This is a genomic window from Sphingomonas flavida (assembly GCF_036663655.1).
Classification (GTDB): domain Bacteria; phylum Pseudomonadota; class Alphaproteobacteria; order Sphingomonadales; family Sphingomonadaceae; genus Sphingomonas.
This window is the reverse complement of sequence record NZ_JAXOJH010000003.1, coordinates 1-115343: the sequence shown is the minus strand read 5'-3', so window position 1 is coordinate 115343 and position 115343 is coordinate 1. Positions and strand designations below refer to the sequence as shown.

Annotated in this window: 95 protein-coding genes and 2 tRNA genes (1 of these 97 running past the window's edge); 41 read left to right on the top strand and 56 right to left on the bottom strand. The window is 66.8% G+C overall.

Annotation, left to right across the window (positions count from 1 at the left end; translation table 11 throughout):
* The 20 genes from nuoI to gap all read right to left on the bottom strand — a co-directional run.
* Window positions 1–388 carry the 5' portion of an NADH-quinone oxidoreductase subunit NuoI gene (gene nuoI, locus U1703_RS04770; protein ID WP_042483186.1) on the bottom strand. The gene continues 98 nt to the left of window position 1, outside the view, so only the first 388 of its 486 coding nucleotides appear in the window; it begins with the start codon at window positions 386–388; the stop codon falls past the left edge of the window.
* Window positions 385–1440: an NADH-quinone oxidoreductase subunit NuoH gene (gene nuoH / locus U1703_RS04765; protein WP_320452189.1), complete on the bottom strand. Its 1056-nt coding sequence runs from the start codon at window positions 1438–1440 to the stop codon at window positions 385–387. The genes nuoI and nuoH overlap by 4 nt, the downstream gene beginning before the upstream one ends.
* Entirely contained in the window at window positions 1437–3455 is a 2019-nt protein-coding gene (nuoG, locus tag U1703_RS04760; protein ID WP_332784799.1) for an NADH-quinone oxidoreductase subunit NuoG, read from the bottom strand. Before nuoG ends, nuoH begins: the two co-directional genes overlap by 4 nt.
* The gene (nuoF, locus tag U1703_RS04755; protein ID WP_332784798.1) at window positions 3455–4765 is read right to left on the bottom strand and encodes an NADH-quinone oxidoreductase subunit NuoF; all 1311 of its coding nucleotides are present in this window, start codon (window positions 4763–4765) and stop codon (window positions 3455–3457) included. Before nuoF ends, nuoG begins: the two co-directional genes overlap by 1 nt.
* Window positions 4765–5439 carry a complex I 24 kDa subunit family protein gene (locus tag U1703_RS04750; protein WP_332784797.1) on the bottom strand — a complete coding sequence of 225 codons (675 nt, stop codon included), beginning with the start codon at window positions 5437–5439 and terminating at the stop codon, window positions 4765–4767. Before U1703_RS04750 ends, nuoF begins: the two co-directional genes overlap by 1 nt.
* Complete coding sequence (locus U1703_RS04745) at window positions 5439–6674, bottom strand: NADH-quinone oxidoreductase subunit D (protein WP_320452186.1); 1236 nt, start codon at window positions 6672–6674, stop codon at window positions 5439–5441. The genes U1703_RS04750 and U1703_RS04745 overlap by 1 nt, the downstream gene beginning before the upstream one ends.
* Entirely contained in the window at window positions 6671–7426 is a 756-nt protein-coding gene (locus U1703_RS04740) for an NADH-quinone oxidoreductase subunit C (protein WP_332784796.1), read from the bottom strand. Before U1703_RS04740 ends, U1703_RS04745 begins: the two co-directional genes overlap by 4 nt.
* On the bottom strand, window positions 7423–8007 hold the full coding sequence (locus tag U1703_RS04735) for a NuoB/complex I 20 kDa subunit family protein (RefSeq protein WP_443025761.1): 585 nt from the start codon (window positions 8005–8007) through the stop codon (window positions 7423–7425). Before U1703_RS04735 ends, U1703_RS04740 begins: the two co-directional genes overlap by 4 nt.
* The gene (gene ndhC / locus U1703_RS04730) at window positions 7998–8372 is read right to left on the bottom strand and encodes an NADH-quinone oxidoreductase subunit A (RefSeq protein WP_294200152.1); all 375 of its coding nucleotides are present in this window, start codon (window positions 8370–8372) and stop codon (window positions 7998–8000) included. The genes U1703_RS04735 and ndhC overlap by 10 nt, the downstream gene beginning before the upstream one ends.
* A 194-nt stretch (window positions 8373–8566) precedes the next feature.
* A complete protein-coding gene (locus U1703_RS04725; protein ID WP_320452184.1) occupies window positions 8567–9379 on the bottom strand; it encodes an inositol monophosphatase family protein in 813 nt (270 codons plus the stop codon).
* A gap of 131 nt (window positions 9380–9510) precedes the next feature.
* Complete coding sequence (efp, locus tag U1703_RS04720) at window positions 9511–10074, bottom strand: elongation factor P (protein ID WP_267433648.1); 564 nt, start codon at window positions 10072–10074, stop codon at window positions 9511–9513.
* Window positions 10075–10146: 72 nt separating this feature from the next.
* Window positions 10147–10758: a M23 family metallopeptidase gene (locus tag U1703_RS04715; RefSeq protein ID WP_332784795.1), complete on the bottom strand. Its 612-nt coding sequence runs from the start codon at window positions 10756–10758 to the stop codon at window positions 10147–10149.
* Entirely contained in the window at window positions 10755–11783 is a 1029-nt protein-coding gene (locus U1703_RS04710) for a L,D-transpeptidase family protein (protein WP_332784794.1), read from the bottom strand. The genes U1703_RS04715 and U1703_RS04710 overlap by 4 nt, the downstream gene beginning before the upstream one ends.
* A 261-nt stretch (window positions 11784–12044) precedes the next feature.
* Window positions 12045–12731: a thiamine phosphate synthase gene (thiE, locus tag U1703_RS04705; protein ID WP_320452181.1), complete on the bottom strand. Its 687-nt coding sequence runs from the start codon at window positions 12729–12731 to the stop codon at window positions 12045–12047.
* Between the two features lie 102 nt (window positions 12732–12833).
* On the bottom strand, window positions 12834–13742 hold the full coding sequence (locus tag U1703_RS04700; protein ID WP_320452180.1) for a class I fructose-bisphosphate aldolase: 909 nt from the start codon (window positions 13740–13742) through the stop codon (window positions 12834–12836).
* Between the two features lie 38 nt (window positions 13743–13780).
* The gene (locus tag U1703_RS04695) at window positions 13781–14113 is read right to left on the bottom strand and encodes a type II toxin-antitoxin system PemK/MazF family toxin (RefSeq protein ID WP_320452179.1); all 333 of its coding nucleotides are present in this window, start codon (window positions 14111–14113) and stop codon (window positions 13781–13783) included.
* Complete coding sequence (gene relB / locus U1703_RS04690; RefSeq protein ID WP_058733351.1) at window positions 14110–14340, bottom strand: type II toxin-antitoxin system RelB family antitoxin; 231 nt, start codon at window positions 14338–14340, stop codon at window positions 14110–14112. Before relB ends, U1703_RS04695 begins: the two co-directional genes overlap by 4 nt.
* A 143-nt stretch (window positions 14341–14483) precedes the next feature.
* Entirely contained in the window at window positions 14484–15683 is a 1200-nt protein-coding gene (locus U1703_RS04685; RefSeq protein ID WP_332784793.1) for a phosphoglycerate kinase, read from the bottom strand.
* Entirely contained in the window at window positions 15680–16138 is a 459-nt protein-coding gene (locus tag U1703_RS04680; RefSeq protein ID WP_332784792.1) for an MOSC domain-containing protein, read from the bottom strand. The genes U1703_RS04685 and U1703_RS04680 overlap by 4 nt, the downstream gene beginning before the upstream one ends.
* Before the next feature lie 17 nt (window positions 16139–16155).
* The gene (gene gap / locus U1703_RS04675; protein ID WP_332784791.1) at window positions 16156–17166 is read right to left on the bottom strand and encodes a type I glyceraldehyde-3-phosphate dehydrogenase; all 1011 of its coding nucleotides are present in this window, start codon (window positions 17164–17166) and stop codon (window positions 16156–16158) included.
* Window positions 17167–17360: 194 nt separating this feature from the next.
* On the opposite strand from gap, the gene U1703_RS04670 reads away from it, so the two are divergent.
* From U1703_RS04670 to U1703_RS04655, 4 genes are all read left to right on the top strand, one after another.
* The gene (locus tag U1703_RS04670) at window positions 17361–17558 is read left to right on the top strand and encodes a hypothetical protein (protein ID WP_332784790.1); all 198 of its coding nucleotides are present in this window, start codon (window positions 17361–17363) and stop codon (window positions 17556–17558) included.
* Window positions 17558–17875 (top strand): cell division protein ZapA, encoded by a 318-nt coding sequence (locus U1703_RS04665; protein ID WP_320452174.1) that lies wholly within the window; start codon window positions 17558–17560, stop codon window positions 17873–17875. The genes U1703_RS04670 and U1703_RS04665 overlap by 1 nt, the downstream gene beginning before the upstream one ends.
* 201 nt (window positions 17876–18076) lie before the next feature.
* Entirely contained in the window at window positions 18077–18610 is a 534-nt protein-coding gene (locus tag U1703_RS04660; RefSeq protein WP_332784789.1) for a 5-formyltetrahydrofolate cyclo-ligase, read from the top strand.
* Entirely contained in the window at window positions 18607–18810 is a 204-nt protein-coding gene (locus U1703_RS04655) for a DUF2842 domain-containing protein (RefSeq protein WP_332784788.1), read from the top strand. Before U1703_RS04660 ends, U1703_RS04655 begins: the two co-directional genes overlap by 4 nt.
* 326 nt (window positions 18811–19136) lie before the next feature.
* Here U1703_RS04655 and U1703_RS04650 read toward each other — a convergent pair.
* The 4 genes from U1703_RS04650 to U1703_RS04635 all read right to left on the bottom strand — a co-directional run bounded on the left by U1703_RS04650 (window position 19137) and on the right by U1703_RS04635 (window position 20930).
* Window positions 19137–19213 (bottom strand) — tRNA-Asp (locus tag U1703_RS04650).
* Between the two features lie 83 nt (window positions 19214–19296).
* A tRNA-Asp gene (locus U1703_RS04645) sits at window positions 19297–19373 on the bottom strand.
* Window positions 19374–19430: 57 nt separating this feature from the next.
* Window positions 19431–20651, bottom strand: coding sequence for an AI-2E family transporter (locus tag U1703_RS04640; RefSeq protein ID WP_414712032.1), 1221 nt, complete (start codon window positions 20649–20651; stop codon window positions 19431–19433).
* A 102-nt stretch (window positions 20652–20753) separates the two neighbouring features.
* Window positions 20754–20930, bottom strand: a complete 177-nt coding sequence (locus U1703_RS04635; RefSeq protein WP_332784787.1) for a hypothetical protein — start codon at window positions 20928–20930, stop codon at window positions 20754–20756.
* Between the two features lie 123 nt (window positions 20931–21053).
* Here U1703_RS04635 and U1703_RS04630 point away from each other — a divergent pair, with 123 nt between their 5' ends.
* The gene (locus U1703_RS04630; protein WP_332784786.1) at window positions 21054–21959 is read left to right on the top strand and encodes an acyl-CoA thioesterase; all 906 of its coding nucleotides are present in this window, start codon (window positions 21054–21056) and stop codon (window positions 21957–21959) included.
* Window positions 21960–21974: 15 nt separating this feature from the next.
* On the opposite strand, the gene U1703_RS04625 is transcribed toward U1703_RS04630, so the two are convergent.
* Window positions 21975–23030, bottom strand: a complete 1056-nt coding sequence (locus tag U1703_RS04625) for a methyl-accepting chemotaxis protein (RefSeq protein ID WP_332784785.1) — start codon at window positions 23028–23030, stop codon at window positions 21975–21977.
* Between the two features lie 238 nt (window positions 23031–23268).
* Here U1703_RS04625 and U1703_RS04620 point away from each other — a divergent pair, with 238 nt between their 5' ends.
* From U1703_RS04620 to U1703_RS04605, 4 genes are all read left to right on the top strand, one after another.
* Window positions 23269–24510, top strand: a complete 1242-nt coding sequence (locus U1703_RS04620; RefSeq protein WP_332784784.1) for a TetR/AcrR family transcriptional regulator — start codon at window positions 23269–23271, stop codon at window positions 24508–24510.
* A 119-nt stretch (window positions 24511–24629) separates the two neighbouring features.
* Window positions 24630–25124 carry an EF-hand domain-containing protein gene (locus tag U1703_RS04615; protein ID WP_332784783.1) on the top strand — a complete coding sequence of 165 codons (495 nt, stop codon included), beginning with the start codon at window positions 24630–24632 and terminating at the stop codon, window positions 25122–25124.
* A 78-nt stretch (window positions 25125–25202) separates the two neighbouring features.
* On the top strand, window positions 25203–25922 hold the full coding sequence (locus U1703_RS04610; protein ID WP_320452166.1) for a response regulator: 720 nt from the start codon (window positions 25203–25205) through the stop codon (window positions 25920–25922).
* Between the two features lie 35 nt (window positions 25923–25957).
* Entirely contained in the window at window positions 25958–27256 is a 1299-nt protein-coding gene (locus tag U1703_RS04605) for a sensor histidine kinase (RefSeq protein ID WP_320452368.1), read from the top strand.
* Between the two features lie 20 nt (window positions 27257–27276).
* Here the strand turns inward: U1703_RS04605 and U1703_RS04600 are convergent, their stop codons facing one another.
* Window positions 27277–28758 carry an MFS transporter gene (locus tag U1703_RS04600; protein WP_332784782.1) on the bottom strand — a complete coding sequence of 494 codons (1482 nt, stop codon included), beginning with the start codon at window positions 28756–28758 and terminating at the stop codon, window positions 27277–27279.
* A gap of 32 nt (window positions 28759–28790) precedes the next feature.
* Window positions 28791–29822, bottom strand: a complete 1032-nt coding sequence (locus tag U1703_RS04595; RefSeq protein ID WP_332784781.1) for a LacI family DNA-binding transcriptional regulator — start codon at window positions 29820–29822, stop codon at window positions 28791–28793.
* Window positions 29823–30028: 206 nt separating this feature from the next.
* Between U1703_RS04595 and U1703_RS04590 the strand changes: the two genes are divergently transcribed.
* From U1703_RS04590 to U1703_RS04570, 5 genes are all read left to right on the top strand, one after another.
* Window positions 30029–32767 (top strand): TonB-dependent receptor, encoded by a 2739-nt coding sequence (locus U1703_RS04590; RefSeq protein WP_332784780.1) that lies wholly within the window; start codon window positions 30029–30031, stop codon window positions 32765–32767.
* A gap of 62 nt (window positions 32768–32829) precedes the next feature.
* The gene (locus tag U1703_RS04585; RefSeq protein WP_332784779.1) at window positions 32830–34356 is read left to right on the top strand and encodes a tryptophan halogenase family protein; all 1527 of its coding nucleotides are present in this window, start codon (window positions 32830–32832) and stop codon (window positions 34354–34356) included.
* Window positions 34353–36149, top strand: coding sequence for an alpha-amylase family glycosyl hydrolase (locus tag U1703_RS04580; RefSeq protein WP_332784778.1), 1797 nt, complete (start codon window positions 34353–34355; stop codon window positions 36147–36149). Before U1703_RS04585 ends, U1703_RS04580 begins: the two co-directional genes overlap by 4 nt.
* Window positions 36146–37759 (top strand): alpha-glucosidase, encoded by a 1614-nt coding sequence (locus U1703_RS04575; RefSeq protein ID WP_332784777.1) that lies wholly within the window; start codon window positions 36146–36148, stop codon window positions 37757–37759. Before U1703_RS04580 ends, U1703_RS04575 begins: the two co-directional genes overlap by 4 nt.
* Window positions 37756–39846, top strand: a complete 2091-nt coding sequence (locus U1703_RS04570) for a glycoside hydrolase family 97 protein (protein WP_332784776.1) — start codon at window positions 37756–37758, stop codon at window positions 39844–39846. Before U1703_RS04575 ends, U1703_RS04570 begins: the two co-directional genes overlap by 4 nt.
* Window positions 39847–39985: 139 nt before the next feature.
* On the opposite strand, the gene U1703_RS04565 is transcribed toward U1703_RS04570, so the two are convergent.
* The 12 genes from U1703_RS04565 to U1703_RS04510 all read right to left on the bottom strand — a co-directional run bounded on the left by U1703_RS04565 (window position 39986) and on the right by U1703_RS04510 (window position 56348).
* Window positions 39986–42097 carry a M3 family metallopeptidase gene (locus U1703_RS04565; RefSeq protein WP_332784775.1) on the bottom strand — a complete coding sequence of 704 codons (2112 nt, stop codon included), beginning with the start codon at window positions 42095–42097 and terminating at the stop codon, window positions 39986–39988.
* A gap of 124 nt (window positions 42098–42221) precedes the next feature.
* Window positions 42222–42410, bottom strand: coding sequence for a hypothetical protein (locus tag U1703_RS04560; RefSeq protein ID WP_332784774.1), 189 nt, complete (start codon window positions 42408–42410; stop codon window positions 42222–42224).
* Window positions 42407–43198: a Crp/Fnr family transcriptional regulator gene (locus U1703_RS04555; RefSeq protein ID WP_332784773.1), complete on the bottom strand. Its 792-nt coding sequence runs from the start codon at window positions 43196–43198 to the stop codon at window positions 42407–42409. The genes U1703_RS04560 and U1703_RS04555 overlap by 4 nt, the downstream gene beginning before the upstream one ends.
* 80 nt (window positions 43199–43278) lie before the next feature.
* Window positions 43279–44364, bottom strand: a complete 1086-nt coding sequence (locus U1703_RS04550; protein ID WP_332784926.1) for a DUF475 domain-containing protein — start codon at window positions 44362–44364, stop codon at window positions 43279–43281.
* A gap of 167 nt (window positions 44365–44531) precedes the next feature.
* Window positions 44532–45317 (bottom strand): IclR family transcriptional regulator, encoded by a 786-nt coding sequence (locus U1703_RS04545; RefSeq protein WP_332784772.1) that lies wholly within the window; start codon window positions 45315–45317, stop codon window positions 44532–44534.
* A gap of 104 nt (window positions 45318–45421) precedes the next feature.
* The gene (gene nagE, locus U1703_RS04540) at window positions 45422–47164 is read right to left on the bottom strand and encodes an N-acetylglucosamine-specific PTS transporter subunit IIBC (protein WP_332784771.1); all 1743 of its coding nucleotides are present in this window, start codon (window positions 47162–47164) and stop codon (window positions 45422–45424) included.
* The gene (gene ptsP / locus U1703_RS04535) at window positions 47161–49611 is read right to left on the bottom strand and encodes a phosphoenolpyruvate--protein phosphotransferase (RefSeq protein WP_332784770.1); all 2451 of its coding nucleotides are present in this window, start codon (window positions 49609–49611) and stop codon (window positions 47161–47163) included. Before ptsP ends, nagE begins: the two co-directional genes overlap by 4 nt.
* A gap of 54 nt (window positions 49612–49665) precedes the next feature.
* A complete protein-coding gene (gene galA, locus U1703_RS04530; protein ID WP_332784769.1) occupies window positions 49666–52569 on the bottom strand; it encodes a beta-galactosidase GalA in 2904 nt (967 codons plus the stop codon).
* Entirely contained in the window at window positions 52566–53717 is a 1152-nt protein-coding gene (gene nagA / locus U1703_RS04525; protein WP_332784768.1) for an N-acetylglucosamine-6-phosphate deacetylase, read from the bottom strand. Before nagA ends, galA begins: the two co-directional genes overlap by 4 nt.
* Window positions 53714–54754, bottom strand: coding sequence for an SIS domain-containing protein (locus tag U1703_RS04520; RefSeq protein WP_332784767.1), 1041 nt, complete (start codon window positions 54752–54754; stop codon window positions 53714–53716). The genes nagA and U1703_RS04520 overlap by 4 nt, the downstream gene beginning before the upstream one ends.
* Complete coding sequence (locus U1703_RS04515) at window positions 54747–55484, bottom strand: GntR family transcriptional regulator (RefSeq protein ID WP_320452149.1); 738 nt, start codon at window positions 55482–55484, stop codon at window positions 54747–54749. Before U1703_RS04515 ends, U1703_RS04520 begins: the two co-directional genes overlap by 8 nt.
* A 117-nt stretch (window positions 55485–55601) precedes the next feature.
* Window positions 55602–56348: a copper homeostasis protein CutC gene (locus tag U1703_RS04510; RefSeq protein WP_332784766.1), complete on the bottom strand. Its 747-nt coding sequence runs from the start codon at window positions 56346–56348 to the stop codon at window positions 55602–55604.
* A gap of 285 nt (window positions 56349–56633) precedes the next feature.
* On the opposite strand from U1703_RS04510, the gene U1703_RS04505 reads away from it, so the two are divergent.
* The 10 genes from U1703_RS04505 (at window position 56634) to U1703_RS04460 (ending at window position 75970) form a co-directional block, all read left to right on the top strand.
* Window positions 56634–59417 (top strand): TonB-dependent receptor, encoded by a 2784-nt coding sequence (locus U1703_RS04505; protein WP_320452147.1) that lies wholly within the window; start codon window positions 56634–56636, stop codon window positions 59415–59417.
* A 300-nt stretch (window positions 59418–59717) separates the two neighbouring features.
* Window positions 59718–60602 (top strand): UDP-2,3-diacylglucosamine diphosphatase, encoded by an 885-nt coding sequence (locus tag U1703_RS04500; RefSeq protein WP_320452146.1) that lies wholly within the window; start codon window positions 59718–59720, stop codon window positions 60600–60602.
* Between the two features lie 20 nt (window positions 60603–60622).
* Complete coding sequence (locus U1703_RS04495; protein ID WP_332784765.1) at window positions 60623–61651, top strand: glycosyltransferase family 4 protein; 1029 nt, start codon at window positions 60623–60625, stop codon at window positions 61649–61651.
* A 556-nt stretch (window positions 61652–62207) separates the two neighbouring features.
* Complete coding sequence (locus U1703_RS04490; protein ID WP_320452144.1) at window positions 62208–63839, top strand: Na+/H+ antiporter; 1632 nt, start codon at window positions 62208–62210, stop codon at window positions 63837–63839.
* An 84-nt stretch (window positions 63840–63923) separates the two neighbouring features.
* The gene (locus U1703_RS04485) at window positions 63924–64916 is read left to right on the top strand and encodes a DUF3667 domain-containing protein (protein WP_332784764.1); all 993 of its coding nucleotides are present in this window, start codon (window positions 63924–63926) and stop codon (window positions 64914–64916) included.
* Window positions 64917–65207: 291 nt separating this feature from the next.
* The gene (locus tag U1703_RS04480; RefSeq protein WP_332784763.1) at window positions 65208–67793 is read left to right on the top strand and encodes a beta-mannosidase; all 2586 of its coding nucleotides are present in this window, start codon (window positions 65208–65210) and stop codon (window positions 67791–67793) included.
* Window positions 67790–70306, top strand: a complete 2517-nt coding sequence (locus U1703_RS04475; RefSeq protein ID WP_332784762.1) for a glycoside hydrolase family 3 C-terminal domain-containing protein — start codon at window positions 67790–67792, stop codon at window positions 70304–70306. Before U1703_RS04480 ends, U1703_RS04475 begins: the two co-directional genes overlap by 4 nt.
* On the top strand, window positions 70303–71727 hold the full coding sequence (locus U1703_RS04470) for a glycoside hydrolase family 125 protein (RefSeq protein WP_332784761.1): 1425 nt from the start codon (window positions 70303–70305) through the stop codon (window positions 71725–71727). The genes U1703_RS04475 and U1703_RS04470 overlap by 4 nt, the downstream gene beginning before the upstream one ends.
* Window positions 71724–74036: a GH92 family glycosyl hydrolase gene (locus tag U1703_RS04465; RefSeq protein WP_332784760.1), complete on the top strand. Its 2313-nt coding sequence runs from the start codon at window positions 71724–71726 to the stop codon at window positions 74034–74036. Before U1703_RS04470 ends, U1703_RS04465 begins: the two co-directional genes overlap by 4 nt.
* A gap of 23 nt (window positions 74037–74059) precedes the next feature.
* Window positions 74060–75970, top strand: coding sequence for an alpha-L-fucosidase (locus U1703_RS04460; protein ID WP_332784759.1), 1911 nt, complete (start codon window positions 74060–74062; stop codon window positions 75968–75970).
* Window positions 75971–75982: 12 nt separating this feature from the next.
* Here the strand turns inward: U1703_RS04460 and U1703_RS04455 are convergent, their stop codons facing one another.
* Together U1703_RS04455 and U1703_RS04450 are read right to left on the bottom strand one after the other, a co-directional pair.
* Window positions 75983–76813, bottom strand: a complete 831-nt coding sequence (locus U1703_RS04455; RefSeq protein WP_332784758.1) for a hypothetical protein — start codon at window positions 76811–76813, stop codon at window positions 75983–75985.
* Window positions 76814–76851: 38 nt separating this feature from the next.
* Window positions 76852–78168: a PQQ-dependent sugar dehydrogenase gene (locus tag U1703_RS04450; RefSeq protein WP_332784757.1), complete on the bottom strand. Its 1317-nt coding sequence runs from the start codon at window positions 78166–78168 to the stop codon at window positions 76852–76854.
* Window positions 78169–78317: 149 nt separating this feature from the next.
* On the opposite strand from U1703_RS04450, the gene U1703_RS04445 reads away from it, so the two are divergent.
* The 8 genes from U1703_RS04445 to U1703_RS04410 all read left to right on the top strand — a co-directional run bounded on the left by U1703_RS04445 (window position 78318) and on the right by U1703_RS04410 (window position 87305).
* Window positions 78318–79361 carry a patatin-like phospholipase family protein gene (locus U1703_RS04445; protein WP_332784756.1) on the top strand — a complete coding sequence of 348 codons (1044 nt, stop codon included), beginning with the start codon at window positions 78318–78320 and terminating at the stop codon, window positions 79359–79361.
* 123 nt (window positions 79362–79484) lie between these two features.
* Window positions 79485–80249, top strand: coding sequence for a meso-2,3-butanediol dehydrogenase (gene budC / locus U1703_RS04440; protein ID WP_332784755.1), 765 nt, complete (start codon window positions 79485–79487; stop codon window positions 80247–80249).
* A gap of 167 nt (window positions 80250–80416) precedes the next feature.
* Complete coding sequence (locus tag U1703_RS04435) at window positions 80417–82384, top strand: HAD-IIB family hydrolase (RefSeq protein ID WP_332784925.1); 1968 nt, start codon at window positions 80417–80419, stop codon at window positions 82382–82384.
* Complete coding sequence (locus U1703_RS04430) at window positions 82381–83526, top strand: hypothetical protein (protein ID WP_332784754.1); 1146 nt, start codon at window positions 82381–82383, stop codon at window positions 83524–83526. Before U1703_RS04435 ends, U1703_RS04430 begins: the two co-directional genes overlap by 4 nt.
* Window positions 83523–84437 (top strand): galactosyltransferase-related protein, encoded by a 915-nt coding sequence (locus U1703_RS04425; protein WP_332784753.1) that lies wholly within the window; start codon window positions 83523–83525, stop codon window positions 84435–84437. Before U1703_RS04430 ends, U1703_RS04425 begins: the two co-directional genes overlap by 4 nt.
* A complete protein-coding gene (locus U1703_RS04420) occupies window positions 84434–85510 on the top strand; it encodes a glycosyltransferase (RefSeq protein ID WP_332784752.1) in 1077 nt (358 codons plus the stop codon). The genes U1703_RS04425 and U1703_RS04420 overlap by 4 nt, the downstream gene beginning before the upstream one ends.
* Entirely contained in the window at window positions 85507–86418 is a 912-nt protein-coding gene (locus U1703_RS04415) for a polysaccharide pyruvyl transferase family protein (RefSeq protein ID WP_332784751.1), read from the top strand. The genes U1703_RS04420 and U1703_RS04415 overlap by 4 nt, the downstream gene beginning before the upstream one ends.
* Window positions 86415–87305 (top strand): glycosyltransferase family 2 protein, encoded by an 891-nt coding sequence (locus tag U1703_RS04410; RefSeq protein WP_332784750.1) that lies wholly within the window; start codon window positions 86415–86417, stop codon window positions 87303–87305. Before U1703_RS04415 ends, U1703_RS04410 begins: the two co-directional genes overlap by 4 nt.
* On the opposite strand, the gene U1703_RS04405 is transcribed toward U1703_RS04410, so the two are convergent.
* The 5 genes from U1703_RS04405 to U1703_RS04385 are packed head-to-tail and all read right to left on the bottom strand — an operon-like array spanning window position 87289 to window position 92842.
* Window positions 87289–89640, bottom strand: a complete 2352-nt coding sequence (locus U1703_RS04405; protein ID WP_332784749.1) for a TonB-dependent receptor — start codon at window positions 89638–89640, stop codon at window positions 87289–87291. The two genes, U1703_RS04410 and U1703_RS04405, sit on opposite strands and share 17 nt — an antisense overlap.
* 10 nt (window positions 89641–89650) lie before the next feature.
* On the bottom strand, window positions 89651–90604 hold the full coding sequence (locus tag U1703_RS04400) for a FecR family protein (protein WP_332784748.1): 954 nt from the start codon (window positions 90602–90604) through the stop codon (window positions 89651–89653).
* The gene (locus tag U1703_RS04395; RefSeq protein ID WP_320452126.1) at window positions 90601–91152 is read right to left on the bottom strand and encodes an RNA polymerase sigma factor; all 552 of its coding nucleotides are present in this window, start codon (window positions 91150–91152) and stop codon (window positions 90601–90603) included. The genes U1703_RS04400 and U1703_RS04395 overlap by 4 nt, the downstream gene beginning before the upstream one ends.
* Window positions 91153–91167: 15 nt before the next feature.
* The gene (locus tag U1703_RS04390) at window positions 91168–91968 is read right to left on the bottom strand and encodes a ChbG/HpnK family deacetylase (protein ID WP_332784747.1); all 801 of its coding nucleotides are present in this window, start codon (window positions 91966–91968) and stop codon (window positions 91168–91170) included.
* On the bottom strand, window positions 91943–92842 hold the full coding sequence (locus U1703_RS04385; RefSeq protein ID WP_332784746.1) for a glycosyltransferase family 2 protein: 900 nt from the start codon (window positions 92840–92842) through the stop codon (window positions 91943–91945). The genes U1703_RS04390 and U1703_RS04385 overlap by 26 nt, the downstream gene beginning before the upstream one ends.
* 268 nt (window positions 92843–93110) lie before the next feature.
* Between U1703_RS04385 and U1703_RS04380 the strand changes: the two genes are divergently transcribed.
* The 3 genes from U1703_RS04380 (at window position 93111) to U1703_RS04370 (ending at window position 98006) form a co-directional block, all read left to right on the top strand.
* Complete coding sequence (locus U1703_RS04380; protein WP_332784745.1) at window positions 93111–94553, top strand: ArnT family glycosyltransferase; 1443 nt, start codon at window positions 93111–93113, stop codon at window positions 94551–94553.
* An 85-nt stretch (window positions 94554–94638) separates the two neighbouring features.
* The gene (gene yghU / locus U1703_RS04375) at window positions 94639–95502 is read left to right on the top strand and encodes a glutathione-dependent disulfide-bond oxidoreductase (RefSeq protein ID WP_332784744.1); all 864 of its coding nucleotides are present in this window, start codon (window positions 94639–94641) and stop codon (window positions 95500–95502) included.
* A 110-nt stretch (window positions 95503–95612) separates the two neighbouring features.
* On the top strand, window positions 95613–98006 hold the full coding sequence (locus U1703_RS04370; RefSeq protein WP_332784743.1) for a hypothetical protein: 2394 nt from the start codon (window positions 95613–95615) through the stop codon (window positions 98004–98006).
* 65 nt (window positions 98007–98071) lie between these two features.
* On the opposite strand, the gene U1703_RS04365 is transcribed toward U1703_RS04370, so the two are convergent.
* Together U1703_RS04365 and U1703_RS04360 are read right to left on the bottom strand one after the other, a co-directional pair.
* Entirely contained in the window at window positions 98072–98851 is a 780-nt protein-coding gene (locus U1703_RS04365; protein ID WP_332784742.1) for a glutathione S-transferase family protein, read from the bottom strand.
* On the bottom strand, window positions 98848–99300 hold the full coding sequence (locus U1703_RS04360; protein WP_332784741.1) for a MarR family winged helix-turn-helix transcriptional regulator: 453 nt from the start codon (window positions 99298–99300) through the stop codon (window positions 98848–98850). Before U1703_RS04360 ends, U1703_RS04365 begins: the two co-directional genes overlap by 4 nt.
* 109 nt (window positions 99301–99409) lie before the next feature.
* Here U1703_RS04360 and U1703_RS04355 point away from each other — a divergent pair, with 109 nt between their 5' ends.
* Window positions 99410–99835: an organic hydroperoxide resistance protein gene (locus U1703_RS04355; protein ID WP_320452118.1), complete on the top strand. Its 426-nt coding sequence runs from the start codon at window positions 99410–99412 to the stop codon at window positions 99833–99835.
* A gap of 72 nt (window positions 99836–99907) precedes the next feature.
* Here U1703_RS04355 and U1703_RS04350 read toward each other — a convergent pair whose 3' ends face one another.
* Together U1703_RS04350 and U1703_RS04345 are read right to left on the bottom strand one after the other, a co-directional pair.
* Window positions 99908–100930, bottom strand: coding sequence for a LacI family DNA-binding transcriptional regulator (locus U1703_RS04350; RefSeq protein WP_320452117.1), 1023 nt, complete (start codon window positions 100928–100930; stop codon window positions 99908–99910).
* Between the two features lie 65 nt (window positions 100931–100995).
* The gene (locus U1703_RS04345; protein WP_332784740.1) at window positions 100996–103521 is read right to left on the bottom strand and encodes a TonB-dependent receptor domain-containing protein; all 2526 of its coding nucleotides are present in this window, start codon (window positions 103519–103521) and stop codon (window positions 100996–100998) included.
* A 196-nt stretch (window positions 103522–103717) separates the two neighbouring features.
* On the opposite strand from U1703_RS04345, the gene U1703_RS04340 reads away from it, so the two are divergent.
* On the top strand, window positions 103718–105232 hold the full coding sequence (locus U1703_RS04340) for a tryptophan halogenase family protein (protein WP_332784739.1): 1515 nt from the start codon (window positions 103718–103720) through the stop codon (window positions 105230–105232).
* 26 nt (window positions 105233–105258) lie between these two features.
* Here U1703_RS04340 and U1703_RS04335 read toward each other — a convergent pair whose 3' ends face one another.
* Window positions 105259–106632: an FAD/NAD(P)-binding protein gene (locus tag U1703_RS04335; RefSeq protein ID WP_332784738.1), complete on the bottom strand. Its 1374-nt coding sequence runs from the start codon at window positions 106630–106632 to the stop codon at window positions 105259–105261.
* A 165-nt stretch (window positions 106633–106797) separates the two neighbouring features.
* Here U1703_RS04335 and U1703_RS04330 point away from each other — a divergent pair, with 165 nt between their 5' ends.
* Window positions 106798–109074, top strand: coding sequence for a S9 family peptidase (locus tag U1703_RS04330; RefSeq protein ID WP_332784737.1), 2277 nt, complete (start codon window positions 106798–106800; stop codon window positions 109072–109074).
* A gap of 15 nt (window positions 109075–109089) precedes the next feature.
* On the opposite strand, the gene U1703_RS04325 is transcribed toward U1703_RS04330, so the two are convergent.
* Together U1703_RS04325 and U1703_RS04320 are read right to left on the bottom strand one after the other, a co-directional pair.
* On the bottom strand, window positions 109090–109332 hold the full coding sequence (locus U1703_RS04325; protein ID WP_332784736.1) for a hypothetical protein: 243 nt from the start codon (window positions 109330–109332) through the stop codon (window positions 109090–109092).
* 146 nt (window positions 109333–109478) lie between these two features.
* The gene (locus tag U1703_RS04320) at window positions 109479–110009 is read right to left on the bottom strand and encodes a hypothetical protein (RefSeq protein WP_332784735.1); all 531 of its coding nucleotides are present in this window, start codon (window positions 110007–110009) and stop codon (window positions 109479–109481) included.
* A gap of 84 nt (window positions 110010–110093) precedes the next feature.
* On the opposite strand from U1703_RS04320, the gene U1703_RS04315 reads away from it, so the two are divergent.
* From U1703_RS04315 to U1703_RS04305, 3 genes are all read left to right on the top strand, one after another.
* Complete coding sequence (locus U1703_RS04315) at window positions 110094–110411, top strand: metalloregulator ArsR/SmtB family transcription factor (protein ID WP_332784734.1); 318 nt, start codon at window positions 110094–110096, stop codon at window positions 110409–110411.
* A 144-nt stretch (window positions 110412–110555) separates the two neighbouring features.
* Window positions 110556–111923, top strand: coding sequence for an MFS transporter (locus U1703_RS04310; protein ID WP_320452110.1), 1368 nt, complete (start codon window positions 110556–110558; stop codon window positions 111921–111923).
* Window positions 111924–111953: 30 nt separating this feature from the next.
* Complete coding sequence (locus tag U1703_RS04305; protein WP_332784733.1) at window positions 111954–113093, top strand: glycoside hydrolase family 68 protein; 1140 nt, start codon at window positions 111954–111956, stop codon at window positions 113091–113093.
* A 143-nt stretch (window positions 113094–113236) separates the two neighbouring features.
* Here the strand turns inward: U1703_RS04305 and U1703_RS04300 are convergent, their stop codons facing one another.
* From U1703_RS04300 to U1703_RS04290, 3 genes are all read right to left on the bottom strand, one after another.
* On the bottom strand, window positions 113237–114286 hold the full coding sequence (locus U1703_RS04300) for a LacI family DNA-binding transcriptional regulator (protein ID WP_332784732.1): 1050 nt from the start codon (window positions 114284–114286) through the stop codon (window positions 113237–113239).
* Between the two features lie 73 nt (window positions 114287–114359).
* A complete protein-coding gene (locus U1703_RS04295) occupies window positions 114360–114815 on the bottom strand; it encodes a hypothetical protein (protein WP_332784731.1) in 456 nt (151 codons plus the stop codon).
* Between the two features lie 110 nt (window positions 114816–114925).
* Window positions 114926–115343 (bottom strand): electron transfer flavoprotein subunit alpha/FixB family protein (locus tag U1703_RS04290; protein WP_332784730.1); only part of this gene is annotated, 418 nt, incomplete at its 5' end.

Below are 115343 nucleotides of genomic sequence, written 5' to 3'. Positions count from 1 at the left end.
CGCGGGTCTCGGTCGAAAATTCGAAGTTCGGACCCTCGACAATCGCATCGACCGGGCAAGCCTCCTGGCACAGCCCGCAATAGATGCACTTGGTCATGTCGATGTCATAGCGCGTCGTGCGGCGGCTGCCATCGTCGCGGGGTTCCGCCTCGATCGTGATCGCCTGGGCGGGGCAGATCGCCTCGCACAGCTTGCACGCGATGCACCGCTCCTCGCCATTGGGGTAGCGACGCAGCGCGTGCTCACCCCGGAAGCGCGGGCTGATCGGGTTCTTCTCGAACGGATAGTTGATCGTCGCCTTCGGCTTGAAGAAGTAGCGAAGGGTCAGCGCATGCCCCTTCACGAACTCCCACAGCGTAAAAGCCTTGACGTACTGAGCGACGCTCATGCCGGAACTCCCACGCGCGCGAACATCAGCACGCCAGACACCAAGAATACCCAGAACAGCGACACCGGCAGGAATACCTTCCAGCCCAGCCGCATCAGCTGGTCGTACCGATAGCGCGGCACGGTCGCCTTCACCCAGGAAAAGACGAAGAAGAAGAAGCACATCTTCAACAACAGCCAGACGATACCCGGCACGACATAGAGCGGCGCCCAGTTCACCGGCGGCAGATAGCCGCCCCAGAACAGGATCGCGTTCAGCGCGCACATCAGGATGACGTTGGCATATTCACCCAACCAGAACAGCGCGAACGACATCGAGCTGTATTCGGTCTGGTAACCCGCGACGAGCTCCGATTCCGCTTCGGTCAGATCGAACGGTGCACGCTGCGTCTCGGCCAGCGCCGAGATGAAGAACATGATCGCCATCGGGAAGAGTAGCGGATTCAGGAAGAAGCCGTTGACGCCCGTGTTCAGCACACTCTTCTGCGCCTCGACGATCGCCGTCAGGTTGAAGCTGCCCGACCACATCACGACCGAAATCAGGATGAAGCCGATCGCGACTTCGTAGGACACCATCTGCGCGGCCGCACGGAGCGCCGAGTAGAACGGATATTTCGAGTTCGAAGCCCAGCCCGACAGGATCACGCCGTACACGCCCAGCGACGAAGCGGCGAGAACATAGAGCAGGCCGACATTGATGTTGGCGACCACCACGCCCGGCTGGAACGGCACCACCGCCCAGACGATCAGCGCGACCGTGAAGGTGATGATGGGCGCCAGCAGGAACAGCCCACGATTGGCGGCCGAGGGAACGATGGTTTCCTGAAGGAAGACCTTCAGGCCATCGGCGAACGACTGGAGCAGACCAAAAGGACCGACCACGTTCGGACCCCGGCGCAGCGCCATCGCCGCCCAGATCTTGCGGTCGACATAGATGACCATCGCGACCGCCAGCATCAGCGGCAGCGCGATCGCCAGGATCCCGACCAGCGTCGCGATCCCCCAGGCCCAGCCATAAGGAAGGCCGAGCGTCGTGTTGAAAAACGCGGTCACTCCGCTGCCTCCGCATAGCTCTCACCATGGACCAGTTCGGCCGAGCAGCGCTGCATCGTCGGGCTGGCGCGGCAGATCGCGTTGGTGAGGTAGAAGTCCTTGATCGGATAACCGTCGAGCGTGCCGGACGCGGTCGCGTTCAGCGACGGCGCGGCCCAGTCGAAGGTCACCAGGCCGAGCCGACCCAGCGCCGGAACCTCGGCCGCCATGGCGGCGCGCAGGTCCTCGAGCGTGTCGAAGCTCAGGGTCTGGCCGAGCACTTCGGACAGGGCGCGGAAGATCGTCCAGTCGTCGCGCGCGTCGCCCGGTGCGAAGACCGCACGGTCGCCGCGCTGCACCCGGCCTTCCAGATTGACCCAGGTGCCCGACTTCTCGGCAAAGGTCGCGCCCGGCAGGATGACATCGGCGTGATGCGCACCCTTGTCGCCATGATGGCCGACGAACACCTTGAAGCTGGTGGAGAAGTTGGCGAAGTCGACCTCGTCGGCGCCCAGGAAGAAGGCCAGCTTCGGCGCGGCCGCAACCACGTCGGCGATGCCGCCCTTCTGGGCATAGCCGAGCATCAGCCCGCCCATGCGCGACGCCGCCATGTGAACGACGTTATAGCCGTTCCAGGCCGAACCATCCTCCAGCGTCCGCACCAGATTGAACTGGTCAACCAGCTTCAGGCTCGCGCCATGCGCACCCTTCAGCGCGCCACCACCGACGATCACCATCGGACGCGCGGCCTTGCCGAACAGCTCCGCCACGGTCTCGGGCAGGTTGCCCTGCACCGACAGGTCGGTGCCCAGCCACTCGACCTTGTAGGTCAGGTCAGTCTCGGGGCCGATCGCGAAGACCTTGGCGCCCTTCTTGATGGCCTTGCGGATGCGCGTGTTCACCAGCGGCGCTTCCCAGCGCAGATTGGTGCCGATCAGCAGGATCGCATCGGCGCGCTCGACGCCCGCGATGGTCGTGTTGAAGTTGACTGCGGCCAGGCTGGACACGTCATAGTCCATACCGGTCTGACGACCTTCGAGCAGCGATGAGCCCATCTTGGCCAGCAGTGCCTTGGCCGCGAACATCGTCTCGCAATCGACCAGATCACCGGCGATGGCGGCAACGCTCGAACCGGCGTTCACGTCACGGATCGCGGCGAAGGCCTCGTCCCAGGTGGCGGGCACCAACTTGCCGTCGCGGCGGATAAACGGACGGTCGAGACGACGACGGACCAGACCGTCGATCGCGTGACGCGTCTTGTCGCTCGCCCACTCCTCATTCACCTCGTCGTTGATGCGCGGCACGCAGCGCAGCACCTGACGACCACGGCTGTCAAGGCGGATGTTGGTGCCGACCGCGTCCATCACGTCGATGGCGAGCGTCTTCTTCAGCTCCCAGGGACGCGCCTCGAACGCATAGGGCTTGGACGTCAGCGCACCCACCGGGCACAGGTCGACGACATTACCCGACAACTCGCTCGACACGGCCTGTTCGAGATACGAGGTGATCTGCATGTTCTCGCCGCGATAGATCGCGCCGATCTCCTCCACGCCCGCAACCTCTTCGGCAAAGCGGACGCAGCGGGTGCACTGGATGCAGCGGGTCATGACCGTCTTGACGATCGGACCCATATATTTCTCGGTGACGGCCCGCTTGTTCTCGTCATAGCGGCTATGGCCCTTGCCATAGGCCATGGACTGGTCCTGCAGGTCGCACTCGCCGCCCTGATCGCAGATCGGGCAGTCCAGCGGGTGGTTGATCAGCAGGAATTCCATCACGCCTTCGCGCGCGGCCTTCACCATCGGGGTGGTGGTGAAGATTTCCTGATTCTCCGCCGCCGGAAGCGCACACGACGCCTGCGGCTTGGGGGGGCCAGGCTTCACCTCGACCAGGCACATGCGGCAATTGCCAGCGATGGACAGCCGCTCATGATAGCAGAAGCGCGGGATTTCCTTGCCCGCAAGCTCACAGGCCTGCAGCACGGTGGCGCCCTGGGGCACCTCGATCTCGACGCCGTCGACTTTGACCTTAGGCATTATTCGGCAGCTTCCATCATCGGGGCGTTGCCGCCCGTCTCGCCTTTGCGTTCGCGAATGCGACGTTCCATCTCCGGGCGGAAGTGGCGGATCAGGCCCTGGATCGGCCAGGCCGCCGCGTCGCCGAGCGCGCAGATGGTGTGGCCCTCGACCTGCTTCGTCACCTGGAACAGCGTGTCGATCTCGGACACATCGGCATCGCCGGTGCGCATCCGCTCCATCACGCGCCACATCCAGCCGGTGCCTTCACGGCACGGCGTGCACTGGCCGCAGCTCTCATGCTTGTAGAAATAGGACAGACGGCTGATCGCGCGGACGATGTCGGTCGACTTGTCCATGACGATGACCGCCGCCGTACCGAGGCCCGATCCGACCGCCTTCAGGCCGTCGAAGTCCATCGGCGCGTCCATGATCTCGGCCGCAGGCACCAGCGGCACCGACGAACCGCCCGGGATCACCGCAAGCAGATTGTCCCAGCCGCCACGGATGCCGCCGCAATGCTTCTCGATCAGCTCGCGGAAGCTGATCGACATGCTTTCCTCGACCACGCAGGGGCGATCGACATGGCCGGAGATCTGAAAGAGCTTGGTGCCCTTGTTGTTCTCGCGCCCGAAGGACGAGAACCACTCGGCACCGCGCCGCAGGATCGTCGGGGCGACCGCGATCGACTCGACGTTGTTGACCGTCGTCGGGCAGCCATAAAGGCCGGCACCCGCCGGGAAAGGCGGCTTCAGGCGCGGCTGGCCCTTCTTGCCTTCCAGGCTTTCGATCATCGCGGTTTCTTCGCCGCAGATATACGCGCCCGCACCACGATGGACGAAGACGTCGAAGTCATAGCCCGAGCCACAGGCATTCTTGCCCAGGAAGCCCCGGTCATACGCCTCGGCCACCGCCGCGAACAGCGTCTCGGCCTCGCGGATATATTCGCCGCGGATATAGATATAGGCCGCCCGGGCGCGCATCGCGAAGCCCGCGACCAGCGCGCCCTCGATCAGCTTGTGCGGATCGTGGCGGATGATCTCGCGGTCCTTGCAACTGCCCGGCTCGGACTCGTCGGCGTTGATGACCAGGAAGCTCGGCCGGTCGGGACGCGGTTCCTTGGGCATGAAGCTCCACTTCATGCCGGTCGGGAAGCCCGCACCGCCGCGCCCGCGTAGACCCGACGCCTTGATGACGTCGATGATCTTGTCCTGGCCCAGCTCGAGCAGCGCCTTGGTGTTATCCCAATCGCCGCGCTTTATCGCCGCGTCGACGTTCCACGGCTGATAGCCGTAGAGATTGGTGAAAATGCGGTCCTTGTCAGCGAGCATTATGCGCCCCACTCCCCGCGATAGTCGTGATTGTCGCCGACCATGGCGGTCAGCGTGGTCGGACCGCCGATCGGCTCGACCGTATGGCGACCCGGCTCTTGCGTACCAGTCTTGGGGCTTTCGCCACGGGCCAGCGCTTCCAGGATCGTGACCGTGCGGTCGTAATCCAGATCCTCGAAATTGTCGTCGTTGATCTGGACCATCGGGGCCGAGGCGCAGTTGCCCATGCACTCGACCTCGGTCAGCGTGAACATGCCGTCGGGCGTGGTCTTGCCCTTGATCAGCCCCTTGTTCTTGCAGGCCGCCAGCACGTCGTCCGACCCGCGCAACATGCACGGCGTCGTGCCGCACACCTGAACGTGATAGCGGCCGACCGGCGCCAGGTTGAACATCGTGTAGAAGGTCGCGACCTCATAGATGCGCATATAGGCGACGCCGAGCTGGCGCGCGACGAACTCGATTACCGGCACCGGCAACCAGCCTTGAGTCTGCGTCTCCGCCCCCACCTGGCGCTGCGCCAGGTCGAGGAACGGGATCGAGCCCGACTGCTCACGACCCTTGGGATAGCGCGCGAGGATCTCGTTCGCCTTCTTCTGGTTCTCGTCGGTCCAGGCAAAATTGCCCCAGCGGGCGCGGACTTCCGCCTCGTCGGGGATGTTGGGAGCGTCAGCCATTAGCGGTCACATTCACCAAAAACGATGTCCATCGCGCCCAGGATCGCGGTCGTATCCGCCAGCATGTGGCCCTTGGACATGAATTCCATGGCCTGCAGATGGCTGAACGCGGTCGGGCGGATCTTGCAGCGATAGGGTTTGTTGGTCCCGTCGGAGACGAGATACACGCCGAACTCGCCCTTCGGGCTTTCGGTCGCGACATACACTTCGCCTGCGGGGACGTGATAGCCCTCGGTATAGAGCTTGAAGTGGTGGATCAGCGCTTCCATCGAGCGCTTCATCTCGGCGCGCTTGGGCGGCGTGACCTTGCGGTCGGTGGCCATCACCGGACCTTCGGGCATCTGCGCCAAGCACTGCTTCATGATGCGGGCCGACTGGCGCACTTCCTCGACGCGTACCATGAACCGGTCATAGCAGTCGCCGCTCGTGCCCACTGGCACGTCGAAGTCCACCTTGTCATAGGCGTCGTAGGGCTGCGACTTGCGCAGATCCCACGGAATGCCAGAGCCTCGGATCATCGGGCCCGAAAAGCCCCACTTGATCGCGTCCTCGCGGTTCACCACCGCGATATCGACGTTGCGCTGCTTAAAGATGCGGTTGTTCGCCACCAAGCTGATCGCGTCCTCGAACAGGCGCGGCAGACGGGTGTCGAGCCAATCGGCGATATCGGTCAGCAGCTTGAGCGGCACGTCCTGATGGACGCCGCCAACACGGAAGTAATTCGCGTGCATGCGCGCGCCCGAGGCCCGCTCATAGAAGTTCATGCAGTCTTCGCGAATTTCGAACAGCCACAGGTTCGGCGTCATCGCGCCGACGTCCATGACGTGGCTGCCGATGTTGAGCATGTGGTTCGAGATACGCGTCAGCTCGGCGAAGAACGTCCGCAGATACTGCGCGCGGATCGGCACTTCCAGGTCGAGCAGCTTCTCGACCGCCAGCACGAAGCTATGCTCCATGCACATCGGCGAGCAGTAATCGAGGCGATCGAAATAGGGCAGCGCCTGCGAATAGGTCTTGTACTCGATCAGCTTCTCGGTGCCGCGATGCAGCAGACCGACATGCGGATCGACGCGTTCGACGATCTCGCCGTCCAGCTCCATGACGAGGCGAAGCACCCCGTGCGCCGCCGGATGCTGCGGGCCGAAGTTGATCGTGTAGTTCTGGATCGACACGTCACCCGTGGTCGGGTCAACGGCGTCCGTCTTGTGGAGCAGTTCGTCGACGTAGTCGCTCACTGATTCTGTCCTCCGCCCTTGCTCGGCACGACGTCCGGGTTCTTGGGCTTGTCCTCGGCCTTGTTGCCCGGATGCGGCTGGCCCGCGCCGGTCTGCTTGGGGGCCTCGGTAGTCTTGGCCTCCGCCGCCTGCGGCATCGTGCCCTTCTCGTCGCCCGGCAGCACGTAATCGGCGCCTTCCCACGGGCTCTGGAAGTCGAAGTTACGGAAGTCCTGCGCCAGCTTCACCGGCTCATAGACGACGCGCTTTTCCTCTTCCGAGTACCGCAGCTCGGTATAGCCGGTCAGCGGGAAGTCCTTGCGCAGCGGATGGCCGCGGAAGCCGTAATCGGTCAGGATACGACGCAGGTCGCTATTGCCCGAGAACAGCACGCCGTACAGGTCATAGACCTCGCGCTCCAGCCAGCCCGCGACCGGCCACAGGCCCGTCACCGACGGCACCGGCTTGTCCTCGTCGGTCGAGACATGGACGTGCAGGCGATGGTTGCGGGTCAGCGACAGGAGGCAATAGACCACCTCGAAACGCTCGTCGCGCTCGGGATAGTCGACGCCTGCAATCTCCATGAGCTGCTGGTATTCCAGCCCCTTGGTATCACGCAGCGCGATCATCGCGGAGACCAGGTTCGCCCGATCGACGACCAGCGCGACCTCGCCGACATGCTCGCGCGCGTCGAGCAGCCACGGGCCAAGCGCGGCGCGGGCCGCGTCGATCACGCCGTCATTGGCGGCATAACGGGGAGCAGGCGCCCTCACCGTTCGATGCTCCCGGCGCGGCGAATCTTCCGCTGCAACTGCATCACGCCGTACAGCAGCGCCTCGGCGGTCGGCGGGCAACCGGGGACATAGATGTCCACGGGCACGATCCGGTCACAGCCGCGCACCACCGAATAGCTATAGTGATAATAGCCGCCGCCATTGGCGCAGCTGCCCATCGAAATGACGTACTTCGGGTTCGACATCTGGTCGTACACACGACGCAGTGCCGGGGCCATCTTGTTGCACAGCGTACCCGCCACGATCATCACGTCCGACTGGCGCGGCGATGCGCGCGGCGCGGCGCCGAAGCGCTCCAGATCGTAACGCGGCATGTTGACGTGGATCATCTCCACGGCGCAGCACGCCAGACCGAAGGTCATCCACCAGAGCGAGCCGGTGCGCGCCCACTGGAACAGTTCCTCGGTCGAGGTGACCAGGAAGCCCTTGTCGGTCAGTTCGCCGTTCAGCCCGTCGAAAAAGCCCTGATCGGGCTGAATGACGGCCTGGCCATCATGGGCGGGTCCGCCATGGGCCTGGGGCTTGAACCCAACCGGACCGGAGTGAAGATTTACTCCCAATCCAACGCTCCCTTCTTCCACGCATAGACGAGACCCAGCGCGAGCTCGCCGATGAAGATCATCATCGAAAACCAGGCGGTCCAGCCGAGGCTGAAGACGCTTACCGCCCAGGGGTACAGAAACGCCGCTTCCAGATCGAAGATGATGAACAGGATCGCGACGAGGTAGAAACGCACGTCGAACTGGCTGCGCGGGTCTTCGAACGCGGGGAAGCCGCATTCATATTCGGACAGCTTCTGCTCGTTGGGCTTATGGGCGCCGGTCAGGCGCGCCACGAGCATCGGCAGAAACACGAAAGCCGTCGACAGTGCCAGGGCAACGCCCAGGAACAGGAGGATCGGCAGATATTGCGACAGATCGACCAAGTTTTCTCTCGCAGATGCGGAACTGGATGCGGATGGCTTTAGGCCGATGGATCGGCCGGAGCAAGCCAGCGGAGGCATGAGAATGAATCGCAAGTGAACGCCGCCACCCGCCGTCATCCTCGGATTTTTACATGGTTATGCAGTGGGTTGAGCGCAAGAGGAATGGCCTCTCACGCTCAAATCCCCCCAAATCCTTAACGCAGCGCGTTGGCCAGCAGCTTGTGCAGCTTGGAATGCAGGCCCTCGTTCGCCGCCAGATACTCGCCACGGTCCAGCGACTTGTCGCTGCCCCGGAAGTCGCTGACGAAACCGCCTGCTTCTCGCACCAGCAGCATGCCCGCCGCCGCGTCCCAGGGCTTCAGGCCCGACTCCCAGAAACCGTCGTAACGGCCCGCCGCCACCCAGGCGAGGTCGAGCGCGGCCGAGCCGAAGCGGCGGATGCCGGCGACCTGCGGTGCGATCGCACCGAAAATGCGGCTCCACTGGACGAAATCGCCATGCCCTAGGAACGGGATGCCGGTGGCGATCAGCGCCTCCGATAGGTCGCGGCGCGACGACACGCGCAGGCGGCCGTCCTGCAACCAGGCGCCCCGGCCCTTCTCGGCCCAGAAACTCTCGTCGGTCAGCGGCTGATAGATCAGGCCGGTGGTGATTTCTCGCTTGCCGTTCGCCAGCGGCTCCTCGACCGCGATCGAGATGGCGAAGTGCGGGATGCCGTGCAGGAAGTTCGAGGTGCCGTCGAGCGGGTCGATGATGAAGCGCGGCTTGGACGGATCACCCGCGATCTCGCCGCCCTCCTCCATCAGGAAACCCCAGTCGGGACGTGCCTTGCGCAGTTCCTCGAACAGCGTTTCCTCGGCGCGCTTGTCGGCCATCGACACGAAGTCGGCAGGCCCCTTGCGGCTGACCTGAAGGTGCTGGACCTCGTTGAAGTCGCGGCGGAGACGCGGGGCGGCCTTGCGCGCGGCGCGTTCCATGATGGTGAGAAGCCCGGAGTGCGAGGCCATGATCGTCCTTTCGATCGCGCCGCGGCAAGTCCCAGGGCGCTCCAAATTGAAAAGGCCCGCCGCGAACGACGGGCCGGAACGGCGGATGACGGGGTCGCGCTCAGGTCGCGCCGGTCATCCGCCGTGGGGCATCAGTCCGCGCGGCGGACGTAGGTCTGTTCGTACACGTCGACGACGATACGCACGCCGCTGGCGATGTGCGGCGGCACCATCACGCGCACGCCATTGTCGAGGATGGCGGGCTTGTACGACGACGAAGCCGTCTGCCCCTTCACCACGGCGTCGGCCTCGACGATGGTGGCTTCGATCTGGTCGGGAAGCTGGACCGAGATCGGACGCTCCTCGTGCAGTTCCATCACGACATCCATGCCGTCCTGCAGGAACGCCGCGGCATCGCCCAGCAGGTCGCGCGGCAGCGTGATCTGCTCGTAGGTTTCCTTGTCCATGAAGGTCAGGTCGTCGCCTTCGGCGAACAGGAACTGGAAGTCCTTGGTATCCAGGCGGACGCGCTCGACCGTCTCGGCGGAGCGGAAGCGGACGTTCGTCTTGCGGCCGTCGATGAGGTTCTTCATCTCGACCTGCATATACGCACCGCCCTTGCCGGGCTGGGTGTGCTGAATCTTCACGGCGCGCCAGATGCCGCCTTCATACTCGATGATGTTGCCGGGACGAATGTCCACGCCGCTGATCTTCATGGGTCTTCAACCTGCTGGAAAGAGCGAAGGACACCGGTGCGAAACGCGGCCCGGCTTCCTGTGTTGGTCGCTTTAGCTCGAAGCGGTTTTTCCCGCAAGCAGCGGATAGGGATCGACCGCCTCGCCCTGCCACCAGCCGTCCCCGGCGCGCATCCAGTGGACCGCGAAGTGCAGATGCGTGTTGCCCGCCCCCGCATTGCCGCTGTCGCCGACGAACCCCACGACCTGCCCCTGGTCGACGCGCTGCCCCTCGGCCAGTCCCGGGGCATAGCCGCGAAGATGCGCGTAATAGAGGGTCCAGCGGCGGTCAGGCGAGCGGATATACAGCGTGTGCCCGCCCCGCCCGCTTTCGAACAGCTTTTCGACCGTGCCACCGAACGCGGCGACGACCGGCGTGCCCGATGGCGCCATGATGTCCAGGCCCATGTGTCGTCGCGCGCCGCCATCGCGCGCATCGCCCCAGTCATGGTTCAGCCGCGCCACCGGAAAGCCCGCCACCGGCATGACGAGCGCGGCGGAGCCGCCCGCCACGCCGGAGGCCTTGGGAGCTGGTGCGTCGGGCACCATCACGCCGCCATCGCCGAACGATACCATCGACAGGAACCCGCCGACCACCACGACGATCGCGCCCAGCATGATCCAGCCGAAGCGCGACAAAGGCCCCGTCCCCCGCGCGCGGCTCATTCCTGGAAGACCGCCTGGGTGCCCGGCTTGACCATCAACGACAGGCGCGCGACGTCCCAGTTGGTCAGGCGGATGCAGCCATGGCTTTCCGCCCGCCCGATCGTCTCGGGGTTCGGTGTACCGTGGATGCCGTAATGCGGCTTGGACAAATCGATCCAGATCACCCCGACCGGGCCGTTCGGGCCGGGGGGCAGCATCGCCTTGCGGTCATTCTTGTCCGCATCCCAGAACAGCGCCGGGTTATAGTGGAATTGCGGGTTATAGTCGGCGCCATAGATCTTCCACGTGCCCAGCGGCAGCGGATCATATTGCGAGCCCATCGTCGCCTGGAACTGCGCGACCAGCTTGCCCTGCTTGTCGAGCACGCGCAGCACCGAGTCCGACTTGTCGACGACGACCTTCTCGCCCTTGGGCTGGTGCGCATCGACGTTCAGGCTGTTCAGTGTCGCCTTCCAGTCGGCGGGAAAGACGTCCGGATAAGCGCGCGAAGTCGGCAACGAATTGGGCACGACCAGGACCTGCCCGACCTTGATCGGCGTGCCCGCCGGATTGAGCGCGGCGATCACCGCCGGGGTGGTATGGAAGCGCTCGCCCAGCGCCTCCATAGCGTCGCGATAGCCCAGGCGCGGCAGCTTGGCCTGCTCGGGCGGATCCTTGGGCAAGGGGTTGGTATAGGGGCCGTCGACCGTCTTCTGGTCGATCACCGCGCGCACCGTCGGTCGCCAGCCGCGATAGGGATAGAGCGCCTTGAGCGTGGCGCTGTCGGGCTCGCCGGTGACGGGCAGGCCGCGCGCCTCCTGAAAGCCCTTCAGCGCGGCGGTCAGCGACATGCCGCGTCGCCCATCGATGACGCCCGGCGAGAAACCGAGATGGTCCAGGATGACCTGGACATGCATGACGCTGGGGTCGATCGCATCGGCCGCGATCGGCTTGACCTCCTGCGCCGGGGCGGGCGAGGGATGCGTCGCCACCGCTACCAGTGCCATTGCCGCTCCGCCGCCCATGGCGATCCCCAATTTCTTCATGCACCCGCTCCTTTACCCGTTGGTATCACCATGGGTAACGCGAAGGGGAACGCTTGTTTCCAAAGTGGAACGGGTTGTGGGCCGATCGTCCTGGGGGTTATTGGCCAAACTTATTCCTCCCCTGCAAGGGGAGGTGGCAGGGCAAAGCCCTGACGGAGGGGTGTCGCCCTCTCGATAGCGGGACACCCCTCCACCAGCTTCGCTGGCCCCCTCCCCTTGCAGGGGAGGAATACAGTCAATCTCGCCGCGTCGTTCGGAAGATTACTTCTTCAACACCTCGGCAAAGGCCTGCACCGCCGCAGCCTCGTCGCCGTTCCACACCGCGCCCGACACCGCGAGGAAATCGGCCCCCGCTTTGACCAGCGGCGCGGCGTTGGCGGGCGTGATGCCGCCGATCGCGACGCAGGGCAGCTCAAACAGCGTCGACCACCAGGACAGGACCACCGGCTCGGCACGGTGCTTCGTTTCCTTGGTCGTGGTCGGATAGAAGGCGCCGAATGCGACATAGTCCGCGCCCGTCTCACCGGCCTGCATCGCCAGATGGCGGCTGTCGTGGCAGGTCACGCCGATCTGAACCGTGGGGCCGAGCGCGTCGCGCGCCTCGCGGGCATCGCCATCGTCCTGCCCCAAATGCACGCCGTCCGCGCCCAGGCGCTTGGCCAGGCTGATACTGTCGTTGACGATGAAGGCGACCTCGCGATCCGCGCAGATACGCTGGAGCGGCTCGGCCAGCCGGGCGGCGGCGTGCTGGTCCATGTCCTTTACGCGGAACTGGAAGGCGGCAACGGGCCCCGCATCAAGTGCGCGTGCCAGCCGGTCGGCAAAGCCGCCGGTCACGTCGAGCGGCGAGATCAGGTAGAGCTGGCAGGGGGGCCGCCGCATGTCGCGCACGAAGGCGTCGGCGAATTGCGGATCGAGAGGGCCCAGGGGATCGTCTTCAAGCGTCATGTCGCCTCCCTAGCGCCTGACGCGGCCCCCGTCACCTGTCGTGCACGGGACGGGAATGGGCGCCCCGGTTCCCCAACCGGAACGCCCAACCCTAGCAAGAACTTATTCTTCGTTCTTGTAGATCGCGATCAGCTTGTCGAGCATCGCCAGCGCCTCGTCGCGCGGGCGCTGGAAGGTGTTGCGGCCGATGATCGAGCCATTGCCGCCACCGTCGCGAATGTCGCGCGCATCCTGATAGACGGCATCGGCACCCTTGGCGGCACCACCCGAGAAGACGACGATGCGGCGGCCCGCAAAGCTGGACTGGACGACATGGGCGACGCGGTCGGACTGCTTCGACCAGTCCTTGCCCTCATAGGCCGACTTGGCTTCGGCCTGTTCGATATGGTCGCTGGGCAGCTTCACCTTGATGATGTGGGCGCCGAGCAGTGCGGCCATGTGCGCGGCATAGGCGCCGACGTCGAGCGCCAGTTCGCCGTCCTTGCTCAGCTTGCCGCCGCGCGGATAGCTCCAGATGACGGTGGCCAGGCCCGCATCGCGTGCTTCGGCCGACAGGATCGCGATCTGGTCCATCGCGTCGAAGATGCCGTCCGAACCCGGATAGATGGTAAAGCCGATCGCCGCGCAGCCCAGCCGCACCGCGTCCTGCACGCTGCCCGTCACCGCCTGAGTGATCGAGGTGCCCCAGCTGTTTGAGCTGTTGATCTTCAGGATGGTCGGGATCTGCCCCGCGAACGTGTCGGCCCCGGCCTCCAACATGCCCAGCGGCGCGGCATAGGCCGACAGCCCGGCGTCGATTGCCAGCTGGAAATGGTAATGCGGGTCATAGGCGGGCGGGTTGATCGCGAAGCTGCGCGCCGGGCCATGCTCGAACCCCTGGTCGACCGGCAGGATGATGACCTTGCCGGTGCCGCCCAGCTTGCCCTGCATCAGGATGCGGGCGAGGTTGGCCTTCACCGCGGCGGGCGTGCCTTCATACTTGTCGAGAATGGCCTTTACGGTCGGGGTCATCGGGTCTCTCCAGAAAGCTACGGGTCTTTGATAGGGGATCAGAGCATCAGCCAGCGGCGCAGCGCCTGATCGACCTGCTCCATCCGGGTGGGCGAAGCATGGCCGATGACTTTGACGATATGATTGCGGGGAATGGACAGGATCTTGTCGACCTGCACCTCGCACTCGACGGTCAGGCCGGTATGCTCGCGCGGGGAGAAAGCGACGCGGAACAACGCCTCGCCCCCGACGACCGAGGTCATCGGGCAGACGGTGATCGTGTTGTGCGTCTCGTTATACAAATCCGACTGGACGACCAGGAACGGGCGGTGGCCGCCCCCCTCGCCCTCGTTCGTCGTCGCCAGCACGATGGCGGCATGGGCGATCGTCATGCGTCACCTTCCTTCGCCAGCGCGTTCCAGAAGGCGAAATCCTCCGGCGTGTCGCGTTTCGACGCGCGGGTCGATTGACGGCGCGCCTCACGGCGATAGGCCTCGTCGTGCAGGTCGACATAGCGGCGGACCGCTTCGCGCGCGATATCACTTTTGCTGCGCCCTTGCGTGCGCGCGACGGCCGCCAGCCGCTCTTCCAATTCCGTGTCGAGACGGACGCCGAGCATCGCCATTCCTTCGTTTAACGTGTTTAACCTAGCAAGATCGGCTCCACCGATCAAGCGAATGCCTCGCCCATTTCGCCGGGCCATGAAAAAACCCCGCCGCCAGACAGGCGACGGGGTGATTTTTCGGACGGCCCGCGGGTCCGTCAGGCGATCAGCGCGGCGACGCCGGGCAGGTCCTGCCCTTCCATCCATTCCAGGAACGCGCCGCCCGCGGTCGAGACGAAGGTGAACTGCGTGCCCACGCCCGCCTGGTTCAGCGCGGCGACGGTATCACCGCCGCCCGCCACCGACACCAGGCTGCCATCCTGGGTCAGCGCCGCCGCCGTCTTGGCAAGCGCGACGGTCGCCATGTCGAAGGGCGGCGTCTCGAACGCGCCGAGCGGGCCGTTCCACACCAGGGTGCGGCAGTTCTTGAGCACATCGCCCAGCGCCTCGACCGCGTTGGGGCCGAGGTCGAGGATCATTTCATCGGCAGCGACTTCGTGGACGTTGACGGTGCGGGTTGCGGGGTTCGGCTTGAATTCCCTGGCGACCACCACGTCATACGGCAGGTGGACGGTGCAGCCCGCCTTGTCGGCAGCGTCGAGGATTTCCTCGGCGGTGCCGGTCAGGTCATGCTCGCACAGCGACTTGCCCACATCGACGCCGCGCGCGGCGAGGAAGGTGTTGGCCATGCCGCCGCCGATGATCAGGTGATCGACCTTGCCGACCAGATGCTTCAGCACGGCGAGCTTGGTGGAAACCTTCGCGCCGCCGACCACGGCCGCAACCGGATGCTCGGGCTTGCCCAGCGCCTTTTCCAGCGCGTCGAGTTCGGCCTCCATCGCACGGCCCGCGAACGCCGGAAGCTGGCGCGCCAGCCCTTCGGTCGAGACGTGCGCACGGTGCGCGGCCGAGAAGGCGTCGTTGACGTAGAAGTCGCCCAGCTTGGCGATCTGCGCCGCCAATTCGGGATCGTTCTTTTCCTCGCCAGCATGGAAGCGGGTGTTTTCCAGGATCGCGATATCGCCGGGGTTCAGCGTGGCGACAGCCGCCTCCGCCGCCTCGCCCGCAACATCGTCGATAAAGCGGACCGGGCGTCCCAGTACATCGCTATAAGGCTGGGTCAGCATCGCCAGCGAGAATTCGGGGTTACGCTGCCCCTTGGGGCGGCCGAAATGGGCCAGGATCAGGACGATCGCGCCCTTGTCGGCCAGTTCGGTCACGGTCGCGATCGTCGCGCGCAGGCGAGTGTCGTCGGTCACGCGGCCATCGGCCATCGGCACGTTCAGATCCTCGCGGACCAGCACGCGCTTGCCCTGGACGTCGCCCATGTCGTCGAGCGTCTTGAAAGCCTTGGTCATGATTCCTCGATCCTGATTGTATCGCCGATGCGGATCGTGCCGCCCTCGATCACGCGGGTACATACGCCGCCGCGCCAGTCGGGTTTCAACGCGGCCTGCAAGCCGTCGGCAATCGCGTCCATGCGGTGGCACGGATCGCATTCGATGGTAATTTCCAGAAGCACGGGCCCGATACGAAGCCGGGTGCCCGACATTTGGGGAAGGTCGAAATCCTCGACCAGCAGGTTCGCGCGGCGCTCCTGCCAGGGGATGTCACGGCCGATCTCGGCCATGGCGGCGTCCCAGTCGGCACGCTCGATCAACGTCAGCTGACGCTTGCCACGCCCGCCGGGCTTGATCCGCCCGCGCGCATCGCCTTCCACTCCGCCGTCCGGGGTGACGATGGCGGTGTCGATCACCTCCATCGGCCCCTTCGCCACGGCGTGGCGGGCGATGCCGGCCAGACGCCCGGTCATCACCCGCCCGTCCGTCATCAGAGGAACTTCGCCATCGCGGTCGCGGTGTCGACCATGCGGTTCGAGAAGCCCCATTCATTGTCGTACCACGACACGACGCGCACCAGCTTGCCGTCGATCACCGCCGTCTCCAGGCTGTCGACGGTCGAGGACTGCGGCGAGTGCATCAGGTCGATCGAAACCAGCGGCTCGTCGGTATAGACCAGCACGCCCTTCAGCGCCTCGCTCTCCGACGCCGCCTTCAGGATCGCGTTGACCTCTTCCTTGGTCGTGTCGCGCGCGGGCGTGAAGGTCAGGTCGACCAGGCTGACGTCCGGGGTCGGCACGCGGATCGCCGAACCGTCCAGCTTGCCCTTCAGTTCGGGCAGCACCTCACCCACCGCACGGGCGGCACCCGTGGTGGTCGGGATCATCGACATGGCGGCGGCGCGGGCGCGACGCAGGTCGGGGTGGATCTGGTCAAGGATCTTCTGGTCGTTGGTATAGGCGTGGACCGTGGTCATCAGGCCGCGCTCGATGCCGATGGCGTCGTTCAGCACCTTGGCGACCGGCGCCAGGCAGTTGGTGGTGCACGAGGCGTTCGACACGATGGTGTGGTCGGCGGTCAGCTTGTCATGGTTGACGCCGTACACGACGGTCAGGTCGACATTCTTGCCGGGGGCCGAGATCAGCACCTTCTTGGCGCCTGCCGCGATGTGCTTTTCGCACGACGCCTTGTCGGTGAAGAAGCCGGTGCATTCCAAGACCAGGTCGACGCCCAGTTCCTTGTGCGGCAGGTTGGCCGGATCACGCTCGGCGGTGACGCGGATGCGCTTGCCGTCGATCACGATGTCGTTGCCCTCGGCGGCGACTTCGCCCGGATAACGACCATGGATGCTGTCGCGGCTGAACAGCCAGGCGTTCGACTTGGCGTCGGCCAGATCGTTGATCGCGACCAGTTCGAGGGCATTGTCGCCACGCTCGAGGATGGCACGCGCGACCAGGCGGCCGATGCGGCCGAAGCCATTGATTGCAACCTTGACCGTCATGCCAGCAATCTCCTGTATGTCTCTGCCACGATGCCTGAGCGGCATCGCCCCGGGTAAGAAAATCACGAAAATCGCGATTCCGTCTCTAAGCGCCCACGCCTTTCGGAGCCGCGCGGGTGTCTGTCAACCGCTCGAGTGCGCCGGATCGCCCAATTCCGGGTTGCCGCATAAAACCAGCCTGCTAAGCCCCTTTCATGCCCGAACCTATTGCCGACGACGTCCTTTCCTCCGTCGACCGGATCGACCACGCCATTGCCCGCATCGAACGGGCGATGCGAACCCGCGCCGCCAAGGAAGACGCGCTTGCCCGCCGTCACGCCGCGCTGAAGGCGCGCATGGCCGAGGCCGTGACCGCGCTTGACGATGTCATCAGCCGGGGGAGCGCCGTCTGATGGCCGAAGTGACGATCCTGGTCGGCGACCGCCCGCACACCGTCTATTGCCAAGACGGCGGCGAAGCCCGCGTCCGGATGCTGGGCCAGATGCTCGACCAGCGCTGGTCGGCGGCATTGCGGGCCTCGGGCGGCCATAATGGCGAGCGCGCGCTGCTGTTCGTGGCGCTGATGCTGGCCGATGCGCTGGAAGAGGCCGAGCGGCGTCCGCCCGCCGGTGCCGCAGTCAGCGAGGCGGCGCTGGCCCGCATCGCCGAGCGCCTGGAGGCGCTGGCCGACGTGCTGGAGCCCGAAAGCCGCGGGGATGCTCTTGAGTAAACGCCCCCCCTCGCCTACATGGGTTGGCGGCGGGTTCTGCCCGGTACGAGCTACGATAATCCCTGAGGCTATTCTTCATCCAAGGGGGCTGTCCCTGCCCGGACCCTGGTCCGACGTACATGGTCCCCACCTGACGTATCGAGCGTCGGTGGATATTACGGCAAACGGCCACGGCGGTCCCGCCACCCGCCTTCTTTTCACATGATCGCCAAGCGCGCCCTGCGCGCGCGGATGCGCGCCGTTCGCGATGTCCATGGCCCCGGCCTGTTGCCGGTGGCGCGCCCCTTTCTCGATCGGCTGCTCCCCCATCAGGTCATCGCCGCCTATCGCCCGCTGGGTGCCGAAGCGGACCCGGCGCTCTGGGTCGAGGCGGCGCTTCATGTGGGAGCGACGATCGCCCTGCCCCATGTCACCGATCGTGCCAGCCCGATCCGCTTCCTCGCCTGGGCGGACGGCGCCGAGCTGAGCGTGGGCGCCTTCGGCCTGCACCAGCCCGCCGACGACGCACCCGAATGCCGCCCCGACATCATCCTGACCCCACTGGTCGGCTTCGACCGGCACGGAAATCGCCTGGGACAGGGTGCAGGGCATTATGACCGCGCCTTCGCGGCCAACCCCTACGCCTGGCGCGTGGGCATCGCCTGGGGCGTGCAGGAGGTCGAGGAGATGGTGCCCGACAGCTGGGACATGCCCCTCCACGCCATCGCCACCGAAACGGAATGGATCGTCCCATGACCCCCAGTTGGCGCAAACCCGCCGGAATGCTGCTGATCGTCGCGATCATCATCGTCTGGGCGATGCTCGTCGCCAGCCTGTCGGGCGTGGTCGGCCAGTGGCATTGGGTGTTGCAACTGACTTTCTATGTCGTCGCGGGGATCGTATGGATCACGCCGATGAAGCCGCTGCTGCGCTGGATGGAAGGCGGACGGGGTTAGGGTTTTGATCCACCTGCCCTGAACTGTTGCCCTACCACCCCGGCGAAGGCCGGGGTCCAGTTGCGAAGGCTTCAGCGATGAAGCGCACTGGATCATCACAACCGCACCCCCGACTGGACCCCGGCCTCCGCCTGGGTGGTGCTTCAGCTTGGCTGGATCAAACTATAGGGGTTCCCTTGGCCTTCGGCTCGCAGGCCGAACGGAGGTAGGGAATTTGGGGAGACAGGTTAGCCGCAGAGCGTTCGGCGGATACGCCGGTTTCGGCGAAGCGCGCGCCAACCACTCAAGACGACCAAGGCTGGAAACAAAAGCGCCATCCCGAAGGATGGCGCGAGTGACGGGGCTCGAACCCGCGACCTCCGGCGTGACAGGCCGGCGCTCTAACCAACTGAGCTACACCCGCTTGAAAGCCATGTGATGCCCACCGAAATCGGCATCGGCCCCTAGAGGGGATTTCGATATCTTCAGCCATTCCCGGGAAGGGAGTGGCGCGAGTGACGGGGCTCGAACCCGCGACCTCCGGCGTGACAGGCCGGCGCTCTAACCAACTGAGCTACACCCGCTGAAAGCGTCGAGGCGCGCCAACTAGGCGAGGGCTCCGAAGCTGTCAACGCATCATTTCATTTTTCTTGCGGAACGTCTGGCGGATCGCTTTCGCGGTCGAGATGGGTGAGCGTTCCATGCTCGAACAGGAAGCCAGCGATATCGGGTTTTCCGGCGGCTTTCAGGACGGTCTGGAGGATGATCAGGAGCGGTACGGCCAGCAGCGCGCCCACCGTCCCCCACACCCATCCCCAGAAGCTGAGCGAGACCAGGATCATCACCGGGCTGATGGTCAGGCGGTGGCCGACGATCAGCGGGGTGATCAGGTTCGCCTCGATCAGGTGCATCCCGTACATGATCGCGGGCGGGGCCAGCGCGATCCAGATGTCGCTGAACGTCATCAGGCCACCAATCGCCAGCAGCATCGCGCCGATCACCGGCCCGAAATAGGGGATGTAGTTCAACAGCGCGACGATACCGCCCCACATCAGCGGGTAGGGCATGCCGAACAGCGACAACGCCCCCGCCACCGCCCCGCCCAGCGCCAGGTTGATGATAGTAATCGTCCCCAGATAGGCCGAAACATCGTCCACAACCTCCTGGATGACCCGTGCGGTCGCCATGGCACCGTCGAAGCTGGTCCGCCCGCGGATCGTCTCACGCCGCATCCGGGTCCAGCCCGACAGCACGAAGAACACGACGAGCACACCGAACAGGAACTGGACGATCAGTGTCGGGGCCGAGGTCGCGGCCAGCTCCAGGATCGAGCTGGGCGGCGAGACGGCGGCGGTCTGCGGCTGGCGGATCGGCGTCGAGGCGACCTGGCGCAGCGCCTTGTTCACGTAACGCTCGAGGTTGGAATACAGGTCGAGCAGCGGCGCCAGATTGTCCTGGATACGCCCGATCCGGCTGGGCAGCAGGCGGAAGAAGTCGGTGGCGGGCACGATGATCGCGGCCAGCGCGATATTGGCGACGATCAGGAACAGCAGGACGCACATCAGCGCGGCGAGCGGCGACGGCACGCGCCGCCGCTCCAGCCATTCCAGCACGGGCACGAGCGCGATGGCGATGACGAGCGCGGTCGTCAGTGGCAGGAAGAACTCCGCCCCCTCCTTCAGGGCGAAGGGCAACGCCAGGATGAAGCCCGCCCCCGCCGTCAGCGTCAGCCCGGCCAGCAGGCGGTCGCGGCGCATCGCGATCCGCACCGCATCGGCCGGTTTCATGCCGACAGGCATCCCCAGGACCGAATCGCCCTCTGTCCGGATCTTTTCGACCGGATCGTCATGCACATCACTCATGCCCGGCACGTTAGCGGCTTTCCACCGGCAGGAAAGCCGCTAACGCCGGGCGGGGATGACGTTTATGTCATGAAGCGCCGATCGGGCGCCGTGCGCGGTACCTTACCAGGCGCGCGGGATGCCGCCGGTCCGCTCGGCGACGGCATTTTCGATCGACTGAAGCTGGGTCCGGCTCAACACGCCCGCATCCATCAGGTGCCGCATCAACTCGTCAGTCAGCGCCGCCAGGAAATGCAGCTCGGCCCGCTCGGAGGCACCATCTTCGTTCAACGGGTCCATCGCCTACTCCCATACGCCATGATCGACGCGGCATGTGTAGCGAGGCTCCAAATGCCGCGAAAGTATCTTTCGCGGCCATGCCGGCCATTGACGTTTACGTCAGCGGCAACCATCACCCGTTGCATGACCGATCCGACGCCCTCCCCTACGCTCCCTACGCCCGACGCGCTGGCGCAGGGCCTGATCGCGCTGCTCGATGTCGAGGAGATCGACACCGACCTCTATCGCGGCGCACGCCGTCCCGGCGGCGAGGGTCGCGTATTCGGCGGGCAGGTCATCGCCCAGGCGCTCCAGGCGGCGCAGCGCTCGACCGACGGGCCACGCACGGCGCATTCGCTGCACGCCTATTTCATGCGGCCGGGCGACGAGCGCTATCCGATCATCTACCGCGTCGAGCGCGATTTCGAGGGGCGCAGCTTCGCCACCCGCCGGGTGATCGCGATGCAGAAGGGCAAGCCGATCCTGAACCTCGCCTGCTCGTTCCAGACGCCCGAGGACGGCCTGCACCATCAGGATGCGATGCCCGCCGTGCCGATGCCGGAGACGCTGACGCCCGAGCGCGAACTGCTGGCGCGGCTGGGCGACCAAGTGCCCGCGCAGATGCGCGCCTTTCTGCAACGGCCCCGCCCCATAGAGCTTCGCCCGGTCGATCCGCGCCAGATGCTTAGCCCCGAACCGCGCGAGCCCTTCCAGGCGATCTGGTTCCGGCTCGTCGCCCCGATCGGTGACGATCCCGCGCTCCACCGTGCGATCCTGGCCTATGCCAGCGATTTCGCACTGCTCGGCACCTCCACCCTGCCGCACGGGGTGAGCTGGCTGATCCACGACATGCAGACGGCCAGCCTCGACCATGCACTGTGGCTGCACGAGCCGTTCCGGGCGGACGAATGGCTGCTCTACACGACCGACAGCCCCTGGGCGGGCCATGCGCGCGGCTTCAACCGGGGCCGGATCTTTTCGGCGGACGGGCGGCTCGTCGCCAGCGTCACGCAGGAAGGGCTGATCCGGCTGCGCACACCGATCGCCTGACGCGTCCGTGCCGGTTCAGCGTTGCAGCATCTCCCGCACCGACCGGGTCGCGGAACGCGTATCCTCGGCCAGCTTGCGAACCTCGGCGGCGACGACACCGAAGCCGCGTCCTGCGGGTCCGGCGCGCGCCGCCTCGATACTGGCGTTGATCGCCAGCATGTTGGTCTGGCCCGCAATCCCTGCGATCCGGTCGACCATCGCCTCCATGTCGCGAAGCATCGTCTCCAGCGCGGCCTGGCGCTCCTCGGCCATCAGGCGGAAGCGCTCGGCCGTCTCCAGCCGCATGGCCGCCTCGTTCTCTAACTGGACCTGGTCGCTGACATCACGGGCGAATTTCACCACCTTGTAGGGCACGCCGTCGGCGTCCAGGATCGGCGTGTAGGTCGCGTGCAGCCAGATCGGCGAACCGTCCGCCCGCCGCCGCTCGAACCGTCCGGAAATGTACCGCCCCGCCGCCAGATCCAACCATAGCCGCGCATAGGCGGGCGAACGGACATAGTCGTCCAAACAGAAAAGCCTGTGATGCACGCCGATCGTGACCCGGCGACTATGCCCCATCAGCGACAGGAACATGTCGTTGGCCGCCAGCACATAGCCCTGGAGATCGAACTCCACGACCGCTTGCGACCGATCGATCGCCGCCAGCTTGCCATAGGCCTCGGCATCGCGGCGATGTCGCTCGGTCACGTCGGTGCCGGTCATCAGGACCTGTGTGACCGCGCCCCCGTCGTCGAGGATCGGCGCATACCCCCCCTCGATCCACACCGCCTGCCCCTGCCGATCGACGTGGCGATAGGTCCCCTGCTGACACTCCCCCTGCAGCAAGGCCTGCCAGAACAGGTCATAATCGCGCGACAGGGTGATATCGGTCGGGCAAAGCTGGCGATGCACCACCCCCGTCAAATCCGAAGCGGCATCGTCGAACGTCCGGCGGAAATTGGCGTTTGCCCACAGAATCGCTCCGCCGGCATCAAGGACCGCCATGAGCTGGGCAGAGTCGATCGCCCGGAAAACCGGATCGTTTCTCTGCCGGATCTGGTCTGGACAGAACGGGGCTTCGGCGGCGATCATGCCCCTTGATTGCCCACAATGGCCTAAACGATCGTTAAGTATGTGCTATACATACTGTTGCATGCTGGAAGCGGCTGACCGCTTGGCGGACCGTACCGGCTTTTGGACACGCGCGACCATTCGCCGCTTTTTCGAGGCCGGGATCGCGAAATGTGCGGTGACCCGCAATACTTTTTCTTTTAAAGCGCGATTCCGAGGGTGCGAGCGCGCCGGGCGAATGATCGAGGGAATGACCAAAATGACGGCGACGCCCGTCGGTGAAGGACAGAATACCGCGCGTTTTCGTCAGAAGCGCGACGCCATCCTGGCGGCGGCCGCCCAGGCGATCAACGAACAATCGGCAAAGGGCATGACCTTTGCTGATGTCGCGCGACGCGTGGGGCTGAACACCACCAGCGTCACCTATTATTTCCGCCGCAAGGAAGAGCTGGCGGCGGCGGCGTTCGAACATACGCTGGACCGGCTGCTAGAAATGCTGGCCGAAGCCGCCGAGGCCCCGACGCCGCAGGAGCGGGTCGCCCGGTATCTGTCGATCAACATGGCACGGCTCGCCCGGATCGAGCGTGGCGAGGAAACCCCGTTCGCCGTCCTGTCCGACCTGCGCGCCATGGAAGAACCGATCCGCGGCCAGTTGATGGCGGGATGGCAGAAGGTGTTCCGCGCGACTCGCAGCCTGTGGGGCCCCGCCCCCACCCGCGCGCATACCGACCTGTACGGCGCGCGGGCGCACGTCCTGCTCGAGAACACCTTCTGGCTGCCCATCTGGCTGGTCCGGTACGAACCCGACCAATATGACCGGGTCGGGGAACGGCTGCTCGACGTGCTGACCCATGGCGTCGCCGCACCGGGCGCGACCTGGTCGCCGATGATGCTCGACCTGGCGGCACGGGATGCCGACAGCAGCGAGCCGGGACGCGAGGCGTTCCTGCTGGCGGCGACCCGGCTGATCAACCAGCTCGGCTATCGCGGCGCCAGCGTGACCCGCATCGCCTCCGAACTGAACGTGACCAAGGGCAGCTTCTACCACCATCTCGACGCCAAGGACGACCTCGTCGCCGCCTGTTACGGCCGCAGCTTCGATACGATCACCGCCGCGCAACAACTGGCCGATGCCGCCGGGGGCAGCCACTGGAACCGCCTGTCGAGCGCCATCGCCACGCTGCTCGATATCCAGTTCGCCGAGCGCGGGCCGCTGCTGCGCACCAGTGCGCTGTCCAGCCTGTCGGGTGAGGTTCGCGCGCAGATGGTCGAGCGGTCGAACCGGATCGCCCGGCGCTATGCGGGCACGATCATGGACGGCGTGGCGGAAGGGTCGGTACGCGCGGTCGACGCGCTGATCGCGGCGCAGGCGCTGATGGCGCTCCAGAACGCCGCGTTCGACATGCGCAAATGGGCCGCGACGATGGAGCGGCCCCAGGCGATCGCACTCTACGCCTCCACCGTCCTTTACGGCATGTTCGACGACCGATTTCTGGGCTGACCAGACAATTTGCGACAAATCCGGCGGTGCCGCGACATGTTGGGGCGACAGGCGGGCGGCAGAAGGGGGATCGTTCGGAAAGGGATCGTCCCGCTTCCGGGAAAGAGGATGCCCACCCCATGCGAAAGACCCTGATCGGCCTTTCCCTGTTCACGATGCTGTCCGCCACCGCCGCCGAAGCGCAGACGGCCGCCCCGCCGCCCCCGCCGCCTGCGCGCATGGGCGGCGGCCTGATGGGTCTGCAGCCCGATGCCAGCGGCAACATCACCCGCGCTGCCGCGATCGCCGCGGCCGACCAGCGTTTCGCGACGATGGACGCCAATCATGACGGCACCATCTCGCCGGAGGAGATGCAGGCCTATAGCGCACAGCGTCGCGCCGAATGGCAGCGCCGCCAGGGCGATACGGAGCGCGCCGACCGCGGCGACCGCCCCGCCCGCCCGGCGCCGCAGCCGGTGACCGCCGAAGCCTATCGTGCCCGTGCGCTGGCGATGTTCGACCGGCTCGACACCAATCGTGACGGCAAGGTCGATGCCGCCGAACGTGCCGCAGCCCCCCGTTTCGGCCGCCGCTCCATGGCCCCCACCTCTCAGCCGGCCACGCAGGGCGACTGAGTCGTCAGGCGGGGCGACCGATCCTCCCACCGGCCGTCACGCTTGCGAGGTCCGCGCGCCATGCTAGACCCTTCCCCCATGTCCGATACGCCGCATCTGCTGCTCGTCGACGACGAGCGTTCGATCCGTGAGCCGCTGGCCGTCTATCTGACCAAACAGGGCTTTCGCGTGACGCAAGCCGGCGACGCCGCTTCGGCACGCACCCGGCTGGCCGCCTATGCGATCGACCTCGTCATCCTGGACATCATGATGCCGGGCGAGGACGGGCTGTCGCTGTGCCGCCATATCGCGGCGACCAGCGAGGTGCCCGTCATCCTGCTGACCGCGCGGGCCGAGGAAACCGATCGGATCGTCGGGCTGGAAATGGGTGCCGACGATTATGTCGTGAAACCCTTTTCCCCGCGCGAGCTGGCCACCCGCGCCAAGGTGGTTCTGCGCCGGACGCAAGCTGGCGGCACGCGCCATCACGCGCCCGACAGCGGCTCCTACGCCTTTGCGGGGTGGGTGCTGAAATCGGGCGAGCGGTCGCTCGTCGATCGCGAGGGCGTGTCGGTGATGCTGTCGACCGGCGAGTACAACCTCCTCCTCGCGCTGGTCAGCCGTCCGCGCCAGGTGCTGACCCGCGATCAACTGCTCGACCTGACGCAGGGGCGCGAGGCCGCCGCCTTCGACCGGGCGATCGACAACCAGGTCAGCCGCTTGCGCCGCAAGATCGAGGCGGACCCCAAATCGCCCGAGATCATCAAGACCGTCTGGGGCGGCGGCTATACGCTGGCTGCCGAAGTCACGCGCCTGTGAAGCTGCGTTTCTGGCCACATCGGCTGGCAGCGCAGATGGCGCTTCTGCTCGCCATCGCCTTGTTTGTCGCCCAGGCGATCAACTTCACCCTGCTGCTGCGCGAACGCCGCAGCCTGATCCTGGAGCAGACGTCGGGGCCCGCCATCGCCCGGCTGAACGATGCGATCGACCGGACCGCCAGCGGCAAGCCGCTGCCGCCGGATCGCGGGCGGGTGCGGGCGTCGGCCGGAAATCCTATCCGCGCCGACCTGCCGCGCGTGCCCGAGGTCGAGGCGCTGATCCGCAACGGCCTGGTCGAGGCCGGGCATCCCGTGGCGCGGGTCGTGACCGGCGTGCGGCCCTTCCAGCCCGAGGATTTCGACTGGCCGCGCCGCAGGATGGATCGTCAGCGGCATCCCGCCATGGAACTGCTGATCGCGGTCGAGCGCACGCGCGGCGGCTGGCTGGTCACGCGATCCTTCTGGCCCAGCGATGAAATGACCCTGGTCTGGCGGCTGATCGCCCAGACGCTGATCCTGTACGGCATCATCCTGTTGCCCGTCCTGTGGATCGGGCGGCGCATCTCGCGGCCCTTGCGCGACCTGACGCGCGCGGCGGAGCGTTTCGATCCGCGCGAACGTGGCGAGCCGATCCCCGAGCAGGGGCCGCTCGACGTCTCCGCGCTGATCGCCGCATTCAACGCCCTGCGCCTGCGAATTGGGGCGATGCTGGACGAGAAGGACCGGATGCTGGGCGCGATCGGGCACGACCTGCGCACGCCGCTGGCCGCGCTGCGGGTACGGATCGAGTCGGTGGAGGACGAGCAGGACCGGCTGCGCATGGCCGATACCGTGGCCGAGATGAACAAGACGCTGGAGGACATCCTGTCGCTCGCGCGGATGGGACGCCCCAGCGAGATGGAAACCGATGTCGACCTGAACGCACTGGTCGATGCGGTGGTGGCCGATTTCCACGATCTGGGGCAAGACGTGACCTTCGAGGAAGGCGGACGGCTGCGCCTGAAACTGCGCCCCACGCTGATGCGTCGCGCGGTACGCAACCTGATCGAGAATGCGGTCAAGTACGGGCATTCGGCCGATGTCCGCATCGACGCGCGCGCCGACCGGATCGCGATCACCGTCGCCGACATCGGCCCCGGCATCGCGCCGGACCTGTTGGAGACGGTGTTCGATCCCTTCACCCGACTGGAAACTTCGCGCAATCGCGAGACGGGCGGGATCGGCCTTGGCCTGGCGCTCGCGCGTTCGATCGTGCGACAGGCGGGGGGCGATATCGTCCTGGCCAATCGCCCCGAAGGCGGGCTGGCCGCGACGATCACCCTGCCCCGCGCCTAAATCCCCCATGCCGGGGACGATCAGGCCTCCTTCGCCACCCGCAGCATCGCCAGCGCCGCCACGCCCATCACCCCGGCGGCGATCGCCATCGTCCAGACCAGATGGCCGCCCAGGAAATGCCCCACGATCGCCCCCATCACCGAAGACACGATCAGCTGCGGCAACACGATAAAGATGTTGAACAAGCCCATGTAGATACCGAGCTTTTCGGGCGGCAGCGCAGCCGACAGGATCGCATAGGGCATGGTCAGGATCGACGCCCAGGCGATGCCGACCAGCACCATCGACGCCATCAGCCACCAGGCGTCGCGAATGACCAGGAACGAAGCGAAGCCCGCCGCTCCGCAGAGCAGCCCCAGGATATGCGTGTTGCGCCGCCCGATCGCCCTGGCCAGCGGCGGCAATGCAAAGGCCCAGAGGGTGGCGACGCCGCTATAGACCGCGAACAGCACGCCGACCCAGTTGGCGCCTTCGTTGAACGCCGCGCTGCTGGCGTCGGTGGTGCCGAACACCCGCTCGGCAACGATCGGCGTCGTATAGATCCACATGATGAACAGGGCCGACCAGGTGAAGAACTGGACGAGCGCCAGCCGCTTCATCGTGGTGGGCATCGCCGCCAGGTCGGCCAGGATCTGGCTCAACGCGTTACCGCCCCGCCCGCCCCGCACCAATCCGGCGCTGACGATCTTGGCCAGGCCGAAGGCGATCAGGCCGCCGCCGAGCAGATAGACCGGCTTGTCGAGCCCCAGCCACCCGACACCCGCGACGACCAGCGCACCGGCGGCGATCCAGAGCGGCGCAGCCCCGATCCGCTCGCTGGGGGCCGCATCGCCATGCACCGCCTGCCCCTCGTCGTGATCCGCAAAGGCGGCCAGTTGTCGGGGCGAATATTCGCGGGTCGTCATCACCGTCCACAGCACTGCGGCGAACAAGGCCGCCGCACCGATATAGAAGCCATAGCGAACCGAGGGCGGCACCTCGCCCGGCCCCGCGACATTGGCGACGTGGAACACGTCGGTCAGCAGCATCGGTGCCAGCGACCCCAGCACCGCGCCCGCCCCGATGAAGCCGGTCTGGAACGCATAGCCCGCCGTCCGTTGGCGGCTGGGCAGCATGTCGCCGACAAAGGCGCGGAACGGCTCCATGGAGATATTGAGCGAGGCGTCGAGCAGCCAGAGCAGCATCGCCGCCGCGAGCAGCCCCCCGGCATTGGGCATCCCCAGCAGCGCCAGCGTCGCCAGCACCGCACCCGCCAGGAAATAGGGCCGCCGCCGCCCGAACCGTCCCCAGGTGCGGTCGCTGTAATGGCCGATCACCGGCTGGACGAGCAGCCCGGTCAGCGGCGCCGCGATCCACAGGAAGGCCAGGTCCTTCTCGGCGGTGCCCAGCGACTGGAAGATGCGGCTGACATTGGCGTTTTGCAGGGCAAAGCCGATCTGGATACCAAAAAAGCCGAACGAGGTGTTCCACAGCCCCCAAAAGCCTTGACGCGGCTTCTCCATAATCCCTCCCAGATTTTTGTTATCGTTATATTTTATGGCCTGACGCTCGACCCGCGCACGACCAGGGTCGCGGGCAACAGATTGCGTGGTGGTGCGGTGCCGGCAATCTCCGCGAGCAGCGCGCGGACCAGCAACCGGCCTGCGGCTGCTGCGTCCTGCACCACGGTGCTGAGCGGCGGATGCGCGAAGCTGGCCGCCGGAATATCGTCGAACCCGACGAGCGACACATCGGCGGGCACGCGCAGGCCCGCCTCCGCCAGGACGCGCATCGCCGCCAGCGCGATCAGGTCGCTCGCGGCCATGATGCCGTCGAACGGCTTGCCGCGTACCAGCAACTCGCGCGCGGCCCGCTCCCCCTGCTCCTCGCTGGAGATCGCGCCGACCTGAAGCGCGGGGTCGCATGGCAGCCCCGCTTCGGACAGGGCGTCGCAATAGCCGCGATAGCGGTCGTGGAATTCGGGATAATGGTCGGTCGCGTCGCCCAGGAACGCGATCCGCCTGCGCCCCTGCGCCACCAGATGCCGCGTCGCCGCCAGCGCCCCCGCATGATTGTCGCATCCGATGGTCAACCCCGGCTGCCCCGGTGCAACCGAGCCCCAGCGCACGAAATGCGTGCCGCGCGCGACCAGCGTCTCCAACTGTTCGCGATACGCGGCGTAATCGCCGTAACCGAGCAGGATCAGGCCATCGGCACGATGGCTGTCCTCATAATCCGCCTGCCAGTTGCTGGTCGGGTTCTGGAACGAGACGAGCAGGTCGTACCCGACCTCCGCACAGCTCTCCATGATCGACCCCAACATACCGAGAAAGAACGGATTGATCAGCGTCCGCCCCGGCGAGGGATCGCGGAACAGGAGGAGCGCCAGCGTTCGCGTCTGGCCGCTGCGCAGGTTGGAGGCGGCACGGTCGACCGAGTAGTTGAGGTTCTTCGCGATCGCCTCGATCCGCGCGCGGGTGGCGGCACTGACCGACGGACTGCCGCGCAGCGCCCGGCTGACGGTCGGTTGCGATACGCCCGCCATTTGCGCGATGTCGAACGATGTGGGCTTACGCGGACCGGCCAAATCTGTGCTTCCTCCTCTCCACTCCGCTTACCGGCTTTCACAAGCCGGGTTAAGCCGAAGCGCTGTCGTAATAATGCAACAGGCCGGACCGGCCGCATTGAATACGTATGCGGCCTTGTTCCTTTTCGACGCGCGTCCTTTCACAGGAGGGGCAACAACCATACCCGTCCTTTCAACGAAGACGGGGTTTCTCGGAGGGGATTTTCATGACGGTTCGCCCAGTGGCGCCGGCCGATGCCGCGCGCTCGTTCCTGAAGCTCGGGGTCAGCACGCTGGCCATGGTCATCGCCGCGCCGGTCCTTGCGCAGACCACCGCTATCGTCCCCGCCCCCGCCGCCCCCGACGCGGCGGCCCAGCAGGCCCAGGCCGAGTCCGAGCCCGGCGACATCGTCGTCACCGGTTTCCGCGCCGCACTGGAAAACGCCGTCGCCGAGAAGAAGAACCGCGACCTGGTCGTCGAGTCCGTCTCGGCCGAGGATATCGGCAAGCTGCCCGACGCGTCGATCGCCGAGTCCATCGCCCGCCTGCCCGGCGTCACGTCGCAGCGGGTCAACGGCCGCTCCAACGCCATCTCGATCCGTGGCTTCGCTCCCGACTTCTCGACCACGCTGCTGAACGGTCGCGAGCAGACCTCGACCGGCGACAATCGCGCGGTCGAATATGACCAATACCCCGCCGAGGTCGTCAACCAGGTCCTGATCTACAAGACCGCCAATGCCGGGCTGATCGGCCAGGGCCTGTCGGGCACCGTCGACCTGAAGACCATCCGCCCGCTCGATTACGGCAAGCGCGTGATCTCGGTCGGTGCACGCGGCACCTATGCGGATATCGGCAAGCTGAATGCGGGATCGAAGGACTTCGGCTATCGCGCCAGTGCGACCTATGTCGACCAGTTCGCCGATGATACGATCGGCGTCGCACTGTCCGCCAGCTACCTCAACGAGCCGTACCAGATCCAGGAAGGCAATGCCTGGGGCTATGCCCAGACGACCGTGGGCGGCCAGACGGTCGACGTCGTCGGCGGATCGAAATCCTATGTCACCTCGACCACGCTGAAGCGGCTGGGCCTTTCGGGCACGCTGCAGTGGAAAATGAGCGACACTTTCACCAGCACGCTCGACGGCTTTTACTCCGACTTCAACGACGACCAGATCAAGCGCGGCATCGAGCTGCCGCTGGCCTCGGGAACAGGCACGACGCTGACCAATGCGGTGGTGAACAACGGCCTCATCACCTCGGGCACGTTCAACAATGTCGAGGGCGTGATCCGGAACGACTCGTTCCAGCGCAAGGCCAAGCTCTACTCGTTCGGCTATAACGGCAAGTATAAGGGCGATGACGGCTGGAGCGCGTTCATCGACCTCAGCTATTCGCGCACCGACCGCGACGAGGTGACGCTGGAGACCTATAGCGGCACCGGATACGGCCAGGGCGTCGGCGCGACCGACACGATCGGCTTCACCACCGGCAATACCGGCACCGTCTTCAAGCCGACGCTGAACTATTCCGACCCCAATCTGATCCAACTGACCGACCCGCTGGGCTGGGGTGGCAGCACGCGCCAGGCGGGCTATTTCAACGATCGCAAGATCACCGACGAGATCAAGCAATACCGCGTCGAGATCGAACGCGAAGTAGAAACGCCGATCGTCAGCGCGCTGCGCTTCGGCCTGAACTATACCGATCACGCCAAGTCGCTGGCGCCCAACGAGTCCTTCGTCACGCTGCCGAACGGCGCGACCATCGCCCCGCTGCCGCAGCAATATCGCCAGACGCCGACCGACCTGACCTATCTGGGTCTGGGACCGATGCTCAGCTACGATCCGCGCGCGCTGCTGGCAGGCGGGGTCATCGTCCTGACGCCGAACACCAGCCCGGACGTGCCCGCCAAGGCCTATACCACGACCGAGCATCTGATGACCGCCTATCTCCAGGCGGACCTGAAGGCACAGATCGGCGCGGCGGAACTGACCGGCAATCTGGGTGTGCAGGCGGTCGGCACCGAGCAGAAATCGCGCGGGCTGATCTATAACGGCACCGGCTATACCAACATCGTGCAGGGTGACGATTACTGGGACATCCTGCCCAGCGCCAACCTGTCGCTTCGCCTGCCCAGCGACTGGGTGTTCCGGGTCGCCGCCGCGCGCCAGATGATGCGTCCGCGCTTCGACGATATGCGGGTCGCGCTGTCCTATGGCTTCGACACGGCGCAGGGCATCATCTCGGGCAACGGCGGCAATCCGTATCTGCGCCCGATCCGTTCGAACTCGGTTGACGTGACGGTCGAGAAGTATTTCGGCACGCGCGGCTATCTGGCGGCGCAGGGCTTCTACAAGGATCTCAAGAGCTTCGTTTACAATCTTGAGCAGCCTTACGACTATACCGGCCTGCCCCTGCCCGCCGCCGTGCCGATCGGCACGCCCACGCAAGGGCGGATCACCCGGCCGATCAACGGCACCGGCGGCACGATTTACGGCGTCGAGCTGGCGGGTACGCTGCCGCTCGGCCAGTTGGCCGGTTTCCTGGACGGCTTCGGCCTGACGGGCGGCGGCTCCTATACCAAGACCGAGATCACGCCGACGCCGGGTGGCGCCCCCGAGGATATTCCCGGCTATTCGCGCTGGGTGGCGAACGGCACCGCCTTCTTTGAGAAGTGGGGCCTGAACATCCGCGGATCGGTCCGCTACCGCTCGACCTTCGTGGGTGAGCTGTCGGGCTTCGGCGCCAACCGCATCCGCCGCCGCGCGATCGACGAGACCATCGTCGACGGCCAGATCGGCTATGACTTCCAGGAGGGGACGTTCAAGGGCCTGTCGCTGTTCGTGCAGGGCCAGAACCTGACCGACACGCCCTTCGTCACCACCAATGGCGGTCGCCGCGACGAGGTGATCGACTATCAGAGCTATGGCCGCCGGTTCCTGGCCGGGTTTACCTATCGCTTCTGATGCCAGTTTCCCGCGCCGGTCCCCCAACTGCCGGCGCGGGAATCCCGAATGTGAGACGCCGCATGGACGCCCCCCCCGCCGTAGACCATATCGCCCAAAGGGTCGTGATCGTCGGCGGCGGCACCGCCGGATGGATGGCGGCGGCGGCCCTTGCGCGGTTCGTCCCCGCCTCGACGCGGATCACCCTGATCGAATCCGACGCGATCGGCACGGTCGGCGTGGGCGAGGCCACCATCCCCGGCATCCGTTTGTTCAACCAGATGCTGGGGCTGGACGAGGCCGAGTTCCTCCGGGCCACCAACGGCAGCTTCAAGCTGGGCATAAGGTTCGAGGGCTGGTCGGGCGAAGGCAGCGGCTATCTCCATGCTTTCGGCAGCATCGGGCGCGGCCTGGGGCTGGCGCCGTTCCATCATTACTGGCTGCGCGGCGGCGGGGCGGCGAACCCGGCCTCGCTCTGGGGCCATATGCCGGGCGCGCAGGCGGCGATGGCGGGCCGCTTCGCCCCCGATCCCGGCCGTCCCGACCTGCCCAGTGGCCTGGCCTGGGCCTATCATTTCGACGCCAGCCTCTATGCCGCTTTGCTCCGCCGCCATGCCGAAAGCGCGGGCGTGGCGCGCGTGGAGGGACGCATCGCCTCGGTCGCGCACGATCAGGCCGGGCGGATCGACCACGTCGTGCTGGACGGGGGCGAGGTTCATGCGGGCGACCTCTTCATCGACTGTTCGGGTTTCCGAGCGCTGCTGATCGGCGAGACGCTGGCCGAGCCGTTCGATGACTGGTCCGACCTGCTCCCTTGCGACCGCGCCCTGGCGGTAGCGAGCGAACGGACCAGCCCCCTGCCTCCCTATACCCGCGCGATCGCGCATGGCGTGGGCTGGCGCTGGCGTATTCCGCTTCAGCATCGCACCGGCAACGGCCTGGTCTATGACAGCCGCCATCTGTCGGATGACGAGGCGACCGACCGCCTGCTGACCGCGCTGGGCGGCGAGGCGGTCGGCGATCCCCGCCCCTTGCGTTTCACCACCGGGCGGCGGCGGCGCGCCTGGGTCGGCAACTGCATCGCGCTGGGACTGGCGGCGGGGTTTCTGGAGCCGCTGGAATCGACCAGCATCCACCTGATTCAGTCGGGAATCGCGCGGCTGCTGGACTTCTGGCCCGGCGGCACGCTCCAGCCGGTCGACATGGATGCCTATAATGCCGAGACGGCGGCTGAATGGCTGGGCGTCCGCGATTTTCTGATCCTCCATTACCACGCCAATGCGCGAACCGAGCCCTTCTGGACCGAACGGCGCGCGACGCCGCTGCCCGAGAGCCTGGCCGCCCGGATCGCCCTGTTCCGCGCAAACGGGCGTTTCCGGCGCGAGGGCGAGGAGCTGTTCGCCGAGCCGGCCTGGGTGCAGGTGATGATCGGCCAGAATATCCTGCCCGGCGGCCATCATGCGCTGGCCGATACCCTGTCGGCGCATGAACTCGACGATTTCCTGTCGCTGACCCGGCGTCATGCCGCGCAGGTGGCCGCCCGGCTGCCGACGCACGACGCCTTTCTCGCCGCGCATTGCGCCGCGCCCGTTCAAAAGGTTTTCGCATGAAGAAACTGCTGCTCGCGCTCCTGGCCACGGCGACGCCACTGGCCGCGCAGGATTATCGCCAGCGCCTGCCGCAGGACGAGGTGATCTACTTCGTCCTGCCCGACCGGTTCGAGAATGGCGACACCGCCAATGATCGCGGCGGCCTGAAGGGCGGGCCGCTGACCACCGGCTTCGATCCGACGCACAAGGGCTTTTATCATGGCGGCGATCTCAAGGGGCTGACGAAGCGGCTCGACTATATCCAGGGGCTGGGCGCGACCGCGATCTGGCTGGGGCCGATCTTCAGGAACAAGGCGGTGCAGGGCGCCAAGGGCGAGGAGAGCGCGGGCTATCACGGTTACTGGATCACCGACTTCACCACGGTCGATCCGCATCTGGGGAGCGAAGCCGATCTGCGCGCCTTCATCGCGGCGGCGCATGGCCGGGGAATGAAGGTCTATATGGACATCATCGTCAACCACACGGCGGACGTGATCCAGTATCGCGAATGCGCGGAGGGCTCACCCTGCCCCTATCGCGACCGTGCGACCTATCCGTATCAAAGGCGCGGAGGCGTGGACGGCAGGCCGATCAATGCCGGCTTTGTCGGCGATGACGTGCAGACGGCAGCGAACTTCGCGCATCTGACCGATCCGAACTACGCATACACGCCTTACGTCCCGGCGGCGGAGAAGAACGCCAAGACCCCAGCATGGCTCAACGACCCGATCTACTATCATAATCGCGGCAATACGACCTTCGAGGACGAAAGCTCGACCACCGGCGATTTCTCGGGGCTGGACGATCTCTACACCGAAAATCCGCGCGTCATTTCGGGTATGATCGACATTTACGGCAGCTGGATCGACCGCTTCGGCGTCGACGGCTTTCGCATCGACACGGCCAAGCATGTGAACCCGGAATTCTGGCGCCGCTTCGTGCCCGCCATGCTGGACCGGGCCAAGGCGAAGGGCATCCCGAACTTCCACATCTTCGGCGAGGTGACGGCGGGCATGGAGCCCGGCTATCTCGCGCGCTGGACCAAGATCGCCGATTACCCGGCGGTCCTCGATTTCGCCTTCATGAACGCGGTGATCCAGACGGTTGCCGAGAACAAGCCGACCCGTACGCTCGCCAGCCTGTTCGAGGGCGATGTCCTCTATGCCAGGGGCGAGGCGACGGCGGACATCCTGCCGACCTTCCTCGGCAATCATGACCATGGCCGCTTCGCACGCGACGTTCGGATGGCGAACCCCCATGCCTCGGACGAGGAAATGCTGAAGCGGGTCGAACTTGGCCACGCGATGCTGCTGACCCTGCGCGGCGTGCCGACCATCTATTCGGGCGACGAACAGGGTTTCGCGGGCGACGGCAACGATCAGGATGCGCGCGAGGACATGTTCGCGAGCAGGGTCGCCAGCTATAACGACAACAAGCTGGTCGGCACCTCGAAGACCACCGCGACCGACAGCTTCGTGCCCACCCACCCCCTCTACCGCGAGATCGCGACGCTCGCCCGCCTGCGCGTCGCCAACCCGGCCCTGACGCGCGGGCGTCAGGTGATCCGCGCGCGCGGCGACGCACCGGGCCTGTTCGCCGTGTCGCGCTTCGACCCCGCCACGGGGCGTGAATATCTGATCGCCTTCAACACCTCGGCCAAGGCGATCACCCAGGCCGTGCAGGTCGAAACGGCATCGCAACGTTTCACCGCCATGGCTGGTGCCTGTTCCCCGACCGCCGCCGCGCCGGGGAGCCTGATGTTGGAATTGCCCGCCTTCGGCTATGCCGTCTGCGCGGCGGAGAGCCGTCGATGACCGAAACCATACCCACCGCCCCCCGTCCTTGGTGGAAGGGCGCGGTGATCTATCAGATTTATCCGCGCAGCTTCGCCGACAGCAATGGCGACGGCATCGGCGACCTGCCCGGCATCACCGCGCGGCTGGACCATGTCGCCAGCCTGGGGGTGGATGCGATCTGGCTGTCGCCCTTCTTCACCTCGCCGATGAAGGATTTCGGTTATGACGTCGCCGATTACCGCGATGTCGATCCGATCTTCGGCAGCCTCGCCGATTTCGACGCACTGGTCGCCCGCGCGCACGAACTGGGGCTGAAGGTCGTCATCGACCAGGTGTACAGCCACACCTCCGACGAGCATCCGTGGTTCACGGAAAGCCGGTCGAGCCGTACCAACGCCCGCGCCGACTGGTATGTCTGGGCCGATGCCAAGCCCGACGGTTCGCCGCCCTCCAACTGGCAGTCGGTGTTCGGCGGCCCCGCCTGGACCTGGGACGCGCGGCGCGGACAATATTATCTGCACAATTTCCTGAAGGAGCAGCCGCAGCTTCACGTCCATCACCCGGACGTGCAGGCCGAGTTGCTGGCGACCGCGCGTTTCTGGCTCGACCGGGGCGTCGACGGCTTCCGGCTGGATGCGATCAACTTCATGATGCACGAGCCGAGCTTGCGCGATAACCCGCCCGCGCCCGACACGGGCAAGACGCGGACCCGGCCGTTCGACTTCCAGCTCAAGCTCTACAATCAGAGCCATGCCGATATCGTCCCCTTCCTGGAGCGTATCCGCGCGACGCTGGACGATTATGGCGCCCGCTTCACCGTGGCCGAGGTCGGCGGCGACGAGGCGGATGCCGAGATGAAGATGTTCACGGCCGGGGACCATCGGCTCAACACCGCCTATGGCTTCGACTTCCTCTATGCCGATCGGCTGACGCCGCGCATCGTCGCCGAGGCGCTGGCGAAATGGCCCGCCGCGCCGGGTGTCGGCTGGCCGAGCTGGGCGTTCGAGAATCACGACGCCCCGCGTGCCGTGTCACGCTGGACCACGCCGGAGCATCGCGAGGCGTTTGCCCGGATGAAGATGCTGTTGCTGTTGTCGCTTCGCGGCAATGCCTTCCTGTATCAGGGGGAGGAACTGGGCCTGACCCAGGTCGATGTGCCGTTCGAGCGGCTGGTGGACCCGGAGGCGATCGCGAACTGGCCGCTGACCCTGTCGCGCGACGGGGTGCGTACGCCGATGCCGTGGAGCAGCAATGCCATCAACGGTGGTTTCTCGGACGCCGAACCATGGCTGCCCACCGGCCCCGATCATGCCGCGCTGGCGGTCAACCGGCAGGACGGCGACCCCGATTCGCTGCTGAACCTGACGCGGCACCTCGTCCGCCTTCGCGCGGAGACGCCCGCGCTGGCGGTCGGCGACCTGACCTTGCTGCACGCCGACGAGCAACTGCTCGCCTTCGAGCGGCGCGAGGGATCGCAGCGACTGCTCTGCCTGTTCAATCTGGGCGACACGCCCGTGACCCTGCCTCCTGTCCTGCCGCGCGGGCAGCGGGTGCTGGTCACAATCAATAACGCCACCGACGAACGCCTGGGCGCGTTCGGGGCGGCGATCCGGGAGATGACTGCATGAAGACGACCATTGCCATCGGGCCCATTCTCGCAGGCGCCCTGATCGCCAGCGCCGCCTCTGCCCAGAACGGCCCCGCCGATCCGGCGGTCAACGAGACGTTCAAATTCGCCAGGCCCGCCGGGCAACCCGACGCGGTCGAGACCTCGCCCAACGGCCAGATCACCGTGCAGGTGTCGACCGACAATGACGGCCGCGCCGTCTATATGATCGCCCGCAACGGCAAGGCGATCGTCGCCCCCTCGCGGCTGGGCATGATGTTCACCGATGCGCCCAAGATCGAGCGCGGCATGAAGATCGAGGCGGTCAGCCACGCCAAGTCCGACACCAGCTGGACCCAGCCCTGGGGCGAATGGCGCACCATCCGCGACAATCACCGCGAGATGCGCGTCCGCCTGATGGAGTCGAGCGCGCTCCATCGCCGCTATGACGTGGTGTTCCGGGTGCAGGATGACGGCGTCGGCTTCCGCTACGAATTCCCCGAACAGCAGGCGATGCCCAAGGTTGACATCGCCGAGGAACTGACCGAGTTCAATATCGCGCAAGGCGGCACCGCCTGGTGGAAGCCCGCCTTCCTGTGGAATCGCGAGGAATATCTCTACAACCGCACGCCCCTGTCCGGTGTCGGCACGGCGGCGACGCCGATCACCATGAAGCTGGACGACGGCACCCACATCGCTATCCATGAGGCGGCGCTGGTCGACTATGCCAGCATGGCCGTGATGAAGACCGAGGGGAACAGCTTCAAGGCGGTCCTCACCCCCGGCTCGGGCGCGCCCAAGGTGGTGAAGAAGGGCGCGTGGACGACACCCTGGCGGACCTTGCTGATCGCACCCGATGCGGGCGGGCTCTATATGAGCCACCTGATGCTCAACCTGAACGAGCCCAACAAACTGGGCGACGTGTCCTGGGTAAAGCCGGGCAAGTTCGTCGGCGTCTGGTGGAAGATGATCAAGGGCGAGTGGAGCTGGGCGCGTGGCCCCCGCCACGGCGCCACCACCGCGAATGTGAAGACCTATATCGACTTCGCCGCCAAATACGGCATTCCCGGCGTGCTGGTCGAGGGGTGGAATATCGGCTGGGACGGCGACTGGGCGGGCAACGGCTCGGCGATGCAGTTCGCGACCCCGGCGGAGGATTTCGACGCCGATGCGCTGGCGAAGTATGCCAGGACCAAGGGCGTCTCGCTGATCGGCCATCACGAGACGGGCGGCGCGGTCAGCCATTATGAGAGCCAGTTCGACCCGGCGTTCAAATTCGCCGCCGATCATGGCGAGCATGTGGTGAAGACGGGCTATGTCGCCGATGCTGGGCAGATCGAGCGGGTGAACCCTGACGGCTCGGTGAGCCGCGAATGGCATGAGGGCCAGTGGATGGTGAACCACCATCTGCGCGTGCTGGCGGCGGCCGCCAAATACAAGGTCTCGATCGACAGCCACGAGCCGGTCAAGGATACGGGCCTACGCCGCACCTATCCGAACTGGCTGGCGCGCGAGGGCTCGCGGGGGATGGAATATAACGCGTGGCCGGGCAAGAACCCGCCCGAGCATGAGGTCAACCTGGCCTTCACCCGGATGCTGGAGGGTCCGATGGACTTCACGCCCGGCGTGCTCAGCCTGACCGGCAGCGACGACAGCCCGATCCAGTCGACCATCGCCAAGCAACTCGCCTTGTACGTGGTCCTCTATTCCCCCGTGCAGATGGCGGCCGATACGCCGGAGAATTACGCAAAATACCCCCAGGCCTTCCGCTTCATCGCGGACGTGCCCGTCGATTGGGAGGATAGTCGCGTGCTGAACGGCGAGGTCGGCGATTACGTCACCTTCGCGCGGCGGGACCGCAAGAGCCGGGACTGGTATGTCGGCTCGATCACCGACGAGAATGCGCGCGACCTGACCGTGACGCTGGACTTCCTCGATCCGGGCAAGAGCTATGAGGCGCAGGTCTACGAGGACGGCCCCGGCGCGACCTATGCCACCGACGCGCGGCATTCGATCGCGTTCGAGACGAAGCGGGTGAAGAAGGGCGACACGCTGACCCTGTCGCTCGCCCCCGGCGGCGGCCAGGCGATCCGGTTGAAGGCGCTGTAACGCCCCATTCCTCCCCATCTCCGATGGGGAGGGGGACCGCGCCCGCAGGGCGTGGTGGAGGGGCATCCGCCCCTAGCCCCTCCACCATCGCTTCGCGATGGTCCCCCTCCCCAAGCAGAGCTTGGGGAGGATTTAGGAGTTACTTCGTCGGAAAGCCGCGTTGCTTCAGCAGCGCGTTCACGTCTGGATCACGCCCCCGGAACGCGCGATACGCCTCGGCGCGGTCGGTTTCGTTCCCCGTCGACAACAGGATCCGCGCGAAGCGGTCCGCCGTGGCCTTGTCCCACGGGCTGCCCGCTTCCTCGAACGCCGCGAAGGTGTCGGCGTCCATCGTCTCCGACCAGAGATAGCTGTAATAACCGGCCGAGTAGCTGTCCGACGAGAACAGGTGATTGAACTGCGGCAGGCGGTGCCGCATCACCAACTCCTTCGGCATCCCGATCTCACGCAAGGTCGTCGCCTCGAACGCGGCCGGGTCGACCACGCCGTCCGGGATGGTGTGCAGCTTCATGTCCAGAATCGCCGAGGACAGATATTCGGTTGTCGCGAAACCCTGGTTGAAGGTTTCCGACGCCTTGATCTTGTCGAGCAGCGCCTGCGGCATGGGCTGGCCGGTCTTGTAGTGACGGGCATATTTGTCGAGAACGTCGCGGGTCAGCAGCCAATGCTCGTTCACCTGGCTGGGATATTCCACGAAGTCGCGCGGCGTGCCCGCCAGCCCCGGATAGGTCACGTTCTGCAACATCGCGTGGATGGCGTGGCCGAATTCGTGGAACAGCGTCTCGGCATCGTCCAAGCTGATCAGGACCGGCTCGCCCTTCGCGCCCTTGGCGAAATTGTTGTTGTTGGACGACAGGACATTCTGCACCGGCGGCAGGTTTCGCTGGCCGCGATAGGTGTTCGCCCAAGCGCCCGAACGCTTGCCGGTCCGCGCAAAATCGTCGCGGTAGAACAGGCCCACTTCCTTGCCGTTGCGGGTGACGTGCCACACGCGCATGTTCGGCTCGAACACCGCCACCGTGCCGGTGATCTCCTTGAACTCCAGGCCATAGAGCCGGTTCGCTGCGTAGAGCGACCCCTGGATGATGTTGTTCAACTCGAAATAGGGCTTCAACTCGGCCTGATCGAGATCGTAGCGGCTCTTGCGGACCTTCTCCTGGTAGAAGCGATAGTCCCAGGGCTCGATGGTGATCTTGGCCCCTTCCCCCTTGGCGGCAGCGGCGTCCGCGATCGCCTGCATGTCGCGGACCTCCTCGGCGACGCGGGCCTTGGCGGCGGGCCAGACGCGCATCATCAGGTCCATCGCGGCGGCCGGGGTCTTGGCCATCGTGTCCTGCATCCGCCAGTCGGCATGGGTCTTGAAGCCCAGCAAGTGCGCGCGGTTGGCGCGCAGGCGGACGATCCGGGCGATGGTCGCCTTGGTATCGTTGATGTCGCCATTGTCGCCGCGCTTGGTGAAGGCACGCCACACCTGCTCGCGCAGCGCCCGGTCGGTGCCGAAGGTCAGCACCGGATCGACCGCCGAGCGGGTGTTGACGATCGCCCAGCCCTGTTGCCCGCGCTCGGCCGCCGCCGCCTTGGCGACTGCCTTCACGCTGTCAGGCAGGCCCGCCAACCGCGCCTCGTCAGTGACGATGATCGCCGTGCCCTCGTCCGCCAGCAGTCGCTGGGAAAACTCGCTGAAGTTGATCGCGAGATTCTGGTTGAAGGCGGACAGTTCCGCCTTCTGCGCCGGGGTCAGCTTGGCACCCTGCCGCACGAAGCTGTCATAGGTGCGCGTGACCAGCCGCTTCTGCTGCGCGTCGAGCCCGCTGGTGTCGCGCGCCTTGTAGATCGCCTCGATCCGCGCGAACAGTTTGGGGTTGAAGGTGATCTCGTCCGACGCCTTGGCCAGCTTGGGCGACCATTCGCGGTCCAGCGCCTGATAGGCGGGCGTGTTCATATTGCCCGTCATCACCCCGAACATCGTCATCACGCGGTTCAGAGTTTGCCCGGCATTCTGCATCGGCACGAAGGTGTTGGCGAAGGTCGGCCTGGCCGGATCATTGGCGATCCGGTCATAGTCGGCGCGACGCTCCGCCAGCGCGGCCTCGAACGCCGCCGGGAACAGCTCGGGCTTGACCTTGTCCCAGGGGGGTACGCCGCCATAGGGGCCGGTCCATGGGCTGAGCAGCGGATTGGTGGCGGGGGCCTGCGCCGCCTGCGGGGCGGCGGTCATGGCCGCGCCGCTTGCGAGGGCGGATGTACTCATCAGGGTCGACAGGACGACGGCAAGGGACGGATGACGCAAGAAACACTCCCGTTCATGAAACGTGCGTCATCATAGGCCTCTGATCGAAGGGGTAAAGCACTGTCCGGCCACGGGAACCGGGTGATCAGGCGTCGCCCAGCTGCGCCTCGGCCCGGACGGCAGCGGCGAGCAACTCCTTGCCGGTCTGCCGCGCGGCCCCCGGCGTCATCGCCACCGCCACGCCATTGGGACCGTCGAGCATGACGATCCCCTGCTCGGCGGTGGCCTGTCCCGCATCGTCGTGAACATGCGACGGCACGCCGCGGCTCGTCATGACCCCGCCTGGTCGAGCGTCGGCCCGCCGCCATAGAGATAGGCCGGGTCGAAATCGGCAAGCGCCGCCAGCGCGTCGAGGTCGAGGATATGAACCTCGCCGCTGCGAAAGGTCATCAATCCACGTTCGCGCAGCGACCGCAGGACGCGGTTGAGGTGCACGGGTGTGATCCCGGTGGCCTCCGCCAGATCGATCTGGGTCACCGGAAAGCGGAACGTGCCGTCGCGGACCATGTCGACCATGGCAAGCCGCGCATGAAGCTCGCAGAACAGGTGCGCGACACGGCCATCGGCCTCCAGCCGCCCCAGCCGGAACACCCATTCGCGGTGCATCGCGGCATCGAGCAGCGTCGAAAACCACAACAGGCGGGTCAGCCGGGGATAGCCCGCGACGATCCGCCCCAGCCGGTCATGCCCGGCCATCGCCACGCGTACCGGTGTCAGCGCGGCGACATCGTGATCCAGATGCCGCATGGCAAAGCCGTGCAGGTCGACGAAATCACCCGGCACATGGAAGGCGACGATCTGCCGGTTGCCCTGGCGATCGTCCATGTACCGACACATCACCCCTTCGAGCAAAAGGCTGCTCGACCGTACCCGCTCCTCGCGGCGGACGACGATGGTCCGCGCGGGTATGGCGCGGACCTCGTCGATGCTGCCCTCCAGCGTGGCGATATCCTCTGGCGTCATCGTGTCGCGCCCGCGTTCCTTCAGGAACAGCTCGGTCAACAGCGGTCGATCGGACGGCGAACGTTCCCGCCGCAAGGTATCGATGGCAGATACCGACATGACTTGGATCCCTCACCCAGCGTATGGAAAGGCCAATCCCCGCCGGGCCGATCGGTTCCATCGTCACGTCCCCGGAACGGTCAATCGCCGATAGGCTTGCCCGATGGGTGAACCGGCTCGGCATCGGCAAGCGCCTGCTCGGGATGCTTGCGGTTGCTGCGCACCGAAGCCCAGAAGGCCAGACCGATCAATGTTGCCCCGATCAGGCCGGTGATCGTCTCTGGAATGTGGAAACGCACCGACAGCAGCATGATCGCGGCCAGCGCGACGATGGCGTAGAAGGCCCCGTGCTCGAGATAGCGATACTGCGCCAGCGTGCCATGCTCGACCAGCATGATCGTCATCGAACGCACGAACATCGCCCCGATGCCAAGGCCCAGCGCGATGATGAACAGGTTGTTCGACAGCGCGAACGCGCCGATCACCCCGTCGAACGAGAAGCTGGCGTCCAGCACCTCCAGATACAGGAACGCCGCGAAGCCCGACCGTGCCGCGGCACCCGTGGCGGCGTCCCCGTCACCCTCCAGCACCACGCCGATGGCATGGACCGCGATATAGGTCAGCAGGCCGAAGATGCCCGAGGTGATGAAGGTCATCGCCTCCTCGGCCGGAATGAAGCGCGAGATGACGTAGAGCGCGAGCAGCACGATGCCGGTCGCCAGCCCCGAGATCCTGCGCAGCGCCGCCAGCGGGCGCTCGATCACGGCGATCCAATGCTCGTCCTTCTCGTCGTCGAGAAAGAAGTTCAGCCCGACCATGGCCAGGAAGCTGCCGCCGAAACCCGAAATACCGACATGGGCGGAGGTGATGATCTGTTCGTACCGGACCGGATCGCCCGCCGCCAGCTTCACCGCCTCGATCGGCCCCAGATGCGCGGCGATCGCGACGATCGCGAGCGGGAAGATGATCCGCATGCCGAACACCGCGATGACGATGCCCCAGGTCAGGAAGCGGTGCCGCCACTTGTCGTCCATGTCGCGCAGCACGGTCGCGTTGACGACCGCATTGTCGAACGACAGCGATACCTCCAGCACGCCCAGCACCAGGACGATCCACAGGATGCCCAGCGTACCCGGCAACGTCCCCGTGCTCTGGAAGCCCAGCCAGGCGGCGACGCCCAAGCAGAGCGCGGTGAAGATAAATGAACCCTTATAGTATTTCAGCAGCACCCACGGCCCCCCTGTATCGTTCCCGACCTGTATCCGTCCCGACGGTCGCCTGCTCGGCGATGCCGCGACCCGAACGGTAAAGTCCCGTGTCGCCGGATTTGTTCAATCGGGAACGGCGCTCTATCGCCGTGAAGCCGGGCGCGGACAAGCCGATTGGGCCGCGATCAGATGCGGGCGTCGTTGCCGATCAAATGGTCGGAAATCACTCGGGCGGTGTCGCGCAACCGGGCCAGCGCCTCGTCTTCGCCGACGGGGGCATCGGTGATGCGGATGAACGGCACGGTCAGGACGGCGCAGGCCCGGGCCTGGCGCATGATCGGACAGGCCAGCTCGACCATGCCGAGGAGCTCGGCACTGTCGGACCGGGCGAAACCCTGGGTGGACAGCGCCTCGGCATCCTGGCGCAGCGCCTGGCGGGCCTCGTCCGACAGGGGCGGATCGAAGAGCGACTCCCACTCGCGCCGGGTGGCCTCCGACTGAAAGGCGTAGAGGGTTCGGCCCGACGGCGTCTCGTGCAGCGAACGGCGATACCCGACCCGCACCGAGAACCCGACCGAGGTGTCCGCCTCCATCCGTGCAATCACCGAGGAATCGGCACCGGATGGAATCGCGAGATAACAGGACTGCCCGATATCGTCGGCCAGCCTGCGCATCTCGGGCAGCGCCTGCTCCATCAGGCTACGAACCGGCGGGCGCTTCAGGCCCAGATGGAACAGCCGCGGCGTCATGACATAGCCGTCTGCACCCTGCGCGACATAGCCGCGATGCTCCAGCACCTGGATCATGCGGAACAGCTCGCCGGTCGATCGGCCCAGCCGGGCGACGATCGCGCTCATGGTCAGCGGATGCTCCTCCCCCGCCAGAAGCTCCAGGATGTCGAGCCCCTTTTCCAGCGCCGGCGCGCGGTACAAACGCTTGTCATCGACGCCGCTTGCCAGTTCGATTGGCAACACATCCTCCCTCGCGATCGTCGACGCTTTGTGTCGCGACCGTTTTAAACAAAATTAGGAATTGCCTACACTTTTTGTTCGACCGGCGGCAACATGGCTGTCGATCAGATGATGACCTTTTCTTGCATCAGCACGTGCACGGTATCGTCGGCCACGCGCACGCTTGTGCGGATCTGCGCGTCCGACAGCGTCCCCAGACGGGACGGATCGACCAGCACGATCCGCCAGCGTCCGGCATGGTGGCTGGCCGAGGCGATGTTCGCCGTTCCGCCGACCGCGTCCAGCACGACCTTGGGTATGGAGACGTCCGGCGCTCCGGACGATACAGACGAGGCGGAAGCAGCGACGGGCACAGCTGTCACCGCCTGCCGGGTCGCGGCGATCGGTCCGGCCTGGATCGCCTCGCGCATCTCCATCGCGATCGTGTCGGCGACGGGGCCCACGACCACCTGCACGCCGCTGGGCGACGGGCGGAGGATGCCCCGCGCGCCCAGCCGCTTGAGCGCGGGCTCGTCGACCTGCGTCGGGTCGGCGACGATCAGGCGCAGACGCGTGGTGCAGGCGGCGATCTCGGTCAGGTTGGTGCTGCCGCCCATCGCCGCGACGAAGGTGGCCCCACGACCACCCGCCGTCGGGGCCGCACCGGCCTCTACGATGACGTCCTCACCCGACGCCTCTTCGGCCTCGCGACCCGGCGTCTGGAGGTTCCAGCGGCGGATGGCGAAGCGGAAGACGCCGTAATAGAGCAGCGCATAGACCGCCCCGATCGGCACCAGCATCAGCGGCTTGGTCGCCTTGCCGAAGTTGATGACATAGTCGAACAGACCGGCCGAGAAGGTATAGCCCAGCCGGACGCCCAGCGCGTTCATCAACGCCTCGGACAGGCCGGTCAGGATGGCGTGGAAGGCGTAGAGGACCGGCGCCAGGAACATGAAGCTGAATTCGATCGGCTCGGTCACGCCGGTCAGAAACGACATCAGCGCCAGGCTGAACAACATGCCGCCGACCGCCTTTTTCCGCTCGGGCAGCGCCTCGTGGTACATGGCGAGGCAGGCGGCGGGCAGGCCGAACATCATGACCGGGAAGAAGCCGCTCATGAACGCGCCCGCAGTCGGATCGCCCGCGAAGAAGCGGGTCAGGTCGCCGGTCTTGCCGTGATAATCGCCGACCACGAAATAGGCGACGGTGTTCAGGATGTGGTGCAGGCCGGTGACGACCAGCAGGCGGTTGAGCACGCCAAAGGCGAACAGCCCCAGCCCACCCGCCTGCACGATGCCCTGGCTCAGGCCGTCGATGCCCGCATTGACCGGCCCGAACGCCACGCCGAGCAGCGCGGCCAGACCCAGGCCCGCAATGCCCGAGATGATCGGCACGAAGCGACGCCCGCCGAAAAAGGCCAGATATTCCGGCATCTTGATCGTGGCGAAGCGGTTGTAGAAACTGCCGCCGATCAGGCCGGAGACGATACCGATCGGCACGTCGAACCGGTGGATCGACTTTGCCCGCCATGCAGCCTCGACGGTGGCCGCGATATCCGTGGCCAGCCCCTTGGCGAGATCGGCCGGGGGCATGACCAAAGTCTCGGCACCCTTGATGGTGACGAGATAACAGGTGATGCCCGCCAGCGCCGCCGCGCCATTGCCGTCGCGGGCAAAGGCGGTGGCGACGCCGACCGCGAACAGCAGGCCCAGATTGTCGAAGATCGCATTGCCCGCATTCGCCATGAAGGCGATGTTCAGCATATCCGCCTGCCCCAGGCGCAGCAGCAGTCCGGCCACCGGCAGGACCGCGATAGGCAGCATCAGGGCCCGCCCGAGCGATTGTAGTGAGGCCATGGGCGAGCTCATGCGCCGATCTCCTGAAGCAACGTGGTGATATGGGCACGAACCGCCGCCGCCGACGGAAGCGCCAGCGCATGGATGGCCGCCGCGCGGCAGCGGGCCATCTCCAGCTTGCCGACCAGCGCCTTGATCGCCGCGACACGCGCGGGCGGCACCGACAATTCGGTGACGCCCAGCCCCAGCAAGATCGGCACCGCCAGCCTGTCGGCGGCCAGCGAACCGCAGACGCCGACCGGCGTATCGTGCCGGGACGCACCGTCACAAGTCGCGCCGATCAGACGCAGCACCGCCGGATGAAGCCCGTCCACCCCCGCCGCCACCGCCGCGTTGCCGCGGTCCATGGCCAGCGTATATTGGGTCAGGTCGTTGGTGCCGATCGAGAAGAAGTCGGCCTTGCGCGCCAGGATATCGGCGGAAATCGCGGCGGCGGGCGTCTCGATCATCACGCCCACCTCGGCCTTTCGGCCATGCCGCTCGACCACGGCGCGCACTGCCTCCAGTTCGGACAGGCTGGCGACCATGGGGGCCATGATCCGGCACGGCTGGCGCACCGACAGGATCGCGCCGACCTGATCCTCCAGCAGTTGCGGATCGGCGAGCGACACGCGAATGCCGCGCAGGCCGAGTGCCGGGTTTTCCTCGACGGGCAGGTCCATATAGGGCGCGGGCTTGTCGCCGCCGACATCGAGCAGCCGGACGATCATCGGCCGATCACCCAGCGCATCGGCGATGGCCTGATAATCGCGCGCCTGTTCGTCGCGGGTCGGCGCGGTTTCGCGCTCCAGGAACAGGAACTCGGTGCGCAGCAGGCCGCAGCCCTCCGCCCCCTCGATCACCGCCGCCTCGGCATCGGCGACCGAGCCGAGATTGGCGAACATCTCGATCCGGGTGCCGTCGCGTGTCCGGCAGGGTCCGGTCGCGGCGCGCGCCGCCTCGGTCTCGGCCTTGCGACGGGCGATGGTGTCACGCGCCTCACTTTGCGCATCGGCGTCGGGCTCGGGGTCGATCAGCCCGCGATCGGCGTCGAGCACGATCACCTGGCCATCCTCCAGCGCCGCCAGCGGTTCGCCGAACGCCACCGCCATGGGCAGGCCCATGCCCGCCGCCAGGATCGCGGCGTGCGAAGTCGGCCCGCCCTTGACCAGCGCAATACCCGCCACGACGGCGGCATCCAGCGCGGCGACCTGGCTGGGCAGCAGATCCTCGGCGACCAGGATCGCACCCCGGGGCACGCTCGGCCCCTCGATGGGCAGACCCGCCAGGGCGGCCAGGACATGGCGTTCCAGATCACGAAGGTCGTCCGCGCGCTCGGCAATGCGGCGGTCGCCGCTCGCCACGAGGACTGCGACCTGTTCGGTAATGGCTTCCTGCCACGCCACGCCCGCGCTCAACCCCCGGTCGATTGCGGCCAGCGCCGCATCGCCCAGCGTCGGGTCCGCGAGCATCGCGGCGTGCGCGGCCATCACCCCACCCCGCGCGCCACCGGCCTCGGCGGCCTGGGCCAGCCCGGCACGGACGCGGGCAAGCGCGTCGGCCAGGTGCTGACGCTCCTCCGCGACCGGCCCGGCCGTCAGCTCAACCGGAATGGCGGCGCGGGTCAGGCGGTGGATCGGGCCGACCGCCAGCCCCGGCGCGGCGGGCACGCCGCCCAGTCCGGGGCCCTCGCCACGCACCGGCTCGGGCACGTCGATCGGCGTATCCTTGATCGTCGCGTCGTTCAGGAACGCGATGACCTCGGCCATGGCGGCGGCGGCCTCTGCCCCGCTCGCCTCGATCCGCACCGTGGTACCATGCCCCAGGCCCAGGCCCAGCAACCCGACCGCGCTGAGCGCCGAGGCGTGACGATCGCCATGATGAAGGGTGACGGTCGCGGCATGACGGCGCACCGCCTCGACCAGCCGCGCGGCCGGACGGGCGTGAAGCCCGTGCGACAGCGCGACGACCATTTCCTCGACCAGCGTCTCGCCACCGGCATCGGCGACCACCGCCTCGACCACCAGCGGCACGACGCGGAGCAGCGGATCACCGACCGCGACCAGCCCGTTGGCGATCGGCTCGACGCCGTAGCGGGTGGCATCGGCGACGATGATGGGCGTGACGACGGCGGGCGCGTTCTGGACGAGATAATCGAGATCGAAGCGGATCAGCGGCTGGCCCGCCAGCACCTTGGCCCCCGCCGTCACCAACGGGGTCAGCCCCTTGCCGCCCAGCGACACGGTGTCGACGCCGATATGGCAGATCAGCTCATAACCGTCGGTGCTGCGCAGCGTGACCGCGTGCCCCGCCTCATGCACCGTCAGCACGGTGGCATCGCACGGCGCGCACAGCGTATCGTTGACCGGATCAATGGCCAAGCCGTCGCCCAGCATCTTTTCGGCAAAGACGGGGTCCGGCACCTCGGGCAACGGCGTCACCCAGCCCGCCAGCGGGGCCACAACGATCAGCTCACTCATCGCACGTCACTTTCGCCAAACTGCATTTATTCCCCGCGAGCGATGTCCCCGGCCTCAGCGCGGAGCCACCGTCACCCGGCCCAGCAGACCGCTCTCGATATTGCCCAGCCCCGCGACGATCAGCACGATCGTCCGCTTGCCCGCCCCCGACGGCAAAGTCGCCGTCATCGGGCCGGGCTTGGGATCGCGTTTCTCGGCGACCATCACGCCGTCCACCCACAGGCTCGCCATGCCGCCGACCGAGGTGAGACGCAGCGTACCGCCACGCGCCGCCACCGCACGCCGCGGTGTGACGCTGGCGCGATAGACCCGCCACCCCGCCGCTTCCGCCGGGGTGGGCGTGCCGGCCCGCACAAAGGCCCAGCCGTTATTGTCGCTGGCGGCGGGCGCGAGATCGGGCGAAGGCTTGGCGGCGAGCGGTGGCGAGCGCCGCCAGTCGCGCACATCCGTCTCCGCCGTCATCACCGGCACCTGCGCGCGCGCGGGCACGCCCAGCCGGTCAAGCCGCAGCGTCGCAGGCTTCAGGCCATCCGCCGTCGCGCGGATCGTGATCCGTCCCCGCCCGGCATCGGGTCGTACGATCATCTGCGCCAGGCCGTTGAACAGCGAGCGTTCGCTCGCCTTTTCGGACTCGTGGCTATTGGGATCACCATTGCCGACGCCGATGATCGCGCCGCCTTCGACGGCGAAGCGGGTCATCAGGTTCGCGGTCGGCACGTGCCGCCCCCTGGCGTCCACCGCGTCGATGGTGATGGCCTGCGCATCCTCGGTATCGCCCGCCATCACGGTGCGCGCGGGGGTCAGCCGCAGCGCGACCGGCGCTCCGACCGTCTCGTGCGCAGCGCGCGCGACCTCCCGGCCACTGCGATAGGCGATCGCCTCGATCCGACCCCGCGAATAAGGGATCGTCCATTCATTGCCCATCAGCCGGTCGACCGCCGCCTCGCCCACCGTCTTGCCGTTCAGGCGAAGGACCACGCGCTCGGCATTGGAGAGAACCATGACCTTGGTCGGCTGCCCCTCGCGCCCCGGCCAGCTCCAGTGCGGCGCGACCGCGACGACCGCTTCGTCATCGACCCAGGCGGCACGGTGAATGTCGAAGGCGACCTTCGGAAAACCGCACAAATCCATGATGCCGAAGAAGCTGGCGATCGTCGGCCATTCATAGGGCGTCGGCTCGCCATGATAGTCGAAGCCGGTCCACACGAACCCGCCCGCCACGTAAGGCCGCTCGGCGATCTTCTTCCAGGCACCGCGATGCGTGTCGCCCCAGCTCGCCGCCTCGTCGTCATAGCTCGACGCGATATGGCGCGCCGGATCGCTCGCAAAGGCACCACGCGTCATGAAGGCGCTGGTGTCCTCCGAACTGGTCATCGGCTTGGTCGGGTTCAGCCGGTGATAGCGGTCGTAATCGCCCTGATAATAGTTGAACCCGGTCACATCGACGACCTGCGCGACATTGACCGGATCGAAGAACGCCCCGTTCATCGCCGCCGTCACCGGGCGGCTGTCGTCCAGCGCGCGGACCCAGTGCGCCATGCGCTTGACCATCTCGACGCCCGAAGGCGTGCCCTGCATCGGCTCTTCGTTGAAGACCGACCACATGATGACGCTGGGATGGTTGCGGTCGCGGCGGACCAGCCACTCCAGCTGCGCGCGATATTCGGGCGCGGGATTGAATTGCCGATTCTCGTCCATGACGACCAGGCCCAGCCGGTCGCACCAGTCGAGCAACTCCGGCGTCGGCGCATTGTGGCTGGAGCGCACCGCGTTGCAGCCCATCGCCTTCAGCCGCTCTAGCCGCCAGCCGATCAACGCATCGGGGATCGCGGTCCCCACGCCCGCATGATCCTGATGCAGGCAGATGCCCTTCAGCTTGACGGACTTGTCGTTGAGGAAAAAGCCTCGGGCCGCGTCGAAGCGGATGGTGCGGAAACCGATCGGCACGCGCCGTTCGTCCGCCACCTGTCCGTCGCGGAGCAGCCGTACCTGCACCGTGTACAGCACCGGCCGTTCGATCGACCAGAGTACCGGATCGGTGACGGAGAGGTCGAGATGGGCAGTCGCCTCGTCCAGCGACGGGACCGTTGCGGTCGCCTGCCCTTGCGCGACGACCTTGCCCTGCGGATCGAGCAGCCGCGCCTCGACCGTCACGCCGGCCTCGCTCGCGGCGATGCTGGTCAGCGTGGCAGTGACGGGGACGTGCCAGCCATCGGCACCTTTGCGCGGATCGCAATGCACGCCGTCGGTCGCGATCGACACCGGCGCATAATCGCCCAACCAGACATGGCGATAGAGCCCGGCGCCTTCATACCACCAGCCCTCCATCGCCTCGGCATCGACGCGGACCGCGACGACATTCGCCTCGTCTCCGAAGCGCGCGAACGGGGTCAGGTCGATATGGATGGCGTTGTAGCCGGAGAAGTTATGCGCGACGACGCTGCCATTGACCCATAGGGTCGCATTGGTGGCAATGCCGCCGAACTCCAGCTCGATCCGGCGACCGCGCAGTGCCGGATCGAGCCGGAAGCTGCGACGATACCAGCCGATGCCGCGCGGGCGATATCCTTGCGCAACATTGGCGGTCTTCACGAAAGGCTGGAACGACGCCCAGTCGTGCGGCAGGTCGACCGCCTGCCAGTCGCTATCGTCATAATCGACCGCCGCCGCGCCGCGCGCATTGCCCGCCTTGACCGAGACATAGGTCGCGTTGTGCGTGTCGAGCGGGGCGGGCGCGATATCGCCCTCATGGAACAGCCAGCCGCGATCCATCAGCACGCGCGCCGCATCCTGCACCGGCAGGGCTGCGGGCAGCCGGTCGGTCGGGGCCGGCATGGGAAGCGCGCCCGCGCCATTCGCCGGGACGGCGGTGGCGGCAAAGCCACGGGCAGGCGCGATCCCGCCTGCCAGCCCCACCACCGCACTGCCCAGCAACAGGTCGCGGCGCGCGACCGTCATGCCGCGACCGGCTCCGCCGCCGCGATCCGCGTCTCGACCGGCTTCAGGCTCGCGTCGAGCACCACCCAGTCGGCGCGCAGACCCGTCGCCAGCGCGCCGCGCTCATGCGAAAGCCCCAGGAACGCCGCCGGGTTCGTGGCGGCCATCGCCGCCGCCTGATCGACGCTGATACGCAGCTGCTCGACCGCATTGGCGACCGCCGAGCCCATGTCGAGGTCGGAGCCCGCCAGCGTACCGTCGGTGTAGGTGCACTTGCCGCCCGACACGTCGATGTGGCGGCCGTGGAGGACGAAGTCCTTTTCAACCGCGCCGACCGACGACATGGCATCGGTGACCAGCATCATCCGGTCGAACGGCCGCGCCTTCATCGCCAGGCGCAGCATCGGCGCGGAGACGTGGAAGCCGTCGATGATCAACCCGGCATAGGGACGCGGATCGTCGAGCGTCGCGCCCGCCAGCCCCGGCACGCGCTGCTGCATGGCAGGCATGGCGTTGTAGAGATGGGTGACGCCGACCAGGCCCGCGTCGAACGCCGCGATCGCCTGTTCATAGCTCGCCTCGGTATGTCCGGCGCTGACCAGGACGCCCGCCTCGACCAGGCGGCGGATCGTCGCCACCGGCACACGCTCGGGCGCGATGGTCAGCATGACCTTGCCCTTGCGGGGGCGGGTCAGGACGGCGATCATCTCTTCGTCCAGGTCGCGGAAGCGCGCCGGATCGTGGATACCCTTGCGCGCCGGGTTCAGCACCGGTCCCTCGACATGGATGCCGACGATGCCGGGCACCTTGGCTTCGATCGCCTCGTCGATGGCGTCGAGCGCGCGGGCGATCTTGTCCGGCGTTTCGCTGACCAGGGTCGGCAGCATCGCGGTGGTGCCATAGACGGCGTGCGCCGCCGCCATGGTCGCGATGCCGTCCACGTCGAGACGGTCGTTGAACAACACGCCGCCGCCGCCGTTGACCTGGGTGTCGATATAGCCGGGTACGACCCATCCGCCGTTCAGGTCGATCGTGTCGCCCCCACCCTGGCCAGCACCATCGACCGCGCCGATCGACGCGATACGATCGCCATCGACGGTGATCTCCGCGCCGGGCAGGACGCCGCCCTGGGTCGCGACATGGCCGTTGACGAAACGGAAACGGGTCATAGCGTGCGGGTCACTTTCTGAAGATGCGGCGGCGAGTCGGGGTCCATGCCACGGGCGAGCGCCAGCGCCTCGACCATGCGGTAGAAGCTGGCGAGCATCGCAATCGGCTCCAGCGCGGGGTGGCCGGCGACCATGGGCAGCGCACCGCCCTGCCCCGCGACGAACGGCTTGGCGCCGCGTGCCTCGAACTGGTCGGCGACCGCCTTCACATCCTCGCCCGCCACGTCGGAGGTGGCGAAGCCCAGCACCGAATAGCCGGGCTCGACGATCCGCATCGGGCCGTGACGTACCTCGGCGGCGCTGAACGGCTCGGCCTGGATCGAGCAGGTTTCCTTCAGCTTCAACGCGGCTTCCTGCGCCACGCCGTAGCCGTAACCGCGACCGAGCACGAACATCTGGCTGACGCCGCGGAGGCCCTCGACCGCCGAGGACCAGTCCAGGCCCAGCGCCTGTTCGACCTGGCCCGGCAGGTCTTCCAGCGCGGCATCCAGCGCCTCGTCGCCCGCCCAGGCGGCGGCGAGCTGTGCCAGCCCCGCCAGTGCGGTCAGGCAGGACTTGGTGGCGGCGACCGCCTTTTCGGGTCCGGCCGACAGCGGCAGGAAGGTGTCGGCGCCGGTCGCCAGCGGCGACTCTTCATCGTTCACGAGCGCGACGATATGCGCGCCGCCCGCCCGGTACGCCTCGACCGTCGCCAGCAGGTCCGGGCTGCGCCCCGACTGCGAAATGGCGATGACCAGCGCGCCCTGCACCTTCATCGGCGTCTCGAAGATCGACGCGACTGAGGGTGCCGCCGACGACACCGGCACGCCGGTCTTGGTCTCCAGGATATACTTGCCATAGGTCGCGGCGTGATCCGACGAGCCGCGGGCAATGGTGATGATCACCGGCGGCGGGGCCGCACGCAGCCGCTCGGCCAGCGCCCGGACGGTCGGCGCATTGCGCGCGAGCAGACGGGCGATCGCCTCCGGCGCCTCCCCCGCTTCCGCTCCCATCAGGGTGCCGGTTCCCGCACGACCGGCGGTCATCACATCAGACATCGGTTAACTCCGCGACGAAATCATAGGCATCGCCGCGATAGAAGGACTGGGTATATTCCACCGCCCGTCCATCGCGTAGAAATCCGCGCCGTTCGATCAACAGGCCCGCATGGCCCGGATCGACATTCAGCATCTTGGCATGGTCCGCCCCGAACGGCACCGCACGCAGCCGCTGGAGCGCGCGCACCGGCCGGTTGCCCGCGCGCTCGAGCGCCGCATAGAGCGAGCGGTCGACCGCCTCGATCCCGGGCAGCGCAAAACCGGCGATGGTCGAAATCTCGATCGCCATCGGCACTTCGTCGGCGAAACGCACGCGCTGGAACCGGTACACCGGCGCGCCCGGCGACAGGCCCAGCGAGAGTGCCTCCTCTGGCGTGACGGTGCCCGGCGCGCGACTGACCCACTGGCTGCTCGGCGTGCGGCCGCGTGCGATCATGTCCTCGGAAAAGGACGACAGCTTGGAAAAGCTCTTCTCGACCCGCCCCGCGACGAAGGTACCCGCCCCGCGACGACGCGTCAGCAAACCCTCTTCGACCAGGCCGCCGATCGCCTTGCGCACCGTGATCCGCGACACGTCATATTCGATCGCCAGGTCGCGCTCGGCGGGAATCGCATCATCCTCGGCCAGCACATTGTTCGTGATGGCATCGCGCAGCAACTGCTGAAGCTGGAGGTACAGCGGCGCGGGATTTCCCTTTCGGAAAGAACCGACCTGCGCCGAGAATGTCATGGCCGCGCCATCTCCCCTTGCCCGGGCGTCGCTCATGCCACGCCCCGCTTCGATACGAGGCTTATCGCAGCATGACCAACCCGGCAACAGGTATTATATTTGGCATACATTGGATTTTTATTCCTCTCCGATTGCGTGCCGCAGCGCGATGATTTTTTCGGTGCTCGTCCGGCGTCTCGGCCCGGCGGCAAAGCCCATTTCGACGATGCGCGGATCGGTCCAGGGCTCGCGGATACTGGCAGAAGCATGGACTGCATCGATCCCCGTCCGGGCGATGAGCGCAGCGACATTCTCCGCCGAAACACCCGATCCGGCGATGACGGAAAGCCGCCCGCGTGCCGCCACGACCATCCTGGCGATTACGTCCGCGCCCTGCTCGGCGGTCGGCGCGCCGCCCGACGTCAGGATATGGTCATAGCCGATCGCGGCCACCGCCTCGACTGCGGCGACCGGGTCGGCAACCAGATCGACCGCACGGTGGAGCACGATCGCGACATCCTTCGCCGCGTCGCGCCAGCGCGCCAGGAGATCGAGGTCCAGCGATTGGTCGTCGCCCATCGCGCCCACCACCACAGCTGCAACGCCCTGCCCCACCATGCGCCGGATCTCGTCGGTGGCCAAGGCGACATCGGCCGGATCATAGCGGAAGTCGCCGTCGCGCGGCCGCACCATCGAATGCACCGGCACGCCCGACGCGACCGCCTGCGCCACCAATGCGGCCGAGGGGGTCAGACCACCCAGCCCCAGCGCGCCGCACAACTCGATCCGATCGGCGCCAGCCCGGACGACCGCCTCGATCCCCTCGGCGTCGTCGATACAGATTTCCAGCAGCGGCGGCCTTTGCCCGGCCGGTCGTGTCGCCATCATCCGCTCCCCCTGAATTTCGCCGCCCCTGCGCCCCGCCCCGAAGCGAAGGAGTCCGTCAGTGCGTCATTTAAGCATCACAAACCGCAATTTGCCAGTCCAATGGTCCCATAACAGAAAAGTCATATTTTTTCCGTTTACGGACCAATGTCAGTTTGGTTACAGGTTGGTAGTCCGAGCAAATCGTATAACAAGCTCGTCAGGGGAGGAACCCACCTGTCTTCCCCGGTATCGCAATGATCGAAACGTGCGGGGTGGCGCGACAGGAATTGGGGGGATTTGAGCATGTTGAGCTTTCGCGGCATGATTCTGACGGCGACCGCACTCGCGGGCATTCAGGGCACCGCCTTCGCGCAGACGGCCACCGCGCCGACCGACGCACCGACCCAGACCGCCCCCGGCAGTGACCAGTCCGATACCGGTGACGTCGTCGTGACCGGCATCCGCTCCAGCCTTCGCAACGCGATCAACGTCAAGCGCGAGGCCAACGCCGTCGTCGACGTAATCACCGCCGAGGACGTGGGCAAGTTCCCCGACCGCAACGTCGCGGAGTCGCTGTCGCACATCCCGGGCGTCAGCATCGACCGCCGCTTCGGCGAGGGCGAGAAGGTCGCGATCCTGGGCACCGATCCGGCGCTGAACCGCATGCTGCTCGACGGCCATGCACTGGCCTCGGCCGACTGGGGCGGCAACGACAACGATCCCTCCAGCCGTACCTTCAACTATTCGCTGCTCGCACCCGAGCTGGTCGACCGCCTCGAAGTCTACAAGTCGCCGGAACCGCGCATCGAGGAAGGCAGCCTGGGCGGCACGGTCATCGTGCGCACCCGTCGCCCGCTCGACCTCGACCCCAACTCGGTCTTCGCCTCCGGCGGCGTGTCGTATAACGACCGCTCCGAGAAGGCCAATATCCGCGGATCGGGCCTGTACAGCTGGCACAACCAGGCCGACAATTTCGGCTTCCTGGTCGCCGCGACCTATGACAAGCAGAGCCTGACCCGCGCGGGCGTCGAATTCTTCGGTTACGACAATGCCGCCCCGTCGGCACCCGGCACCTCCTGTCCGTACAGCAGCCCGTTCGTCAACTGCTCGAACGGCGCGCTCAGCCTGAAGAGCCCGAACGCGACGATCACCGGCGGCACGATCGCCGACCTGTACAAGGCCGCGTCGCCCTTCGGCATCAACTATGCCTATTTCCAGCAGACCCGCGAGCGCGCCAGCGTGTCGGGCACCGTGCAGTATCGCCCGGCCGACAACCTGACGCTGACCCTGAACGGGCTGCACATCGACGGCAACTACAACAACTACAGCCAGTCGATGTACACCATTCCGGGTGCCTGGACCGGCAACGTGCTGCAGACCGCCAATATCAGCAACGGCGTGGTCAACTCGGCCTCGTTCGGCGCCGCGACCAACCAGGCGTCGCAGCTCGACACGCTGGTCCGCAAGTCGAAGCTGAAGACCGACAACCTCAACTTCTTCGCCGACTGGGAAGGCGATGACGGCGCGAAGGTCAGCTTCGCCGGTGGCTGGTCGCGCGCGACCGGCGGCCGCAACCCGGAATATCTGTTCAACGTACAGACCAAGCTGCCGTTCAGCTATTCGTTCGGTCCGAAGTCGGCGACGGTCAACTATGTCGGCGATCCGACCAACCCCGCCAACTACTTCACCAACCCGAACAACAACGCCGCCACGATTGAGGGCCGTCCGGTCGTCGTCAACGGCCAGAACCTGATTGCTGCGCAGATCGGCGGCCTGGACTATAGCGTCACCACCGACCGCGACATCTTCGGCGGCTATGACGCGACCATCCCGGTCGAGTTCGGCCCCTTCACCCAGATCCTGCTGGGCAGCCGCGTGACCGACCACGTCAACCGGCTCGATGCGCGTGGCATCAACACCTACATGACCACCTCGATGACGGTGAACCAGCTGGGCGTGCCCACCTTGGCGACGCCGGGCGGCGTGTTCGACGGCACCGGCGGTTCGGGCAATGCGACCCAGTATCTGAACCTGCCCGACCAGGCCGTGATCGACATCCTGTCCAAGGCAATCAACAGCCAGCTGGTCAACAAGATCGGCGCATCGACCCGCGTTCGCGAAACCGTGATGGCGTCGTACATCCAGGCGAATTTCGACCAGGGTGGCCTGCGCGGCAATATCGGTGGACGTCTGGTCTATACTCGCGACCAGTCCAGCTATGCCGTGACGCAGAGCAACCTGGCCAATCCGGTGCCGGTGCCCACCACCACCACCACCGATTACCTGAAGTTCCTGCCCAGCGTGAACCTGGCCTATTCGATCAGCCCGCAGGTGATCGTGCGCGGTGCGGTGGCCCGGGTGATCTCGCGTCCGCGCTACGAGGACCTGGCGGCGTCGCTGTCGCTCAACAACGTCACGCTCGATGGCGGCGGCGGCAACCCGAACCTGAAGCCGTATGAGTCGACCAACTACGAACTGACCGCGGAATGGTATCCGCGCGCCGGCTCGTTGGTGGCGGTCGAGCTGTTCCGTCGCGACATCTCGAACTACATCATCAACACGCGCACCAACGCGGTGTACTTCAACACGCTGGCGGGCGCCCTGACGACCTATAACGTCAACCAGCCGATCAACGGCGGCAAGGCGAAGGTCAATGGCGCGCTGATTTCGGGTCAGACCGAAATCTGGGGCGGCTTCGGCATCCAGGCGAACTATTCGTACCAGGATAGCTCGACTTCGTCGGTCGACACGACCGGTGCGGCGCTGAACCTGCCATATCTGTCGCGTCACACCGTCAACGTGATCCCGTATTTCGAGAGCGGCATCTTCCAGGCGCGTCTGAGCTACAACTACCGTTCGAGCTATTTCCGCACGATCGGCCGCCTGGGCTCGCGCGAAATGGTGGCGCCGTACAGCCAGCTCGACTTCTCGGCAGGTGTGAACCTGACCAAGGAGATCACGCTGTCGGTCAACGCCCAGAACCTGCTGGACGAGACCTACTATCAGTATAACGCGACGCCCGACCGTCCGACCGCCTTCTACAAGAACGGCCGGACCTATGCAGCCTCGGTCGCGGTGCGTTTCTAAGACTGCCTTCTGCATCCCCTCCCGCAAGCGGGAGGGGATCGAGGGGAGGGAATGAAGTCTCACCGAGACCAAAGCCTGCGGCCTTTCCCTCCCCCATCCCCTCCCGCCTGCGGGAGGGGCGTGAGGCACACGACGTTCAGCCCATCGTAAAAAGCCCGCCGGTCCCCAGGATCGGCGGGCTTTTCCTCACCCCTGACTTGCCCCCGTCATCAAAGTGCTTTGCCTCTGTCATCGATCTGCGACGCGGGCGTCACAGATGACGGGCATGACACGCGCAACGCCAAGCGTGGGGTTATGCCGATGCCGATCACCAGCATTCCGATCGATGGTTCGTTGCACGAAAACGCCGCCATCCTCGACTTCATCCCCCGCGCGCCCGTGACGCCAGAGCCCGAGGGGCAGGAGCGCCGCCGTTACCGCACCATCTGGATCTCGGACGTCCATCTCGGCACGCGCGGTTGCAATGCCGAGATGCTGATCGACTTTCTGGATCACGTCGACAGCGACACCATGTACCTGGTCGGCGACATGATCGACGGCTGGCGGTTGAAGAAGAAATTCTACTGGCCCGCCGCGCATAACGACGTGGTCTGGCGGCTGCTCAAGCGGGCCAAGCGCGGCACCCGCGTCATCTATATCCCCGGCAATCACGACGAGATCTTCCGTCAGTTCACCGGCATGGATTTCGGCGGCATCGCCATCTGTCGCAAGGCGATCCACGAGACGGCGGACGGCCGCCGCCTGCTGGTCCTGCACGGCGACGAGTTCGACGCGATCACACTGGCGCATCGCTGGCTCGCCCATGTCGGCGACTTCGCCTATACCGCGCTCATGGAGGTGAACCGCTGGGTGAATATCGTCCGCCGATGGATGAAGCGCCCCTATTGGTCGCTGTCCAAGCACGCCAAGGCCAAGGTGAAGAACGCCGTCGCCTTCATCTCGCATTTCGAGGAAGTCGTCGCCCATGCTGCGGGCGCGCGCGGGGTCGACGGGGTGGTGTGCGGTCATATCCATACCGCCGAGATCCGCGACATCAACGGCGTCACCTATTATAATGACGGCGACTGGGTGGAGGGCTGCACCGCGCTGGTCGAACATTTCGACGGTTCGATGGAAATCCTGCACTGGGGCGAGGAGATGGAGGCCCGGCGCCAGCGTCCGGTCGCCGCCGCCATCGCCGCCTGACATACGAGAGGTTCGGGCACATGCGTATCGCGATCGTCACCGACGCCTGGAGCCCGCAGGTCAACGGCGTGGTCCGCACATTGCAATCGGTCACGGCCGAGTTGCGCGCGATGGGCCATGAACTGACGATCCTGTCGCCCGATCTCTATGCGTCCGTGCCCTGCCCCACCTATCCCGAAATCCGGCTGGCCTTGCCGCGCCCGGGTGCAATCGGCCACGCACTGGAGCGGTTCGCGCCCGATGCCGTGCACATCGCGACCGAAGGGCCGCTCGGCCTGCTCGCCCGACGCTGGTGCCTGTCGAACGGTCTGCCCTTCACCACCGCCTATCACACCCAGTTTCCCGATTATGTCGCGGCGCGGGTAAAGGCGGTCAGTCCCGAATTTGTCTGGCGCTATGTCCGCTGGTTCCATGCCCCCTCGGCGGCGATCCTGGCCTCGACGCCCAGTGTCGCGGCGACGCTGAACGCGCATGGCCTGCCGCAGACGCGACACTGGGGGCGCGGCGTCGATACCGCCCTGTTCCACCCCGAAGGCCCGCGCAATGCGGCCGTGGCGGCGCTTCCCGGACCGGTGCAGCTTTATGCCGGTCGCGTTGCGGTCGAGAAGAACATCGCGGCCTTCCTCGATACCACGACGCCGGGCACCAAGGTCGTGGTCGGCGATGGCCCCGCCCGCGCCAGCCTGGCCGCGCAATATCCCGAGGTCCGTTTCCTGGGGGCGAAGTTCGGCGAGGAACTGGCCGCCGTCTATCGTTCGGCGGACGTCTTCGTCTTTCCCAGCCGGACCGATACGTTCGGACTGGTGATGATCGAGGCTCTCGCCTGCGGCACGCCCGTCGCCGCGCTGCCGGTCCAGGGACCGATCGACGTGCTGAGCCCCGAAGTGGGGGTGATGAACGAGGTGCTGGAGCAGGCGATCGCGGGTGCCCTGACGCTCGATCGTCGGACCTGTGCGGCCTATGGTCAGGGTTTCACCTGGCGGGCCAGCGCGGAGCAGTTCCTGGCGGCGCTGGCGCCCATCGACCGGACGATGCGCGCGGCGGCGTAAGTTCTGTCGGGCACGGCGTAGTTTCTATTTCTTACTTGTCCCTTGAGCAAAGGAGAGGGCGGACGGTGTCCACCAGCTCTACTTGTTGGAACAGCTTGGGCGACGGTATGGCGCACGCAAAGCCCATGGTCGATCGACATTCACTTAATTCCTGTCCTGGATAGATTCCTCTGGGAAAGTCGGTGCGACGCTCAAAAATATGGACCGCCCCGGCGAAGGCCGGGGCCCAGTTGGGAAGCGATCAAAGCTACTGGCCATCGTACGCCAACTGGACCCCGGCCTCCGCCGGGGTGGGAAGGAATGAGCTTCGTGAAAGCCGCCCAGATAGGGGGCGACCGAAATGTCGATCGGCACTCAGCCTGCGCAACCCTCTTGCCCCCATGAAGGGCCACCGACCACGTACATCATCCCGTAAAACTCGTTTAACGGGTTGAACCACCCATCCGCCTCATGTCATTCATGGGGCCTCGCGCGATTCGATTATCGTCTCGCAGATCTTCGGTCGTGCCGCCCGCCGCCATGGCCAATCCAACCGCCGAACCCGAAAGGTCCCCGATTGGACGTCATTACGCTCAGCCTGTTCCTCCTGTTCGCCGTCGTGCTGAGCGGGGTCGTCTCCCGCCTGTTGCCCGCCGCCCTGCCCCGCCCGCTCGTCCAGATCGCCCTGGGTGCGGTGATCGGCGGCATCGCGCAAATCCGTGTCGAACTGGACCCGGAAATCTTCTTCCTGCTGTTCGTACCGCCGCTGCTGTTCCTGGATGGCTGGCGCATCCCGAAGGACGAACTGTTCCGCGACGCGGGCGCGGTTCTAGGGCTGGCGCTGGGCCTGGTCTTCCTGACGGTGCTGGGCATGGGGTTGTTCATTCACTGGATGATCCCGGCCATCCCCTATGCCGTCGCCTTCGCGTTGGCCGCCGTGGTGTCGCCGACCGATCCGATCGCCGTGTCCGCCATCGCGCAGAAGGCACCGATCCCGAAGCGGATGATGCACATATTGGAAGGGGAATCGCTGCTGAACGATGCCTCGGGCCTGGTGTGCCTGCGCTTTGCGGTCGCCGCCGCCTTGACCGGCACCTTTTCGCTGGGCCAGGCGGGGGTGACCTTCGTCTGGATGGCGGTGTCGGGCGTGGGCCTGGGCGTCGCCATCGCCTGGGGCACGGTGACCGCCAAGAACCGCTTCGCACGGCGTTTCGGTGACGATAGCGGGTCGAACATCCTGGTCAGCCTGCTGATACCCTTCGCCGCCTATCTGGTGGCCGAACATATTGAGAGTTCGGGCGTGCTGGCGGCGGCGGCGGCGGGCATCACCATGTCGTTCACCAATGTCTCGTCGGGCGTGAAGGCCGCCATCCGCATCCGGCGCCAGGCGGTGTGGGACATGCTGCAATTCACGCTGAACGGCATCATCTTCGTGTTGCTGGGCGAGCAGTTGCCGCAGGTATTTGCGGGCGCGCGCGACACGGTGATGCTGACCGGCCATGCATCCTTGTGGTGGCTGGGGCTCTATGTCGTGGCGATCGTCGCCGGGCTGGCCGCGCTTCGCTTCGCCTGGACCTGGGTCGCCTTGCGCCTGACCCTGTTCCGCCAGCGCAACCTGCCCAACCGCACCAGCCCGCCGCGCCGGGTCATCACCGCCATGTCGGTCGCGGGCGCGCGCGGGGCGATCACGCTGGCGGGTGCCCTGACGCTGCCGTTGACGCTGACCGACGGCACGCCGTTTCCGGCGCGTGACCTGGTGATCTTCCTGGCGTGCGGGGTGATCCTGTCGTCGCTGGTGATCGCCAGCCTGACGCTGCCGCTGCTGCTGCGCGGTCTGGCCCTGCCGGTCGAGGAAGGCATGAGCGAGGTCGACCACACCCGCGTCGCCGCCGCGAAGGCCGCCATCGCCGAGTTGGAGCGGCTCCAGCACGAAATGGCCGAGGGGCGCGACGATGCCGACCAATATGTCGAGATCGCCTCGCGCCTGATGGACGGATATCGCAGCCGCATCGACACGCTGGAAGGCGATGCCGATCCGGATGCGCGCCGGTTCGAGGATATCGAGCGGCGCATGAGACTGGCCGCGATCCGGGCCGAGCGTCGGACGGTGTTCGAACTGCTCAACGCCCGCGCGATCGGCTCGGAGACGGCGCAGCGGCTGGGTCGCGAGCTTGATCTGGTCGACACCCGCCTGTCCGCGCAAAGCTGAGGCCCGTAACCCCAGCGACGTTTGTCCTTGCGCGGCCCCGAAAATTATCGTGTCCTGCCAATGGGGATCGGCGTCGGGGGTGGGATGCACGCACAGGTCGGGGAAAGCTGCCGCAACTGCGGCACCGCATTGGTCGGCGAATATTGCCATGATTGTGGGCAGTCGTCGCATATCCATCGCACGCTGGGCGCGTGGTGGCATGATTTCAGCCACGGCGTCCTGCATATCGAGGGGCAGGTGTGGCGGACGATGGCGATGCTGGTCACCCGCCCCGGCGAGCTGACCCGCCGCTATATCGCGGGGGAGCGGCGGCGTTTCCTGTCCCCGCTGGCGCTGTACCTGTTCAGCGTCTTCCTGCTCTACATCGCCTATTCCATATTCGGCGGCATCGGGACATTGAAGGCCCCCGATGCGCGTCAGGCCGCAACCGAAATCCACGCCGAGGCCCTCAAGACGCAAGGGCAGATCGCCGCACTCGATCGACAGCGTGCGACCATCGTTGCGACCAGGGGCAATGTCGCGGTGGTCGATGCGGAGCGTGCACGACTGGCCGAACGCTATCGTCAGCTCGAACTGACCAGCAATGCGCTGGGCGGCGGCGTGTCCGAAGCGTCCGGTCATGGCGAAGCCGGAAATCCCGTCATCACCGGCTCCAAATCGCTCGACGCGAAACTGGCCCATGCCGTGCGCGATCCCGAACTCCTCCTCTTCAAGATGGAGGCCAATGGCTATAAATTTTCCTGGGCGCTGATCCTGTTGTCGATGCCCTTCATGGGGCTGGTCTTCGTCTGGAAGCGCGGGGTCGCGATGTTCGACCATGCGGTCTTCGTCACCTATTCGCTCAGCTTCGTCAGCCTGCTGACGGTGGTCATGATCCTGTGGGTGAAGCTGGCGCATCTGCCGGGCGTGGCGTGGCTGATGCTGGCCTTTCCGGTCCACCTCTTGCGCCAGACGCGGGGAGCCTATGGTCTGGGCTGGGCATCGGGGCTGATCATGACGCTGGTCCTGTGCCTGATGGCGATGACCGTTTTGCTGATCTGGATCACCGGTCTTCTGGCGCTCGGCCTGGCGCACTGAGCAGCCAATCGGTTGCAGGCTACCGACGGGCCCGCACGGACGCAGAAAATGGGTGGACGCCCCCCGCCTGCCTTGTCATGATACCAAAGCATATCATGAGAATACCGGCATACGACAAGCCGGTGGGTAACGGGGATGAAGGATGGCGCGCAACAGCCTGACGAAATGGGGGATTTTGCCCGTCGTCTCCGCGCGCCCCGCATTTTGCCCCGATCGTGACCACATTCCTTCCACCCGCTTTGCCATGCCCTGCCCGGCGTGGGCGAACATGCAGCTTTCGGGGACATCGTCTTGAAACATCGCCTCGGCCTGATCCTGGCCGCGCTCGCCCTCCCCTTCCCAGCGCTGGCCGCGCCCAAGACGGTGGCGACGCTCGACCGCTGGCAGGTGCGGATCGACCCGAAGGACGCCGCCGCCGCCAGCGCCCATCCGCAGGCGGCAGGCTGGCTGAGCGCGACCGTGCCGGGCAGCGTGCAGCAGGACCTGATCGCCGCGAAGATCGTCCCCGACCCCTATAAGGGCGCGAACGAGGCGCCGATCCAATGGGCGGGCCTGACCGGCTGGCAGTATCGGACATCGCTGGACGTCACGCCCGAGATGCTGCGCCGCGATCACTTGGACCTGGTGTTCGACGGGCTCGACACCTTCGCGACCGTCAGCGTGAACGGCCGGACGCTGCTCGCCGCCGACAATGCGCATCGCCGCTGGCGCGCGGATGCCAAGCCGCTGCTGAAGGCGGGCGCGAACGAGATCGTCGTCACCTTCGCCTCGCCGATCAAGACGCTCCAGCCGATGGTGCTGGCCGAGAAGCATCCGCTGCCCGGCGAATATGACTCGCCCTATGGCGACGAGCCCAAGGGCGTCCAGACCTCGCCCTATATCCGCAAGCCGAAATACCAATATGGCTGGGACTGGGCGCCGCGCATCGTCGATATCGGCATCTGGCGCGCGGTCCGGCTGGAGGCATGGGACGCCGCGCGGATCGACAATCTGCGGATCGAGCAGGAGGCGCTGACCGATGCGGAAGCGCGCATCCTGGCCCGCGCCTTGGTCGTCGCCGACCGTGCGCAGACGGGGCGGATGGACGTGACCGTCACCGGCCCCGACGGCAAGCGCATCCGGGTGCGCCGCGACGTGGCGCTCCAGCCGGGCGAGAATGACGTGGTCGTGCCCGTCGCGATCACCAGGCCGCAGCGCTGGCAACCGGTCGGCTTCGGGGCGCATCCGCTCTACACCGTAAACGCGGCGCTGGCGGGCGCGGATGCGGTCGAGAAGCGCACCGGCCTGCGCACCGTGGAACTGGTGCGCAAGGACGGCAGCTTCGGGTTGAAGATCAACGGCAACGTGATCTTCGCCAAGGGCAGCAACGTCATCCCCTTCGACGCCTTCCCCGCGCGCGTCTCGGCCGCGACCGAGCGACAGATGCTGGAAAAGGCCGTCGCTGCGAACATGAACATCGTCCGCATCTGGGGCGGCGGCTATTATCCCGAGCACAGCTTCTACGATGCGGCGGACGAGCTGGGCCTGATGGTCTGGCAGGACTTCATGTTCGGAGGTAGCGTGACGCCCCCCGACGCCAAGTTCCGCGAGAATGTCCGCATCGAGGCGGAGGAGCAGGTCGCGCGCCTGCAATCGCACCCCTCGCTGGTCATCTGGGCGGGCAATAACGAGGTGCTGTCGGGCTGGGAAAACTGGTCGGATCGCAAGGCGTTCAAGAAGGCCGTCGGCCCGGACGAGCAGGAGCGGATCGGCACTGGCATGGCCGTGCTGTTCGACCGGGTGCTGCGCGATGCGGTCATCAAGAACTCGCCGGGCATCCCCTATTGGCCGGGCTCGCCCTCGACCGATTATGAGGGGCCGACCGACACCGACAAGGATGGCGACCGGCATTTCTGGGACGTCTGGTCGGGCTCCAAGCCGGTCGAGCGCTACACCGACAGCTGCCCGCGCTTCATGTCCGAATATGGCTTCCAGGCTTTCCCGGACCTGTCGACCATCGCGACCTTTGCCGATCCGGCGGACTTCCGCATCGACAGCCCGGTGATGAAGGCGCACCAGAAATTCCTGGCGGGCGAAGGCAATGACCGGATCACCTTCTATCTGAAGCAGAATCTGCGCGACCCGCGCGACTTCGCCGATCTGGTCTACCTCTCCCAGGCGATGCAGGCCCGCGCCATCGGCCTCGCCGCACGCCATCACCGCGCCTGCCGCCCGGTGACCTTGGGATCGCTCTATTGGCAGCTCAACGACAGCTGGCCCGCGATCAGCTGGTCGAGCATCGACTGGACCGGGCATGACAAGATGCTCCAGCACGAAGCGCGTCGCTTCTTCGCGGCCCAGACCATCGTCGCCGAGACCAGGCCCGGCGCGACGCGGATCGCCTTGATCTCCGACGCGACCACACCCAAGCCGTTGGGCTGGCGCGTGACCGGCTATGCGATGGACGGCACCAAGCTGGGCTCTCAAAGCGGCAGCGTGACCATGGCCGCCGCCTCGGCCAGCGATGTCGCAACCATCCCCGACGCCACACTGTTCAACGCCGCCGCGCCCCAGAGCAGCTATGCCGTCGCCGAACTGTTCGACGGCGAGAAGGTGATCGCCCGCCAGATCGTCGAGCGGAAGGTGCCGCGCGACATGCTCTACCCCGCGCCGGGCATCACCGCGCGCTGGGCGGGTAAGCAGCTGACCCTCACCGCCCGCAACCTCGCGCGGCAGGTACAGGTGAATTTCGGCACCACTCCGGCCGAACCGTCCGACGATGGCTTCGACCTGTTGCCCGGCGAGAGCATCACGCTCACCATCCAGAGCGACGCGGACGCCGCCACCCTGGCGCGTGAGCTCAAAATCTACACCCTCGGTCCGAAGGACGCCCAGTGATCCCCTTCCTTCTCCTCGCCGCCGCCGGTCAGGCCGCCGCTCCCGCCCTGCCCGCCGAAGCCAAGACGCTGACCGTCGCGCAAAAGGCGGCACAGCTGGTCAACGAGGCCCCCGCCGAGCCCGCGCTGAACCTGCCCGCCTATGACTGGTGGAGCGAAGGGCTGCACGGCATCGCGCGCAACGGGCCATCGACCGTGTTCCCGCAGGCGATGGGCATGGCCGCGACCTGGGACACCGCGCTGATCCAGAAGGTCGGCGATGTCGTCGCCACCGAGGCACGCGCGAAGTTCAACACGCAGCCCATCAACGCCGATCGCGGCCTGTACCAGGGGCTGACCATCTGGTCCCCCAACATCAACATCTTCCGCGATCCGCGCTGGGGCCGGGGCCAGGAAACCTATGGCGAGGACCCCTTCCTCACCAGCCGCATCGGCATCGCCTTCGTGCGCGGGCTGCAGGGTCCCGACCTGAAGCATCCGAAGGTCATCGCGACCGTCAAGCATCTGGCGGTCCATTCCGGCCCCGAGGGCGGGCGCGACAGCTTCGACGTGATGGTGTCCCCGCGCGATCTGGAGGCGACCTACCTCCCCGCCTTCCGCGCCACCGTGACCGAGGGCAAGGCGCTGTCGCTGATGTGCGCGTACAATGCCATCCACGGCACGCCGGTCTGCGCCAACCCGATGCTGCTGACCCAGCGGCTGCGCACCGACTGGGGCTTTAACGGCCTCGTCGTGTCGGACTGCGACGCGGTCGGCAATATCTGGATGTTCCACCATGCCCAGCCGGATGCCCCCGCCGCCGCGGCCGTCGCGCTGCGCGCGGGCACCGACCTGAACTGCGGCAAGGCCTATCTGGCGCTGCCCGAGGCCGTGACGCGCGGCCTGATCACCGAGGGTGAGATCGACACCGCGCTGGCCCGTGCGCTGGCGGTGCGGCGGATGCTGACCGTGGATTCGCCATGGAACCGGATCAAGCCCGACCAGCTCGGCACCCCCACCAACCGCGCGCTGGCGCTGGAGACGGCGCGCAAGGGCATCATCCTGCTCGACAATCCGAACGACCTGCTGCCGCTCAAGGGCAAGACGCTCGCGGTGTTCGGCGCGAATGCCGACGATCTGGGCGTGCTGGAGGGTAATTACCACGGCACCGCGATCAACCCGGTGACGCCGCTGGAGGGCATCCGCGCGAAGTTCGGTCGCGACATTCGTTATGCGCAAGGCTCGGTGCTGGCCGAGGGCGCGTTCGTGGGCGTCCCCGAAACCGCGCTGTCGGCGAACGGCAAGACCGGCCTCGCGGTCGAGACGATGGGCGCGAACGGCCAGTGGTCGGCGGCCGGGCAGGATCGCCGCATCGACTTCAACTATACCAAGACCGCACCCTTCCAGCGTCGCTGGACCGGCACGCTGACCCCGCCGGGGCCGGGCCAGTATCGCCTGCGCCTCGACGGTCCGGCCTGCTGGCATGCCTGCCCCGCGCATGACGCGGTGAAGCTGTATATCGACGATCAGCTGGTCATCGACGACGTGATCGGCGGCAAGAAGCTGGAGACGATCATCGACGGCAGCACACCGCGCCGCATCCGCGTCGAGATCGACCACAAGGGCGGCGACGAAGGCTTCCGCCTGCAATGGCTGCCCCCCGCCGAAGCGCTGACCGCAGAGGCGCTGAAGGTCGCAGGGACCGCCGATGTGCTGGTCGCGGTGGTCGGCCTGTCGCCCGATCTGGAGGGCGAGGCGCTGGGCGTCTCGGTGCCCGGTTTCGCTGGCGGCGACCGCACCGACATCGTGCTGCCCGAGATGCAGCGCAAGCTGCTCGCTGCGCTCCAGGCGACCGGCAAGCCGGTGGTCGCGGTCGTCGTATCGGGCTCTGCGGTGTCGCTGGGCGAGATCAAGCCCGCCGCGACGCTGGCCGCCTTCTATCCGGGCGCCGAGGGCGGCACCGCGCTGGCCGAGATCCTGGCCGGTGACGTGAACCCGTCGGGCCGCCTGCCCGTCACCATCTATCACTCGACCGCCGACCTGCCCGCCTTTGCCGATTACGGCATGAAGGAGCGCACCTATCGCTACTTCACCGGCAAGCCCGCCTGGGGCTTCGGCCATGGCCTCAGCTACACCAAATTCGATTATGGCCAGCCCACCGTGACCGCCAGCGTCGCGGCGGGACAGCCCGTCCAGGTCGCGGTGCAGCTTCGCAATATCGGCCAGCGTGCCGGTGAAGAGGTGACGCAGGCCTATCTGGTGCCGCCCGCGACCGACGAGAAGCTGATCCTGACCGATCCCGTGCTACAGCGGCAACTGGTCGGCTTCACCCGTGTCGCGCTGAAGCCCGGCCAGGCGGGCACCGCCCGCTTCACCATCGATCCGCGACTGATGAGCCAAGTATGGCGCGACGGCACGCGGCGCATCCTTCCGGGCACCTACAAGCTCTATATCGGCGGTGGCCAGCCGGGTGACGGGGCGGGCCAGTGGACGCAGTTCACCGTGACCGGCCAGGCACAGGACCTGCCCAAGTGACGCCCACCCGTCGTGAACTGATCGCCGGGGGTGCGGCGCTGGCCGCCGCCCCGGCCTTCGCCGCCGCACCCGGCTTCGTGAGCAAGCGCCCGGCCGTCGCCGACCGCCGTTTCGTATCGAAAGCGGTCGAGGCGGAGATTACCCGCATCTCGAAGATGATCGCCGATCCCGAACTCCGCTGGATGTTCGGGAACTGCTATCCCAACACGCTCGACACCACGGTGCTGTCGCTCGGCGAGGTGGGCGGCAAGCCCGACGCCTTCGTCATCACCGGCGACATCCCCTGCCTGTGGCTGCGGGATTCGGCGGCGCAGTTGCGGCCCTATCTGCACCTCGTGAAGCGCGATCCGGCTCTGGGGCGGCTGTTCCGGGGGCTGATCGGGCGACAGGCACGATCGATCCTGATCGACCCCTACGCCAACGCCTTCATGCAGGACCCGACCGCCCGGACGAACCTGAGCTGGGCGCTGAAGGACGATACCGACATGAAGCCCGGCGTCGCCGAGCGGAAGTGGGAGATCGACTCGCTCTGCTATGCGATCCGGCTGGCATATGGCTATTGGCGCGAGACGGGCGACACCACGCCGTTCGATGCCGAGTGGAAAACCTCCGCACGGCTGATCGTGAAGACCTTCCGCGAGCAGCAGCGCAAGGACGGCCCTGGCCCCTATCGCTTCCGCCGCTCCGCGCCCGAGCCGACCGAGACGTTGTATCGCGGCACCGGTCTGCGCACACGGCCGAACGGCATGATCCATTCGGGTTTCCGCCCCTCGGACGATGCCTGTCTCTATGGCCAGTTCATCCCCGCCAACCTGTTCGCGATGACCACGCTGCGCGAGCTGGCCGCCCTGTCGAACGCGGTGGGTGAGGCCGCGCTGGCGCAGGACGCCACCGCCCTCGCCGCCGAGGTCGAGGCCGCGCTCAGGCAGTTCGGCACGATGACGCTGCCCGGCGGCGAGCGGGTATGGGCCTATGAGGTCGATGGCTTTGGCAACACCGTCTTCATGGACGACGCCAATGTGCCGTCGCTGTCGGGCCTCGCCTATCTGGGCTGCGTCGACGCGGCCGATCCGCTGTGGCAGCGCACCGTCGCGGCCTGCTGGAGCCGGAACAATCCCTGGTATTTCGAGGGGCGCGCGATCAGCGGCATCGGTGGTCCGCATACCGGGCCGGGCCAGGTCTGGCCGATGTCGGTCATCACCCGTGCGCTGACCTCGACCGACCCTGCGCTGCTACGCGCCAGCCTGGCGATGATCCGTGGATCGCATGGCGGTACGGGCTTCATTCACGAAGGGGTCGATATCGACGATCCCACCAAGTTCACGCGCGACTGGTTCGCCTGGGCCAATGGCCTGTTCGGCGAGCTGGTCGTCCATGTCGCGGCCACCAGGCCGGAAGTTCTGCGGGAGACGTTTGCATGATCCTGAGCCGCCGCTCGCTCCTCGCCGGAACCGCGCTCGCCACCCTGCCGCTCGATAGGCTTGCCGCTCGCGTGGTCACCCCGCCGGTTCTACCGAACCTGTTCATCGGAACGGGTGGCGACGGCCACACCTATCCCGGCGCGGTCATGCCCTTCGGCATGGTGCAGCTGAGCCCCGATACCGATGTCGAACGCTGGGACACCTGCTCGGGTTATCATCACGGCGATGGCTCGATCATGGGGTTCAGCCATACGCACCTGTCGGGGACCGGCATCGGCGACATGCTCGACGTGCTGGTCGTGCCGACGCGCGGGGCGTTGAAGCTGACGCCGGGGCCGCTCGCCAACCCCGATGAAGGCTATCGCCAGCGTTATTCCGAAGAACAGGCGCAGCCCGGCTATTACCGCGTCAAGCTGGAGTCCGGCGTCCTTGCCGAGCTGACCGTGACCGAGCGGACCGGCTGGCACCGCTATACCTATCCAAAGGGTCCGGGGCATGTGCTGGTCGACCTGTCGCACCTCGTCCTCGACAAGAGCGACGCCAAGGCGCTGATCACCGATGCCGAACTGACCATCGAGCCGGACGGCACGATCACCGGCACCCGCCGCGTATTCCGCTGGGCGAAGGGGCGGCGCATCTTCTTTGCGATGCAACTGTCGAAGAAACCCAGCCGCATCCAGCTTTACGGCGACGGCGATGCGCCCGCGAACGGCACCTCCGTGAAGGGCAACCGCCTGAAGGCCGCCCTGTTCTTCGACGAACTCGGCGATGCGCCGCTATTGGTCCGCTGCGGTATCTCGGCGGTCGATGTCGCGGGGGCGAAGGCCAACCTCGCCGCCGAAGCCAAGCATTGGGACTTCGACCGCACCCGTCGGGCCGCGATGGATCGCTGGGCGGCGGTCAGCGGGGGCATCCGCGTCGAGGGCGGCACCACCGACCAGCGGGTCATCATGGCGTCGGCCAATTATCACACGCTGATCGCGCCGACGCTCTTCTCCGACGTGGACGGCCGCTATGTCGGGCTGGACGGACAGGTGCACACGGCCCCCGCCGGGCAGTTCGCCTACAGCACCTATTCCACCTGGGACACGTACCGCGCACTTCACCCCTGGCTGATCCTGACCCAGCCCACCCAGGCCAGGAAGCTGATCGAGGACGTGATCCGCCAGACGCAGCAGAGCGTTTACGGCCCGCCGGTCTGGACGCTGCAGGGCAAGGAGACCGGCATCATGATCGGCTGGCACGGCACGCCGATCATGGCCGAGGCGATGGTGAAGGGCATTCCCGCCGATTACGCCGCCGCCTGGCCCGGCATCGCCAAGCGCAGCTTCGACTTCTCCGCGCCCGACCTGGACAATAGCAAGGGCCGCGACCTGTACGACGCCAAGGGCTATGTCCCCGCCGACAAATGGTTCGAAAGCGTCAGCCGGACCCAGGAATATGCCTATGACGACTGGGCCGCGTCGCATATCGCGCGTCGTGTCGGCCAGACGGCGGAGGCCGACCGCCTGCTCAAGCGCTCCGGCAACTGGCGCAACGTCATCGACCCCACGATCAATTTCGCCCGCCCGCGCTTCGACGACGGCAGCTGGTGGAAGGATTACGATCCCATCCAGCTCGGCCACATGCCCAAGCCCTGGTGGCGCGACTATACCGAGGCGAATGGCTGGCAGGCGACCTTCCTCAACCAGCACGACGTGTACGGCCTGATCCGCCACATGGGCGGCGATGCGAAGTTCGAGGCCAAGCTCGACGGCCTGTTCAACGCGCCCTCGACCCTGCCGAAGAACGCGCCGCCCGACATTTCCGGTCTGGTCGGCCAGTACGCGCATGGCAACGAGCCCGACCAGCATGTCGCCTATCTCTACGCCTATGTCGGCGCGCCGTGGAAGACGCAGGCCATGGTCCGCCGCCTGCTGACCGAGATGTACAAGAACGCCCCCGACGGCATCATCGGCAATGATGACTGCGGCCAGATGAGCGCGTGGTTCCTGTTCTCGTCGCTCGGCTTCTATCCGGTCGATCCGGTCAGCGGCGCGTACGTCTTCGGCAGTCCGCTGTTCGAGCGTGCGCAGGTGACGGTCGGCGGCAACAGGACGCTGGTCGTGGAGGCGAAGGGCAATCGCCCCGACACGCCCTATGTCCAGTCGGTGACATGGAACGGTCGCCCCTGGACGAAGAGCTGGATCGACCATGCCACCCTGTCCAAGGGCGGCACCCTGTCCTTTACCATGGGCGCGAAGCCCAATCCCGCCTTTGGCCGCGATCCCAAGGATCGACCGCCGTCCTTCGACCACCAACTCGCCTGATCCCTCCCGGAGCCGCATTGCAGATGACCGATTTCTCCCGCCGCGCCGTCCTCGCCTCCGGGCTGGTCGCCTCCGCCGCACCCGCCTTCGCGCAAAAGGGGGCGGGTGCGCCCGCACCTTATGGCGCAGTCCCCTCGGCGCGGCAGTGGCGCTGGCACCAGCGCGAACAATATGCCTTCATCCACTTCGCGATGAACACCTTCACCGACAAGGAATGGGGTTATGGCGACGAAGACCCCAGGACCTTCAACCCCAGCGACTTCAACGCCGACCAGATCGTCGGCGCGGCCAAGGCGGGGAACCTGAAGGGCATCATCCTGACGGCGAAGCATCATGATGGCTTCTGCCTGTGGCCGACCAAGCTGACCGAACACTGCATCCGCAACTCGCCGTACAAGGACGGCAAGGGCGATATCGTCCGCGAGATGTCGGACGCCTGCAAGCGCGCCGGGCTCGCCTTCGGCATCTATCTCTCGCCCTGGGACCGCAACCGCGCGGATTATGCCCGCCCGTCCTACGTGGACTATTTCCGCAAGCAGGTGGTCGAGCTCTGCACCGGTTATGGCGAGCTGTTCGAATTCTGGTTCGACGGGGCCAATGGCGGCGACGGCTATTATGGCGGGGCGCGCGAGACGCGGCAGATCGATGCGCCGAAATACTACAACTGGCCCTCGATCATCGCGCTGGTGCACCAGCATCAGCCCATGGCCTGCACCTTCGATCCGCTGGGCGCGGACATTCGCTGGGTCGGCAATGAGGACGGTGTGGCGGGTGATCCCTGCTGGCCGACCATGCCGAACCACCCCTATGTCCAGTCGGAGGGCAATTCGGGCGTGCGCGGCGGCGCTTTGTGGTGGCCCGCCGAGACCAACACCTCGATCCGGCCCGGCTGGTTCTATCACGCGGACGAGGACTCCAAGGTCCGCTCGCCGGAGAATCTGGTCGGCTATTTCGACACCTCGGTCGCGCGCGGCACCAATATGAACCTGAACCTGCCGCCCGACCGGCGCGGGCGGATTCCCGATCAGGACGTGAAGATCCTGAAGAGCTTCGGCGACGCGATCCGCGCCAGCTTCGCAACCGACCTGGCCAAGGGCGCGGTGGCCCATGCCAGCCATGTGCGCGGCAAAGGCTTTGAGGCCGCAAAGGTGCTGGACGGCCAGCGCGACACCTATTGGTCCGCGCCGGACGGGGTGACCACGCCCAGCCTGACGCTCGACCTGCCGCCGGGCCGCAGTTTCGACCTGATCCGCATCCGCGAATACCTCCCGCTCGGCGTCCGCGTCACGCGCTTCGCCGTCGACGCCGAAGTGAACGGCGCCTGGCAGCAACTCGCCGAGCATGAATGCATCAGCGCGCAGCGGATCATCCGCCTGCCCAGGCCCGTCACCGCGCGTCGCGTTCGCCTGCGCATCGTCGACGCACCGGTTTGCCCGGCGATCAGCGAGATGTCGCTGTTCAAGAGCGTCGCGCCGGTCCCCGTCCCCGCCATCGTGTCGAGTGACCCGACCGTCCTGGCGACGACCGACTGGACCATCGTCTCGGCGACCGCACCGGGGGCCGAAAAGCTGCTCGACAACGACGCCAAGACCATCTGGACCCAGGCGGCGCCGACCCCCGGCAAGCCCGCCAGCGTCACGGTCGACATGGGCCAGGTCCGCGACGTCGCGGGCTTCAGCCTGACGCCCTCGCGCCAGGTGATGGTCGATGCCGCCCCCCCGCGCGGCTATGTCGCAGAGACCAGCGTTGACGGCAAGAGCTGGACCCCGGCGGGCACGGGCGAATTCTCGAACATCGCCTATGCGCTGTCGACCCAGCGCCTGCCCTTCACCAGCGTCCGGCCGGTCCGCTATCTGCGGCTGACCTTCGCCGAAATGTCGAAGCCCGCCGCCAAGCTGGCGATCGCCGGGATCGGCGGCTTCACCAGGCGGTGACGGCGTGGCCGCTCACCACCCCATCCGCAGGGACAGGGTGGCGAGCGGCACGACCCGGTCGGTCGTCGCGTCCGGGGCTTCGGCCGCAGCCAGGGCACCGTCGCGGATCAAGGCCAGTATCTCGGCACGCAGCGTCGCCTTCGCGCCGCCCAGCCGGAGCGGCTGCGACAGCGCCATGCCGACGCTGCCATAGGCGCGGTCGCCCGATCCTGGTCCGTAAAAGCCGTCCCATCCCATGCCCAGCGCCAGCGGCAGCGACAGCTTCGCCGCCCCTTCGCCCTTCCCCAGCGCCTGCGACGGCGACAGGCTGGCCAAGGTAAAGACGCCGCCATCGCCCTGCGTCCGCCGGGTGATGGCGACATTGGGGCCCAGCTCGCCCAGCACGTCCTTGCCGGTCCAGGCGACCGAAACGCTGGCTTCCTGCGTCGTCGGATCGATGCCGTTGGGACTGGTCTTGACCGTATAGGCCAGCGCCGCCGTCAGCCCCTCCACCGGCCGCCAGGCGAGCGCCGCGATATTGTTGCTCTCGTAAAAGGCGCGCGGTGCGGCGCGTTCCTCGACCGAGGGGCCGTGGAAGCCGTTGGAGCTTTGCGCCGTCAGGAACCACCGCCCGCGCCCGCCCGCATCGCGGTCGAGCACCACCGCAAGCCCGATCGCGACATGGACCGGCACCCGGTTCAGTCCCGGACCGTCCGCGTCATAAACCGCCCGCGCATAATCGCCGTTGCGCACGTCGAGCGTCAATATGGGGTGCACCATGCCCTTGCCGACCGATACCGAGGACAGCGTCGCATCCTCGGTATCGACCAGCGGCACGCTCTGGCTCCAGACGGGCGTGGCCACGCATAATGCGGCGGCAGCCGCCGCCAATCGGATGGTCATCAGGCGCGGCGGACGAGCCAGACGGTATCACCCGCGTCATCGACCACGAACATCGCGCCGTCGGTGCGAGTCTGGATGCTGACCGGCCGACCGAACACCTCGCGCTTCTTGGCATCGGCGACGAAGCCGGTCAGGAAGGGCTGCGGCGCGGCGGTGGGGCGTCCCTGTGCAAAGGGCACGACCAGCACGTCATAGCCGTTCAGGCTCGACCGGTTCCACGACCCGTGCCGCGCGACATAGGCATATTGGCTGTCGGCGGGCGTCCCCTTGGCAAAGGCCAGCCCCAGTGCGGCGGTATGGGCACCGACCGCGACATCGGGCAACAGCGTCGTCGCCAGCAGATCGCGCCGGTTGTTGGCGTGGCGCGGATCCTGCCTGCCATAATAGCTATAGGGCCAGCCATAAAAGCCGCCTTCGCGCACCCCGACCAGATAGTCGGGCGAGATGTCGTCGCCCAGATGGTCGCGCTCGTTGACCGCCGTCCACAGCGTGCCCGACCCCGGCGCCCAGTCCATGCCCACCGGGTTGCGCAGGCCCGAGGCGTAAAGCCGCTCGCGCCCGCTCGCCAGATCGACCGCCAGAATCGCCGCGCGCCGCTTTTCCTCGTCCATCCCGTTCTCGGCAACGTTGGATGCCGAGCCGACCGAGACATACAGCGTCCGGCCATCGGGCGAGAGTAGCAGGTTGCGGGTCCAGTGATTGTTGTAACCGCCAGCGGGCAAGGACACGACCGTGCGTGGCGTCCCCGCGATCTGCGTTTCGCCGGGGCGATAGGGGAAGCTCAGGACCGCATCGGTGTTGGCGACGTACAGCCGCCCATCGGCATATTGCATCCCGAACGGCTGGTTCAGCCCCTCGCGCAGGACATGGCGCTGTTCGGCGATCCCGTCGCCGTCCGCGTCGCGCAACAGGGTCAGGCGATTGGCGGAAAAGCCATAGCCGCGCGCCATATGCCGGGCGCGGGCCTGTTCGGGCTCGACATCGGGCTTCAACTGCGTCCGTGCCTCGGCCACGATCACATCGCCATTGGGCAGGATCAGCGCCTGACGCGGATGGTCGAGTCCACCGGCGAACTTCGTCACCTGCCACCCGCGCGGCGCGACCGGGGTACGCCCCTCGGGCCAGCCGATCGTCTTGGGGTAGACCATCGCCGACTCGGTCGCGAAGGGGGCATCCGTCTCGGTCAGGCCCAGGATCGGGCGGTCTGCGCCGGGCGCTTTTTCGAGCGGTCGTCCGTTCTGCGCCTGCGCCGCCACCGCGACCGTCGCCAATGCCACTGCGCACGCTATTCGGCGCGCCTTTTGCCGATCCGTCATGACATCTCCATCATCCGTCGATGCCAGCCAAAAGCACGACGCGGCGCAAGGGCTCCGTCATGATGAAAATAAATTCATGTTTGTCGCTTATGCGAATTATGATGCATTGCAGCATTTCCGCATGACCTTCATTTCGGGGAGTCGTTGCCATGATCGATGCCGTCGCGCATTCCCGTCCGCGTGTCGCCCTCGCGCTCCAGGGCGGCGGCGCGCATGGTGCCTATGGCTGGGGCGTGATCGAGCGCCTGCTGGACGAGGATATCGCGCTGGTCGGCGTCAGCGGTGCGAGCGCCGGGGCGATGAATGGTGCGGCGCTCGTCTCGGGCTATGCCGCAAACGAGGTGGCGGGCGCGCGGGCGACCCTGGAGCGACTTTGGGATCGCGTCGCGGATGCCTCTCCACTGGCGCCGCTCGATGTCGGGGCGCTGGGTGGTCCCTTTTACGAATCGCTGCTGCGTCGCTCGCTGGAGCTCGCCAAGCTGTCCAGCCGCTATGTCGCGCCGTTCCTGCCGGGCGTCCGCGACATGAGCGCGCTGCGCCGCGCGGTGGAGGACAGCATCGACCTAGACCTTCTGGCGCGCCAGACGACCTTGCCGCTGTTCGTGGCGGCGACGCATATCGCCTCCGGCTCGGCACGACTGTTCACCGGCAGCGATGTGACGCTCGACGCGTTGATGGCCTCCGCCTGCCTGCCCGAACTGTTCGCGGCGGTGGAGATCGGGGGTGAGCAATATTGGGACGGCGGCTTTACCGCCAACCCCGCGCTCGAGCCGCTCTTGTCCGAGGCGATCGGCGCGACCGACATGCTGATCGTGCAGATCACCCCCTTTACCGTCGAGGAGATCGGCGGGTCGGTCGGCGATGTGATGCGGCGGGTGAGCGACATCAGCTTCAACGCCTGCCTGCGTCGCGACCTGCGCGCGCTGAGCGAGGTGCAGGACGTGGCGCGCGCCGAAAGCTCGGGCGATCCCCGGATGCGGGCGGTCGCGCGGGTGAACCTCCACCTCCTGTCGCCACCGCCCGAACTGGCAGGTCGGTCGGGGACGAGCAAGGTCGACACCCGCTGGTCGGTGCTTCAGGACCTGCGCGCGATGGGCCGTGCCCAGGCCGAACAATGGCTGGCGACGAACCGCGACGCGCTGGGCCAAAGGTCCAGCTTTGCCGGTCTGCCCGAGGAGGAGTGGCGCGAGTGACGTAGCCTTCCGGGCATTTCGACGTTTTGGCCGGACGGGGCGGAACGCTGTCGCAGGTCGCCTGTTGAACGCGCGAGCCGGGGCGGGCGAACCACGAATTCTTGGACAGGAGCACGACCCCGCATGGCCGCATTCGATGGCAAGATCGTAATCGTCACCGGCGCCGCTTCCGGCATCGGTGAGGGTGTTGCCCGCCGCTTCGCCGCCGATGGCGCGACTTTGGTGCTGGGTGACACCGACCGCGACGCATTGAAGAAACTGGCCGACGATCTGGCCCCCGCCACCGTCGCCGTGCAGGAAAGCGACGTGTCGCGAATGGCCGATTGCGAGGCGCTGGTCGCGCTGGCGATCGAGCGGTTCGGCCGGATCGACGTGCTGGTCAGCAATGCCGGGGTCGACCATCTCGGCAAGCTGGACGAAGGTGACTTCTCGGCCTTTGCCAAGGTCATCGAAACCGATCTGTACGGCGTCGTCCAGATGGCACGCGCCGCCATCGCGCATCTGCGCACGTCGAAGGGCTGCATCATCAACATGTCGTCGGTATCCGGCCTGGGCGGCGATTGGAACCACAGCTTCTATTGCGCGGCCAAGGGTGCGGTGACCAATTTCACCCGTGCGCTGGCGATGGACGAAGCAGCGAACGGCGTGCGCGTCAACGCGGTCAATCCGTCGCTGACCTATACCGCGCTGACCGCTGGCATGAAGGAACAGCCCGAGCTGATCGCCAAATTCGAGGAGCGCATCCCGATGGGGCGCGGCGCCCAGCCCGAGGATGTCGCGGGCGTGGTCGCCTTTCTTGCCGGCGAGGATGCGCGTTTCGTCACCGGCGTGAACCTGCCCGTCGATGGTGGCCTCAGCGCATCGAACGGCCAGCCTCCGCTTAGCTGATCAGAATTGATGAAGATCAAGATTGGGGCCGGATATGGGCTGGCTCCAATCTTTCCACCGCGCCCTTGGACCCAATCAATATTAATAACGTTGTCGTTCCCATAACGAAAGGGGCGACTTTGTTCATTCTGCATCTGGCACTTGGCGGCTGCCTGAAATCCCCACCCGTGCACTACGGGATCACCGCCGACACGGGCGGACATATCGCCTATATTCTTGATGCAGCACAAGCGCAGGCCGCTAATATTGACGTGGATCAAGTGTCCATCGTCACGCGACTGTTCGAGGGAGCGGGGCTTTCGCTGGATCACGCCCGCCCCAGCGAGCGGCTGTCCGACACGCTGACTATCGACCGTATCGCCACCGACGATCGCCGCTATCTGGAAAAGGAAGCGCTGGCGGACGACCTGTCCGCCTTTACCGAGGCGTTCTGCGCGCATCTGGCCCGTCTGAGCCGCCTGCCCGACGTCATCCACGCCCATTTCTCCGATGCCGCAGCGGTCGCCGCCGAGGCACGTCGACGCTTTGCCATTCCCTTCGTCTATACGCCCCATGCGCTGGGCATCGACAAGCGCCAGCATCACGGCGCCTCGCCCGCGCTGGAAGGGCGGATCGCCGCCGAGCGCGAGGCGATCGAAAGAGCCGATGCCCTGATCGTATCGACGCAGGACGAGGCCGAGCGTCAGGTCCATGGCTATGACGTGTCGGTCGCAGGCCGCATCCACCGGATCGCACCCGGCGTACCCAGCCGCGATGCAAGCCCCGCGCGACGCGCCACGCTCGCCGATCGGCTTGGCGAATGGGTGACCGACGATACCAAGCCGCTGCTGCTCGCCATCGCCCGGCCGGTGCCGAAGAAGAATCTAGGGGCACTAGCGCGTGCCTATGCCGCCTCGCCTGCGCTCCAGGAAGCGGCCAATCTGGTCATCCTGGCCGGTCAGCATGACGGGCCAGGATCGCCCGAGGAACATGAGGTGCTGGCCGAACTCCAGGCACTCGCACAAAGCCCGGGCTTGCGTGGCCGCTTCGTCCTGCCGCCCGATCATGACGGCCATGACGTCGCCGCGCTGTATGACCGGGCGGCAAAGGGCGGCGTGTTCGTCAACGCCGCGCTTCACGAGCCTTTCGGCCTGACGCTGATCGAGGCCGCCGCCGCCGGGGTGCCGGTGGTCGCGACCCGCCACGGTGGGCCGAGCGAGATCGTCGGCGCGCTCGACCATGGCCTGCTGGTCGAGCCACGGGACGAAGATGCCATCGCGAAGGCGTGTCTGGCCATCCTGTCCGACCCGGCGCGCCATGCGCGCATGAGCATGGCCGGGCGCGAAGGATCGGCACGGTACGACTGGCATCGCTATGCGGCGGAATCGGTGGCGCTCTATGCCCGGCTGCCGCGCGCGCCGGGGCTGCTGGCCAGCGATATCGACCATACGCTGACCGGCTGTCGCGCCGGTGCCTATGCCTTCGCGCAGTGGCGCCAGAACAGCGATCTGCCCTTCGTCGTCGCGACCGGGCGCTGTTTCTCGATGGCGCGCGCCATCCTGTCGCAATGGGGGCTGCCCGAACCCGATGCCTTCATTACCGATGTCGGCACCCGCATCATGTTGAAAAGCCAGCGCGGATGGCAGGAATGCCCGGACTTCTCCGCCCGGTTGAATCAGGACTGGAACCGCAAGGCCGTGGTCGCCGCGCTCAAGCCGCTCCGCCTGCGTCCGCAGCCCCGCGATACGGCGGGCCCGCACAAGGTCAGCTATTTCGGCACTGCCGAGGATGCCGCGCGCGTCCGTGAGACGCTGGCCGAACTGGGATTGTCCGCCAAGACCGTCTTTTCGCACGGACGGCTGATCGACGTGCTCGCGCCGCTGGGTGGCAAGGCGGCGGCGGTGGCCGCCTATGCGCGGCGGTTGAACCTGCCGATGGGGGCCTGCATCGCCGCCGGGGACAGCGGCAACGATACCGATATGCTGGAAGGCTGCGGCCATGCCATCGTGGTGGGCAACGCCAGCGACGAACTCGACAGCCTGCCGGTCCGCGACGGCCTGATGCGGGTGGCGGGCAATCACGCCAATGGCGTATTGGAAGGTCTCGACCGGCTGGGCCTGACCCATCCTGCGCCCGTTCATGCGAGCGCGGCATGAGCCGTCCCTTCGGCTATTTCGTCCATCATCAGGGGCGTGGCCATGCCGAGCGCTGCGCCGCGATTCTAAACGCCCTGCCGTCCGAGCGCCCGGTCACCATCTTCTGCGCGCGCGACGACATTTTTCCCACCCTGCCGCCCCATGTCGAACTGATCGTCATCCCCTCCCTGTTCGAGCCGACGGGGCTAGAGTCGGGTGCTATGGACGCGGTGCCGACACCCGACACGCTGCACTGCGCGCCGCTCGGCTGGCCCGGCATCCGCCATGCGATGGCGACAATCGCGGGCTGGTTCGACAGCGCGAACCCCGCGCTGATGATCTGCGACGTGTCGGCCGAGATCGCGCAGCTGGCACGCATCTGCTCGGTGCCGCACGTGAAGATCCTGCAGCATGGCGACCGCACCGATCCCGGCCACCGCGCCGCCTTTGACGGTGCCGCCGGGCTGCTCGCCGCGTTCGACGAAGGCCTGGCCCAGCCCGAATGGGACGCCACCATGCGCGCGAAAACCTGTTTCGCGGGCGGCCTGGGCGTCGATACCCGCGTGCCCGAGCGCGAACTGGCGCGGCAGCGTATCGGCGTCGGCGCGGACGAGGAGATGATCCTGGTTCTGTCGGGCGGCGGCGGCGGCGGCTTTGCCCAGGCGCCGCTCGGCGTCGGCGCGCGCAGTCGCCCCGCCGCCCGCTGGATCACGATCGGCCCCATCGTGCGCGACTGGCATGCGACCGAGCCCGGCAATATCGAGCATCGCGGCTGGGTCGATAACGCCGCCGACCATGTCGCGGCCGCCGACCTGGTCATCGCATCGACTGGCAACACCACCTGCCAGCAGATCCTGGCCGCCGCCCGGCCCTGGCTCGCCATCCCCGAATGGCGCTATTTCGACGAGCAACACCGCAAGGCCGAGGCGCTGGCCGCCGCCGGGGTCGCCTGTATCCGCCCGCATTTGCCGTCCTCGGCCCAGGCCTGGACCGCCGCGCTGGCCGAAACCCGTGGCCAGCATCGTCCCGCCGTCCAGCGCGCGATGATCGCCGACGCGCCCGCGCAACGCGCCGCAGACTGGCTGGAGGCGCTGGCGACACGCCTCTGGCCGGTCGAGAAACCCCTTCCCTCCCTGTCCCAATCCACCGGAGCCTCTTCATGATCTCGGTCGTCACGCTCGCCGGGGGCCGCCCCGATCATCTGCGCAACATCGTCCTCGGCCTGTCGCGCCAGACCATGATGCCTGCCGAGCTGATCGTCGCGGTCATCCAGGACACCCCCTATGACTTGCCGGAGGCACCCTTCCCCATCCGCCAGATGATGGTGTCGGGCCCGCGCCTGCCCCTGGCCACCGCCCGCAATGCCGCGGCCAAGGCGGCGGCGGGCGACAAGCTGGTCTTTCTCGACATGGACTGCATCCCGACGCCTGAGCTGCTGGCCGACTATGACCGCAGCCTCGCGCAAGAGGACGGGCTGTTGATGGGCGAGGTGTTGTACCTGCCCGGCGGCGCGACGAAGGGTGACTGGACGTACGAGGATTTCGCGGCCGTCGCGGTCCGCCACTCGGACCGGCGCGGGCCGCCGCCGCAGGGCATCGAGCGGTGCGAGGATTATCGCTGCTTCTGGTCGCTGAACTTCGCGATGCGCCGCGACACCTTCCTGGCGACCGGCGGCTTCGACGAACGCTATGCGGGTTATGGCGGCGAGGATACCGATTTCGGCAAGCTGATCGACCAGGCGGGCGTGCCCATCGCCTGGATCAAGGGCGGCCTGGCCTATCACCAATATCACCCCCACCATATGCCGCCGGTCCATCATATCGACAGCGTGGTGCGCAATGCCGAACTGTTCGAGGCGAAATGGGGATATCGGACCATGGGCCACTGGCTGCACGCCTTCCGCCTGATGGGCCTGATCGACGACACGCCCGGCCGCCCGATCCGTATTCTGCGACGTCCGGATGACGACGATCTGGCCCTGACCGGGCAGCAGAGCCACCAGCCCTATGCCAACACCGCCAGCGTCATCCGCGTTCTGGAGGAGCGCGCGGCGAGCGCCCAGGTCGCGGCATGAGGATCGCCCTGCTGGCGCATGTCCGCCAGCCGATCCGCCAGCCCTTTCTGGGCGGGATGGAAGCGCATGGCTGGTATCTGGCCGAGGGGCTGGCGGCGCGTGGGCATGACGTCGTGCTGTTCGCCAGCGGCGACAGCGACCCGCGCTTCACGCTCGATCCGGTCCTGCCGATCCATTACGAGGCGGTGTTCCCCTGGGCCGAGCATCGCGGCAAGCCCGAGCTGATCGCGCATGTCGATGCGGGCTATGCCGCGGCGTGCGACCGGATCGCGCGCGGCGGGTTCGACGTGCTGCACAATAACAGCCTGCACCGCTTTCCGCTGGAGCAGGCGCGCACCGCACGCACGCCCACCGTCACCTCGTTGCACGTGCCCCCCTATGACGCGCTCCATCATTTCGTGACGATCAGTCCCAGTCGGACGCACCGCCTGACCGTCACCTCGGCCCGTCAGTTGTCGGCGTGGTGGCCCAGCGGCGCGCCGCCCGAGGCATCGGTACTGCACAATGCCGTCGACCCGGCCGCCTGGCCCTATGTCGCCACCGGCAATGGCGAGGCGGTGTGGTGCGGACGGATCACACCCAATAAGGGGCCGCATCTGGCGATCCAGGCGGCACGACTGGCCGGTGTTCCGCTGACCCTGTTCGGCGCGATCGAGGACCCGGACTTTCACGCCGCCGAAGTCGCCCCCCTGCTGGGCGGCAGTATCCGCTATGGCGGGCATCTGGACGGCGCGAACCTGGCGCGTGAGCTGGGCAAGGCATCGGTCTTCGTCTTCACCCCCTGTTGGGACGAACCCTTCGGACTGGTCGCGATCGAGGCCATGGCATGTGGCCTGCCCGTCGCGGCCTTCGACCAGGGAGCAGCGAGCGAGGTCGTCGACGAGGCGGGATGCGTTGCCCCCGCCATGGACGTGCCCGCGCTGGCGCAGGCGATCACCCAGGCGATGACGATCCCGCGCCAGGTGCCCCGGCAGCGGGTGGAGACGCATTTCGCCCGCGACCTGTGGCTCGACCGGTGCGAGGCGCTTTATGCCGAAGCCCGTGCGGGTCTGACGAGCACGCTGGCCGCGTGAGCATCGATACGATCGCCCGGCAGCGCGCCGCGCTGACCGACCTCTATCGCCGCCATGTTCGTCCCGGCGAGCCCTATGCGCTGGTCGACTTTCCCGACCATGCCAATGTCGGCGACAGTGCCATCTGGCTGGGCGAGATCGCGCTGCTCCGGGATGTCGGTGCTGGCGATCCCGCCTATGTTTCGCGCTGGGACAATTTCGACGAAGCCACCTTGCGCGCCGCCTGCCCCACCGGTCCGATCCTGATCCATGGCGGCGGCAATCTGGGCGACATCTGGCTGCATCACCAGCGGTTTCGCGAGGATCTGCTGACCCGCTTCCACGATCGCACGATCGTCCAGCTGCCGCAGTCGATCCATTTTCGCGATCCCGCCAACCTGTCGCGCTTTGCCCGCATCGTAGGCGCGCATCCCGATTTTCACCTCTACGTCCGGGACCGGTCCAGCCTGATGCTGGCGGGACACCATCTCGGATGCCCCGTCACGTTGGCACCGGACTCGGCGTTCGGGCTGGGCGCGTTGGCCCGGCCGATCGGGCCGGATCACCCGCTGCTCCTGCTGCTCCGTACCGATACCGAGCGGGCAGACCGCGATGACACGCCCCTGGTCGAGATATCGGGGGCGATCGCGCACGACTGGCTGGAGGAGCCGCCCGTGACGCAGCGCGATCCCACGGCACGCGCACAGGTCCGGGTCGAACGCGGCCTGCGCCTGTTGTCGCGCGGCGAGCGGGTCGTGACCGACCGACTGCACGGCCATATCCTGAGCCTGTTGCTGGGCATCCCGCATGTCGTCCTGGACAACGACTATGGAAAGGTGGGCGCCTATGTCGCCGCCTGGACGCGAGACGATCCGTGCGTGGCCCAGGCTTCGTCATCGACGGAGGCAGCGGCGATGGTGGCGGGATGATCGACATCAGCCTGCTGATCTGCACCCGCAATCGCAGCCGCAGCCTGGGCGCGACGCTGGAATCGGTCGCCGCGGCCGCCCATCGGGCAAGTCCAGGCGGGATCGAGCTGGTCCTGGTCGACAACGGCTCGACCGATGGCACGGCCGCGATCGTCCGCCACTGGGCGACCGAGCGGTCTTTCACCGTCCGGCTGTTGACCGAGCCGCAGCCCGGCCTTGCCCGTGCGCGCAACCGGGCGCTTCATGCGGCACGGGGGCGCATCATTGCGATGACCGATGACGACTGCGTCATGCATCCCGACTATTTCGGGCGGCTGGCGGAGGCCTTCTCGGCCCGTTCGGGCCCGGTCATCATCGGCGGCCGCATCCTGCTGGGGAACACGGCCGACCTGCCGGTGACGGTCAAGCTGGAGGATCACCCGATGATCGCCGCCCCCGATCAGTTTCCCGGTGGCTTCGTCATGGGCGCAAACCTGGCGATGACCACCGATGTGCGCGCCATGGTGGGCCCGTTCGACGAGCGTTTCGGGGCGGGCGCGCCATTCCATGCGGCGGAGGATACCGACTTCCTGCTGCGCGCCCAGGCGCTGGGCATCGCGCTCCATTACGATCCCGGCTTCGTCGTCGACCATCACCATGGCCGCCGCCAGACGCAGGAGGCGATCGCGCTGCTCGCGGGCTATGGCTTTGGCGACGGGGCGCTTTACGCCAAGTATCTCCGCTCCGATCCGCGCGCAGTGCGGTGGCTGCGGCAGGACCTGAACCATCTCGGCACGCGGATCACCGGGCCGGTGGCGGGCATCGGGCATTTCCACGCCTTTCGGCTGCGCCATGTCCTGCGCGGACTGGCCGCTTACGGCGTCCACGCGCTCAGAAATCGGCGCTGAACCGCAATCCCACCGTTCGCGGCCGCACCGGCGTCGAGACGTTGCGTCGTGCCAGCAGGAACGGATTGCCATAGGCAAACCGGTTGCCCCGCTCGTCGAGCAGATTGTCCAGCGTCGCGGCCAGCGCATAGCGCCCCGACCGGGCGGTCAGGCCCAGATTGGCGACGCCGTAACCACCCTGCCGCGCATCGAAGAAATCGCCGACCCCCAGCACCGAGGGACCGACAAAGGCCGCCTCCGCCTTGCCCGACAATATCCAGCGCGGTCCGACATGAACGTCACGCACGACGCCCAGTCGCGCCGACACGCTGGGCGTTTCGGGCAAGCGGCGGTTGCGCGCCCGGCTGAGCGCGGCGGTCGATCCCATCACCTCGTTGTCGGTCAGGAACACCGCCCCCGTCAGGTGCCAGTCGCGCCGTGGAACCCAGTCCGCCCAGCCTTCCAATGCGGTGATGCGGGCATCGCCGATATTGCTCGTCACCGGCTGGCCGGCACGGTTGAGCAGGTCGGCCTGGATCGCCGTCCAGCGTGCCCGCGACAGGCTGACCGAGGCGGACAGCCCGGTTTCCGTCCGGCGCAAATGGCGGATGCCGGCCTCGACCATGTGGATCGAGTCGGACTCGAAATTGGCCACCCGCCCGACCCCGGCGGCGACCGCCAGGCCGCCCGTGCGAAAGCCCGATTGATAGCGGCCGAACAGCGTCCAGTCGCCGCCCAGCTGCCACGACAGGCCGACCGTCGGGTCGACCCGGACGGTCGAGCGGCCGCGCACGAAGCTGGACGCGCGCGGCCGGATCGATGGCTCGCCATCGACCCGCGCCGCCGTCACGCGCCCGCCCAGCGTGACCCACAGGCGATCGGTCAGCGGATGCGTCGCCTCGGCAAAGACCGCGCCGCTGCGCGTGAGGTTGGTCACGCCGATGACCGGGCGAACGCCTTGCCGCCGGGTCAGCGAACGCGCCATAACCGACTGGTCGGATATCAGGTTGAGCCCGACGACCCAGGACCCGCCGCCGGACAGCCGACGCGACAGGCGGCTTTCGTGCGAGAACAACGTCTTTTCGCCGTCCAGTTGATAGCTTTGCTGCGCGCCCAGCACGCTGGCGTCGAACTCCTCGAACGCGGAGCTGCGAACATAGCCGGTGGCCGAGACGAATTGCAGCCCGCTCGCCCAGTTCTTCGACAGCACCAGGCGACCGAAGCGCATGTCGCTCCAGGAGGGTTGGGCCATTGCGGCACGGCTGATCAACACGTCCTCGTTCAGCACATATTGCGCGTCGCGTGCGACGATCGACTGGGCACCCCCGCCCAGCTCCATGTGCCAGCCATCGCCGACGTCCCAGCGCAGCGTACCGCGCAGGCCGCTGGTCAGCACGCGGTTGATGTCGTTCGTAGCCGTTCGGACATTGTCGATATAGCCGCCATCGACCACGTGATAGCCGACCAGCCGCACCCCCAGCGTGCCGGGCACCAGCACCTTGTTCGCGACCACCGCGACGTCGTTGCTGGGCGATCCCTGCCCGGTCAGCGCGCCGCCCCATTCGACGCGACCGCCATCGCGGTCCAGCGATACGGGGTTGGAGGTCAGGCGGATGATCCCGCCGATCGCCCCCGAACCGTGCAGCGCGCCCTGCGGCCCCTCCGCGATTTCGACCTCGCCGATATCGTACAGCTTCAGGCCCGGATCGGGCCCGGCAAAGGCGATCTGGACCTCGTCCAGATAGAGGCTGGCGGTGGACTCCGTCGCACCGTTGAAACTGCTGTCGGCGATGCCGCGAATGAACAGCTTGTTGCGCCCCGGCCCCAGCGCCGTCGTCTGGAGGATCGGCGTCTGCCCGGCCACGTCGCTCAGGTCGATCGAGCCACTGGGCAGCGCGACGCCGCGCCCGACGACGGAGACGCTGCCCGGATAGCGCGCCAGCTCGGTGCCCTGCTTGCTGGCGGTGACGATGATGTCCTGCGCATTGCCGCTCGGGGCGGGCGCCGCCGCGCGGGCGAGGATGCGGCGCGGCGGGGGCGGCACGATGCGGGGGGCGGGCACGACGCGAAAGCTGGTGTCGTCGATCGCGATTGCCCGGTAACCTGTGCCCCGCAACAGCTGCGCCAGCGCGCGCGCTGGCTTCGCCCGGGTCGATAAGGCTGGGGTTCGCACCCCGCGGAGGCGGGCGTCGGTGGTGACGACGGTAATGCCCCCCTGCCGCGCCAGTTCGCGCAGCGCCACATCCAGCGTGGCGGGGGCCAGGACGATGCGACGGGGCCCTCCAACCATGCTGGCCTGCGCATGAGCCGTGTCTGGCGCGAGGAGAGCAGGCACGAACAGAACGGCCGCGACCATCAGGCCGCGTTCAACGATCCTCGTTCGACGCCCGCAAAATCCATCTTCCACCGCTCTGGTGCCACTCCGCCCCGATCAACTTCGCGAGACGCGGAACGTCCTTGTCGGCATCGCCCGTCACGCGGACCAGACCGGTGATGCTGCGATCGACCAGTGGCCCCTCCACCGCGAGGCGCATGCCATAAGCGGATTGCAGTCGCGCCGCAATCGTTCCCACCGTCTCGCCGTCCAGATCGAGATAGCCCTCGCGCCAGCCGCCGACCAACGCGGGATCGACCGACACACGGGTCAGTTGGTGTCGCCCTTCATCCAGGCGAATGGCCTGTCCGGCGGTCAGCGCGATCCGCTGTCCCAGCGGCGCCAGCGACACCGCGCCTTCGGCCACCGCGACGTCCAGCCGCTGACCCAAGCGGCGCACATCAAAGACGGTGCCCATGTCGCGAATAGAGACAGCCCCCGACTGCAATTCGAACGGCGTGGCGGGATCGTGGCGTACACGGAACAGCGCCTGCCCCTGCTCCAGCGTCGCGGTGCGCGTGTCGTTGCGGTCGTAGCGCAGCCGCGACCCGCCCGACAGTTCGATCCGGGTGCCGTCGCTCAGCGCGATCTGGCGCGTCTCGCCCGGCCGGGTCTGTTCGATGCGGATGTCGGGGCGATAGCGCAGCGCGACAGGGCCAGCGACCAGCGCGACCGCTGCCGCCACGCCGCCCATCAGCCACCAGCGACCCCAACCGGCATTGTCGTTCGCGGCGGCAATTTCGACCTCGGCGATAGGCGCGGGCGTCGGGCCCTCCATCTCGACATGCTCCGGGGCGACCAGCAGCGCATCGGCCATCGCCACGGCGTCATAGGCGCGGGCATGCGCCGGGCTGTCCTCCAGCCACGTCGCAAAGGCATCCCATTCGGCCGCGCTCATGTCGCGTTGCCGTATGTGCCAATCGATCGCCTGTTCCTCCAGCGTCACGCGCCCACGCTCCCTTCGTCTTCATGACGACGCCGTCGCTCCCGATCCGCACCCTCGGCTTCACGATTTTCCTGCAAAAATTGATAGGCGCGGCGCAGCAGCTTTTCGACCGCACTGACCGTGACCCCCATATGCTCGGCAATGGCGCGCTGCGGCTGTTCCTCGAAACGGAACAGGGTGAAGGCCTCGCGCATCCGATCGGGCATCTGCGCGATCAGGGCCTGCGCGCGGGCCAGTTCGCTGCGGCCTAGCGCCACGCGTTCGGGATCGGCATATTCGCCCGAGATCGGCTGCACCTCTTCCCATGCGCCGTCGCGCGCGCCGCGCCGGGCGGCGGCGACGCGCCGGTCGGTCGCCAGGTTGGTCGCCATGCGGCAGAGAAAGGGAATGGGCTGGTCGATCCGGCTGGCGTCCAGGTCGGCGACGCGCATCCACAGGTCCTGAAGCGCATCCTCGGCATCCTCCGCCGAGCCGAGCCGGGCGACCAGCAGGCGACGCAGCAACGGCCGCGCCTCCATGAACCGGCCTTCCAGACCCTCGCTACCCAATCGGCCGCCCTCGCGTCAGGCGGCGAAGGCCAACCCGCTTTGCGCCGCCATGTCAGACACCGAAACCGCGCGCAAGACATCCGCCTCGTCGCGCCGCGCCGCCGCGATCGCATCGCCCGGCCGCCTGCCCGCCCCCGGATGGCACATGACCAGATGGCGCGGCCCTGCCCGGTCGAAAAAGCAGGGCAATGCCTCGGCAAAGCGGCCGTCGAACCCGTAATGCCCGGCAAATCCGCGATTGCAGCGCAGGGATACCGCCTCTGCCGCACGGGTCAGCCCGCGCGAGTGATACGCACTGCCGATCGCCTTGCCGCGCCAGGGTCGGCCGAGCAGCGCACCCACCCGGTCCTCACACGTGCGCAGCCAGGCGTCGGGTGCCCGGCGGCGGGTAATCTCCAGCACGATGGGGCGGATGCCGGGCAGCGCATGGGAATGCTGGTGACCGTCGACAAAGGCGGGCGGGCGGCCCATCGCATCCTCGAACCGTTCGAATTGCGCCTCGACCTCGCGCCGGATCTCTCCGGCATCAAGTTGTCCGCGCGCCGCCATGCGGGTCAACGGATCGATGCCCGGCATCACCCCACCTTGCGTAAAACCGTTGGGCCAGATCGGCGCTTCTTCGGTCAGCGTCAGGTGCAGGCCGATCTGCGCCGTGGCGTTCAGGTCGCGCAACATCGCACTGTCCTCGCGCCAGTTGGGGCGCAGCGTCATGCAACTCGTCGCGTTCAATTTGCCCGAGCGCAGCAGCTCGGCGATGACCAGACTGTCCTCGGTGGAAAAGGCGAAATCGTCAGCGCAAAGAATAAGCTGGTTCACCCACGACTCCCGCCAGATGCTGATAGGCCGTCTCGCGCATCCGCTCGGTGGTCAGACGCCGCGCCTTCAGCCGCCGCGCCAGGAAATCGTAGAAGAACCAGTCCCCCGCGAACGGCGCCGCCACGCTGTAGACCAGCCGCTCGGTCAGCGTCCAGCGGATCGACGGCCGATCCCGCTCGCGGTCGGAGGGCACGCACCAGAAACCATCGGCATAGGCCATCGTCCCGTGGCGCATCACCCGGTGGATGACCTCATGATCCTCCAGCACGTAATTCCAGCGGCGCGAATCGAAACCGCCCGCCGCCTTCAGCGCCTCGGTGCGAAAGGCCTGCCCCGCGCCACCCGCATGGCATTGCCGCGGCAGGACGCGCCCCGCCAGCCGGATCGCGGCGGACTCGCGACGACGCTCCGCCTCGCCGTCCTGCGGCCCGATGAAATAGGCCCCCGCCACGACGCAGCCGGGCTTCTCCAGAAGCGCCTGCGCCTGCGCCAGATAATCGGCGGGATAATGGGTGTCGGCGTCGCAGGTCGCGACGAAGCGGGTATGGACATGCGCCAGCCCCAGGTGCAGCGCGTTGATCTTCCCCGGCTTTCCCTGGTGCAGGAGGATGTGGTCCAGCCCCAGCCGCTCGCACGTCTCCGTCGCGATGCGCGCGCTGGCGTCCAGCGAACCATTGTCGACCAGGACAAGCCGGAACCGCACCGTCTGTGCCGCCAGCCCCTCCAGCGTTGCGGCCAGATGCGTCTCTTCGTTGAAGAACGGCACGACGACGGTCCAGCACGGCGCAAGATAGCCGCCCCCCTGATCCGTCTTTCCCGCCCCGGTACAGGCATTGGCGTTCCGCCAGGCCGCACCCTCCGCATCAAGCAGCATATCGATTCCCGCCCACTGGACTTCACAACCCCCGTTGTCGAAGCCCCCGGAAATGGCGGTGCCAAAGCGCCGATCGCCGGGGGTTCATGGGTAGGACGTTGCCGATCGCGGATAACCGCACATGCCCGCGAACTTTTTTTCGACCTCGCTGGAACCATGTCGATTTTCTTTGCCCGCCCCTGAGCGCGGTGACATGGGGCGATCCGTGACGACCGCCCGCCCCGCTCCGCCCCCAGGCCCTCGTATATGGCCGATCCTGGACAGGCCGATGGGGGCCGCCCTGCTTCTGCTGGCCTTTGCGGTGCTGACCCGGATGCGGGATTTCGGCAATCCGGTCGCGCATGTCGACGAGCAATATTATCTGCTGGTCGGCGACCGGCTGCTGCACGGCGCGCGCCTGTACATCGATCTGTGGGATCGCAAGCCGCCGGGGCTGTTCCTGCTGTTCGCCGGGTTCCGCCTGCTGCCCGGCGACGGGTTCCTGGCCTATCAGCTAGTCGGCACCGCATGCACGGCGGCGACGGGCTGGCTGATCTGGTTCGCGGCGCGACGCATGGGACTGGGTTTTCCGGCCGGCTTGGCGGCGGGCGGCGCCTATATCCTGTGGTTGCCGCTGCTGAGCGGGGGCAGCGGCCAGTCGCCGGTCTTCTACAATCTGGCGATGACCGCAGCGGCGGTCCTGACCCTGGAATTGCCGCGCCGCGCCGCCGAACGGGCGGTGGGGGCCATCGTGCTGAGCGGACTGGCGGCATGCCTGCTGGCGGGCATCGCGATCCAGATCAAATACACCCCGCTGGTCGAGGGGGCGTTCTTCGGGCTGGCGCATCTCTGGTATCTGTGGCGGGCGCGGGCGAGGATCGGCGTCGTCCTGATCGCGGTACTCGGCTGGATGGCGATGGGACTCTTGCCGACGGTCGCGGTCGTCGCCTGGTTCTGGGCCAGCGCACCGGCGACGTTCGACGCTTTCTGGTTCGCCAACTTCACCTCGATCACGCTGCGGCGCGGCTATCCCGCCGCCAAGATCGTCGGGCGGCTGGCGGGGATCGGTGGACAGTTGCTGCCGCTGATCGCGTGCGCGGTCTATGCCGGGATCAAGGGGCCAAGGCATGAGGGCCTGGTACTGACCCGCATCTGGCTGGGCTTCGCACTCGTCGCCTTCGCGATGATCGGCGCGTTTTTCGACCATTATGCGCTGCCGCTGGTCGCCCCGCTGGCGCTGGCCGCCGCGCCCGCCTTTGCGATGCGCTGGCGAGCGGTGGTTGCGGTCTTTGTGATCGGGGCGGGACTGTTCGTCTTCCATGCCGCGACCAACGACCCGAGCGAAGGCGACGGCATCCGCCGGATGGCGCGGGTCATGGCGGCGGTCGATGGCGGCCAATGCCCCTATGTCTTTGCAGGTGACTCGAGCCTCTATCACCTGTCGGGCGGGTGCATACCCACGCCTTATGCCTTCCCCTCCTCGCTCGCCTATGAGGCCGAGCGCGGGGCGATCGGCATCGACGAAGCGGCCGAAGTGGCCCGCACCCTCGCCCGCCGCCCGCCTGCGATCGTCACGCTGGACGATCCCTTCTCGCCCTGGAACGCTGCGACGCAAGCGCAGATGGTGACGGCACTGGCACGCGATTATCGCCTGGTCCTGGCGGTCCCGCGCGAGGGACGGCGCGAGCTGTTGTACGTGCGCCGCGACCGGCCCGTTCCGCCCTTGCGATAAAAGCACGGCCGGGTCTGGTTTGCCCGGTTGTTTTGGGCTGGCCCCCGCCCCATTTGCGGCCCGAACCGCGATGGAGCGACCTGCCATGAGTGACGACGCCTATACCCCGCCCGCCATCTGGACCTGGGAAAAGGAAAATGGCGGCCAGTTCGCCTCGATCAACCGCCCCATCGCCGGGCCGACCCACGACAAGCCATTGCCGGTCGGCCAGCATCCGCTCCAGCTCTATTCGATGGGGACGCCCAACGGGGTGAAGGTCACCATCCTGCTCGAGGAGCTGCTGGCCGCGGGGCACAAGGACGCCGAATATGACGCCTGGCTGATCCGCATTTCGGAAGGCGACCAGTTCGGCAGCGGCTTCGTCGCGATCAATCCCAACTCGAAGATCCCCGCGCTGGTCGACCGCCGCGGGGCCGAGCCGCTGGCGATCTTCGAGTCCGGCGCGATCATGACCCATCTGGCCGAAAGCTTCGGCGCCTTCCTGCCGGCCGAGCCCGCCGCACGGGCGCGCGTGATGTCCTGGCTGTTCTGGCAGATGGGCAGCGCACCCTTCCTGGGTGGCGGCTTCGGCCATTTCTATGCCTATGCGCCGATGAAGATCGAATATGCCATCAACCGCTATGCGATGGAGGCCAAACGTCAGCTCGACGTGCTGAACCGCCAGCTTGCGGACAATGCCTATGTCGCGGGCGACGAATACAGCATCGCCGACATGGCGATCTGGTCCTGGTATGGGCAGCTGGTGCTGGGCGATCTCTACAAGGCCGCCGAGTTCCTGCAAGTCGGCGAATATACCCACGTCCTGCGCTGGGCCCGCGAACTCGCGGAACGCCCGGCGGTGAAGCGCGGGCGGATGGTCAACCGAACGATCGGCGATCCGTCCGAACAGTTGCCCGAACGCCACGACGCCAGCGACTTCGACCTGCGGACCGCCGACAAGCTGGGATAACCCTGCCCATTCCTCCCCATCGAAAATGGGGAGGAATGAAAGGTGACGACTGCATGTCATTTGTCTCGAGCGGGTTGATCCCACCGCCCGACTTCGCCTTAAGTCGAACCATGCTCCCCCGCTTCCTCCTGTCTCGCCCGTTGCTGGCGCTCGCGCTCGCCGCCGCCACCTTGGTCGAAAGCCCGCTCTGCGCCGCCGATCCCGCCCCCTTCGACCTGCCCGGCCCCGGCCTGCGGATCAGCGTCACGCGCGGCGACCGGACGCTGCCGATCGCCGAGGTGCCGAACCTGGCCACGGGCGATACCCTGACCATCGAGGCGGACCTGCCCAGCGACCAGCGGGCGCGCTACATCCTGTTCTCGGCCTTCCTCAGCGGTGCGACCAATCCGCCGCCCAAGAACTGGGTCCAGTCGGCCGACACCTGGAAACCCAAGGACAAGGATCGCCGCCTGACCCTGACGGTGCCCAAGGGCGCACGCCAGATGGCGCTGTTCCTGGTGCCCGACACGCGTGGTGCATCGGACACGATCGTCGATGCGGTGCGCGACCGGCCGGGCGAGTTCGTCCGCGCCGTACAGGACTTGAACCAGGCCTCGCTCGACCGGTCGCGGCTGAACGCCTTCGTCGCGGCGATCCGCGCGCAGGAGAACAGCCACCCCGAATTCCTGCGCACCCTGGCCCCCGCCTTGTCGAACAGCCTGGCGATCAAGCTGAACGCCGACTGCCTGGCGCGGGTCATCGAGTTGCAGGCCGCGTGCCTGCTGGAAAATCGCGACTCGCTGGTGCTGGCGGACATTCACAGCAGTTCGATGACCGACACGCTGATCGGTGCGCCGACCGACCTGGCGCTTCAGCTCAGCTATACGCGCGAAGCCGGGCTGGGCTATTACAGCCCCTATATCGGCGTCATCCGCGATATCGCCCGGGTGTTCGGCGCGTTCGGCAATCCGCAATTCGGCTATCTGCCGACCCTCGCCACGCGCGAGGGGGAACGGATGTCGCTGCTGCTCAACGCCGCGCCGTCCTTTGCCAAGCCCAAGTCGGTGCTGGTCGCCGCCATGCCCGCCATCGACGCGCCCAGCCCGCCGCGGTTGCGCGTGACCGGCGATGCGCCCCTGTGCGGCGCGCGTCCCGGCCTTGTCCTGCCGGTCGAGGGCGCGCCGCTGATCTATTCGACGGGTTTCGCCCGCAACATGATGGTGTCGATCACCGGCGCCGACGGCAAGACGATCGACCTGCCGGTCCGCGCCCGCGCCGATCGCGGCGGCTATGTCCTGACCGGGCCGCTGCCGACCGGCGCATTGTCCGGCAAGGTCTCGGCCAAGCTACACGGCCAATGGGGCTTCGACACGTTCGAGGGGCCCAGCTTCACGTTGCAATTCCCCGGCAGTGGCAACTGGCGGCTGGTCGATGCGGGCCAGAGCCTGGTCATCGGCCGTGACAATGGCCTGGCCCTCAGCGGCCCTGCGGCCGCGTGCGTGACCGGCGTCACGATGCGGATGGGCAATGGCGCGGCCCAGGCCGTGCCCTTCACGCTGGGCGGCGCGGACCGTATCATCGCCACGCTGCCGCTAAAGGGCCTGCGCGCGGGCGACGTCACGCTGGAGGTGCAGCAGATCGGCGACGCGACCCCCAATACGTTGACGGTCCGTGCCTATTCGCCCGCCAGCCGGATCGACACGGTGACGCTGGCCAAGGGCGACCGCTTCGTTACGCTGACCGGCCAGCGGCTGGACGAGATCGCCGGGATCGAGATCGGCGATGTCCACCTCACCCCCGCCGACCTGACGCGTGACGGCGATACCGACCGGCTGGTCGCCGCCGCCGGGCAAAATCGCCTGCCCGATGGGACGATCGCCCGGATCAAGCTGAGCGACGGGCGCACCCTGTCGGTGCCGATCACCGCCGCCCCGCCGCGCCCCGCCGCCATGCTGATCGCGCGCAGCCTGTCGCCCAAAGACGCCGCCGCAGCGGTCGCGCTCGCGACGCGGGACGAGACGGTGTTGCCCGACAATGCCCGGCTGACCTTCTCCCTGCGCGCGCCCGATGGAGCCCGCCTGACCCCGGCCGATGCGATCGAGGTCGCCACGGCCGACGGCGGCGCGTCCGTCACGCTGGAGGGCGGGCGCGACGTTCGCCTGTCTTCGCCCGAGGTCGCAGTGGCGACGCTCGACCCGGCGCGGCTGGGTCCGGCGGCGGCGGGCGCGCTGCGCTATCGGATCGTGCGGGGGAACATCAAGGGCGATTGGACTCCACTCGCCACGCTGGTCCGGCTACCGCGTGTCGATGGCGGCGGGTGCGAGGCAGCCGGGTGCTGGATCGCGGGGCGCGATCTGTTCCTGATCGACCGTGTTGCCGCAACGGCGGACATGGCGGGCGCGATCACGGTTCCGGCGGGTTTTACGGGCGCGCGGCTGACGGTTCCGGCGGCCAAGGACGGGTCGCTATATCTGGCGCTGCGCGACGCACCCGGCGTGGTGTTCACGATGGCGGACAAGCGGTAGTCGGAGTCCGCCAGCCTTCGACTTCGTTCAGGTTGGACGGAGCGCCGAAGGCTGGCACCCCACCCTCACCCCGGCCAGCTGAACCGGATCGTGTCCTCGCGAAGACCGTCTTGCACGATCGGCATCCCGCCCGAACGGATCATCCATTCCAGCCGGTGATCGCGATATTCGCGACGCCGACCGCCGCTGCGATAATGGTCCGCCGCGCTCGCCATATGGGCAGTCGCCGCATCGAACTCGGCAAAGGTTTCCGCCACGGCGGGCCGTGCCGCGACACGGGCGTGCCATAGCGCCAGCGGCGATCCCTCCGCCGGGCCCAGACCGTAATGGACCGAGCGATTGACCATCGGCGCAACCGCCGCATCGGCACGCCCGAACGTCTCGCCGCCAAACCACGGCGCATCGCCCAGATGCCGGGCCAGCCAGTCCTGCAGCACCCGCGTATCGGTCGCCGCGACATGGCGCAGGTCGTCGGCCAAGGCGCCCTCGGCCCGGCGGAACCACAGGATTTCGCCGAAGCCCCAGTTGACCGCCTCATACTGGCTATCCGCAATCTCCTCGATCTCGCGCTGGCGGGCGCGTGCCAGCGGATCGTGCGGCATCAGCGGCGTCTCCGGCCAGCGCTCGTCGAGATAGTCGAGGATGATGGTGGAATCGAAGATCGCCCGCCCCTCGACGATCAGCACCGGCACCTCGGTCCGGGGATTGGCGGCGGCGAAGTCGGTATCCTGCCGCCCGGTCCCGAAATCCTCCGGCAGCACGCAGGCAAAGGCGATACCCTTTTCGCGCAATGCGATCTTCACCTTCTGCCCATAGGAGGACAGTGGATGATCGTAGAGGATCACGCCGCGCCGCCTTGATCGGGACCCTGGTCCAATACCCGCCGCAGCCCGCGTATGTCGTCGCGGATACCGCACAGCCGCTCGACGGTCATGCCCGAACGCGCGGTGACTTCTTCGGCCAAGCATCCGCACTGGTTGCGCAATTCATCGCCGGTGGGGGTCAGCCGCACGCGCACCTGCCGCTCGTCCTTGGGATCGCGTTCGCGCACGAGCATGCCGCTCGCTTCCAGTCGCTTGACCAGCGGGGTCACCGTGCTCGACTCGAGGCCCAGACGCTGGGCAATCGCGCCGATCGTGCGTCCATCCTCTTCCCACAAGGCCAGCAGCGCCAGATATTGCGGATAGGTCAGGCCCAGTCGATCGAGCATGGGCTTGTACGTGCGTTGCATCGCCATGTTCGCCGAATACAAGGCAAAGCACAGCTGTTCGTCGAGCGGCCAAGGGGCCGACATCCGCCATCTCCCGTAATGCAGAAATGCGTATCGCGATAAAAGAACCGCTGGACAAGCCCGATCGACACATCCATATATGTATCGCGATAAATGTTATCGGAGAAACAGTGTGACGATCGACGTAAAGTATGAAACCCAGGCGCGGGCCACCGGCGGTCGCGACGGTCATGCCAGCACGGCGGACGGGACCCTCGACGTCAAGCTGTCCACCCCCCGCGAACTCGGCGGTGCGGGCGGCGACGGCACCAATCCCGAGCAGCTGTTCGCGGCCGGATACTCGGCGTGCTTCATCGGCGCGCTGAAGGTTGCGGGTCAGCAGCTGAAGGTAAAGATTCCCGACGATGTGGCCGTCTCGGCCAAGGTCGGCATCGGTCCGCGTGCGGCGGGTGGTTTCGGCATCACCGCCGACCTCACCGTCGATCTTCCGGGTATCGAGCGGGGCGAGGCCGAAAAGCTGGTCGAAGCCGCGCATCAGATCTGCCCGTATTCGAACGCCACGCGTGGCAATGTGGATGTCGGCCTGACGCTGGCCTGACATCTGCCAAGAACTCCCTGAAACCTTCACGGCGCGGTCGATCTTCCCTAAGACCGCGCCGACTTTTTATGGTCAGGCGGAATCGCGCACGATCAGGCGCGGCGGCATTTCAAGCCCCGGCGCCGGCCGCCCCTCCAGCCGGTCGAACAAGGCCGCGACCATCGCCCTGGCCCCCGCCTCCAGATCTTGCCGGATCGTGGTCAGGCGCGGAATGGCCCGCTCGGCCAGCGGCAGATCGTCGAAGCCCGTGACCGCGACATCCCCCGGCACCGACACCCCGCCCGCGACCAGTTCGGCCATGGTGGCAAGCGCGATCATGTCCGAGGCCGCGGCGATGCCGTCTATCCCCTCCCCCGCCGCGCGCAGCCGCGCCAGATTGCCCGCGATCTGGTCGGGCATCAGTTCGGGGGCCAGCGCCACATCGAGTTGATGCGGTGCGGGCAACCCGGCGTCGGCCAGCGCGTCGCACAGTCCCGCATGGCGCTGCGCCAGTTCCAGCGTGCGGATCTCGCCCATGAAGGCGATGCGACGGCGGCCCGTCGCGATCAGATGCTCACCCGCCAGCCGCCCGCCCAGCCGGTTGTCGACGCCGACCGCGCAGTGGCGCTGGCCGGGCATGGTGCTGCCCCAGACGACGAGCGGCATATAGGTCTCGGCGACCGCCTCGATCACCGGAAGCTGGTTCGACTGGCCGATCAGCAGGACGCCGTCGACCATCCCCGACCGGGTGATCCGCGACAGCCAGTCGTCGTCGTCCGGGATGATCCGCGACAGCATCACGTCATGGTCGCGCGCCGCCAGTTCGTCGGCGAGATGACCGAGCAGGGTCATGAAGAAGGGGTCGGATAGCCGCTGCCGCCGTTCATGGCCCAGCGGGATGGCGACGCCGATCACACCGGTGCGCTGGGCGCGCAGGCGGCGGGCCATCTGGTTGATCTGGAAATTATGCTCGGCGGCCAGTGCCTCGATCCGCTGGCGCGTCTCGGCATTGACGACGCTCTTGCCCGCCAGCGCGCGGCTGACGGTGCCGGGCGATACGCCGGCCAGCCGGGCAATGTCCTTCAGGGTGCGGGCGGGTGGGGCCGGATCGATCATGGCCAGCCTCCTGAACGAAAAATGGGGCGGATGCCAAGTCGGCACCCGCCCCAGGGAGAGATCGATCAGAAGCGGTAGCGGACCGAGGCCGTCACCGTGCGCCCATAAAGCGCGGTATTGTTGAACACGCCTTGGGTCGACGACAGGACCGGGAAGATGCCGCCGCCGCCACGGAAGCCCAGCTTGTCAAAGATGTTGTTGGCGTTCAGGCCCAGCTCCAGCTTGTCGATCGGCCGGATGGTGATGAAGCCGTTGAAGAAGGTCGAGCCCTTGATCGTGTAGAGGTTGAAGTCGTCCGACTTGGTGCTGGTCTGGCCGTTCATGCTGACGCCGAAGGCCACAGGACCGGCATCATAGGACGGCGATACCACGAACAGAAAGTCGGGCAGGCCGCCGGGCTTCTTGCCGACCAGCTGCGGCGTCGCGCTGCTGGTGATCTTCGAATTCGCATAGGTCGCGTCGACCGACAGGTGGAAATCACCATAGGTCACGCGGCTGCTGAACTCGATACCGTAGGAGCGATAGCCGTTGGAGATGTTCGGATTGTTGTTCGGCGCCGGGTTGTTGATCCGGGTGAAGTCGTAGTTGTTCTCGGTCAGGGTCGAGTGGAAGCCCGTGACTTCGACCGAGTAGGACGCACCCCCCAGGCCGCCGCGCTGCTTCAGGCCGATTTCCTGCTGGTTGAGGAAGTTGACCGAAGTCGCCTGCCCCTGTGCGTTCAGCGAGCCGTCCGCGTTGAAATTGCCCGACAGGACACGGCGGTCGGCGTTGAAGCGGCCGCCACGGCTGGCGCGGGCAAAGACGCTGGTGCTGCTGTCAAAGGCGTAGAGCGCGCCGACCGACCAGCTGAAATAGCCATCCGTATAGTTGATCTTCTCCACGCTCGGGCTGAGCACCAGCGAGGGGATCAGCGCCGAACCCAGCGCATCCGTCACGCGGGTCGTGGGACCTGCGACGCCGCCCTGCGCGGTACCCTCGCCATGGACGCTGTCGTAACGGACCGAGGCGTCGAGGTTCAGGCCGCCGACTTCATAGCCCGCCTGCAGGAAGGGTGCGACGTCGGTATAGGTCAGGTCGACACGACGCGCGCAGCAGCTGCCCCAATTGTCGTTGAACCCGGCCTGGCCAGCGGCGGTCAGCTGCGTCCCCGTGGTCGAGAACAGGTCGAGCGGCGCGGCATTCTCGCCGTTCAGCTCGCTATACTGGCGGTTGACGTGCCAGTCCTGAACGATGTTCTGCCGCATCACGAACAGACCGGCGGTCACCCGCGCCTTGCCCGGCCCGACGTCGAACTTGCCGTTCAGCGACAGGTTGTTGGCGAAGTTGTCCATGTTCTTCATGAACACGTTGATGTTCGGATTGTTGTTGATGTACGCGCCGGTGAACAACTGGCCCGTGTTCGGACCCGCCGCATAGCGGATCGAGCCGACCGTCTGGCCGTTCACCGTCGAACCAATCAGGCCGCCGGTGCCGGTGCGCGTCTGGACATTGATGAACTGGGTCGTGAAGTTGCCGCTGATCCACTGGTAACGCATCGTGTCGTCCAGCGAGATATTGTCGGTGATGTCGTAATGGACCTGGCCGCTGATGCCGGTGACGCGCGGGTGGATGCCCTGCACCTCGGCCGACTTCACGCCGCCATTGTCATAGTCCAGATACTGGAAGTTGCGATTGTAGATCGTATAGGCCGAACCCGAACGCCCGTCGAAATTGGGCAGCGGGGTGAAGCCGGTCACGCGATCGCCGTCCAGCGTGGCGAGCGTCGGCGTGGTGGTGTTGGTCGGCGCCTGCTCGTCCAGCCGCTTGAAGTACAGGCGGATGAAGCCGCGATTGTCGGCCAGATCGCGGGTGATGTTCGCCTTGATCTGATAACCGCGCAGGATGTTGAAATTCTCGTTGGTATAGCCGCCGCCGTTGCGCGCATAGCCGCCGACATGGAAGCGGGTGCTCTCGTCGATCGGGCCGCCATAGTCGAAGTCGACGCGATGCTCGCGGAAGCCCAGGCCGTTGGAATAGGCGATCTGGCCGCCCTGCACGTCGCCGGTCTTGCTGATGAAGTTGATGACCGCGCCCGGTGCCTGGCTGGCGAAGGTCGAGGCAGAACCGCCGCGCACCGCCTCGACCGTCTTGATGTTCTGGTCGAAGCGCAGCCAATAGTCGTTGTTGCCGAAGTTGATGTCGCCGAACAGGACGTCGGGCAGGCCGTCTTCCTGCAGCGAGACATATTCCGAACCGCCGGTCGACACCGGGATACCGCGCACGCCGATATTGGCGTTACCGCCCGGGCCCGCGGTGTCGCTGGGCTGAAGGCCGGGGATGTTGCGCAGGATTTCCGCGGTCGAACGCGGGGTGAAATTCTGGATCGCCTCCTGGCTGACCTGCGAGACCGAGATCGAGCTGCGGAAGCGCGACCGCTCGCCGCTGGTCGCGGTGACGACGATGTCTTCGCTGGACACGCCGGCATCGGGGGTCGCGCCCTCCTGAGTCGCCGGGGTGGGAGCTTGCGCCGTCTGTGCAAAGGCCGGTGCGCTGATCAGCGCCACTGCCAAGGCAGCCATCGATCCGCAGGAACGCAGAACGTTCGTCGTCATAACCCTCTCCTGATTCGTCCCGCTGTCCGGGATGCCGTGTATTTTGGGTATCACACTCGCAATCGTTTGCAAGGCAGCATTGCAAACCATTGCAAAGAATTTTACCTTTCTGTGATCGAGAAAGCACAGCGGCGCGGGCCCTATCGACCGGCTAAGAATGTGCGGGGCCGCGCGTGCCCAGAGGAGAGAGATGGCGATGACGACCCCTTCCCCCGATGCGATTCGCTCGGTCGTGATCGTCGGTGGCGGCACGGCGGGATGGATGACGGCCGCGGCACTCGCCCATGCCAGTCCGCGCGGGCTTTCGATCACGCTGGTCGAATCGGATGCCATCGGCACGGTCGGCGTCGGCGAGGCGACGATCCCGCCCATCCGCCTGTTCAACCAGACGCTGGGCATCGACGAGGCCGAGTTCCTGCGCGAGACGAAGGGCAGCTTCAAGCTGGGTATCGAATTCGTCGGCTGGGGACGCGAGGGGCATCGTTATTTCCACCCCTTCGGCACGCACGGCAAATCCTTCGATCTGGTGGCGGTGCATCAGCATTGGCTGGCGGCGGGCGGGCCGGACAGCGGCATCGCCTTCGATGACCTGTCCATGGCCTGGGGCGCGGGCCAGCGCGGGCGGTTCGCCGCGCCGATGGCCGATCCGCGCAGCGTCGCCTCGACCTTCGACTATGCCTATCATTTCGATGCCGGGCTCTATGCCCAGTTCCTGCGCCGCTATGCCGAGGCGCGCGGCGTGGTGCGGGTCGAGGGCAGGATCGCGGGCCACGCTTTGGAGGACGTTCGCGGTCATGTCGCCTCGGTCATGCTGGACGATGGCCGGGTGCTGACGGGCGACCTGTTCGTCGACTGTTCGGGCTTTCGCGGGTTGTTGATCGAGGAGGCGCTGGGCACCGGTTATGAAGACTGGACGCACTGGCTGCCCTGCGACCGCGCGGTCGCGGTGCCGTGCGAGACCGGCGGGGACGGCCTGACGCCCTATACCCGCTCGACCGCCCGCGAAGCGGGGTGGCAGTGGCGCATCCCGCTCCAGCACCGGACGGGCAATGGCTATGTCTATTGCAGCCGCCACCTGTCGGACGACCAAGCTGCGGCGACGCTGATGGCGAATCTGGACGGGCGGGCCTTGGGCGATCCGCGTTTCCTGCGCTTCACCACCGGGCGGCGCAGACTGATGTGGAACCGCAACGTCGTGGCGATCGGCCTGTCGAGCGGGTTCATGGAGCCGCTGGAGTCGACCAGCATCCACCTGATCCAGGCGGGCATCGCCAAGCTGCTTGCCTATTTCCCCACCCAAGCCTTCTCACCTGCCGTGATCGAGGAATATAACCGCGTCGCGATCACCGAATATGAGCGGATCCGCGACTTCCTGATCCTGCACTACAAGCTGACCGAGCGGACCGATGCACCGCTGTGGCGCCAATGTGCGGCGATGCCGATCCCCGACACGCTGGAAATGAAGATCGCGCATTTCCGCGAGAGCGGTCGGCTGGTGGCGCGCGACATGGACCTGTTCGGCCCGGCGAGCTGGGCGGCGGTGCATATCGGGCAGTTCAACATGCCCCAGGGACTGGACCCGCTACTGGCTTACGGCGACCCCGTGCAGAGCCGGGGCTTCGTGGGCAAGCTGGCGGGCGCGATCGGACAGATGGCGGAATCCATGCCGAGCCATGCGGATTGGTTGAAGAAGATCGGGGCGATGGCCTGATTCCTCCCCCGGAGGGGGAGGAACGGTCAGAGCCCCTCGCCGCCGACCCATTGCGCGTGCGCCAGCCGCCGCGCCAATTCCCAATTCTGTTGCCGCAAGTCCGGCACCGCGACCACCTCCCAAAGCCCGCCGCGCGTCATCGGGCCGATGCAATAGAGCCGGTCGTCCACCCCGCCATCCGCCGCGACGACATGGCTCTGCGCATCGACCTCCAGCCCGATGCGCAAGGCATCGGGGCGGATCATCCCGGCGTCCAGCAGCTGGCGGATCAACGGTTCGCGCGACCGGAGCAGGTCGCCCTGCGGCCCAGTGCAGTTGACGATCCGCGCGACCTCCAGCGTCTCGACCGCCTCGGCTCCGCGCGGGCGCCAGTGGACGACCGCGCCCTGGCCCTGCGGTTCGACCCGCACCAACTTGCCGCCCGTGATCGCCAGCCGCCCCGCCGCCATCAGCGTCTCGACCCGATCGGCGACCGAGGGGGCCAGACGATGACGATGCACATCCCAATAGGGTCGCACGTGGCGCAGGAAGCGTGCCCGCGTCGCGCCGTCCGCCGCGCCCCACATCATCTGCGTCACCGGGCGCAGCGCATCGACCGCGCCGCGCCACCCCTGCTCCTGCGCGGCGCATCGCACGTGCCGGACCAAGGCGGACAGGCTGGCGGCGGGCCGTTCGCGCAAGGGCGTGACCGGCGGCGCATCGGCATGGCGGCGCGGCAGCAGCCCCCGCCTGGACATCGCGATGGTCCGCCCGCCAAAGCCGCTCGCATCCAGCAGCAGCGCCGCATCGATCGCGGTCAGCCCGCTGCCGACCAGCAGCACCTGGTCATCCTCGCCCAACCCCTCGGCGATATCCCCGGCCCAGGGGTCCTCGCGGTAACAGCCCTCGGCCAGGGTGGCCGGGTCGATACCGGGCGGCGTGTGCGGCGGCAGATTGCCCAGCGCCAGCACCACCGCATCGGCGGTCAGCGCGGCCCCATCGCTTCCCTCCTCCGCCATGCGCAGGCGATAGCCCGGCCCGTCGCGATCCAGCCCGACGACCTCGCCCTTTGCCAGGGTCAGCCGCGCCGGGTTCGCCGCGATCGTCTCCATCAACAAGTCGCGCAGATAGTCGCCATAAACCCGGCGCGGCACGAAGGTCTTGGCATCCCCTGCCCCCCGCGCGACCAGCCAGCGGACGAAATGGTCCGGATCGTCGCGCAACGCGCTCATATTGCCCGCGCGGACATTCAGCAGATGGTCGGCATGGGCCGCGCTATAGGCGACACCGCGTGCCAGCTGGTTGGCGCGCCGTTCGATCAGCGTGGCGCGGGGTCCGTCATGGCGAACCAGATTGATCGCCAGCAGCGTGCCTGCAAAGCCGCCCCCGATGATCGCGACATGCTCGATACCCGCCGTCATCCGCCAGTCGTCCTTTCCCGATCGCCTGAGCACCTTCCTTAGTCGCATCGGAAACGATCGCCACGAAGATTTCAGTATACGATTTTCAGAGACATGGTTAGGCTGGCGGTTTCCAATCAGGGAGTGAATGGGTCGATGCGGTCGTGCTGGCGGATTTCCGGGCTTTTGGTTTCCCTGTCCTCGATCGCGCTGGCGACGCCGCTGACGGCGCAGACGCCCGTGCCGCTGCCTCCCGCCGAAACCACCGCCGGCACCCCGTCCGCCGCGCCCACCGGTGCCCTGTCGGTCGAAGGCATTTTCGGCCGGGGCGCGGTGCGTACCGAGTCCGTCCGCTCCAGCCGCTGGAGCAAGGACGGCGAGAGCTATCTCGCGCTGGAGTCCGCGGCCAAGGGCGGGCAGGATATCGTCCGCTATCGCATCACCGATGGCCAGCGCCAGGTCGTGGTCGCCGCCGCCGACCTGATCCCGGCAGGGGCCAGCGCGCCGATCAACATCGACAGCTATGAATGGTCGCCCGACGACAAGTGGCTGCTGATCCAGACCAACGGCCAGCGTTTCCGCCGGACCAACGCACTATCCGACTATTGGCTGTACGACGTGGCCAATCGCCGCCTGCACAAGGTCGGGCCGGACGCCGCGCCCTCGACCCTGCTCTATGCCACCGTCTCCCCAGACAGCAGCCGCATCGCCTATGTCCGCGCCAACAACATCTATGTCGAGCCGATCGCGGGCGGTGCGCCCATCGCCCTGACCAAGGACGGCGACGACTATGTCGTCAACGGCCTGGCCGACTGGGTGTATGAGGAAGAATTCGGCGTTCACCGCGCCTTCGAGTGGAGCCCGGACTCCCGGCGCATCGCCTTCCTGCGCTTCGACACGAAGGGCGTCGGCACGTTCGACATGATCAAGAACACCGGCGGCCAGTATTCGCAGGTGATCCCGCTGCAATATCCCAAGGCGGGGACGACCAACTCGGCGGTGACGACCGGCGTGATCGACGTCGCCGATGGCGCGACCCGCTGGTTCAAGCTGACGGGCGATCCGCGCCAGAACTATGTGCCGCAGATCAGCTGGGCGGGTGGATCGGATGCGCTGTTCATCCAGCAGTCCAACCGGCTCCAGAACAGCTACAACGTCCTGCTCGGCGATCCGGCGACCGGCGCGGTCAAGCCGATCATGGTCGAGCGGGACGCCGCGTGGGTCGAGGCCAATGTCGCGCCCGAATGGCTGAACGGCGGGCGCAGCTTCACCTGGCTGTCCGAGCGCGACGGCTGGCGGCACCTCTACACCGTCGACCGAGCGACCGGTCGCGCGACCCTGCGCACGCCGGGCAAGTTCGACGTGGTCGAGCTGCTCAACGTCGATGAAAAGGCGGGCTATGCCTGGTTCATCGCCTCGCCCGACAATCCGACCCAGCGCTATCTCTATCGCACCACCCTGTCGGGCACGCTGAAGGTCGAGCGGCTGACGCCTGCGAACCAGCCCGGCACCCACAGCTACGACATCGCGCCGGGCGAGCATTGGGCGCTGCACACCGTCTCGCGCTTCGATGCGCCGCCGGTCACGGACATGCTCGACATGACCCGTCAGCAGCCGCTGCGGACGCTGGCCGCCAATGCCCCGCTGGCCAAGGTGATCAAGGACACCGGCCTGCCTGCGACCGAGTTCTTCCGTGTCGATATCGGCGGCGGCACGCAGCTGGACGGCTGGCTGATCAAGCCGCCGGGCTTCGATCCCGCCAAGCGCTATCCGATCCTCTATTTCGTCTATGGCGAACCCTGGGGCCAGACGGTCGCGGACCGCTGGGCCGGGTCGCAGGGGCTGTGGCACCGGATGCTGGCGCAAGGGGGCTATCTGGTCGCCAGCCTCGATCCGCGCGGCACCGCCACCCCGCGCGGCCATGACTGGCGCAAGAGCATCTATCGCCAGGTCGGCATCCTGGCCTCGGCCGACTATGCGGCGGGCGTGCGCAAGATGCTGGCCACCCGCCCCTATATCGACCCCGCCCGGATCGGCATCTGGGGCTGGAGCGGCGGCGGCGCGATGACCCAGAACGCGCTGTTCCGCTATCCCGACCTCTACAAGACCGGCATCGCGGTCGCGGGGCCGACCGACATGAAGCTCTACGACACCATCTATCAGGAACGGTACATGGGTCTGCCGCAGGACAATGTGGAAGGGTATAAGAACGGCTCGCCCATCACCTTCGCCGACCGGCTGAAGGGCAATCTGCTGCTGATCCACGGGACGCTGGACGACAATGTCCATTACCAGAACCAGGACCAGCTGGTCGACCGCCTGATCCACTTCAACAAGCCGTTCACGATGATGGCCTATCCCGACCGAAGCCACGGCATCTATGAGGGCGAGAATACCAGCATCCACCTCTATTCGCTGATGACCCGCTATCTGGAGACGAACCTGCCGCCCGGCGGGCGGTGAGCGGGGTTCACGATCCTATCCCAACGCATCGCCCTGTTTCACCACCCGGTGCAGGCCTTCGCGTGGAGCCAGCATCGCCGGTTCCTTGAGATCGTGGACGAGCCCCATGCGACGCAGGGCGATCAGCACCCACCATCCCGGATCATGCTGGCCCGGCTCGACACCCAAGCGGGCAGAGTCGGGCCAGGCATGGTGATTGCCGTGCCACGCCTCACCAAAGGTGATCAGCGCGGCGGCGGGCAGGTCATGCCCCTGCACCGCGACATCGTCTACGGTCCAACCCTGAGGCCTCGGCGATGGGTGACATGGCCGACCAGCCAGTGCCCCGTCACGCCGATCGCCACCCGCACGGGCACGCCCCAGACCAGCCAAGGCATGCCGCCGATCCAGAAGAACAACAACGCCTAGGGAAGCTGCTGCGCCATCCAGTTCCGCTCCAGCCACACCAGGAACCGGTCGTCGCGCAGGCGAGCCTCCGGCTCGAAACGTGGCGGATGCGTCAGGTCGAGGCGGCAATGCATCTGCCACCAGGCGTCACGGAGGAGTGGTGCACGGTGCGCATGCAGGTCGTGGCACGCCACCTGCCGCTGCGCCCAGTCGCGGGTATCGTGGAGCCGTACCATGCCCAGTGGCCCTGCCATGCCGACCAGCGTGCCCAGATAGACCAGCACCCGCTCCAACCAGAGCGGTGCGGTGAAACTACGATGGATGAGCAACCGGTGAAGCCCGATCGAATGCCCCAGACACAGCGTGACCGCCGACGTCATCAGCCACAGTGCCACCGCTCCCGGCGTCATGTACAACGGCGCCAGGACCAGCGCCGATCCGGTCATGCCGATCATCCATAGGGAGCGGATCGGTGCCCATCGTACCTGCCCCCGCCGTGCGTCGCTGTCCGGCAAGGCGATCATGCGTGCAGTCGAACGGACAGTCATACGACACTCCTTATACAATTAGGTATATTCCTAAATACCGAATGGCGTTTGTCAACGGTTAGCGAATTGCCTAAATGTCCCCGCATGCAACGCGTATTCGAGGCCCTCGCCAATCCGGCCCGCCGCCGTATCCTGGCCTATCTGGCCCATGCCGAGTTGAGTGCGGGCGACATCGCCTCGCGCTTCGACATGGCCAAGCCCTCCATTTCGCAGCATCTGTCGATCCTGGAAGCAGCGGGCCTCGTCACCAGCCAAAAGCGCGGCCAGTTCGTCTTCTATCGGCTGGTGCCGGAAAGCCTGACCAACACGCTGAACGGCTTCGTCCAAGAAGTCTGTCCGGTGGCGCGCCCATTGAAGCGGGAAAGTGCTGCTTTGGCCCGCAAGGATGACGACAAGCCCTAAACGTTTCTAAAATTGCCGTTACACGGCTCGTCGCTTATCGTTGCAATCGTTTGTTGCAATCTATGATCCGTCACGGCATGATGGCCCCGACGCGGCAAGCCAGCGATAGACTACAGGCCCACCCCCGCGTGCGAGAGGACCCGCATGACCCCGTCCAACCCCGCCGCCGGAACCGGAACGCCGTTCAAGCCGCGTCTGTCGCTGACCCGTATCCTGGAAATGAATCTGGGGTTCCTGGGCCTGCAGTTCAGCTTCGGGCTGCAACAGGGCAACATGGCGCCGATCTACAGCTATCTGGGCGCGTCCGAGGCGCAGATCCCGCTGTTGCAGATGGCCGGGCCGATGACGGGCCTTTTGATCCAGCCGTTGATCGGCGCGATGAGCGACCGGACGGACAGCCGCTGGGGGCGGCGCACGCCCTATTTCCTGATCGGCGCGGTGCTGTGCGCGCTGGGCCTGTTCTTCATGCCGCTCAGTTCGTCGCTGCTGATGGCGGTGTCGCTGCTCTGGATCCTGGATGCGGGCAACAACATCACCATGGAGCCGTACCGCGCCTATGTCTCCGACCGGCTGGACGGGTCGCAGCACAATGTCGGCTTCCTGACGCAGAGCGCGTTTACCGGTCTGGCGCAGATGCTCGCCTTCCTCACGCCCTCCATCCTGGTCTGGGCGGGGATGAACCCGGATTGGGTGGACGGGCACAACATCCCCTATACCGCGCGCGTCGTCTTCATGATTGGTGCGGTCCTGTCCTTCGTCACCATCGTCTGGTCGATCCGGCGGGTCCCCGAACTGCCCCTGATGCCCGAGGAGCGCGCGCGTATCGCCGCTGCGCCGAAGGGCATCGGCGCCACCTTGAAGGAGATTGGCGACGCGATCCGCGACATGCCGTTGCCCATGCGCAAGCTGGCGCTGATGAGCCTGTTCCAATGGTATGCGATGATGGCCTATTGGAACTACGTCATCTACGCGATCGGCCGCTCGGTGTACGGCACGGCGGATGCGACCTCGTCGGGTTTCCACGCGGCGGTGCTGACCAATGGCGAGGTGGCGGCCTTCTATAACGGCGTCGCCTTCGTCGCGGCCTTTGCGATGGTGCCGCTCGCCAAGCGGATCGGCGCGGCGCCGCTCCACGCCGCCTGCCTGGTCATCACCGGGATCGGCATGATGGTGATGCCGCACATGACCAGCAAGGCGATGCTGTTCCTGCCCGCGATCGGTATCGGCCTGGGCTGGGCGAGCATGATGGGCAACCCCTATGTCATCCTGGCGGGCTCGATCCCGCCGGAGCGGACCGGCGTCTATATGGGCATCTTCAACATGATGATCGTCATCCCGATGCTGATCTTCGGCGTGACGCTGCCGCTATTCTACCAGAGCTGGCTGGGCGGCGATCCGCGCAACGTGCTGACGCTCTGCGGCGTGCTGATGCTGCTGGCCGCCGTCTCGGTCTATACGGTTCGCGCCCGCAATGCGCAGGGGCTACCGCTCGGTGCGGCCCCGCAAGCCTGATCCCCTTTACCCGATTTTCCCTGAGGTATCATGACCGACGTTCCTGCCCCTTGGCCCAACCCTGCCCATTGGTCCGCCGAAGCGCTGGCCGGGATCGCCGCGCAGGCCGATGCGCGCCTGCCGGTCTTTACCGCCGCGGACGTCGTGCCGATCCTGCCCGATCATGATCTCTGGGACATGTGGCAGATCGCCTATGCCGATGGCCGCACCGCCTTTTTCGGCGGGCGGAGCTGGTGGTTCTTCCTGGCGACGCCGCGCCTCTCCGATCCCGAGATGCGGCATGACGAAGCGCGCATCCGCCTGACCAGCTATGGCGCGGATGGCTGGCGCGATCATGGCGTGACCTTTGCCGACGGCTTCACGCCGGGTAGCCGCGAATGGTCGGGCTCGGCCGTGCTGGGCGAGGACGACACGACGCTGACCATGTATTTCACCGCCTCCGGGCGGCGCGGACAGCCCCGCACCTTCGAACAGCGCCTGTTCGAAACACAAGGACGCTTCATCGTCGAGGGCGAGGACGCACGTACCGAAGGCTGGAGCGAACCGGTCGAAAGCGTCGCGGCGGACGGCCATCATTACATCGTCGCCAATCAGGCCGAGCCGGAAAATGGCGGCATCAAGGGCTTTCGTGATCCCGGCTATTTCCGTGATCCTATGGACGGCGCGGAGTATCTGCTGTTCGTTGGCTCGGCGGGCTGGGTGAAACAGGATATCGACGGCGTCGTCGGTGTCGCCAAGCGCGAAGGCGACCGCTGGACCATCCAGCCGCCGCTGATCGAATCCCTCGGCGTCAACAGCGAACTGGAGCGGCCGCACATCATCGTGCGCGACGGCCGTTATTATTGCTTCTGGTCGACTCAGGAGAAGCGCTTCGCTCCGGGCCTGGGCGCGCCGACCGGACTATATGCGATGGTCGCGGATCGCTTCGCGGGGCCGTGGCGGCCGGTCAATGGCACCGGGCTGGTCGCGGGCAACCCGGTGGACGAGCCGACCCAGGCCTATTGCTGGTGGGTGACGGGCGAAGGCGATGTCACCAGCTTCGTCGATTACTGGGGCATGGCAGGCCGCGACGCGAGCGATGACGTATCCCTGCGCCGCGAGCGTTTCGGCGGGACCGCCGCGCCGTGGTTCAGACTGGCGTTCGACGGCGACCGGGTGACGATCGCCTGAACTATTCCTCCCCTACAAGGGGAGGTGGCAGGCCAAAGGCCTGACGGAGGGGTGTCACCCGTTGCGAAGCTTCCCACGCTCGCAACCGGCGTTCCCCTCCTCCATGCTTTACTGGTCCCACGTCTTGCCGGGGAGGAATGGGCTCAGGCCGTTTCGCGCACCATCAGTTCGGGGTCGAGCACCACCGACCCCGCCTCGCCCCCGCCGATCCGGGCGAAGAGCGCATCGACCATCGCCTGCGCGCCGGCCGCGATATCCTGGCGGATGGTGGTGATGCGCGGCACCGCCTGCGCGGCGAGCGGCAGGTCGTCATAGCCGATGACCGGCAGCGTGTCGGGCACCGCGATGGCCCGGTCGGCAAGTACGCGCACTGCGGTCATCGCGATCATGTCGGATGCGGCGACGATCCCGTCGATCGGCACGACGCCCCCGCCCTGCTCGACCAGTGCATCGATATGGGCGGCGATCTCCTGCTCCATCTCGTCGGAGGCGAGATGGGTGGGCAACTGTACCGGGCCGCCGTCCATTCCCGCCTCGGCCATGGCGCGCGCGACGCCGTCATGCCGCTGACGGATTTCGGGCGCGCCGATATCACCCAGAAAGGCGATGCGGCGGCATCCGCGCCCGATCAGGTGACGCCCGGCCAGATAACCGCCCTTCGCATTGTCGGTGCCGACCGCGGCATGGACCTGATCGGGCAGCGTCACGCCCCAGGCGACGAGCGGGCGATAGCGGCTGGCTACGCGTTCGATCGCCTCATACTGGTTGGACTGGCCGATCAGCAGCACGCCGTCGACCATGCCGCTGTCGACCACCCGGTCCAGCCAGTCGGCGGCATCCGGGATCACGCGTGACAGCATCACGTCATAGCCGTTCTCGGTCAGCGCATCGGCCAGATGCCCCAGCATCGTCATGAAGAATGGGTCGGACAAGTGCTGGCGGCGATCATGGCCCAGCGGCACGACGATGCCGATCACGCCGGTGCGCCGGGTGCGCAGGCGGCTGGCCATCTGATTGGGGCGAAAGCCGTGCAGGTCGGCCAGCGCCTGGATACGCGTGCGCGTCTCGGTATTGACCAGCGCCTTGCCCGCCAGGGCCCGCGACACGGTGCCGGGCGATACCCCCGCCATCTCCGCCAGATCCGCGATCGTCCGTATGCGGCGACCGCCCCCTCCCGTGATATTGTCTGTCATGAGCGAATGCTAACCGGAGCATCGCGGCGCTAACAAGCAGCCATCGAATTTTGCAGGGTTTTTCTCACATAGATCAGCGATATTCGGCGCTGACGTCCATTTTCAGGCCATGTAGCGCTATCACCCGCGCGCCCTGACATTGCGGGGCACCGACGATCCGCATCCAGCGCGACCCGCCCGGCGTCCGGATATGCGCATCGACGGTGAAGCCGCGACGGTGCCGGATCGCATAGGCGCGAAGCCGCTCGACCGCCGACAGGGACTCGGATCGATAGAGCCGCAGCACGCCGTCCCGATCCAGCGGCCGGTCGCGCCGCCAGGCGAACAGGTCGTAAACACCCGTCGACCAGTTAAGCCGGTTACATGTCAGATCGCAGGACCAGCGCCCGATACCCTGCGCGGCCAGCGCCGCGTCCTGGGTCCCGGCCAGGTTCAGGTCGGGTGCGTCGAGACATCCCAGGTCGAAACGCAGGCCGCGTTCGAACAGGGGCCAACTATGGTTCAACGCCAGAGGCTCTGCAGGCTTCATTCCGCACTCCACGACCATATGGGAATGCTACACCACAGAGCCTAAGTCGGATTTAACGCCGCAGGCGGACCGGCATCCCTCCCCACCCACTGAGGAGGGAGACCACATGTTCACACCTTGCCGGTCAGCTCCGGCACGACGGTGAACAGGTCGCCGACCAGGCCGATATCGGCGACTTGGAAGATGGGCGCGTCCTCGTCCTTGTTGATCGCGACGATGACCTTGGAGTCCTTCATCCCCGCCAGATGCTGGATCGCGCCCGAGATACCGACCGCGACATAGACTTCCGGGGCCACGATCTTGCCGGTCTGGCCGACCTGGTAGTCGTTGGGGGCATAGCCCGCATCGACCGCCGCGCGACTAGCGCCGACGGCGGCGCCCAGCTTGTCGGCGAGCGGGTCGATCAGCGCATGGAACTGCTCCTCCGAGCCCAGCGCGCGACCGCCCGAGACGATGATCTTGGCGCTGGTCAGTTCGGGCCGGGCATTCTCGGCCTTTTCCGCACCGACGAAGCGGGACTTGGCCGTA

What these genes read in the sequence shown, in the direction of transcription:
- U1703_RS04500 (WP_320452146.1), top strand. Translation starts at nt 59,718, where the DNA reads ATGCCGATCACCAGCATTCCGATCGATGGTTCGTTGCACGAAAACGCC.
- U1703_RS04565 (WP_332784775.1), bottom strand. Translation starts at nt 42,097, where the DNA reads ATGAGTACATCCGCCCTCGCAAGCGGCGCGGCCATGACCGCCGCCCCG.
- U1703_RS04560 (WP_332784774.1), bottom strand. Translation starts at nt 42,410, where the DNA reads ATGACGAGCCGCGGCGTGCCGTCGCATGTTCACGACGATGCGGGACAG.
- U1703_RS04590 (WP_332784780.1), top strand. Translation starts at nt 30,029, where the DNA reads ATGACGGTTCGCCCAGTGGCGCCGGCCGATGCCGCGCGCTCGTTCCTG.
- U1703_RS04315 (WP_332784734.1), top strand. Translation starts at nt 110,094, where the DNA reads ATGCAACGCGTATTCGAGGCCCTCGCCAATCCGGCCCGCCGCCGTATC.
- U1703_RS04420 (WP_332784752.1), top strand. Translation starts at nt 84,434, where the DNA reads ATGAGGATCGCCCTGCTGGCGCATGTCCGCCAGCCGATCCGCCAGCCC.
- U1703_RS04300 (WP_332784732.1), bottom strand. Translation starts at nt 114,286, where the DNA reads ATGACAGACAATATCACGGGAGGGGGCGGTCGCCGCATACGGACGATC.
- U1703_RS04425 (WP_332784753.1), top strand. Translation starts at nt 83,523, where the DNA reads ATGATCTCGGTCGTCACGCTCGCCGGGGGCCGCCCCGATCATCTGCGC.
- U1703_RS04710 (WP_332784794.1), bottom strand. Translation starts at nt 11,783, where the DNA reads ATGAAGAAATTGGGGATCGCCATGGGCGGCGGAGCGGCAATGGCACTG.
- nuoG (WP_332784799.1), bottom strand. Translation starts at nt 3,455, where the DNA reads ATGCCTAAGGTCAAAGTCGACGGCGTCGAGATCGAGGTGCCCCAGGGC.
- U1703_RS04345 (WP_332784740.1), bottom strand. Translation starts at nt 103,521, where the DNA reads ATGACGACGAACGTTCTGCGTTCCTGCGGATCGATGGCTGCCTTGGCA.
- U1703_RS04700 (WP_320452180.1), bottom strand. Translation starts at nt 13,742, where the DNA reads ATGACCCCGACCGTAAAGGCCATTCTCGACAAGTATGAAGGCACGCCC.
- U1703_RS04510 (WP_332784766.1), bottom strand. Translation starts at nt 56,348, where the DNA reads ATGGCGACACGACCGGCCGGGCAAAGGCCGCCGCTGCTGGAAATCTGT.
- U1703_RS04430 (WP_332784754.1), top strand. Translation starts at nt 82,381, where the DNA reads ATGAGCCGTCCCTTCGGCTATTTCGTCCATCATCAGGGGCGTGGCCAT.
- U1703_RS04605 (WP_320452368.1), top strand. Translation starts at nt 25,958, where the DNA reads ATGGCGCTTCTGCTCGCCATCGCCTTGTTTGTCGCCCAGGCGATCAAC.
- U1703_RS04680 (WP_332784792.1), bottom strand. Translation starts at nt 16,138, where the DNA reads ATGACCGGGCGTCTGGCCGGCATCGCCCGCCACGCCGTGGCGAAGGGG.
- U1703_RS04635 (WP_332784787.1), bottom strand. Translation starts at nt 20,930, where the DNA reads ATGGACCCGTTGAACGAAGATGGTGCCTCCGAGCGGGCCGAGCTGCAT.
- U1703_RS04695 (WP_320452179.1), bottom strand. Translation starts at nt 14,113, where the DNA reads ATGACGATCGCCCATGCCGCCATCGTGCTGGCGACGACGAACGAGGGC.
- U1703_RS04350 (WP_320452117.1), bottom strand. Translation starts at nt 100,930, where the DNA reads ATGATCGATCCGGCCCCACCCGCCCGCACCCTGAAGGACATTGCCCGG.
- U1703_RS04380 (WP_332784745.1), top strand. Translation starts at nt 93,111, where the DNA reads ATGGGGGCCGCCCTGCTTCTGCTGGCCTTTGCGGTGCTGACCCGGATG.
- U1703_RS04450 (WP_332784757.1), bottom strand. Translation starts at nt 78,168, where the DNA reads ATGACGGATCGGCAAAAGGCGCGCCGAATAGCGTGCGCAGTGGCATTG.
- relB (WP_058733351.1), bottom strand. Translation starts at nt 14,340, where the DNA reads ATGCTCGGCGTCCGTCTCGACACGGAATTGGAAGAGCGGCTGGCGGCC.
- U1703_RS04625 (WP_332784785.1), bottom strand. Translation starts at nt 23,030, where the DNA reads ATGATCGCCGCCGAAGCCCCGTTCTGTCCAGACCAGATCCGGCAGAGA.
- U1703_RS04515 (WP_320452149.1), bottom strand. Translation starts at nt 55,484, where the DNA reads ATGACATTCTCGGCGCAGGTCGGTTCTTTCCGAAAGGGAAATCCCGCG.
- yghU (WP_332784744.1), top strand. Translation starts at nt 94,639, where the DNA reads ATGAGTGACGACGCCTATACCCCGCCCGCCATCTGGACCTGGGAAAAG.
- U1703_RS04310 (WP_320452110.1), top strand. Translation starts at nt 110,556, where the DNA reads ATGACCCCGTCCAACCCCGCCGCCGGAACCGGAACGCCGTTCAAGCCG.
- U1703_RS04640 (WP_414712032.1), bottom strand. Translation starts at nt 20,651, where the DNA reads ATGAGTGATGTGCATGACGATCCGGTCGAAAAGATCCGGACAGAGGGC.
- budC (WP_332784755.1), top strand. Translation starts at nt 79,485, where the DNA reads ATGGCCGCATTCGATGGCAAGATCGTAATCGTCACCGGCGCCGCTTCC.
- U1703_RS04385 (WP_332784746.1), bottom strand. Translation starts at nt 92,842, where the DNA reads ATGCTGCTTGATGCGGAGGGTGCGGCCTGGCGGAACGCCAATGCCTGT.
- U1703_RS04580 (WP_332784778.1), top strand. Translation starts at nt 34,353, where the DNA reads ATGAAGAAACTGCTGCTCGCGCTCCTGGCCACGGCGACGCCACTGGCC.
- thiE (WP_320452181.1), bottom strand. Translation starts at nt 12,731, where the DNA reads ATGACGCTTGAAGACGATCCCCTGGGCCCTCTCGATCCGCAATTCGCC.
- U1703_RS04465 (WP_332784760.1), top strand. Translation starts at nt 71,724, where the DNA reads ATGATCCTGAGCCGCCGCTCGCTCCTCGCCGGAACCGCGCTCGCCACC.
- U1703_RS04630 (WP_332784786.1), top strand. Translation starts at nt 21,054, where the DNA reads ATGACCGATCCGACGCCCTCCCCTACGCTCCCTACGCCCGACGCGCTG.
- U1703_RS04460 (WP_332784759.1), top strand. Translation starts at nt 74,060, where the DNA reads ATGACCGATTTCTCCCGCCGCGCCGTCCTCGCCTCCGGGCTGGTCGCC.
- U1703_RS04660 (WP_332784789.1), top strand. Translation starts at nt 18,077, where the DNA reads ATGATCGCCAAGCGCGCCCTGCGCGCGCGGATGCGCGCCGTTCGCGAT.
- nagA (WP_332784768.1), bottom strand. Translation starts at nt 53,717, where the DNA reads ATGACCCGTTTCCGTTTCGTCAACGGCCATGTCGCGACCCAGGGCGGC.
- U1703_RS04305 (WP_332784733.1), top strand. Translation starts at nt 111,954, where the DNA reads ATGACCGACGTTCCTGCCCCTTGGCCCAACCCTGCCCATTGGTCCGCC.
- U1703_RS04585 (WP_332784779.1), top strand. Translation starts at nt 32,830, where the DNA reads ATGGACGCCCCCCCCGCCGTAGACCATATCGCCCAAAGGGTCGTGATC.
- nuoF (WP_332784798.1), bottom strand. Translation starts at nt 4,765, where the DNA reads ATGCTCGCTGACAAGGACCGCATTTTCACCAATCTCTACGGCTATCAG.
- U1703_RS04610 (WP_320452166.1), top strand. Translation starts at nt 25,203, where the DNA reads ATGTCCGATACGCCGCATCTGCTGCTCGTCGACGACGAGCGTTCGATC.
- U1703_RS04445 (WP_332784756.1), top strand. Translation starts at nt 78,318, where the DNA reads ATGATCGATGCCGTCGCGCATTCCCGTCCGCGTGTCGCCCTCGCGCTC.
- U1703_RS04485 (WP_332784764.1), top strand. Translation starts at nt 63,924, where the DNA reads ATGCACGCACAGGTCGGGGAAAGCTGCCGCAACTGCGGCACCGCATTG.
- U1703_RS04410 (WP_332784750.1), top strand. Translation starts at nt 86,415, where the DNA reads ATGATCGACATCAGCCTGCTGATCTGCACCCGCAATCGCAGCCGCAGC.
- U1703_RS04555 (WP_332784773.1), bottom strand. Translation starts at nt 43,198, where the DNA reads ATGTCGGTATCTGCCATCGATACCTTGCGGCGGGAACGTTCGCCGTCC.
- U1703_RS04620 (WP_332784784.1), top strand. Translation starts at nt 23,269, where the DNA reads ATGACGGCGACGCCCGTCGGTGAAGGACAGAATACCGCGCGTTTTCGT.
- U1703_RS04575 (WP_332784777.1), top strand. Translation starts at nt 36,146, where the DNA reads ATGACCGAAACCATACCCACCGCCCCCCGTCCTTGGTGGAAGGGCGCG.
- ptsP (WP_332784770.1), bottom strand. Translation starts at nt 49,611, where the DNA reads ATGAGTGAGCTGATCGTTGTGGCCCCGCTGGCGGGCTGGGTGACGCCG.
- U1703_RS04505 (WP_320452147.1), top strand. Translation starts at nt 56,634, where the DNA reads ATGTTGAGCTTTCGCGGCATGATTCTGACGGCGACCGCACTCGCGGGC.
- U1703_RS04340 (WP_332784739.1), top strand. Translation starts at nt 103,718, where the DNA reads ATGACGACCCCTTCCCCCGATGCGATTCGCTCGGTCGTGATCGTCGGT.
- U1703_RS04405 (WP_332784749.1), bottom strand. Translation starts at nt 89,640, where the DNA reads ATGGTCGCGGCCGTTCTGTTCGTGCCTGCTCTCCTCGCGCCAGACACG.
- nagE (WP_332784771.1), bottom strand. Translation starts at nt 47,164, where the DNA reads ATGAGCTCGCCCATGGCCTCACTACAATCGCTCGGGCGGGCCCTGATG.
- U1703_RS04655 (WP_332784788.1), top strand. Translation starts at nt 18,607, where the DNA reads ATGACCCCCAGTTGGCGCAAACCCGCCGGAATGCTGCTGATCGTCGCG.
- U1703_RS04360 (WP_332784741.1), bottom strand. Translation starts at nt 99,300, where the DNA reads ATGTCGGCCCCTTGGCCGCTCGACGAACAGCTGTGCTTTGCCTTGTAT.
- U1703_RS04520 (WP_332784767.1), bottom strand. Translation starts at nt 54,754, where the DNA reads ATGTCTGATGTGATGACCGCCGGTCGTGCGGGAACCGGCACCCTGATG.
- U1703_RS04370 (WP_332784743.1), top strand. Translation starts at nt 95,613, where the DNA reads ATGCTCCCCCGCTTCCTCCTGTCTCGCCCGTTGCTGGCGCTCGCGCTC.
- U1703_RS04665 (WP_320452174.1), top strand. Translation starts at nt 17,558, where the DNA reads ATGGCCGAAGTGACGATCCTGGTCGGCGACCGCCCGCACACCGTCTAT.
- U1703_RS04320 (WP_332784735.1), bottom strand. Translation starts at nt 110,009, where the DNA reads ATGACTGTCCGTTCGACTGCACGCATGATCGCCTTGCCGGACAGCGAC.
- U1703_RS04495 (WP_332784765.1), top strand. Translation starts at nt 60,623, where the DNA reads ATGCGTATCGCGATCGTCACCGACGCCTGGAGCCCGCAGGTCAACGGC.
- U1703_RS04750 (WP_332784797.1), bottom strand. Translation starts at nt 5,439, where the DNA reads ATGGCTGACGCTCCCAACATCCCCGACGAGGCGGAAGTCCGCGCCCGC.
- U1703_RS04715 (WP_332784795.1), bottom strand. Translation starts at nt 10,758, where the DNA reads ATGAGCCGCGCGCGGGGGACGGGGCCTTTGTCGCGCTTCGGCTGGATC.
- efp (WP_267433648.1), bottom strand. Translation starts at nt 10,074, where the DNA reads ATGAAGATCAGCGGCGTGGACATTCGTCCCGGCAACATCATCGAGTAT.
- U1703_RS04335 (WP_332784738.1), bottom strand. Translation starts at nt 106,632, where the DNA reads ATGACGGCGGGTATCGAGCATGTCGCGATCATCGGGGGCGGCTTTGCA.
- galA (WP_332784769.1), bottom strand. Translation starts at nt 52,569, where the DNA reads ATGACGGTCGCGCGCCGCGACCTGTTGCTGGGCAGTGCGGTGGTGGGG.
- U1703_RS04570 (WP_332784776.1), top strand. Translation starts at nt 37,756, where the DNA reads ATGAAGACGACCATTGCCATCGGGCCCATTCTCGCAGGCGCCCTGATC.
- U1703_RS04600 (WP_332784782.1), bottom strand. Translation starts at nt 28,758, where the DNA reads ATGGAGAAGCCGCGTCAAGGCTTTTGGGGGCTGTGGAACACCTCGTTC.
- U1703_RS04670 (WP_332784790.1), top strand. Translation starts at nt 17,361, where the DNA reads ATGCCCGAACCTATTGCCGACGACGTCCTTTCCTCCGTCGACCGGATC.
- gap (WP_332784791.1), bottom strand. Translation starts at nt 17,166, where the DNA reads ATGACGGTCAAGGTTGCAATCAATGGCTTCGGCCGCATCGGCCGCCTG.
- U1703_RS04685 (WP_332784793.1), bottom strand. Translation starts at nt 15,683, where the DNA reads ATGACCAAGGCTTTCAAGACGCTCGACGACATGGGCGACGTCCAGGGC.
- U1703_RS04725 (WP_320452184.1), bottom strand. Translation starts at nt 9,379, where the DNA reads ATGGCCTCGCACTCCGGGCTTCTCACCATCATGGAACGCGCCGCGCGC.
- U1703_RS04295 (WP_332784731.1), bottom strand. Translation starts at nt 114,815, where the DNA reads ATGAAGCCTGCAGAGCCTCTGGCGTTGAACCATAGTTGGCCCCTGTTC.
- U1703_RS04615 (WP_332784783.1), top strand. Translation starts at nt 24,630, where the DNA reads ATGCGAAAGACCCTGATCGGCCTTTCCCTGTTCACGATGCTGTCCGCC.